Below are 115,343 nucleotides of genomic sequence, written 5' to 3' on the forward strand. Positions count from 1 at the left end.
GCAATTATTTACGCATTTGGTGAAAGATGGGGACCAGAAGAAAATACACCAGATTCCTATTTTCATTTCAAACCAGGAAACGGTATACATGATATTCATATGAATCAAGGGAATGTAGAAAAATGGCAAGGTGATGATGGCATATGGCAAGACGGAGGAATACTCATTCACTTTGAAAAGGAAGAAGAATGGATTGGTATCTTTCTGGCATTCCAATCACAGTCATGGTGTACCGATGAAGAAGGGCATGCTCGTGTGCCTGTTGAGCATTGTGATTATAAGGGGAATATAAAATAAGAAGAGGGAGTTCAAAAAGAACGCCCTCTTCTTATTTTATAAAACGAAAAACTAACAAGTGTAGAAATACAAGAGAAAAGCAGTGCTACACTAGAAAACGCAATGAGATACATATTATATTTCATAACCTGTCCAATTAGCTGGTTACTGTCGTATTGGAACAGTCCCGCTATGATGTTGAATAAAAATAAAACGATAAACATGACGATAACTCCGTCTATTGATCCTTTAATGTCTGGTTTACTTAAAGCGATATGTGCGGAAATGCAAATGGCGATAAATAAAAATAACCAAAAGGAAGGATTCAATAAATTACCGATTGTAAATAAGCTTTTCAATAATACAAACGTCGACAAGAGCATGTTTTGGATCATTTCTATATTAATAGAAGTAGAAGCAATCGTTTTTTCGAGAGTTGTATTAAATAAAAAATATGATTCTGGTACGAAATAGCGCATTAAAAGGATTAGTGCAGTAATACCAGAAATAATAGGCCCAATGCCGATGAAGAAATTCCCGATTCGTTGATACACACTTTTTTGATTGTATTGATGTTGTACGTAACCTAAAGCCCCTTGACTTGTATCTGTTGGGAAGAACTGAGTCGCCACAATTTTATGACGGAACAGTACGCACATAATGGCATGTCCAAGTTCATGAATCGGAACACCGATCCAAGCCGTTAATAGGAATCCTTTTCTTCCAAAAGCTCTCGACCAATACATGCGTGTGAGAGATTCTAAATAGCCTAATAGAAATCCAATTACAATGATAACGCCAATTAAAGATAATAATTGGATTACGCTTGTAAGGAGTATTTGAAAAATTGAGTTTACCAATTCCATTGCCAGTCATCCAATCTGTTAAAAATATTATTTATTCTGTTTCATAATAGCATTTTTTTTCAAGATTACTAGCACATATATTTTCTTTCGGAAGAAGGATTTCAGAATCTTTTTCTTGTAGTCATGTTTTATGTCCAAAGTCATATATTGAACTTGTAACACCCTATATGGTATATGCTTAAGGAGGGATAAGAGAATGAAATGTCCGTCATGTCATACAGAAAATGCAGCGGAGGCAAAGTTTTGCGGGAATTGTGGACATTCGTTAACGGAAGAAGTAGTGGCAAGTAGTGGTCAAGAAGAAGGGCCGGAACAAGCACGTGCGGCACAAGCAAAGGAAGCTCGGCCAAATGAAACGGTAGAGCAAGCGAAGCGGTTCGCGAGCGGCTATTTTCAATTTTTTAAACATGCATTACAAGCACCGACAGCGATTATGAAAAGCGGCGCTATTGAAGTGCGAAATGGAATTGTAAGCCTTGTTCTTATTTGTTTTTTAGGAGCATGTATTTTTTATAGAATGATGAGTGCAGCATCAGCAGTTACGAGAACATTTGCACCAGATATATCTACTCCCACGTTTTTTGGAGAATCTATAACGGTCTTTTTCTTTTTATTAATTTTAACTTTATTTGTCGGATTTATTATTTTTGTAAGTGGTAAGATGATGAAATCGTCTTTTTCGTTTCTTGAAGTATTTGGTATATGGGGAACGATAGCGACGCCGACTATTGTCATATTAGTCCTTTCTTTTCTTTTTAGTTTCTTATTAATCTTTTTCTTACCTATATTATTATCCGTAGCTGCAACTTATATAGGGATTAGTATAACTGTAGCCGTATTAAAGCTAGACAATGGCGGATTAGATCTTGTTTACACACTTATTATTGCAAATGTTTTAATTGGAATTGCAACGTTCATTGTACTTTGGTCTTACATTAGTACGATAATTCAAGCCTTAACAAAGGGAATAACTGGCTTCTAATGAAAAGGTGGTTGACTGAATGAATGTATGTACAAAGTGCGGAGCTCAGTTTGAAGATGGTGTGCAATTTTGTCAAAACTGCGGGTCGAAGAGGGGACGTCCTGTAGTAAAGAAGAACATGAGCGGTGGTACAAAAGTTGGCATTACACTGTTAGCACTATTTGTTATAGTGATTATTGGATTGTATTTGTACGGAGCATCGTATTATACGCAGGTGGCACAAGTAGACCGGATGATTACGATTTTACAAGAGAGGGACGGAGAGAAATTAGCTGAGATCGTTACGGCAGATGATCCATCGGTTATGATAACGAGAGAGAGTTTAACGCCTCTATTTTCATATATAAAAGAAAATCCATCTTACGTAAATGAATTACAAGGATATTTGAGACAAGGTGAAAAACAACGGGACGGAATAGAAAGAGCTGATTTTTCATTAACGAAAGACGGAAAGTATTTCTTTATATTTGATCGATATAAATTGAAAGCGAAGACGTACTATACAACTTTGCTTACAAATGAAAAAGGCGTATCGTTAAAAATGAACGGAAAAGAAATTGATAAGACAGATGACAAAAAGTTTGAGAAGCAATATGGGCCATTTCTTCCGGGAAATCAAGTGTTTCAATCAGATTATAAAAATGACTATGTAAAATTATCTCGTGAGGAAAAGGTTGTACTTATGAAACAAAGCCAAAATAACGTAACGATAGATTTAACGTTGCAAGGTCAATATATTACAGTTCAAACGAACGCGCCTGGTGCAACATTGTACGTAAATCAAAAACCGGTTACAGCGCTGGCAGGAGAAGAAATTACATGGGGGCCTGTAGCGACTGATGGAAGTGCGACGATTTATTTAGAACGAAATGGAGAAAGTGGACGGGAAACGACACAAGTAGAGACGGTAACGGCACTTTTGTCTTATAATCTTCCATTCCAAAAGAAAAATACAGAAAAAACAGTTGTTTATAATGTTACTCCAACGCCCGCGACTGGGTATGTATATAATGGTTTCATCTTTCCTGATAGTGATATTCGAAAATTAACGAGCGCAGATTTAACATATTTATCGAAAGAGCAGTTGAAAATTGCTAGAAATGAAATATATGCAAGGCATGGACATATTTTTCAAACGAAAGATATGCAAGCGTATTTTGCAAAACAGTCTTGGTATAGAGAAAATCCTTATTTTAAAGGAAAGTTAACAGATATCGAAACTTATAATATTGAACTAATCAAATCAAGAGAATAGAACACATGAAAAAAGGTACAGTGCATAACTGTACCTTTTTTATGGTTTTTTATCTGAACCAGGATCCCTTGAGAAAAAGATATGAAAGAGAAATGTGACTTTACTTGCTCCTCCTGATGTACTTGCTTGCACATCAGATAAACCATTAGATGTTAAAACACCTTCAGAATGAGGGGGTACGACTATTTTGAGATTATCATCTGATTCTGATGATGCAGTAACTGTTATTGTATCATCAGATAAGTTCAAAATTTTTACAGTGCCGATTGGTAAGATGGACTTGCCAGCGTGTGATGCTGAAGCGAAGCGAGAGCCTTTCCAAATCGTTTGTGGGAAAGTCTCATCATTAGATAACCAAGCACGAGCACTATAGATGGTTGCGTTAATAGAGAATTCTTGATCAAGCGACAAGGCGGGTTTTGGTTCTTTCGGTTCCTCTGGAGTTTGAGCGAGAAGGCCGGCGCACATGTATGTTTCACCTACTTTCAATTGTGACTGTTATAGCATATTAAACATATTGTTTATAAGACACGACAGTTACCTATTCAAGCATAGGTTTGTGCACAAAATTTGAAGATGAAATTCTCTTTCTTTACAATAGAAGTAGGTGTTATTTCTATAAAATATGGAAAACGTAAAGAGTATGTAAAAAAGAAGGAGTGGTAAAGTGAACTATGTCATTATTGGCGGAGATGCAGCTGGTATGAGTGCAGCTATGCAAATTGTTAGAAACGATGAAAATGCAAATGTTGTAACTTTAGAAAAAGGTGAAATTTATTCATACGCTCAGTGTGGATTACCGTATGTCATTAGTGGTGCTATCGCTTCAACTGAAAAGTTAATCGCGCGTAACGTAAAGACGTTTCGTGAGAAATATGGAATTGATGCAAAAGTGCGTCATGAAGTAACGAAAGTAGATACGGAAAAGAAAATGGTGTACGCAGAGCATACGAAGACGAAAGATGTCTTTGAATTTCCGTACGATCGATTATTAATTGCGACTGGAGTGCGTCCTGTTATGCCAGAATGGGAAGGACGGGAATTACAAGGCGTTCATCTTTTAAAAACAATTCCTGATGCTGAGCGCATATTAAAAACGCTAGAAACGAATAAAGTTGAAGATGTAACGATTATTGGCGGTGGCGCAATCGGACTGGAGATGGCAGAAACATTCGTCGAACTTGGTAAGAAAGTAAGAATGATTGAGCGAAATGATCATATCGGTACGATTTATGATGCAGATATGGCAGAGTACATACATAAAGAAGCAGATAAGCATCATATTGAAATTTTAACGAATGAAAATGTAAAAGCGTTTAAAGGGAATGAACGAGTAGAAGCAGTTGAAACGGATAAAGGTACGTATAAAGCGGATCTTGTTTTAGTATCTGTCGGAGTGAAGCCAAATACTGATTTTCTTGAAGGAACAAATATACGTACAAATCATAAAGGGGCAATTGAAGTAAATGCATATATGCAAACGAATGTGCAAGACGTATATGCAGCTGGTGATTGCGCAACACATTACCACGTTATAAAGGAAATTCATGATCATATCCCGCTCGGAACGACAGCCAATAAACAAGGGCGACTTGCTGGACTGAATATGCTTGATAAACGAAGAGCCTTTAAAGGTACGTTAGGTACAGGTATTATTAAATTTATGGATTTGACGCTTGCAAGAACAGGATTAAATGAAAAAGAAGCGAAAGGGCTACACATCCCGTATAAAACAGTCAAAGTAGATTCGACTAATATGGCGGGCTATTATCCAAATGCGAAACCACTTTACTTGAAATTACTATACCGTTCCGACACGAAACAATTATTAGGCGGACAAGTAATTGGAGAAGAAGGTGTAGATAAACGGATTGATGTAATCGCAATGGCACTCTTCAATAAAATGAGCATTCACGATTTAGAAGACGTTGACTTAAGTTACGTACCACCATATAACAGCGTTTGGGATCCAATTCAGCAAGCGGCAAGGAGAGCAGAATAGCACTTTTTAAAGTGCTATTTTTTTGTTAAAGGGGAATTATCATTTTTGTCGAATGAAGAGGATCGGGAAATAGTTACATATGTGGAAGGGGAGTTTTTTTATGATTGTAGCACTTCAAAAAGTTCAAGAATCAGAAAAAGAAATATTACGTAATTTGTACGCTTTATATCTTCATGACCTTTCTAAGTTCACTATGAATATAACTATCGGAGCGAACGGATTTTTGAATACGAAGATTTGCATATGTTTTGGAAAAATGACGGAATCACGCCGTATTTTATAAAAGTTGATCAGAGTATTGTAGGATTCTTATTACTACTGGAACGTCCGTTTTTGAAGAAGGAAAATGATTTTGGTATTAATGATATTTTCATATTGAATCAACATAAAGGAAAAGGAATCGGTAAACAAGCTGTTGAGAATTTACTAGAAGAGAAAAGAGGACAATATTTCGTTATCGAACTTGTAAAAAATGTACCAGCATTGTCGTTTTGGAAGAAAGTATATAAAGAACTAAACATTGAATTTGATGAGAGAGCGCAGCTAATTGATGATGAAGAACGTCTCGTTCAAACGTTTAAAATTTAATGAAATTGGTGTTCCTTTTATATTAATTTGAAATTTAACTTTATCCCGCTATTTGCGGGCAGTAAGCTCCCACTGATTAAAGTTTCACTTTATTTTGAATATACCGTTTCCCCTTGAAAACATATTACGTATCGCTTATATTTTCATATAGTATTTATTTTTTAAACGAAGCAATGAACGAACCAGGGGGCGCAGTATGGCAATTAACATGAAAACAATCGAAGAATGGATTGCTGAATCAAATGCAAGACATGAAGAAGACTTTGGACACGTTGTGGAAGAAATGAAAGAAGTATGTGTCGGACTTGATAACGCGACATTAATTTATACGAAAAATGTATTTTGTTTCGGTAAAAAAGTAGAAGTATTTTTCTTCTTCCAAGACCATGTCGTGATTGGACAAGAAAAAGACGAATATGTTGAGATTGAAAAATTAAAGTATGATGCCATTACAAATAGTAACTTAAAAACAAATGACAAAAATACTACGTTAGAATTAAAGTTTGCTAACGGACAATCTATCAATTTAGATAGTTTAAATGATAACTACGGTACGAAAAATTGGTTATTTGCTAGACAAATTAAGAGTATTTTTAAGTTAATCTAGTAAAAAAGCACGCCGATAGACGGCGTGCTTCTAACAATGCAAATCCCCTTTTAACCAATTCCGCGCCCGATATGCCCCAACTGGAACTTGAATAAGAGATGTTTCATTCCCAGCATCTATTCCGTACAATTGATCACATGAATTTGTATCAAAACTAAGTAAAGGATGCCCGCCCATCCCCATCGCGGTCGCTGCAAAAACGAGTTTATGAACGAGTATACCTGCTTCCATTTGATGAATACGGTACCCTCTATAGCCTAATGCATTTGTATAGTAATCTTTCTTTCCGACTACATGTAAGCAAAGTGGTACTTGAAAAAGGTTCACGTTATCCATCGTCATACTAGACTGAAGTGAGTAGCGAAGGTCTCCATATCGAATTGGTTGTATGGAATGTGTTTTACTGTTATAAGCGTAAGCCCCGTTTTTAATATTTTTCACGTTATAAAAACATCCATATAAGGAGACGCTTGTATTTTCATTTGTATACTTACCGTCAAGATCGTTGTAATAGGGGAAGGAGAGACTCGCTTCTTGTAGTAAAGTAGCGAGCTCGGCTGCATCCCATTTCGTTAAAGTAAAGTCAGCATCAGGGGAATACCGTTTTCTGCAAAGTTGCAAGAAATCATAAGATAAACGCTCTACTTTCGGCAGTTGTACAGCATGCTCATGATATTGATAGTGCTCTTCATGAGCTAGTGTTTGGAAGTGTGCTGTCGATTCGATCATAGAAGCTTCATTTATTTTTGTTATCATCGGATATTCATCTACATGTTTTGAGCGAACGAAATGTTCATGTGCGAGCGGCGGAATTTGTTGCAACAACTCACGAGAAGTAAATGTTTTATTTTCATGGTAATCATTGTGAAACCAATTAGTTTCTGGCTCTGTACTTAAAGGAATAACGGCATACACACTTTCTTCACCTTCTGACAATCCGAGTAAATGGTTCAGTGCACGGTCTAGAAATTGAAAGTATACGCCGTTCGTATAACCGAACTGTTTTGCACATTCTAGTAATTGTCCAATGAGAACCCCGCTATCTAATCCTTGAAGGCGATATGAAAAGTTATTGTATTTAAAGAAGTTTTTCCAAAACATAGTGGATACGAATGCGGCACCGAAACAATCATGTATATTACAGCGGTTACCGAGTGCGTCTGCTAAATAAGAATCGAAATTTCCTTCGCGAAGTAAAATAAGCCGGTGATGCGCGGCGTCATAATGGTAAATGCCGTCTGGATAATCGTCAATCTTTAAATAGATATACAATTCATTAGGGTATAAGGCACCGCCTGAAGGAATGGATCTACGTAATACATTTCTCCCGCTATTTAGCTGACATAATTGTGTTACACCAAATGAATACCAAAGGTAGTGACCAATCTCATTTAGAGTAGGTGTAGTAGAAGAGTTCGATAAAGATAACGGGATTTCTAAGGAGAGCGGGATGGTAGGTACATTTCGATATAATTTATAAGGAAGCGGTGCGTCTTTCCAGTCCACCTCATGATTTGGCATAATTTCATCGATAGAGAAATGGAGATGATGTAAAAAAGTATTTAGCTGCATGAAATCCCTCCTTTACTATGGAAACGGATGTGGATGTGGATTTAATCTTTCATTTGTTAAAGGTTCGTCTGTATATCCAAGTGTCATCGGTACGGTATATATCCGGTCCAGTCCTGTAACCCGAGTAAGATGGTGTCCGAACGTCATCGGTAACATACCTGGAATAATAACTTTTACACAGTGTAGTCCGTTCTTTTCTATAAGGGGAACGGTTTGATCTACAACGATTACTTCAAGGTCAGATTGATGCAAACGATTTAAAAGTTGGTGGAGATCGGATGTTAAATCCATATCAAATGATTGTGATACATTTATTTCTTGGAACGTTTGCACCGGTGCATCTTCTCGTAAAAGGAAGTGAAGACGTTCTTCCGTTTCTTTCAATCCGTACAGCATACTATGGTCTTCCATTTTATTAACGAAATAAGGATCTTGTAAGCATTTTTCGTAGTATTCTCTTTTGTGCTCGAGCTCATCGTCTGTTATAAGTAACATGCCTGCTATTTCTTGAATGGCACTTTTTAAAGCTCGAATAGGATCTAAATGAGCGCCTCCCGCACAAACAACGTTCATTCCATTTTCACGCGTATTTTTTGCAATTACCCATAAGCTCGGGATGCCGTGTTCCATCGTCGCGTTAAAAGCGTGTAATTCATATCCGGTAATCGTACGTAACCGCTGGATCATTAATTGTAATTCTGTATCATTTGCTGAATTAAGATCAAGGCGGGGAAGAGGTAATTCGGCATACCAAGTGAGTAAGAAGGCATCACGCTCTACAATTTCTAAAATGCCGTGAAAAATCGCTTCTTCTAAACTACCGCCAATTGCACATCCATTTGATGTTTCATACACGAAAGCGTCTCGATGACCGAGGCTATAATAAGCAATTGATTCAGGAACTAAAAGCGGTCTGTTTTGTGATAAAGAATATCCCCATACCCAGTTTTGCTCATAATCAGGATCAAACGGTTTAAATGGAAAATTATCACGATTGTAATGTTCATTTGTATGTACACCGAGCGAGAGGGGATTTAGTGCGTGTTCTTCTAAATCATGAAAACTACCATGCACATTTGTCTTTTTCCCGCGAGGCGACATCCCGCAATATCGTTCTAAACCTTCTAAAATAGCAGTTGCTTCACTCACTGCAAATGAATGAGTTCGGCCTGCAACACCTTCATTTCCGAACATTAATGGCATGTTTATAATGACGTCAGCGAATGGTAATAATGAATGCTGCATTTTGCCGTTCAACATACCGACCCGATAATCTAAATAGTCTCTCGTTAAAAATGTGTTTAATTCATGAATGGAACGGCAGCGATACGTTTCGGTGCTTACTTTTAAACTCGGTTGTAAAGAAATTTCCGCCGCATCCGCAGTATCATTAGGTAAATTACTACATACAGGACAGAGAGGATCTGGAAGAAAAGAATGCCGCGTACATTGTAATGTTTGTAAGTTTAGTAAAATAAGTTCATTTTCTAAAGAAGAATGGTTATGAGTTAATATTTTTTCTGTTTCTGCGCAAATAAGATGGCACATTTGTAACATTCCATTTTGGGTGGCACGTACATCACGCCTCGTTACATCATCTGCTTTAAAGGCATATTTCCGCTGTAGTTCCCACATTTCTTTTTGGTCAAAGCCAGCGATAAAACGGCGTCCATCAGAACAATGGGAACATCCGGGCGTAAGAGGATGAATGTAAGGACCGATAATACCTTCGCCAAATGAAGTAAAACCACGTAGCCATGGAATATGATTTGACCGAAAAATTAGCTCAGCGTCATGATGAATAGTAGAAGGAGATCCGTCATGTAATACGAGAGCGAGATGAATATTTTCAGGAAGTACTTCTGGAAGGGTATGCTGACGAATGATGGAATATTGTTTGCATAATTGATCATGTACATAGTCTGCAAGAAGGCCATCTCCTATAAGCAATATATTTTGAGTCATAGACCGTCCTCCTTTGCAATTAATACCCCATACACACCGTCTAAGTTTTCTTTCAAAAATGGTTCGATTGCTAAATCAAACACGAAGGGATAAAAATTATGTTCTTCTAAATGCTGTAAGGCAAGCTGTAAAGATTGCACACTTGGAATTTCTTCTTCCGCTTGTATTTCCACTCTAAAAGAATCCGTGTCATATAAAATAATAGATGATTCAGGCAAGATATTAGCTCTGTAAGGAGTCTCTTCACTTTGAATGTGGAGCAGTGATAGTTGTAGTGCGTTCCGTAAGGCTAACGTCATATTAATATTAGATGCACCGTACCATCTATCATTTATACCAACCCAAATGACTGGAAAACTGAGAATCTCTTCACTCATTGCAATTTTAGGTGTTTCATGAATTGTAGCAAGAGCATCGTAATAAAATCTACAATGTTTATCGTGAATATCAGTTAAATCAATCGTTGTAAGTTCTTCTAGCATATGTGACTGCCGCTCATACAGTTTATTGTTTAAATGTTGTTGTAGTGCCCGGTAAAATCCTTCTGTCATCGTTTCTCCAGCACCGATACCGATATCGTTATGTTCAGGAATAAGGCGGTGAATGATTTCTGCTACATATGTTTCAATTCCTGTTAAACCGGCTTCTCGGCGTGCTTCATTATGAGTCAATCCACTGCAAGTCATAAGAGGCAGAAGGGGAGCTGGGCCATCTGATAGTGGAGTGGCTACTTGAATATAGCACTGTGATAACGGTAATTGATATGAATCTTGTTCATCCCATACATGGAATATACCGGCTTCTTTAGAAGTTAATGAGTCGAAAAAGCGGAATATATCAGTTGAAGTATGTTGGCCATACCGATGCTCAAGTTTTTCAGAAAGATTTTCTATCGTATCAATTGTAAAACTTTCATCAGTTGCAAGAGGGTGTTTTATAAAAGGATGCCACGTTCCTTCAAGTGTTTCATAGTTTAATAAAAAGAATTGTGATTCTTTTTCACGATAAGAATCATCCGCGACATGTTTAAACAATTCAAAAACGATTACATTTGCTAACATGGCAGATGTAATTTGTGAGAAGGAATCCGATGAATTTTCATTTTGCAAAGTCGTTTCATGTAGCCGATGCCATGCGGATTCCCAGCATTCATCACGGTTTTCCATTACGACAGGTCCAGCTATACCGAGTGTTGATAAACAAATAGCTGGTATAAAATTCTTTTTCGTTTCTCTACAAATAGTGTGAACTGTTTTTAAACCGTCAATGTCTCCATTTTGAGAAACATATAAAATCCAATCAAAAGGTTCGAATACTTCATGTAAGGGACGGTCAATTGTAGTATCGATTTCTTGAAGGAGTACACTGTTATCAACTTCATATGCACGTTCTATTAGCTCATGTATTCTGTCATAGTTTGTTTTATCTCGATCTGTAACGAGGTAATGAAATGTAGGTAAACCAGATTCTAATAAAGAAGAAACTAAGGAAGTGAGCATATCCCCAGAACCAAGTACAAGGACATTTGCTCCGCGGTACGTTTCAAATTTTAAAGCACCTGAATGAGAATCGGCTTCTAAAAATTCAATTTGCGAAGCATATCTGTCGAGTAATGTACTGTTTAATTCATGAGGTGCATCTTGATTTGCATCGCGAACGAAACCATTTTCATATAAAATCTCTCCAATTTCAAATACCCGATTTTGATAGGGGAGAGGGAGGCCATCGGTTATTTCTGCTAAAGAATAATTTCCGTTAAACATTGGCATTAATTTTTCAATCCAGTCATAAATTCCATCACCGTCCATGCGAAATGAACTGGCGTTATTTCGAAAATAGACACCCCCGTTTGAATCGGGGAGGAAGAAAGTATCCTTATTTACTTTAAGTTTTGCATGAATTGGAAGGTTATTCATTTTAATCCTCCTTACGTTTAGGCATACATTATTACTTTATGTCATGAAATTTGTCCCGTATGAACACAATAAAAAAAGGCTGTAGAATGATTCATTCTACAGCCTTTAATAGATTTTTAATCTATCAACCTTCTAATAATAATGACTTTGGATCTTCAAGCATATCTTTAACAGCAACAAGGAAGCTAACTGCTTCTTTACCATCAACAATACGGTGATCGTAAGATAAAGCAATGTACATCATTGGGCGGTTTTCCATACGCTCGTTATCAATTGCAACTGGGCGTACTTGGATTTTATGCATTCCTAAAATACCAACTTGAGGGCTATTTAGGATCGGTGTTGACATTAGAGAACCGAATACACCACCGTTTGTAATTGTAAATGTACCACCTTGTAGTTCTTTTAATGAAAGTTTGTTATCGCGTGCTTTTTTACCTAATTCACGAATTTCGCTTTCGATTTCAGCGAAGTTTAATTGGTTAGCATCGCGTACAACTGGAACAACTAATCCATCTGGAGCTGCTACTGCAATACCGATATCATAGAATTTTTTAATGATAAGCTCGTCACCTTGAATTTCAGCATTTAATAATGGGAATTGTTTTAATGCTGCAACAACTGCTTTTGTGAAGAATGACATGAAGCCAAGACGTACATCATGTTTTTTCTCGAAAGCATCTTTGCGTTCTTTACGTAATTCCATGATCGCACTCATATCAACTTCGTTAAATGTTGTTAACATTGCAGATGTTTGTTGAACTTCTACAAGACGTTTTGCAATTGTTTGACGGCGGCGGGACATTTTCACGCGCTCAACTGGTTTTTCGAATTCCGTTTTTGCAACTGGAGCAGGAGCTGGACTCTTTGGAGCAGCTGGTGCTTCTTTTGGTGCTGCAGCATGAGCTTGTACATCATGTGGTCTCACGCGTCCAAGTGGATCTGTACTACGTACGTCGTTTAAGTCGATTCCTAATTCACGAGCCATCTTTCTAGCAGCTGGTGATGCGATAGGACGGTTTGTATTTGGTAACCCTTGTAGTGTTGCAGTTTGCTCAGCGCTTGGTGCCGCAGCTTTCGGTGCTTCAGCTGTTTCTTGTTTTGGTTGCTCAGCAGCCGGTGCAGGTGTACTTACTGCAACTGGTGCTCCATTAGCATCTAAAATTGCGATAGTTGCGCCAACTTCAACTGTATCCCCAGGTTCGCCTAGTAACTTCGATACAATACCTGAATCTTCTGCAATGATTTCTACATTGACTTTATCAGTTTCAAGCTCAACAACGCTGCCACCTTTCTCAACTTTGTCGCCTACGTTGATAAGCCATTGTGAAATAGTTCCTTCAGTAATAGATTCTGCAAGCTCAGGTACTTTAATTTCGATCATTTTAAATGTCCTCCCCTTATTTGCCTAACGGTGTGTTTTTTCTTCTTTTGTCTTCGGTAATCTCCATTTGTTAGCCTGGCCTTGGGCAGATATTCTGCCCAAGGAACAAGCTAGAAACCTTCATTGTTACTTTTTAGTTGCTGTAAACTTCAATTTCTTGTTTATCTTGACGGAAGTTATACTTCACATCCAAAGCATGTGCAACAATTAGCTCTTGCTCAGCTTTGTGAGCGAATGGATCGCCGCCAGATGGACTAGAGCGATCAGGACGTCCAATGTAGCCTGTTTTCACTTTATCTCCAGCAAGTTCGAACAGAATTGGAGCCATGTAATGCCATGCGCCCATATTACGAGGTTCTTCTTGAACCCAAATGATTTCTTCTAAGTTTTTAAAGCGTTTAATAATAGATTGAACTTTCTCAGCAGGGAATGGGTACAATTGCTCAATACGAACGACATGAACTTCGTCTAAGTTGTACTCATGTTTACCCGACTCGATTTCTGCTGCTAAGTCAATCGCCATTTTACCTGTGCTTAAAACAAGACGTTTTACTTTATTTGGTTTCATGCCAAGGTTTTCTTGTTCTAAAGCAGGTTGGAAACGTCCTTCGCTTAACTGACTAGCAGTTGAAAGCGTAAGTGGGTGACGTAATAAACTCTTCGGCGTCATCAATACTAATGGTCGAACAGCTTCTGTTCCTAAGATAGATGCTTGACGACGCAGGATATGGAAGTATTGAGCCGCGCTCGTTAAGTTTGCAACTGTCCAGTTATTCTCAGCAGCTAACTGTAAGAAACGCTCTGGACGTGCACTAGAGTGCTCTGGTCCTTGACCTTCATAACCGTGTGGTAATAGAAGAACTAAGCCAGATTTTTGACCCCATTTTGCTCTTCCAGCTGAAACATATTGATCAAATAATGCTTGCGCAGTATTTGAGAAGTCACCATATTGCGCTTCCCACATAACAAGAGTTTCTGGAGCGAATACGTTATAACCATATTCGTAACCAACAACAGCAGCCTCTGATAACGGACTGTTATGAACAGAGAACGATGCATTAATGTTTGGTAAGCGATGTAACGGTGAATATGTTTCATTTGTATCAGTATCGTGTAATACGATATGACGGTGTGCGAATGTACCACGCTGTGAATCTTGACCAGTTAAACGAATTGGCGTACCTTCTTGTAAAATAGAAGCGAATGCTAACGATTCAGCAAGTGCCCATTCAATTTTACCGTTCTCTTCAAGAGCATCTTTACGGCGCTCAAGAATTTTCTTCACTTTCGGATATACGTTAAATCCTTCTGGCCAAGATAGTAGACCTTCATTAATTGCACGAAGTGAGTCAATCTCAACACCAGTATCAATTGGTTGAATACCTTTTGCAACAACATCTGGTACTTTAACGTGAATTGTTGCGTCGCTCGTATCAGCTGGTGGTACTTGTGCATAGTCGGATTTTAATTGCTCTTGTGTAAACTGTGTAATTGTTTCAACCTCATCTGCATTTAGAACACCAGCAGCTTGTAATTGATCTGCATAAATTGCCCTTACAGTTGGATGGTTTTTAATTTTTTTGTACACTTGTGGTTGCGTAACTGCTGGATCATCCATTTCGTTATGACCGTAGCGGCGGTAACCAATTAAATCGATTAAGAAATCTTTTTTGAACAACATGCGATATTGAATCGCAAGGTTAGCAGCTGCAAGACAAGCTTCCGGATCATCAGCGTTCACGTGAACAATCGGAATATCGAAACCTTTTGCAAGGTCACTAGAATATTTCGTAGAACGAGAATCATAGCTATCAGTCGTAAAACCAACTGCATTGTTTGCGATAACATGAATCGTTCCGCCTGTTTGATACGCGTTCAATCTGCTTAAGTTGAGTGTCTCAGATACAATACCTTGACCAGGGAATGCAGCATCACCATGAACTAAAATTACGAATGATTTTGAAGTATCTTGATCTGGAAGACCAGATTTTTTACGATTCTCTTGAGCAGCACGTGCGAAACCTTCTACTACAGGATTCACGAACTCAAGATGACTCGGGTTATTTGCTAATGTCACGCGAGTGCTAACTTCTTCGTTACTAACGACTTGTTCTCTACCTAGGTGGTATTTCACATCGCCAGTCCAGCCAGAATTAGCCACTGCGCCTTCTATTTTTGCATGTTTGAACTCAGCAAACATGTGGCTATATGGTTTTTCTAATACGTGAGCAAGTACGCTTAGGCGACCGCGGTGAGCCATACCAATCATGACATCCTCAACGCCGTTTTTAGCACCTTCTAGAACAATTTCATCTAAAACAGGTACAAGCATATCAACGCCCTCGATAGAGAAACGTTTTTGCCCAACGAATGTTTTATGCAAGAATTGCTCGAAACCTTCAACAGCTGTTAAACGTTTTAAAAGAGCAGTTCGTTTTTTATTTGATAGTGGTTGACGCAATGAATTTGATTCCACCATTTGATGCAACCACGCGCGTTCTTCACTATCTTGTATATGAGAAAATTCATAAGCTAAAGATTTTGTATAAACGTCTTTTAATCTATGAATTACATCAAGTGCAGTGTGAATACCTTCTGGTGCATCTGGCCATACTGTTTTCGCTGGAATCGCTTTCAAGTCAGCATCGCTCAGTTCGCTCATTGCTTTCTCAAGAAGAGATTGTCCATTTGCAGCATCTTCCATCGGGTTGATGTGAGCCAACGTGTGCCCGAAAGAACGAATCTGCTCAACTAGTTGAACGACTTTAAGAATTTTTTCAATGTTACCTGTGTTTTGAGGAGAAAAATGTGTTGCTGTGTTGTCCCCTGTTACGACATCATCTTGAAACGAAGGAGCTCCAAAAATTTCAAAAAGCTCTTGTAATTCCGGATCAACAGAACCTGCTCCAGTTACGTAAAGATCATACTGTTCAATAACATAACCAAGGTTCGGACCGTGGAACTTGGCCCAAGGGTTTGTCGTTGTATTCTTCCTCGTCATTTGTTTAAACCTCCCAATGCATATAATCCTTTTCCATACAAAGGTGCATTTTGCTCTTTTTCAATAAGTAATGAATCAATAATCAATGTAAATGTTTTCTTTACTCTTATGTTATTACAATAATTTACATAATACCAAACACTATTACTTATCTGTTTTGTAAAAAAACATTCACAATAACTTATCACCCAAGTTAATCTTTCATGTTATAAAGTAATTTTACAGAAAAATGGGGTGGATATATTTGGTATGCCTATACTAATAGCTATAATTGTTGCATTTAAATATAGGTATAATAGTTAGAATGTTTCGATAAAATCAGTTTGAATTATGTATATTGAAATAATAAGCGCTTTCATAGATATTATACAACAATATAACGGAATATAGTATAAAAAATAAAAAATTATGAATTTATCGTAAACTTTATTTAGATAGTGTTAAATATTGAAAGGAAAGTGAAGGATTTCTACAAAAAAAGTTGCTAAACATAAAAAATGCTCCATAAACAGTTAGTTTCTATAAATATGACGAAAAACACCGTAAAACAAATAACGTATTTCGTGAAATAAAGAAATAAATGAAATATTTTAAAAGGATAAAACAAATATGGAGATATTAAATTTTAAAAAAAGAAGTGAGGAGATATAGTAACAGTTATTTACAGTGTTCCGTGTTTCGCTTCAAAATAGACGTGCTGAAATTGAAAAAAGTTTCTTCTATATTATTGAATATACTTATGGCACTTACAATGAGTACCGTCTTTATCTCATTTGTTGTTTTGGCAAAAAGATATTAAGATGGAAGAGAGAAAGGAAGATTAACATATGCAAATGATGTATGCTTTTGGCATTGGGCTTGTATTATTTTTAGCAGTATTCTTATTTATTCGTAAAGACGTTCAAGGCGGGACGTTAACGAAACGAGGATTTTATAAAATGATCGGCTGTTTAGTTGTTATGTTTATAGCGATTATTGTAATGATCGTTTTAATAAGTCAGTCACTATAGAATGTAAAAACGGAACCTTACTTCGGTAAGGTTTTTCTTTATTGTTCAACCTAAAAATTACCACTAAATCCATTTACTACAAATGACTTATATTATATAATCCAATGAAATGATAGATAAGGAGTGTAGTATATGAATAAAAAAACTATCTTCTATTTATTAACTTGTCTACTACTTGTAGCTAGTACTACTTATATAATATGTAACAAAAGAGAACAAGTGCCACCTATATTAGTATGGGACAAACAAGAATACTATGTTACGAATGAACCAGCCAAAGTAAAAGAAGTTGGGCAAAAACTTGGCGAAGTAACAAAGAAAATTAAAACAAGTAGAAAACCTACTAAAAATAGAGAATCTAATACATTACAAGAGAAAACAGAAGTATTTACAATGATTGAGGAAGAAAAAAGTGATTACCCGCCTTTAATCATAAAGGAAGCTTATAGTGATGAATATAGGGTAGTGAGGCCGATGTTGAAGCAAGTATTGTGATGAAAAGGGGATTCATATGCAGACAGTAATTTCGTATCCGTGGGTGTTAAGAAAAATATTTGTCTTTTTCCTCCTATCGGTGCTGTTTACATTTTGATGAATAGAGGAGCGATACAAAAGAGAGATTTTATATTTATTATTTGCTGCTATGAATATATCACTTTGGTTATTGCTTATGATTTTTGATTGGAGTATGTGGATGGTAGTAGGGCATTATTTGTTTGGAGCAGTTGTTATTGTTTTTTCGAATATGAATAAGAGCTAAGCCAGCAACCTTAAAGTTGCTGGTTTTTATTTTGCTATTTATAATGAAGAAACAAATTTTTAATAGAGAGTAGTGGGCGTTATGAGATGGAAAGAGGGAACGTTTGAAAAAATAGACACGAATAACTCATCTGTTGAGCAACTTATAAACACGTTTAAGGAACAAAACTTAATTGGTGGAGCAATAATAAGCTGTTTTAAAGTGCATAACGAAAATTTTTTAAAGAAATACCACATTCGAAAGATGGACATGAGCACTTCTTTAGAAGAATCTTCAACTCTTTAGATATAATCAATAACTTAGAAGAGTTAAAAATACATACATCAGACAAATATAAGTTTCGTTTTAAAGAGCAGCTGGCAGTTATGCTTGATGGTAGCATTGCTGCGCAAATTTTGTGGGGCGGAGCATATGAAGGGTTTAAGGAACGACCAGTTATCGCAAAACAATTAGCAGTCAATGTATGTCAATATATGTTCCAAAATCGATACGAAGATATTAAAGTGTTCGAAAGCTATCGCCCTTGGACAGATTGGTTTTACGATGTTGCGTGGGATGTTACTTGGATGGTGTTAGATAGTAGGGAACAGAAAATGTGGTTCATTTGTGCTACGGATACAGATTGATAGAAGAGGGACCTTGTAGGAATGCTGCAAAGCCCTTTATCTTTTGGGAATTAATAGAAAACGAATCATATAAATGCTATACTAAAAAATGTTTGTAATGTCAGTTTCATAATATTGTATGATGCTGACTTACTAGAAAAGATAAGAGGAGAATGAGCGTGCAAAAGATAAAGAGATTATTGCTATTAATGATGGTAGTAGGATTAACAGCAGGTGTTTTAGCAGGGTGTGCAAATCCGAAAGATACTACAGAAGAATTTTTAACAGCGATACAAAAAGGTGATGTAGAAAAGGCTCGTACATTTGTTGAGAGTGACAAGGAATTTAATAAGCTAAATGAAAAAACAGATGATGCTGAGGCAAAAGCAATGCTAAGTGCAATTACAAAGAACTTTAAATTTGAAAAGCTAGAAGAAGTATCGAAAAAGGATGACAAAGCAGAAGTGAAAGTGAAAATTACATCTGCTGATCTATCCGTTGCTGTAACAAAAGCAGTGGGAGAAGTTATGCCAATGGCCTTCGCTAGCGCATTTAGTGAAGACAAAGAACAATCTGAAAAAGCAATCGAAAAAACAATGACCTCAACTATCATCAAAAACTTAACGGATAAAGATGCAGCAATGGCAACTCGCGAAGTTACATTGAACTTAAAGAAAGACAAAGATGGCGACTATAAAATCGTTGCTGACGATAACTTGAAAGAAGTATTGTTTGCAAATGCGAAATCTTTGGAGAAGATGTTTGGTGGGAAGTAATTGAATTAGATAAAAAAGAGACACTATATCACGTAGAAGGTTGATATGGTGTCTCTTTTTTATATGACCCCGGAGAGGCTCGAACTCACGACCTCCACCCTGTCAAGGTGGCGCTCTCCCTGCTGAGCTACGGGATCCCAACTATAAATGTTACCATCAGCAATGTGTTTTCATTTCATTCGTGTAATCGGAGGATTTGTATAATCTGTTGAATATTGTAACATTTGATGTATTCCTATAATAGCAACAAACTTTAGTAGTGTAAAGATGTAATTTTCTGAATATTATCATTCCAATTTTTATATAAAAAAATAAGCTCCGAAGAGCTTATTTTAATAATAATATTACCGCAATTATTAATGATATTATCAAAAATACAATCATAAATAATGGAGCTTGTTCATGAATTATCTTCCTGTAAGTGTCATTGAAGCTGTATAAATTGTATCTACAGAACCGTCAACATTTTTAATTTCAACTTTGTAACGATATTCCCCGTTTTCTGAAAGTTGTCCACCCCAACCAGTTGTATTGTAAAATTCTTCGTTTGTTCCAGCTGGTAATTCGGAGCCGAAATTGAAGTCAGTTTCATAGTAACCCCAGCCACTTGCCCATTTCTTTTCAATAGTTACACGATAGCGCACATCTTCAGCTCTATCATTTGTGATTTTTGCAATCATATTTTGGCCGTAGCTGTACTCTGTAGCGTGTACTTGAACTGTAACACCGTTCAACGTTTCGCTAGGACCACAAATATAACGACAGAACTCGCTTACTCCGTCAGCATGTGCTTTTGGTGTTTCAATGTTCATAACCGTTAAACCCCCTAAAGCTAAAGCTCCTGTTAATAATACTTTACTAAATGCCTTCACTTGAAATTCCCCCTAAGTATATTCTCAATTCGTTCGATAGGCGTCACATTAAATAGTTTTATAAGATTAATCTAATCGAACACTTTTTTCCTCGAGTGCATTCGCTATGAATCTTTCATCTTGTAGTAATCTAATCCCTACATAAAATTTCATAGTTTTGATTTCATATATGTATCATGATTTACATAGAACAAATCTGTTAATACGTTTTGGTTATTTGCTTATCCCACTACTCTTTATTACCTTTTATTGGTAAAACGTTGGTTTTATTATATACCATTATTATCTATTTACAAGAGAAAACAATACTGTATGCAAAAATGCATAATAAAAAACACTACTTGTATTCTGAATTACAGAATACAAGTAGTGTTGGGTTTCAATTAATATTTAATTGGAACCTAATGCTAATTTTTTATGTTTAACAGTATACATATATCACTGTTTTTTTAGTCATAATTGATAAAATTTGTTCAGGGGACGCTCTTCCTGTTGAGCTATGGGATCTTTAAAAGGGAAAGTATAAGCGATTATGAGAGTAATGTATGAAGGGATAATGATGAGAAGCGAATTTAGTAGAAAGTAGTCTTTGGATGTAGAGGTTATATTATTTCCGATACCAATCCAAAGGACCTTCATCACTCAAATCAACAAGAAAAGGGAACAAGAAGTGTAAATGTAAGCTTATAAGTTCTGGCATAGCGTTCACTGTTTTCTTTGATAGATATTGCCTCCCAAAACAATACGGACAATCTTTTTCAAATGTCACGAGTATTGACCATACATCTTTTACTTTCCACTTCGTTTTACAATACGTACAACGCGCCATTGAGTTCCTCCTCAGTTTAAGGTGTTTTCTAATATATTCTACTTTATTGTACGAAAGTCATTTGAATTTGATGTGGTAAAATGCAAAACAAGCCTAACCTCGTTCTACATTCAGGGAGGGGTTAAGCTTGTTTTAATTCCGTTCAAAGTCTCTTTGTATCAGGCTGTTTATACATTGCCTAGATAGCTTCGTGTTAAATTCGGGAGAATAATTTTTCCATCTTTACTGTATTTTTCGAATAGCTCTGATAGGAGAAAAATAAAATTTTTATACTGTTCGTCATTTTCTTTCGGAGCATAAGATGCTGATAAATTCCTTCCCAAAAACCCTTCATAATCAAAAAGTAAATCATTTTGATATTCTTTAAAATCATACTTTCCATCTTTAAAAAAGTTGTTAAATACTTCTGGAGTTTCATCTATTCCACCGCTAAAGCCTTTAAAGTTTGGACAGGTTTTCTGGCAAATTTCTGCATTCTCTTTAATAAGTGGACTAGTTAAATCTCTACTATTCCAAACAAGTGCAACATTTGCTTTTTGTTTTAAAATTCGTTGGCATTCGATTTTGAAAGCCTCTTTATCAAACCAATGAAATGCTTGGGCAACAGTTACTAAATCTACACTATTTTCTTTTAAAGTGGTATGTTCAGCAGTTGCTTTTATGGATTGAAAACGAGAATATAGTTTTAACGATTGCTCAGCGATCTTCCTCATATCATCATTTGGTTCAACTCCAATAACATGTAAACCACTTTCAAGCAGCTGGTGGCTAAATATCCCCGTACCTGAACCAATATCAGCCACAATCCGATTCCCTTTCAGTTGGTTAGCTGAAAGCAAGTAATCAATATATTCATTAGGATAACTAGGGCGATATTTTGCATATATATCGGCCCTGTCAGTAAAATTTTCTGTTGTTTTCACAGTACTACCTTCTTTCTTACGATATGATGTACAGAAATAGAAATTAAATATGAATTCAGGCATCAGTCTTTAAGTCTACAACTTAAGAATCCAGCTAAATAGAGGGCCTCAGTTTCTTTATTCAAATATCCTTTATCCGTTTAGTATACTATTTTAGATAATATCTTCCAAAAGACTAGAATGGCTTACTCAATTATGTTTTAAAGTGTATATTTTTAGGGATTTATTTAATAATTTATGAGCGATTGTATGTCGTATTACGTTTACGTAGGTAAGAGATTTTTATTTTTGCTATTTAAATTGGCCAATATATCCTTTTTACAATTTACTGAAAATCATGTATAACAGAGATACATGATTATTTTATCTCGCTATTTGCGGGCAGTAAGATCCCTTACCTCGAAATTCAGCAAAAGTAAAGAAGTTAGGTTCGGGTCGGAATGCCCGTAAAAGTCCGATTCGTGAGGGTTGATGAAAGTTTCACTTTATAAATATTCAGAAGTAGAGGGAGAAAAGTTGTAATGGTAAGAAAAACGTTCAAGATGCGCGTGTCTAAAAATAGAACGATTTCGATTAATGGATCGATTCTTGATGTGGATGTTACACATGATGAATTTTTACAAGAGTTTGTTGAGTGGGTTGATTCTAAAGGTTGGTCGTTTATGGGAATAACAGATGAGATTACGCCCGAGGAAGCTAGTCAAAAGTTAATAGATTCGTTGATTGATGAGAAGGATAAGAAAGAGTAATTCCTTCTTATTTTTATTGTATATTTATGTTCTTTATCGTAAAAGTATGATATAGTAAAAAATAGTGAAATTTCTTCCAATATAATACAAATTACATATGATTGGTAGATTTATTATTTTGTTAAGGAGTAAATGGAAAAGGGAGAGTCATATGGTAAATTTTAAGAAAATTTTGGTTTTTATTACAGTTATTTGTTCGTTTTTTTTGACGCCCATAACATTGCGTGCTGAGACGAATATTGGAGTAAATCCAGAACAAGTTGCACCACCACCTGCGGAAGGACCGAATGTTTTTAGTCAGTTTGCAACGACAATTGATGCGAAAACAGGAGATGTTTTGTATGATAAAAACGCATATCACCGAGCATATCCTGCTAGTACGACGAAGGTGTTAACAGCGATTTTACTCATGGAGCATACAAAGCCAGAGGATCAATTTACATTTTCACAATTAGCATTAGATCAAGAGAAGAGTAATTATCAAATTGAGTTTCAACCTGGAGAGACAATTAATAGAAATACTGCGCTTATGATTTTAATGGTGCTGAGTGCGAATGATGTGTCGTATGCGATTGCGGAGCGGATTGGCGGGAGTGTTGAGAATTTCGCTAATATGATGAATGAGAAAGCGAAGCAATTAGGGGCGAAAGATAGCCACTTTGTAACACCGAATGGATTACATGATCCGAACCATTATACGACGCCGTATGATATGGCTATGATTACGAAGGGTGTGCAAAAGTATCCTGAAATTTTACAAGCGATGAATACGAAAAGAACGACAGTTACGACGTCTATGCAGACGGTGTCTATTTTTAATAAATCTAATTTTTTTGAAAATCCATATAGCATTGGCGGTAAAACAGGGTTTACGAATGAAGCGCGTAATACACTTGTTTTATTAAATGAGAAAGATGGAAATCGTATTATAAGCGTAGTAATGGCTTCTCAAAGACCTGAAATTTATGAAGATTTGAAGCAGATGGCGGAATATTCTTTCGGTCAATTTACGAAGCAAATGGTGCTTGATAAACATAATTGGCATCAAAAAACAACATATTTAAATAAAGATGTTAATTCTGAGTTGGAACAAAGTGCAGAGCTTATGCTTAAGAAAGATGAAGGGAAAAATGTGAAAACTATTTTCCGGGCGGCTTCATTAGATAAAGAATCTTTATATCATAAAGGAATACATCGTGGTGAGGTAGTTGGTGCAGTTGATATTACGAAAAATAATCAAACAATTGCGACGGTAAATGTTCTTTCAACAGAAGATGTCACTTTTGCGATGCCTAAAAAAGATACAACTATGCCTGAAGTAAAAGACTCAAATATGAAAGTAATAAGTGTTGGGATAGGTGCGATTGTATTATTTGGAGCAATTTTATATGTAGTGTTGCGCCGAAATACAAAAGGAATGAAATCAGAAGGTAAATAAATTACTAATAAAAAGACTGTGTAAAATTTTGGCACAGTCTTTTTTATATATCTTAAATAACTAATAATTGTAAATTTTCTTATTGCAATAACTTAAAGTTCGTTATATCATTTACTTGTGTTCTTGTTAAAGAACACAATGGATATTGCATACTTCAAATAATATAAAACAACGGAGAGGGAGAGAGACGATGAAATTAATATGGAAGATAATTAGCAACGCGATCTCATTTGTTTTATTTGCATTGATGGTTTTTTTAGCTTTTGTAGTTATTTCTTCAAAAGCAAGCGGTGGTGATCCGACAGTGATGGGATATCAATTTAAGAGCGTTCTTTCAGGATCAATGGAGCCGACGTTTTTAACAGGATCAATCATTGCAATAGAACCAAACAAAGATGGTTCTAAATATCAAAAAGGTGATGTTATTACCTTTAAAGAGAAAGATCAAAAAATTATCACTCACCGTATTATCGGTGTGAAAGATACAAATGGAAAAGTAATGTATGAAACAAAAGGGGATAACAACAACGGACCAGATTTAGAGCCAGTACTTGCAGAAAATGTAGTTGGAAAGTATGCAGATATTACAGTTCCGTATGTTGGTTATTTACTGAATTATGCGAATTCAAAAGCGGGAGCAGCATTGCTTCTTATTATTCCAGGAGTCTTTTTGCTTGGTTATTCCGCTATTTCTATTTTTGGTGCTATTCGTAGCATTGACGGAGAAAAGAAAGATAAAAAAGTAGAACAATCCGTCTAGTTCGTTTGGTTATACTTTCCGTTTAGGAAGTTAACAAATATATATTAAGGGGATATGGACATGACTTTAAAGAAAAAATTAGGAATGGGTATTACATCAGCAGTATTAGGAGCAGCTTTAGTTGGTGGAGGAACATTTGCATTTTTCAGTGATAAAGAAGTGTCAAACAATACATTTGCGGCTGGAACACTGGATTTAGCATTAAATCCATCAACAGTTGTTAACGTATCGAATTTAAAACCTGGGGATACAATTGAAAAAGAATTTAAACTAGAAAATAAAGGTTCTTTAGATATTAAAAAGGTTCTACTGAAAACAGATTATAATGTAGAAGATGTAAAGAAAGATAATAAAGATGATTTTGGTAAACATATTAAAGTAACATTCTTAAAAAATGTAGATAAGCATGAGACAATTGTGAAACAAACTACTTTAGATAAATTAAAAGGTGACACACTTACAGCTGTAGATAATGATTTATCGGCTTGGTTCTGGGATGAAAAAGGTATTTCAGCAGGTAAATCTGATAAATTCAAAGTGAAATTTGAGTTTGTTGATAATGGAAAAGATCAAAATCAATTCCAAGGCGATAAGTTACAATTAAATTGGACGTTTGATGCACAACAAACAGCAGGTGAAGAAAGATAATAATAAAAAGGGCTATCACATGGATAGCCCTTTTTCTATTTTTCTAGTATTTGTCTATCAATTTTAATAGTTCTTTACTATAATATAGATAATGTTCTGTATAAAGAACGCAATGTTCGATGGGAGAGATTAAGATGCTGAAAAGACCGCGTAATTTTAAAAAGATGCTTATATTGCCGTGTATGTGTTCTATTACGTTTTATTTAGGATCTCAAATTATGACGCATACAGAAGCGGCGTTCATTCATGAAACGAAAGTAGAAGCGACGCTTTCTACAGCAATTATATTTCCGAAAACAGTTAATACGTTAAAAGAGCAATCTGAGAAACATAAACAGTTTATTGAGCGTGAGTATGGAACGATGAAGGGGAAATTGAAAGCAACTTCTATTGAAGAAATAAAACAGGCGATTTCTGTATGGCAACAAGGGCGTGAGAAAATTGTTGCTGAGAAGGAAGCTCTGCAAAATGTATATACTGAAATAGAAGCTCCTTACAATCAAATACAAGAAGAATTAAAGGTAAATAAAGATGAGTCGATGCAGCAAGTGTCCGTATATGTAAATGAAGGCTTTCGCAGTATCAAAGAGAAGCGTGACTATATTGAGAAAGAAATTAGCTTGAAAGCTATTGATGAGCAAATTCAGGCTCTTCAGCAACAATTAAACGTTGCAATTGAAGCGGAAGGACAAAAGAAAGTAGAAGAACAAAAGAAAGCAGAGGAACAGAAGAAAGTAGAAGAACAAAAGAAAGCAGAGGAACAGAAGAAAGTAGAAGAACAAAAGAAAGCAGAGGAACAAAAGAAAGCCGAAGAACAAAAGAAAGTAGAAGAACAGAAGAAAGCCGAAGAACAAAAGAAAGTAGAAGAACAGAAAAAAGTAGAAGAGCAAAAGAAAGTGGAAGAACAGAAAAAGCTAGAAGAGCAGAAGAAAGCGGAGTAACTGCTTTAGTGAAACAGCCAGAAAACAAGAATGTGGTGTAAGAGAGAGTGAACGAATAAGCAAGACTAGTAATATTTATACGAGTGTGAGGGAACGTTAGCCCTCACCTCTTTGTTTTTCTTTTTTCTTATAGTATTAAATGATTTGAGTGTGAAAAAAGTTATAAATTATCATTATTTTTCTGAAAAGTCTAAAAAATATTGAGAAATAAAAATAACTGAAAATATTAATAAATATGTGTTGTGTTTATATAGAGTTGTTCGTTATAATGAACATAAGGTTTTTAAAAAAGAACGCATATTAGCTAAGCTAATATAGTTTTCTTTACATCTCTTATTGAAAAATAAGTGATAAAAATATAAAAAAAAGCTAGGGGGAATTGATTGTGAGTCTGAAAAAGAAATTAGGTATGGGAGTTGCATCAGCAGCATTGGGGTTAGCTTTAATTGGTGGAGGAACATTTGCATTCTTTAGCGATAAAGAAGTATCAAACAATACATTTGCAGCTGGGACGTTAGACCTTACATTAAACCCTAAGACGCTTGTAGATATTAAAGATTTAAAACCAGGGGATTCTGTTAAGAAAGAGTTCTTATTACAAAACAGCGGTTCGTTAACTATTAAAGACGTTAAATTAGCAACAAAGTATACTGTTAAAGATGCAAAAGGTGATAATGCTGGTGAAGACTTTGGTAAGCACGTTAAAGTAAAATTCCTTTGGAACTGGGATAAACAAAGTGAGCCTGTATATGAAACAACTTTAGCAGACTTACAAAAAGTTGATCCAGATCTTTTAGCTAAAGATATCTTTGCTCCTGAGTGGGGAGAAAAGGGTGGATTAGCAGCTGGTACAGAGGATTATCTATGGGTACAATTTGAATTCGTAGATGATGGAAAAGACCAAAATATCTTCCAAGGTGATACATTGAATTTAGAATGGACATTCAATGCCAACCAAGAAGCTGGGGAAGAAAAATAATAAAAAAGCGGGTATTCCCGCTTTTTTTTATAAAGAAAAAGAAGTGCTGGTTGTAAGCACTTCTTTCTATTATTATTTTTGATTTTGCTTCCACTTTGTAAATTCAAGAAATTCACGAAATTGTTCTTTGGAGACACCAGAGTTCATTGCATCTTTAACGAGTTGTGTCCATTCGGAGTCTAGGTTAGTTTCCTTTGTTGTTTCATCATGAAGTAAAGTATCAACTGGAATTTGTAGAACTGCTGCGATCTTTTCAAGAAACTGAATGGAAGGGTTTTTTTGTAAATTTCGTTCTATAGAACTAATGTAAGATTTAGCAACGCCAGCTTTTTCGGCAAGTTCAGTTAATGAAATCCCTTTTTGTAAACGAAGGCGTTTTATACGTTCTCCAATCATATTTGCGCACCTTTCTATCAATATGTAGTTGTCTTATGATGTCATTATTATAACATAAACTTCGTTAAAAAGAACAAACCTATTGAGCCTGACTGGATGGCTTCATACGTTGGAAAAATTGCTCGATGTCTTGCATGGCGATACCAGCATCTAGAGCTTCAAGTATTAAATCAATCCATTCTTGATCCAGTGCGTCTGTCTTATCTTTGTACAAATGTAATTCCTCCCTAATTATCGGTCATAATTGCTGCTACAGAATACATGATAATGCAATCGGATTTTGTGTTTTATATAGTGAATTATCAAATATTGTGTAGATGAAACAAAGATAAAATCCCCATTAAACTCCCTCTATGGAAATTATAAATTGTTCGATAAAAACTTTCAATATTTTCAGAAAACATTGTTGAATTGTGATATATTCGTATACTAACTATGAAATTTTTACAAATATATTAAAAATATTACATAATATGACTAAATATTGAAAAAATATTGAATTTTTAATAAAATTCAATTTGTAATACATATTATTTATTAGGGGAGGAAATAAGGGATGAACAAGAAACCGTTCAAAGTTTTGTCATCAATCGCTTTAACAGCTGTATTAGGCCTTTCATTCGGAGCTGGTACTCAATCTGCATATGCTGAAACGCCTGCGAATAAAACAGCTACGAGCCCAGTTGATGATCACTTAATTCCGGAAGAACGTTTAGCAGATGCGCTAAAAAAACGTGGGGTAATTGATTCATCAGCTTCAGAGAAAGAAACAAAGAAAGCTGTCGAAAAGTATGTAGAGAACAAAAAGGGTGAAAATCCTGGGAAAGAAGTACCAAATGGGGATCAACTTACGAAAGAAGCATCTGATTTTTTAAAGAAAGTGAAAGATGCGAAAGCAGACACGAAAGAAAAATTAGATAACCCTGCAACAGGAACACCTGCAGCGACAGGCCCAGTTAAAGGCGGTCTAAATGGTAAAGTACCAACTTCTCCAGCGAAACAAAAAGACTATAACGGTGATGTACGTAAAGATAAAGTACTCGTTTTACTTGTAGAGTACGCTGACTTTAAACATAATAATATCGACAAAGAGCCTGGATATATGTATTCTAACGATTTTAATAAAGAACATTATGAAAAAATGTTATTCGGCAACGAGCCGTTTACATTAGATGATGGAAGTAAAATTGAAACGTTTAAACAATATTACGAAGAGCAATCTGGTGGTAGTTACACAGTGGACGGAACAGTTACAAAATGGTTAACAGTTCCTGGTAAAGCTGCTGATTACGGTGCAGATGCTGCTAGCGGCGGTCATGATAATAAAGGACCAAAAGGCCCACGTGATTTAGTAAAAGATGCATTAAAAGCAGCTGTAGATAGCGGTCTTGATCTATCAGAGTTTGATCAATTTGATCAATATGATGTAAATGGTGATGGAAATAAAAATCAACCGGATGGTTTAATTGATCACTTAATGATTATTCATGCAGGTGTTGGACAAGAAGCAGGTGGTGGTAAATTAGGTGATGATGCAATTTGGTCACATCGCTGGACAGTTGGACCAAAACCATTCGCAATTGAAGGTACACAAGCGAAAGTTCCATATTGGGGTGGAAAGATGGCAGCGTTCGACTACACAATTGAACCAGAAGATGGAGCAGTTGGTGTATTCGCGCATGAATATGGTCATGATTTAGGTTTACCAGATGAGTATGATACACAATATAGCGGTGCTGGTGAGCCAATTCAAGCTTGGTCTATCATGAGTGGCGGAAGCTGGGCTGGTAAAATTGCAGGTACAACACCAACGAGCTTATCACCACAAAATAAAGAGTTTTTCCAAAAAACAATCGGTGGTAACTGGGCAAATATCGTAGAAGTAGATTACGAGAAATTAAATAAAGGTATCGGCCTAGCAACATATTTAGACCAAAGTGTTACGAAATCTAACCGTCCAGGTATGATTCGTGTTAACTTACCAGACAAAGATATAAAAACAATTGAGCCGGCATTCGGAAAACAGTATTACTACAGCACAAAAGGTGATGATCTTCATACGAAGATGGAAACACCACTGTTCGATTTAACAAATGCAACGACTGCAAAATTTGACTTCAAATCATTATATGAAATTGAAGCAGAGTATGATTTCCTTGAAGTACACGCTGTAACGGAAGATGGTCAACAAACGTTAATTGAAAGACTTGGTGAGAAAGCAAATAGTGGAAATGCAGATTCGACAAATGGAAAATGGATTGACAAATCATATGATTTAAGCCAGTTCAAAGGTAAGAAAGTAAAATTAACATTTGATTACATTACTGATGGTGGTTTAGCATTAAATGGTTTCTTACTTGATAATGCTTCATTAACAGTAGATGATAAAGTAGTATTCTCTGATGACGCAGAAGGTACGCCACAATTCAAATTAGATGGTTTTGCTGTTTCTAACGGAACAGAGAAGAAAAGCCATAACTACTATGTTGAGTGGAGAAACTATGCTGGTTCAGATAACGCGTTAAAATTTGCACGTGGTCCAGTATATAACGCTGGTATGGTTGTATGGTATGCAGATTCAGCTTACACAGATAACTGGGTAGGTGTACATCCAGGACACGGTTTCCTAGGTGTAGTTGATTCTCATCCAGAAGCAATTGTAGGAACTTTAAATGGTAAACCGACAGTGGAAAGTAGTACGCGATTCCAAATCGCAGATGCGGCGTTCTCATTCGATAAAACGCCAGCTTGGAAAGTTGTATCTCCAACGCGTGGAACGTATACGTATGATGGTTTAGCAGGTGTACCGAAGTTTGATGATTCTAAAACGTATATTAATCAACAGATTCCAGATGCAGGACGTATTTTACCGAAGCTTGGTCTGAAGTTTGAAGTAGTAGGACAAGCTGATGATAATTCTGCAGGTGCTGTTCGTTTATATCGTTAATACTGTAAAACTACCGAGAGATTTTCTTTCGGTAGTTTTTTTGTGAGCAATGAATTTTATATAGCTGAAAAAGTCATATATAATGTAACCTTAAGAATAGAAATTTGTTATATATGAAGTCTATATAAATAATGAAAGAATTGGATAAAAATAGTGGGAGAAGGTGAGTGAATGAGTATTTCCTCTATTGTAAGTAGGCAAAAGGAATATTTTTTAAAAGGGCATACGAGAAGCATCGAAATGCGAAAGAATAATTTGAAGAAGCTTTATGAAGGCATTCAGCATTTTGAAGAAGAAATATTTCAGGCATTGAAATTAGATTTAAATAAGTCAGTTCACGAGTCGTTTACAACGGAAGTTGGATATGTATTAAAAGAAATTTCCTTTCAATTGAAACATATGTCATCGTGGAGTAAACCGAAACGAGTTCGAACAGCACTTACTCATTTTGGATCAAAAGGAAAAGTAGTGCCAGAACCGTATGGTGTGACACTTATTATTGCACCGTGGAACTATCCTTTTCAATTAGCAATTGCACCACTTGTAGGAGCACTGGCAGCTGGAAATACAATCGTTTTAAAGCCGTCAGAGTTAACACCAAGCGTTTCAAAAGTGCTTAAGAGAATGTTAGATGAATTATTCCCAGAAGAGCTTGTAGCGGTAGTAGAAGGTGGCGTTGAAGAGAGTACATCTTTGCTGAGGGAACCATTTGATTATATTTTCTTTACTGGTAGTGTTGGCGTTGGAAAAGTTGTAATGGAAGCAGCAGCGAAACAGTTGACGCCGCTCACTTTAGAACTTGGCGGGAAAAGTCCTTGTATTGTACATAAAGATGCAAAGATAGAGATGACAGCAAGAAGAATTGTTTGGGGTAAGTTTTTAAATGCAGGGCAGACGTGTGTAGCGCCTGATTATATGTATGTGCATTCTTCCGTGAAAGAAAAGCTAATTGAGGCACTGCGACATGAAATTATAGAGCAGTATAGTAAAGAACCTTTGCAAAATGAAAATTATGTGCGTATTGTAAGTGAGCGTCATTTCGAAAGATTATGTGGATTTTTACAAGATGGTCAAGTCGTAATTGGTGGAAACTATAAGAAAGATACATTACATATTGAACCGACAGTACTAGCGAATATTACATGGAAAGATACTGTTATGGAAGACGAAATTTTTGGTCCGATTTTACCAATCATAGAGTACGACAACATAGAAGATGTAATTGGCACAATCCAGCAACATCCGAAGCCGTTAGCGTTATATGTATTTTCTGAAGATAAAGAAGTACAAAAGAAAGTGACGAGTAATATTTCATATGGTGGAGGCTGTATTAATGATGTTGTCTATCATCTTGCCACGCCATATTTACCTTTTGGGGGTGTTGGAAGTAGTGGATTAGGGGGTTATCATGGGAAAGAAAGTTTTCGGACTTTTTCACATTATAAAAGCATTTTAGCCCAATCTACAGCATTCGACATGAAAATTCGTTACTCTTCTACAAAAAGTGCTTTAAAATTCATACGAAAGTTGTTAAAATGATGATGGTGTTTATCAGTAGGCGTAGCCGTATGATAATAGCCCCTTCGCAATGGAAGGGGTTTTTCTGTTCGACGTTATGTATCATGCGAAAATGAATCAAACATACTACATAAAGAATAGAAACGAACGCTTGTTAAATAACCATTTTTGTTTGGATCGAAACAAAAAATAGTCTATAGAACATAAATATTTATTCATGAATATAAAAATTTAAAATTTAAGGTAGATAGGACGGGAAAATGAAAAAGATTATTAAAGTTGAAGCAGTTGAAAAACATTTTGGAAATCAAGTGATTATCCCACCTCTTTCTTTAGATATTAAAGAGGGAGAGTTTTTAACAATTTTAGGGCCGAGTGGCTGCGGGAAAACGACTTTACTTCGTATGATCGCAGGATTTGAAACTCCAACTAAAGGGAATCTTTTATTAGATGATGAAAGAATTAACGATTTGCCGCCATATAAGCGTCATATGAACCTAGTGTTCCAACATTACGCACTATTCCCACATATGACAGTAGAGAAGAATATTTGTTTTGGTATGAAAATGCAGAAAGTATCAGCAGCAGAGCAGAAAGAGCGTGCTGAAGAGGCAATGCGTTTAACGCAGTTACTTGAGTTCCGTAATCGTAAACCTGCGAAGCTTTCTGGTGGACAACAGCAGCGTGTTGCAATTGCAAGAGCGATTGTAAATAATCCGCGTGTATTACTATTAGATGAGCCACTTGGAGCGCTTGACTTTAAGTTACGAAAAGACTTGCAACGTGAATTGAAAAACTTACAACGTAATTTAGGAATTACGTTCATATACGTAACGCACGATCAAGAAGAAGCAATGAGCATGAGCGATCGTATTGTCGTTATGAATAAAGGACATATCGAACAAATCGGAACGCCGAAAGAAATTTATAATAAGCCGAAAACATTGTTCGTTGCGACATTCATCGGTGAAAATAATATTGTGAAGAACGGGGAAGGCTATGTAGCAATTCGCCCTGAAAATGTAAAAGTACGTTCGGTTGAAGAACCAATTTTAAAAGAATACCATCTTGGACATATTGAAGATATTGAGTTTGTCGGAAATATGGAGAAGCTTTATGTACGTGATGAGAAAACATCAGAATTACTAATGGCATATCAAACTGCTGAAGAGGCAGCGCAGTGGAGCATTGGAGATAATGTATATGTAGGCTGGGAGCAAGAGGACGAGGTGACCTTAAATTGAAAAAAGGGAAATTACTCGCACTACCTACAGTCGCGTGGCTGCTAATTTTCTTCCTAATCCCGCTCGTATTCGTATTAGGATTCGCCTTCATGCAGCGCGGAGCTTACGGGACAGTAGAAATGCAATTTACGCTGGAGAATATATCCCGTGTATTTGATCCATTGTACTTAGGAACGTTATGGGAAACTGTTAAGATCGCAGTTATTACAACAGTAATATGTTTATTAATTGGTTATCCGTTTGCGTATACAATTACAATTGTTGACCGCAAATACCGCTCTATTCTTTTATTATTGGCAACGATCCCGTTTTGGATTAACTTTCTTGTTCGTTCATACGCATGGATTGTTATTTTACGTTCACAAGGTCTTGTGAATACGTTGTTATTAAAGCTTGGCATTATTAGTGAACCGTTAAATTTATTATATAATACTCCTTCTGTAATACTCGGAATGGTCTATTCTTTATTACCATTTATGATTTTACCAGTGTATGCAGCAATTGAGCAGCTGGATAAGCGTAAGCTAGAAGCGGCTTATGATTTAGGAGCAACACCAATAAAGGCATTTTGGAATATAACAGTGCCGATGACGATGTCAGGAATTGCGACTGGTTCTATTTTAGTATTCGTTTCTTCTATCGGAATGTTTGTTGTATCAGACGTGATGGGCGGATCGAAAGTAGCATTAATCGGAAACGTTATTCAAAATCAATTCTTAGGTGCACGTGACTGGCCGTTTGGATCTGCGTTATCGATTATCGTTGTTCTATTCTCTGTTCTGTTAATTTACTTATATTATCGTGCAACGAAAGTATATAAATATAATGAGAACGGAGGGGAATAGGCAAAGATGAAGAAGTTTTTAGTTTCTTATTCTTGGTTAATTTTGTTATTCTTGTATTTTCCAATGATGGTTTTAATGGTCTATTCTTTCAACGACTCTCGCATTAATGCGGAGTGGGAAGGTTTTACATTCCATTGGTATACAGATTTATTTCAAAAACAAGATGTTATTGATGCATTTGTAAATAGTATTACGATTGCAGTTATAACAACGATTGTGACAACGGTACTTGGTGTATTCTTTGCAATTGCTTTACATCGTTATAAATATCGTTTCGAAGGGGCTATTAATGGCCTTGTATATTTACCAATTTTAATTCCTGATATTTTAATGGGATTATCTTTACTAATTCTTTTCAGTCAGTTAGGAATGGAACTTGGACAAACAACGATTATTATTGCACATATTACATTTAGCATTTCGTTTGTTGTTGTTATTTTAGCTGCGCGTCTTTCAAGTATGGGACGTGACTTAGAAGAAGCTGCAAATGATCTAGGAGCAACGCCTTGGCAAACGTTTCGTTATGTAACGTTCCCAGCAATTGCACCGGGAGTTATTTCGGCAGCATTATTAACATTCACATTATCAATTGATGATTTTGTAATTAGTTTCTTCGTATCAGGACCAGGATCAACAACATTGCCACTATACATTTACAGTATGGTTAAGCGCGGAGTATCACCAGAAATTAATGCTCTTTCTACAATTTTAATTGTTGCTATCGTAGGATTAATGGTTCTATCTGAAATCTTCCGGAACAAAGGTGCAGATGGTGAAGAAAACTCTGGAGGACACCTTCCTTTATAATACGAACGATATAGAAAGTACAAGGGGGTAATAAACCGATGAAATTAATGAAAAGAATAGCTGGCGCAGCAATTAGCTTTAGCCTTGTTGCTGGTGTGCTTGCTGGTTGTGGTGAAAAGAAAGAAGAATTAAATATTTATAGTTGGGCTGACAATTTTGATGAGCAAGTGCTAAAAGATTTTGAAAAGAAGTATAATGTGAAAATTAACTATGACAAGTACGCAAGTAATGAAGAAATGCTTGCGAAATTACAAGCTGGTGGCGCAAAGTATGACTTAATTCAGCCGTCGGATTACATGGTTAAAACAATGGCGAAAATGGACTTATTAGCGCCGTTAGATAAAAAGAATATCCCGAATATCGAAAATATGGTTTCTAATTTTAAAACACCTGCGTTTGATCCAGAGAATAAATATTCTTTAGTGTACACTTGGGGTGTAACAGGGATTGCATACAATAAAAAGTATGTGAAAGAAGCACCTACAAGCTGGGCGGACTTATGGAATGAGAAATATAAAGGACATGTAACGTTACTGAACGATTCTCGTGAAGTATTAGGAGTGGGTCTTAAGAAGCACGGGTTCTCAAACAGTACGAAAGACGATGCACAATTAAAGACAGCAGCAGATGATTTAAAGAAGCTGCTTCCAAACTTATTAGCATTTGATACAGATAACATTAAACAAAAATTCATTACAGAAGATGCTTGGATCGGAACAGTTTGGTCTGGAGATGCAGCATTTATCGCAAAAGATAATAAAGATGTAGAATATGTTGTACCAAAAGAAGGCGGCACAATTTGGGCTGATACGTTAGCAATTCCAAAAGGTGCAAAACATAAAGAGCTTGCTGAGAAATTTATGAACTACTTACTAGATGAAAAAGTAAGTGTGAAAAACTACGAGTCAATTGGTTACAGTAATCCAAATGAAAAAGCTCATCCTCTTCATAGTAAAGAATACCGTGATAATCACATGATTTTCTTAACGAAAGAAGAGTTAGATCGTACAGAATGGCTTGTTGATGTAGACGATAAGTTAAAAGACTATGATCGTTACTGGACAGAGCTAAAAACAAAAGGTAAATAAGCAAGGAAATGCGGTTTCTAAAGTAGAAATCGCATTTTTTCATAGTAGGAGGAAATCGTTTGAAGAAGAAGTTACATCAGTATGAGGTAATGTGTATCGGTTTGTTATTTGCTGTATTTGGTATTGTTGCTTGGCGCGTACATGCAGGTGGCGTTACAGTGATGGATACATATGTCCGTGGATTAGTAAGAGGGCTACAAACGGAAAGTTCTCTTACATTTTTCTCGTACTTTACAAAATTGGGATCAGCAATTGGGATAGTCGCTACGCTCGTTATAAGTTTGCTTGTTTTTTGGAAGAAGCGTTATTATGCTGCGATGATTGTATATCCAATGGGAATTTTAGTAACACATCTTGTGAATAAAGGGATAAAAGAGATTGTAAAGAGAGAACGTCCGTCATTAAATGAAGCGCTAGATGCACTTGGATATAGTTTTCCTAGTGGACATGCAATGCTATCAATTATGACATTTGGATTTCTTACTTATATCATTGCTGCTAATTTGAAAAGCGTAGCTGGGAAATGTGTCACAACGATTTTGATGGGTATAGTAATTCTATCGATTGGATTAAGTAGAGTCATTTTAAATGTACATTACCCAACTGATATTTTAGCTGGTTACTGCGTAGGTGGTATTTTGTTAATTATCGCGATTTACTACCATCGTTTACTTACTGAGAGATTAGGGCTTAATAAAGAGAGATAGAAAAACGTCTGGAAAAACTATTATTATAGTTTTTCCAGACGTTTTTTGTTTATATCAAGATGTGATACAGTATAAGTGACAATTGAATTATGTAAAGTAGGTGAAAATGTGTGAAGACAAATGTACATAAAGTTGATAAGTGGGGGAAGTTAGGAGCCTTTTTGTATCAGTTTCGTTATACAGTAATTGTAGCGTTACTGTTGCTCGCAATCGCACTTGGGATTTTTGCTCCAAAGTTACCGGGAGTATTAGGTGGTGACGGTTTCCAAACCGAAGGCGACTATCAAAAAACGAAAGAAATTTTAGATAAAGATTTTAAGAAGTCTCAAGATACGCTGCTGCTCGTTTTTGAGAAAAATAAAGATGCTTCGCATGAGGAATTTAAAAAGCGAATAAATGAAATTGTAAAGAATGTTCAAGAGAAAGAGAACTATGAATCTTTCCATCACCCAATCCAAAATAAAGAAATGCTACAAGATGACATCGGCTATGCGACAATTTTATTTTCGGGGAAAACAAATAAGGAACGAATGAAAAAGACATTACAATTTGCTGATGAGATTGAGAAAGAAAGTAATATAGCATTAAAAGTAACACCTACAGGGTTTCCGAAAATTAATAAAGAGATTAATGAAAGAACGCAAAATGATTTAAAAGTAGCAGAGATGATTGGATTACCAATTGCGTTTCTTGTATTACTATTTTCGTTTGGTAGTCTTTTGGCATCAATTTTACCGATTTTGAATGGGGCGCTTAGTGTTATTAGTACGATGGGTATATTGTATTTCATCGGTGTTGATAAAGAACTATCTATTTTCGTGTTAAACGTTGCACCGATGATTGGACTTGCATTATCTATTGATTTTGCGCTATTATTTGTGAACCGTTTTCGAGAGGAAGTTGCTAAACGAACGGTAAAAGAAGCGATAGCAATTACATATCAAACGGCAGGACGTGCGATTGTATTTTCAGGATTATGCGTATTTGTTGGGTTATCCGGTTTGTTTTTCTTTAAGATAGATTATATTCAATCTGTCGCGATTAGCGGAATGATTGTTGTCATTATGAGTATTTTATTCTCACTCACACTTCTTCCAGCACTATTATCGTTAATCGGTAAAAGAATATTAAAAAAGAATCAAGTAGCACATACGCCGGCAAAAGCATGGCGTAAATTTGCAAAATTTGTGATGAAACATCCAATTGCAATGATTATTGTTGTTACAACATTTATTGTTATTTGCTTATTACCGTTACGTACAGCTAATTTGCAGTTCCCTGGTGTTGAAGCTTTACCTGAAAAGAGTGATACAAGGATTGCATATGAAAAGTATGAAGAAGCATTTAATGAAACTGTCAAAACACACGCTGATGTTACGTTAGTTGTAGAGACGGAAAAAGATATGAAAGAAAAAGAAAGTCTACAAAAGATAGAAGAAGTCGTTCAAAAGTTAAAAGGTGATAAGAAAGTACATGAAGTAAGAAGTTTATACGACGGGTTAACTGGAATGAAAGCAGATCAAGTTGTTGGAATGTTGCAGTCGCCAGAATCAGCGAAACTAACTCCTGTATTTGAAGCATACACGCAAGGGAATAAGACGACGATAGAAATATTTTTGAAAACAAAACCACGTACAGAGACTGCAAAACAGTGGGTACGTGACTTTAAAAAGAACTATAAAGAAACGGATGTTACGTATTATCTAGGCGGAATGACGACGTTTCAACAAGAATTAGAAGATGAAATTAAAGATAAAGTTGTAATTGGTATGTCTGTTATATTTGGATCGACCTTTGTTATATTATTATTTGCATTCCGATCTATACTCATTCCAATTAAGGCAATTGTTATGAATATACTTAGTTTAAGTGCAACCATTGGAATTGTTGTTTGGTTATTTGAAGGTGGTCATTTCGGTTTAGAAGCAAGTCCGGTTCTGTTTGTCTTACCAATCTTCATTTTTGGCCTCGTATTTGGGCTTAGTATGGATTATGAAGTATTTCTTATTTCACGTATTCATGAGCTCTATGAAGAAACAGGAGATAACGATCAAGCAACGTTAGAAGGGCTCGTTTCAACAAGTAGAATCATTACATCAGCTGCTTTAATAATGATTGTTGTAACTGGTGCATTCGCATTTACTGATATTTTACCAGTAAAGCAGATGGGTCTTGGCGTTGCATTAGCAATATTTCTTGATGCAACAATTATTCGTCTTATGCTCGTACCAAGCTTAATGAAGTTATTTGGAGACTGGAACTGGTGGTTACCATTTCGAAAAAAACGAGAAAAATCATCGTAAAAAATGCTCATCAATATGATGAGCATTTTTTATGAATAGCAAAGCCTACATTTTGCAAATAGTATGTGATAAGAACATTACATAATAAGTAGGTGAAGGCAATGTTTCGTTATTTTAAGTTTAAGTTAAATGATACAGTACAGTTTGCCGAGAACGATGGGCATATGTATCGCATTGTCGGTTATCGGTTAGAAAAAGGATTTTATCCAAAAGATGAATGGACTCATATCATTTATGAACTACTTAGAGAATTTGACGGGTATACGATGGATGCAGAAGAGGAAGAACTTGTAAAGGTCGTTCAAGTAGAGGATGAGTATTACAAAATACAAGAAGTATCAGGTTATCGCTATCCAGTAAAAATGAAACAAAAACAACAAGTGATGAAAATAGAAAAGATGGACGATTTATTAGATGCTTACAATGATTATAAAAGGTTGGCGGATTTCTTTAAGGATTTATCGTATGAACAAAAAGCTGAAGAAGTATTGTTAGAAATGAAAAGACTTAGAGCTTGAGGGGCAGTCTATTATAAGACTGTCCTCTATTTTTGACGGTGCATCAAAGTGTGTTTTCCGTTACAATGAGAGAATCAATAGAAATAAGGTGATAAACAGTATGGAAACAAACAAAAAGGGTAAATGGTGTGAAATTACCGTTCCAGCTAAATGGAATGGTATAAGTATTGAATCGGTATTAAAAGTAGAATGGGAAATACCGAAAAAGCTATTACATCAGCTTCGTATGGAAAAAGGTGTTACGGTTAACGGGGAACAAAGAAGATGGAATGAGCTTTTAAAAGAGAACGATAAGTTACAAGTCCATATGTTTGCGGAGGAAGAGTACGGTGTAGATCCAGAATATGGTGAATTACATGTAGTATACGAAGATGATCACGTACTTATCGTAAATAAACCAGAGCAAATGGACACACACCCTGCTGAAAAAGGTGGAACCGGGACGCTTGCAAATCTTGTTGCTTTTCATTTTCAAATGCAAGGTTTAGAGACGAAGGTGCGTCATATTCATCGTTTAGATAAAGATACGACAGGTGGTGTCGTGTTTGCTAAGCATAGAATTGCTGGTTCAATTATGGATCGCTTATTAATGGAAAGAAAAATTAAAAGAACGTACGCAGCGCTCGTTGAAGGGAAAGTAAAGAAGAAACAAGGAAAGATTGATGCTGCTATCGGAAGGGATCGCCATCATGCTACAAGGCGTCGTATTTCTCCAAAAGGTGACCAAGCTATCACATATTATAAAGTAGAAAAGTATTTTAAGAAGCAAAACACGACTCTCGTAACGTTACAATTAGAAACGGGTAGAACACATCAAATTCGTGTTCATATGAGTCATAATGGTAATCCATTAGTTGGGGATGTATTATATGGTGGACAAACAAAATATATGTCCAGTCAAGCATTGCATGCGATGAAGATACATTTCTTGCATCCAATTACGAAAGAAGCGATTGAAGTTGATGTGCCGTTTCCTACAAAGTTAAATAATAAAATAAAAGAATTTCAAAAAGAAAATGCGTAAAGTATAAGTTTTAACTTGAAAAAAGTAGATTTTTGCAGGGATTTCTCTAAAAGAAGCGAAGCCGTTAAGAGAAAAGAGAGGTGAGAATCACTTGATTAAATATAAGTATGTACTGGGAATATTTTTCGCTTGTCTTTTACTTACTCTATTTCTCTATCCCTATTTACCAAATCGTATGGCAGTACATTGGAATGTAAATGGTCAGCCAAACGAGTTTATGAGTAAACAAGTCGTTGTAGCATTTATTCCCTGTTTTATTATTTTTTCATATGGATTTTTGTATATTATTTCACATAATATATTTAAGTTTAATGAAAGAGAGCATGGTATTATAGGCGGATTTATAAAGAAAATTACGTTATTTATGTTGTTTATTCATACGCTTATCCTCTTTATTAATTTTGGGGATTTGATATCCTTTCAAACAGGATTAACGATTGGGATTAGTATGTTTCTTTTTATGCTGAGTAAAGAATTTAAGAAAATAAAAGGCAAAGAAAAAGAAAAAGATCCAATTAAATTACAAAAAATTTGTTTAGTGAGTAGACGGATTTTTCAAGTGATGGCATGTGGCATATTGTTTTCATTGTTTTTGAACTTAGAGTGGGGATTTTATGTATTGCTTAGTGTAATAAGCTGTGGATCTATGTTGTTTATGTTATATATTTTCTATTCATACATAATAGAAAGCTATGAAACTTAAAAAAGAGTCTTCTCATTATGAGAAGACTCTTTTAATCTATTTACTTCGTAATAAATTGTTGTGTCCAGTAGTTGCCGCTTTCTACATAACCAACACCGATGTGAGTGAAGCCGTTATTTAAGATGTTTGCACGGTGTCCAGCGCTGTTCATCCAAGCTTGTACTACTTCTTCAGGTGTACGTTGACCTTGAGCGATGTTTTCACCTGCAGATGTATAAGAAATACCAAATTTCTTCATCATGTCAAACGGAGACCCGTATGTAGGGCTGTTATGATCAAAGTAGTTGTTTTTTTGCATATCTTCAGACTTAATACGTGCTACTTTGCTTAATTCAGTATCGATTTTTAGTGCTGGTAAGCCTTGTTTTGCACGCTCAGCGTTTGTTAATTCAACAACACGTTGTTCAAACTCGCTTAAAGATTTTGCTTCTTCAGCAGGCTTTTGCTCAGCTGGTTTTTGTTCAGCAGGTTTTTGAGTATTGTTGTTTTCAGCAGGCTTTTGAGCTTCTGGTTTTTGAACTTCTTCAGCAGGCTTTTGCTCGGCAGGTTTTTGCTCAACTGGCTTTTGAGTTTCTGGCTTAGCTGTTGGTTGCTCAGTTACAACATTTTCAGTAGGTTGTTGACCAGGAATGAAGCAGTTTGGTTGGAAGTTTCCTTGTTGCCATTGTGCTAATGATTCAACTCCCATAGATTGTAAGAATGCTTGTAATTCTTGTTGGCTCATTTGTTTCATCATTACTTTTGAATGCTGAATATTTTGAACCTTTACGTTAGATGGTTGTACTGTTGCAGCTTGTGCATCTAGAGAAGATACTCCTAAAGTAAGAGCTGTTGCAGCAGCTACAGATAATAAAACACGCTTTTTCATGATGTGTGTCCCCCTATATAAAGTTTTAATTTGTTTTCACACGATTTGTTTTTGACAGCCTGTCTGACTGACAAATTCATCGTAGCATACAATTTGCGAGAAAAAAGATGGAAAAAAATTCATAGACTTTAAAATTACCTAATTTATCCTAAGAGAAGAAGGGAGCAAAAATAAGAGAAATATAGAGTATAAAAGGAATTTATAGTGTTTTTATACTTGGTTTTAAGAGGGGGTTTTTGGATAAAGTTACCTAAATAGAAAATGAAGAATCCTATTGTATCAATGGTTTGAACGTTTTTTTGAGGAATATAATGGATTGATTTTTACAAAACTGTAATGTTTCTGTTGTTCTTTTTTATAATAAAGTAACATATTTTTAATGTTGTAGCAGACAAAAAAGCGGCTATCTCTTTACATAGACGAAGGAAATAGCCGTTTTCCTATTATTACGTATGTTACGAGTTAGTTTCAATTGCTTCTAATAATAAATCCACAATGTGAATTCCTCTCATTTTATGAGAAAGCCCTTCTCGCTCAATACCCAATTTCATTTGTAATAAACAACCTGGATTTGCAGTAACAATGGTTGCTGCTTCTGTTTCATGCACACGGTCCATTTTGTAATCTAGAAATTCCATTGATAACTCTGAATGAACAATATTGTAAATACCAGCAGAGCCACAGCAGCGGTCGGCATCTTTCATTTCTCGATATGTTGCACCTTGGATAGCCTCTAGTAACATACGAGGTTCAGAAGATGTGCGCATAACATTGCGTAAATGACAAGAGTCTTGATACGTAATAACTTGCGGCGTGAGTCGTAAGTCAGTTCGCTTATGGAAGTCTAGTTCTACTAGTATAGCAGTAATATCTTTAATTTTAGAAACAAACTGCTTAGCACGTTCAGCCCAATCCGGATCATCTTTTAAAAGATAATCATAGTCTACGAGATAAGCCCCGCAACCACCTGCATTCGTAATAATATAGTCGATGTTTAAATCTTCGAATGCTTTTATATTTCGCTTTGCTAATTCTTTTGCTCCACTCTTTTCACCAGCATGTCCATGCAATGCACCGCAGCAACTTTGTGTTTTTGGAATAACGATATCACAACCAGCTAATTGAAGAAGTTTCATCGTTGCGTTATTTGTTTCTAAAAACATCGTATCCATTAAGCAGCCTGTGAAGAATGCAACTTGTTTTTTCTTTGTGCTTTCTGCAGGTAAAAATGAAGGACGATCTTTCATGGCTTTCATTTTAGGGACTTTTGGTAAAACGAGATCCATCGTTGCAAGTGTTTCAGGGAATAACTTCATAATCCCTGTTTTATGTGTTAGCGTTTGTAAACCAGAACGTTGATAAAATCCGATTAGTCCAGTTAATGTTCTCATTCGATTTTGATGGGGGAATAGTCCTTCAAAAACGGCTTTTCGAACAGCTTTCACTGGCACTGAGAATTTTTTATTTTGATTAATAATATCACGAGCTTCTTCTAATAAATGTCCATAATTTACACCAGATGGACAAACAGGTTCACAAGCACGGCAACCAAGACAAACGTTTAATGTATGTTCAACATCTTCATCTGGTTCGATTAAACCATCAACGACTGCTTTCATTAATGCAATACGTCCGCGTGGTGAATGTGACTCTTTATATCCGGATTGAATGTAGGTAGGACAAGTAGGTAAACAAAAACCGCATCGCATACAGTTTAGTAATTCATCTTCACTTAATCGTTCTTTAAATTCTTTTTGAATATTTTCTTTATTTAATGTGGTCATTGCTCAACCACCACTCTTTTTCGAGTGTCTTTCGCGAACATTTTTCCAGGATTCATAATGTTATTTGGATCGAAAGCTTGCTTTATTCCTTGCATAGCTGCAATACCTTCTTTACCTAATTTCATTTCTAAATATGGAGCTTTCATTGCACCAACACCATGTTCACCAGTAATTGTGCCACCAAGTTCAATTGCTTTCGCAAATATTTCAGCAAAAGCTTGTTCAGCTCGGTGCATTTCTTCTGCATTACGAGCGTCTGTCATACAAGTTGGATGTAAATTACCATCACCAGCGTGTCCAAACGTACAAATAGGAATATTATATTTTTTTGCAATGGCATTAATAGCTTCAACCATCGGAGCGATTTGTGAACGTGGTACAGTCGCATCTTCTAATATTGTAGTAGGTTTTAATCGTGCGAGCGCTGATAGAGCACTACGGCGAGCGGTACGAAGCGCATCTGCTTCTGTTTCGTCTTTTGCAATACGAACATCAACTGCATTCATAGAGCGGCAAACATTAGCCATGTTTTCAATATCTCGATTGACTACTTCGGGAGGGCCGTCTTGTTCAATTAATAAAATTGCTTTTACATCTGTAGGTAAACCGATTTGCGCAAACTCTTCTACTACTTCAATTGTCGGTTGGTCTAAGAACTCCAGTGTTGCTGGAATGATTTTATTTGCAATAATAGAAGAAACAGCACGTGCAGCTTCATTAATATCTTCATATAGTGCAAGCATTGTTTTCTTTGTTTCAGGCATAGGAACAAGTTTTAATATAGCTTCTGTTACCACGCCAAGTGTTCCTTCAGAACCGATAAATAAACGAGTTAAATCGTAACCAGCTACATCTTTTGCTAATTTACCACCAGTGCGAATAATATCGCCATTTGGTAAGACAAGTTCAAGCCCCATTACATAATCACGTGTTACACCGTATTTCAAACCGCGTAATCCACCTGAGTTTTCATTAATATTACCGCCGATTGTAGAAATTTTCATCGAGCTTGGATCTGGTGGATAAAATAAACCTTTTTCTTCTACCGCTTTAATAATATCAAGTGTAATGACACCAGCTTGTACAGTAATTGTTAAGTTTTCTTCATCAATTTCTAAAATATTGTTCATATGGCGGAAAATAAGGACGATACCGCCTTCAAGTGGACATGTTCCTGCGCAAAGATTTGTTCCAGACCCGCGCACATACACAGGAATTTTGTGAGTGTTACATACTTTTAATACTTCAGCTACTTCATTTGTATTACGAGGAGCAATGACTGCATCAGGCATTGCTTGGAAGTTTGGAGTGGCATCATAACTATAAGTTAAACGCCCCATATTGGATGTATCTACATTATCTTCGCCAACAATAGATACGAATGAATGAATAATTTGTTTTTCTAACATTGGAAATCCCCCTCAAACTGTTAACGTGTTTAGTTATAATAAACAACGTGGTAACAGTGCTTTCATTATAATGATAAAAAAGTCGAGGGATTCTTTCTATGTATAATCATCTAAAGATTAATCTGTTTTATCGTTCTTTTTTGTATGATCATCTAATAGGAGGAGTGCGAAGTATAAAACGTTTAAGTCTTTGAATTGTTTTGGATCAAGTCCTGTATGTTCTTCAATCTTTTTTAGCCTGTAATGTAATGTGTTAATGTGTATATGTAATTGTTTAGCCGTCTGTTTATAAGATTGGTTATAATCGATAAATAAGCGCAAAGTATGTATAAGCTCAGGAAATGATAATAAGTTTTCGATGGTACGCTCTAGAAATTGTTCACGCGTTTCGGCAGAAATATCTTGTAAACACATTTCTAAACGTAAATCTTCATTAAATACAATTTTTTTCGTTTCCAATGATACAGAAAGAGCGCGTAATGCTTGTTCGTAACATATGTTCATATTGTTTGAGGTAACTGTTTGTCCAATCCCGATATATAAAGAAATAGAAAATAAAGTTTCGCAGTCTTGTTTTAACCGTTTTAAAAATTGATAAGTTTGCTCTTTTGAGCTCGTTGCTGTAAATAAAATAAAACGATCATTTCCCCAACGAACAAATAGATGCTCTTTTGTTAAAATATTACGTATGTGTTGCCATATTTTACGCTGGAGCATCGTGTCATTTTTGCCAATAGAAAACAAAATAAGTTGTTTTTTCTTATATAAATCAATGCCAAGTGTTTTGGCGCGATCAAGAAAACTCGGGGACCACTCTGTATTTTGAAGCCAATCAAAGACAAAAGCTTCATAAGAACGGTGCTCAAGTTCTAGTTGCTCTAAAAAGTAGTTTTCATGAATTAATAATTCGGTCATCTTACGCAATATTTCTCCGTAGCGTGAAATATTTTCAGGTTCTCCTGTAATCCCAATGACACCAATTACTTCATCATGAAATAATAAAGGAAGATTCATCCCAGCCTTTACACCTTGCAATCGCCTTTCATCTTCTTTTGTAATGATGACGGTTTTCTTTTGTTTGGCGCAGCGGAGTGCACCTTCATGAAATTGACCAATTCTTTCTGTATCTGTACTTGCGATAATAACGCCTTCTATATTAATGATAATAATATTTTCTGTAATTAGTCTGCGTACTTCTCGTACAATTTTATTCGCTAAATCAGGAAATAGCATAATTGACACACCTCAAATTCTATTTGTTGTACATTATATATGTAAATTGAGTAAGAAAGGGAAATTTCACACTTTCCACACATTTATTTGTTATTTTACAATTATAACGAAATCATCCGAAGATGGAGGGAATCTTTTGAGAAAGTATGTTTTTCTTCTCTGTTTTTTATTTCTACTAGTAGGGTGTCAAGGAAGTTCATATACACCAATTGCTAAAGATAAAAATGTTATTATAACTACGAATATAAAAGAAGGCAGCATTAGTTTTATTGATAAAAAAGATAAAAAGTTAATTACGACATGGGAACTAAATGAGCCAATGGCCGGAATCACACTGCTTCCAAATGGCGATGAAATACTTGTATACGGTAAGCAATTAGAATATATGTATGTATATTCACTAGCGGAAGGAAGGCAAGTGGGAAAATATAAAACTGGAAAGGGCATTGTAAATGTGGTGGTATCAGCAGATAAAAAACAATTATTTGCTGCTGATCAAAATGTTCAAAAGGTAAGGTTCTTTACGATAAATGGGAAAGAGACAGGAAGTGTTTCAACAGGAAAAGGGCCTATAACGATGGTAGAGTATCAGAATCGGTTATCTGTACTAAACTTTTATGATACGAAACTAACGACAATTGATACGAAGAAAAAAGAAGTTATTCAATCCTTTATGATTCCGCCAGCATCAACAGGAGCGACGATTAGTCCTGATGGGAAAGAAATATGGATTGGCGGACATGGTGATGGAAATCAAGTAAATGAGAAAGTGTTAGTGTATTCTTTACAGAGTGGAGAAATGGTGCGTTCTTTACACGCTCCATTTATGCCTGTGAATATAACGAAGGATAGTAAGTACGTATATGCACTCAGTCATGGATCGAATACACTTAGAAAGTTTGATATTAGCACATATAAAGAAATAGCTTCTGTAGAAGTAGGGTCGAATCCATTTGCATTTTTTGAGAGCGGAGCAGAAGGGTATGTAGCCAGTTATGATAGTGATGAAGTGTGCGTTATAGATATGAAGAATTTGAAAATAAAACAAACAATTAAAGTCGGAAAAGGACCGTTTCAACTCATAGAGAGGGAAGGGAAGGACAATGAATAAATATAGAGTGCTAGTTGTAGATGATGAAAGTGATATGAGACAGCTTGTTGGAATGTATTTGGATAACTTTGGATATGAGTGGGGAGAAGCTGAGAATGGAAAAGAGGCTCTTAAAAAACTAGAAACGGATCATTATGATTTCGTTGTATTAGATATAATGATGCCAGAAATGGATGGACTTTCAGTTTGTAAAGAAATTAGAAAAACGTCAGATGTGCCGATTATATTTTTAACGGCAAAAGGTGAAGAGTGGAATAGGGTGAACGGCTTACGTATGGGAGCAGATGACTATATTGTAAAACCGTTTAGTCCTGGTGAATTGGTTGCCCGTATGGAAGCTGTGCTAAGAAGATATACAAAGCAAGAACAGCAAGAAGAGATTCAATTTGGACCAATTCTTATCAATGAAAAAAGTAGACGAATAGAGGCGGGTGGTGAGCCGATTTCTCTTACTGTAAAAGAGTTTGATTTATTATATTTTCTTTGCCAACATACAGGACAAGTATTTAGCCGGGAGCAATTACTTGAAAAGGTATGGGGATATGATTATGCCGGAAGTACAAGAACGGTAGATACGCATGTGAAAACGATGCGCTTGAAGCTTGGAGAAAGTGGAAACTACATTCAAACTGTTTGGGGTGTAGGCTATAAATTTGAGGTGTAACGTATGTTTACGATGGTACAAAAACTTTGGCTTACAGTAGTATGTGCAGTATGTGTAACAGTGTCCTTTCTTTATTTCGTATCTTTATACTCGTATGAAAAATTATACGTTGATAATTTAAAAGCTTCGTTAGTAATGGAAGGAAAAAGTCTTGCTGCTCAATATGATAAGCGTGAAGGAATATCAACTTTTGAAGAGAAAGTAAGATCGTTTGATCAAATATCTAGTTCAGACGTTATTTTCGTGTCTAATCCGCGTGATTTAAGCGCATGTTTGCCTTTTGATGTGCATCATCATTCTCTTATAAGTGAAGGAGATAGGCAAACGCTATTAGACGGGAAAACTGTGACAAAAATAGGATATGAAGAACATTTTGACCGTAATATTATGGGGGTTGTCATCCCTGTATTGGAAAATAAAAAATTAGTCGGAATTGTCTATTCGTATATTCCTTTAAAAAGTATAAAAGATTTAATCTATGATATGGGTCTTATTTTAGCACCGTTAGCAATTGCTATGATTTTAATTACGATATGGGTTGGAAGGAAAATTATAATTGCAATTACGAAGCCACTTTCGCAAATGGAGCGGGTTGCAAATCATTTGGCTACGGGAGATTTTTCGGAGCGGATTACAGTTTCTTCAGAGGATGAAATTGGACGATTAGGAAAAGCATTTAATAAAATGGCAAATTCATTAGAAACAGAAGATGTAAAGCGTAAGGAATTTTTAGCAAATGTTTCGCATGAACTTAGAACACCACTTAGTTATATAAAAGGGTATAGCGAGGCTATTTTAGATGGTGTTGCAAAGGGACCGCAGCAGGAAAAAGTAACGCAGCTAATTCATAAAGAAGCAGGTCGTATGCAGCGTCTCGTTCATGACTTGTTAGACTTAGCACAATTAGAAGGTGAGCACTTTCCGTTAAAGAAGCAACCTATCGTTTTTTCACAGCTGATTGAAGACGTATTAGATACGTATGAGATTAAGTTTATAGAAAAGGAAATTCATATTTCAACCAATTTAAATCCAGAGGTCATTGTCATGATTGATGAGGATCGTATGCAACAAGTGCTTCATAATGTGTTAGATAATGCGATACGGTATACAAATCAAAAAGGAAATATCGTTATAACTTTAGAGCAAATCGATGATTACTGTGAATTAAAAATAAAAGATACAGGAATTGGTATTGATATAGAACATTTGGAGAATCTTGGAGAACGCTTTTACCGAGTTGATAAAGCGAGAAGTCGTCAACACGGTGGAACAGGTTTAGGCCTTGCTATTGTGAAACAAATTGTTCATATACATGGTGGACAGTGGAAAATTGAAAGTGAAAAAGATAAGGGAACAACGGTTATTATTAAACTGAATGTACAGGATGAGGGGAGCATGTTCTAATTTTTAGGACATGTTCTTTATATTGAAGAAAATATTTATCCCGCTATTCGCCGGGCAGTAAGACACTCACCTGTTATGAAGTGACCTTTGTCAATAGTTTTTCACCCATAATATTTTTCTTGATGGCATACAAAAGCTTCAGAAATAAGATCTATCGACAGTTAACCACTCTGTTATTCGTGGATTGGTTACCTCAGGTTAATGGTTCGTCGTTAGGCTCTTATAATCTCACTGCGTGGATCACACCTTTTCAAATTCTAATAAATAGCTTGTTTATCAGAATTTCAGCCATGCCAGAAGAGGTGAGTCATAGATAGCCAGACCTGTAATTCACTATCTCTGAAGCTCATCTATGCCATCAATTGATACCTTTGGTTTCTAACTATGAATGAATCAATCAACTTCATATCCTTCCCTCTTTATTTTCGGTGAATTTTACCTGTTTCTAATCCCCATATAAAACACCCCAGTTCTCTTGCGATAGCTGTAACGGCAACATTTCTAGGTTTCCCTTGATATATCATGCGATAATATTTTCTTTGTAACCTTTCTACAGCCTGATCCGCATAAGCAATCACTTCGCTTCGTTGCCCTTTTTGTCTTGCTTTCACTCGCTTCGATTTTAATCCGATTGTTCCTTTTACCAACGCATTTGCACATTCTACAAGAGTAGACCTAACGGTCGAATTTCCTTGTTTTGTAATCGAACGTCGACTGATTTTTTCTCCACTTGAGCTTTCGCTTGGTGTCAATCCTACATAAGCCATAAATGCTTTAGCCGTGGGAAAACGAGTGAAGTCTGCAATTTCCACATGAACAGTCATTGCCGATGTTGTATCTATACCTTTTAAGCATCTTAAATTTGCGATTGGTTCTTCGTACCTTTCACGATGAGATAATTCTTCTAATCTCAGACTGAACCGCTCAATTTTATCGACTAGAACATCATACTGTAATAGGTATTCGCCTAACGTTTCTTTGAATAATCCTTGTAGATCAAGATTCTTTAACCATTTCATATAAGCGATTGTCCAGCTTGATTTCCCTTCATACACATAGCCATGCCTTAAAAGGAATGCTTTTATCTGTTGTTTTATTTTTTTCAAAGATGTTTTAAAATCACCTAACATGCGGATATACTCTTTCACGGCAACATCCTCTTCTTCTGGAACATATACTTCTTTATAGGTGCCATTTGCTAAATTAAGAGCAATCATTTTGGCATCGAATTTATCATTTTTAACCATTTTATTTTTTGATGAACTGTACATTGTTGTGGGAGCTAAAATATCACAATCAATTCCATTTTGTTCAAGAAGATTATGAAGTGAATACCCTAAACAACCAGCCTCATATCCAGCTTTAATTTTTATATCTTCACCATATTTTGTTTTCAGTTTCTCAACGAATTTTTTTACGAGAGATACATTTGAAGCACATCGTGCTTCTCTTACAATTTCCCCAGTTGTTCCGTGTAGTGCACATAAGCTAAAACTTTCCTTGTGGACATCCATCCCAATATAGATTATATTTTCCATAGTGGCCTCCTATTATCATAGGGTATAACCCCATTCATAATGTTTTCATTCATTATTATGGGTTAAAATCCCTGACTTGATAATCTAGGAGGTCGCTTCATATTATCTCAAAATTCAACGGAAGCAAAGAAGTTAGGTGGAGGCCCTGCTGCCCGTAAAAGCCCGATTGGTGAGAGCTAATAATCAGTGGGCGATGAACAAAACCTCCACTGATTAAAGTTTCACTTTATACGTAAAAATATAAATTAATATGTAATAAATATCGAAAATTTGACTATTTTATGAACAAAACATTTGTACTTCTTATCAATTCGGTCTAAAATAGTTATGATGCAAAGTTCTTATAAATCGTTTCAATTGTTGTTTGGAAGATACTGAGGTGATTTAACTGGAGTACAAATCTATTAAACCGAAAAAAATTTACGAAGAAGTATCTGAAGCTATTTTAACAATGATTAAAAATGGTACGTTAAAACCTGGTGACAAACTACTCCCTGTGCATCAATTAGCTGAGCAGTTTCAAGTTGGCAGATCTGCTGTTCGTGAAGCGCTAAGTGCGCTAAGAGCGATGGGCTTAATTGAGATGAAACAAGGAGAAGGTACATATGTGAAGAACTTCGATTCTTCTTCATTAACGAAATCATTAAACAATAGATTATTAATGAAGAAAGAAGATATTTTGAATTTATTAGAAGTACGAAAGGTGCTTGAAGTGGGGGCAGTTCGAGTAGCGGCGGCAAAACGTACGGAAGATAACTTACAAAATATGAAACATTGGTTAGATGAAATGGCAAAGAGCATTGGAGATGAAAAGGCTGGCGAAAAAGCCGATTTTCAATTTCATATGGGAATTGCAGAGTCTTCGCATAATAACATTTTGCTTGAACTCATGAATCATGTTTCAGAGATGATTGCTGAAACAATTGGTGAATCAAGACGCATTATTTTATATGGTGAACAAACGACATCAGAACGACTTATAGAAGAGCATCAAGTTATATATGATGCGGTGTTAAAACAAGATGTAGAATTAGCGCAGCAAGCAATGCTAGATCATTTAACAAATGTAGAACATATTGTCACAGGTAAAAACGATATAAATTCGTAATTTAATCTTTTAAAAATTTAATTTTCTGATAAAATAGAGAAAGATTAAGTAAGCGTTTTCTTTAGAAGAGGGAGAGGATAGGCCATGGTTGAGCCTATTTCTTCTCTACTAAGTCATCTGATGACCATATGTTTGTTGGTGAAGTTGTAAAAAGGGGGAGTAATAGTTATGAAAGTTACTTTATTTGTTACTTGTTTAGTCGATATGTTTGAAACAAATGTCGGCAAAGCAACAGTTGAAGTGTTGGAGCGTTTAGGTTGTGAAATTGAATTTCCAGAAGCACAAGTTTGTTGTGGGCAGCCTGCTTATAATAGCGGCCATGTAGAAGCAGCAAAAGAAGCGATGAAACATATGATTGAAACTTTTGAAGATGCAGAATATATTGTTACGCCATCTGGTTCTTGTGCGACAATGTTTCATGAGTATCCGCATGTTTTCAAAGATGATCCAAAGTGGGCTAAACGTGCACAAAAAGTTGCTGATAAAACTTATGAATTTACACAGTTTATTGTAGATGTTTTAAAAGTTACAGATGTTGGTGCAAGTTTACCAGGGATAGCTACTATTCATAAATCATGTCATATGACGCGTATGCTTGGAGTAAAAGAAGCACCAGGAATTTTATTATCAAATGTAAAAGGATTAACTGTGAGAGATTTGCCAAACGTGCAAAATTGTTGCGGGTTTGGGGGAACGTTTTCAGTTAAGATGACTCCAATTTCTGAGCAAATGGTAGACGAAAAAGTAGATAGTGTCATGGAAACAGGTGCAGATTATTTAATCGGTGCAGATTGTGGGTGTTTGTTAAACATTGGCGGACGTATTGAGCGTTTAGGAAAAGAAGTAAAAGTAATGCATATTGCTGAGGTACTGAATAGTCGCTCATGAAGGGGGAACATAAGCTATGTCTATGAAAATCAGTGAGAAAAAATTTAATGATCGCGTTGGTGATGGAATTCAAGATTCGTTTATGCGCGGAGCAGTATCTTCTGCACAAACGCGTTTATATACGAATCGCTTAAAAGCTGCAGATGAATTAGGAAACTGGGAAGAGTGGCGTGAACTAGGTGAACAAATTCGTCAACATACGTTAGAAAATCTGGATTATTACTTAATGCAGTTAAGTGAAAATGTATCAAAAAGAGGCGGACACGTGTACTTTGCGAAGACGAAAGAGGAAGCTGCAAAGTATATTCAAGACGTTGCCAAAAAGAAACAAGCGAAAAAAGTAGTAAAATCAAAGTCGATGGTAACAGAAGAAATTAGTATGAATCATGCGCTTGAAGAGATTGGCTGTGAAGTATTAGAGAGTGACTTAGGAGAGTATATCTTGCAAGTAGATAATGATCCACCTTCACATATTATTGCACCTGCACTTCATAAAAATAGAACGCAAATTCGCGATGTATTTAAAGAAAAGCTAGGCTATGAAAATTCTGATGACCCATATGAAATGACAAAGTTTGTTCGTAAACAACTTCGTGAGAAATTTATGGATGCAGAAATTGGTGTAACTGGTTGTAACTTTGCTGTTGCCAATACTGGATCTCTTTGTTTAGTAACGAATGAAGGTAATGCAGATCTTGTTATGTCAATTCCTAAAACACAAATTGCGGTAATGGGTATGGAACGTATGGTTCCGACAATGGAAGAATTAGATGTTTTAGTTGGTTTACTATGTCGTAGTGCAGTAGGTCAAAAATTAACAAGTTATGTAACAGTAGCAGGACCAATTCAAGAAGAGGAAGTTGATGGACCTGAAGAATTCCATTTAGTGGTTGTTGATAATGGTCGCTCTCAAATTCTTGGATCTGAATTCCGTTCCGTATTACAATGTATTCGTTGCGCTGCTTGTGTTAACGTATGTCCTGTATATCGTCACGTTGGTGGACATTCATATGGATCGATTTACTCAGGACCAATCGGTGCGGTATTAACACCGCTTCTAGGTGGATATGATGATTACAAAGAGCTTCCTTATGCATCTAGTTTATGCGGAGCATGTACAGAAGCTTGTCCAGTAAAAATTCCATTGCATGATTTATTATTAAAACATCGTCAAGTCATCGTTGAGCAAGAAGGTCGTGCACCACTTGCAGAAAAACTAGCGATGAAAATGTTTAGTATGGGTGCTTCTTCAGCTGCTTTATATAAAATGGGTTCAAAAATGGCACCAGCGGCAATGAGTCCATTTACATCTGGTAATCGTGTATCAAAAGGTGTTGGACCACTTAAAAACTGGACGGATATTCGTGAATTCCCAGCTCCAAGTAAAGAACGATTCCGTGATTGGTATAAAGATCATAAGAAAGGCGGGGATAAATAATGACAGGATTAATTCAAAACCGTGATGCCTTTCTAGATAACATTGCAAAAGAACTTGGGCGCGCACGTAAAACAGAAGGTGTAGAGCGTCCAGTATGGAAAAGTAATGTGAATATAGAAACGTTAAAAGATTATTCACAAGAAGAATTACTAGAAGTGTTTAAAAAGCAATGTACAAACATTCATACAACTGTAGTAGAAACGACAAATGACCGTTTAGGTGAAGAACTTCAAAAAGTAATCATGGAAAACGGCGGGGGACCTATTTTATTATCAGCAGATGATCGTTTTGATGCATATGGTTTAACATCTTTATTTAAAGAAGAACTTCCAAAGCGAGACGTTGAAGTAAACGTATGGGATCCAGAGAGAAAAGACGAAAATATGCGTTTAGCTGAAAAAGCGAATATTGGTATTGCATTTAGTGATTATACATTAGCCGAATCTGGTACAATTGTTGTACAAAGTCATAAAGGGCAGGGACGTTCTTTACACTTTTTACCGACTGTATATTTTGCTATTATTCCACGTGAAACACTTGTGCCTCGTATTACACAAGCAGTTCAGGATATGAACTCACGCGTAGAAAATGGGGAGACAGCGGCATCTTGTATTAACTTTATTACAGGGCCAAGTAACTCGGCTGACATTGAGATGAATCTTGTTGTCGGAGTACATGGACCATTAAAAGCAGTATATTTCATCGTATAAAAGAGGGGAAAGCAGGCCGGAAAATGGCCTGCTTTTTTAGTAGAATAAAGGATAATATGAAGTAGAAGTTCTCTCCTTTTTTTGCTATGTTTTTTGGGAAAGGAGAGGAAGGGATGTTCACTTATTTATATGCACTGTTAGCAGGGATGGTGTTTGGTTCTTTTTTTATGTTAGTTGCGGTGAGGGTTCCATTAGGTGCGTCTATTATTACCCCGCGTTCACATTGTTATTATTGCAAATATGTGCTAAGGCCAAAAGAACTAATCCCCATCATTTCATTTTATATACAAAGAGGCTGTTGTACGAATTGTAAGAGGAAAATTCCAATTATATATGTAGCATTTGAATGTATAACAGGAAGTATATTTCTTCTTACCGTGTATATGATTGGAATAGAACGAGAACTTATTATCATTTTATCCCTTTTTTCGCTACTTCTTATTATTTCAGTTACAGATTACTTATATATGTTAATTCCTGATTGTATTTTAATTTCGTTTGCGGTTTTACTCATTCTCGAAAGTGTTTTTGTACAATTAGTTACTTGGACAGATAGTATAGTTGGTAGTGGTGTTATATTCCTTTTGTTATATTGCATGCAAAAGATATATCCAGAAGGGCTTGGCGGAGGAGATATAAAACTACTTTCGTTACTTGGTTTTATAGTAGGAGTGAAGGGAGTTTTTATCGTTTTATTTTTAGCATCTTGTTTTAGTCTTTGTTTTTTCGGGATTGGTATCGGATTAAAACGTATAGAAGTACGAAAGCCAATTCCATTTGGTCCTTTTATTAGTCTTGGGGCAATGTGCTATGTATTAGCTGTTTATTCAAATTAGAGAGGGAATCGAAAATGAACGTATATATGGATGATCAAAGAAGTTGCCCGTTCGGGTATGTGTCCGCAACTACAGTAGAATGTGCCTTGCAAATGGTTCGGGATTATGATGTGAATATTCTTTCCCTTGATTATAATATGGGCTGGGGAGCAAAAAATGGACTAGATTTTGTAGAAGCTTTTTGTACAGAGGGATTATATGTAAATGAAATTCACCTTCATACGAATGATGTCATCGGTATGCACAAGATGAAACAGAGAATGGATAAGGGAAAGGAAGAAGGAGAAATTAATCCTCACCTTGTTGTTAAATACGTGGGAAGCTAAAAACTCCAAAGTAAAACTTTGGAGTTTTTAGTGTTTCATATGTGCTTGTAAAGGAATAATCTCTTCTTGTTGAGCTACTGCGATTTCAGTTTCTTCCTGTTGAACTTCAGGTGTTTTCTTTGTTAAGTAGTGGTATACCATACCGACAAATACTGATCCGCCAATAATGTTACCGATTGTAACAGGAATTAAGTTATGAATAGCACCTGAAAAAGAAATTGTCTCAGGATGCGGTGAAATTAAAGATAAAGCAAAGAGTGATAAGTTTGCAATACTATGTTCGTAACCAGATAAGAAGAATGTGAAAACAAGTAGCATCATGACTATTATTTTTGCTGTGTCACCTTTAACCTGAGAAGGTAAGAAACAAGCAAGACATACGAGCCAGTTACATAAAATGGCTTTAAAGAATAACTGCATTGTAGGTGTGTTCATCTTTCCTTCAACGACTTTATTCATTAAGTGACCGTGATCAATTGCTTCAAAAATTCCAGTTGCGTAAAATAGTAAGGCAAAGAATAACGCGCCGGCTAAGTTACCTGCATAACAAGCAACCCAGTTACGTAGTGTATCAGAAATCGTTGTTTCTTTTCTTAAAGTTGCTACAGTAAAGTACATTGTGTTCCCAGTAAACAATTCAGCACCGCCATATATAATAAGTACGAGAGCAATCCCGAAAAACATAGAAGCAGCTAAATAAGTTGCTGGTGAATCTGCAATGTGAAAAAAGTTACCTAATTTAAAACATAGTACAATAATAAAACCGATATAAATACCCGCAAGTGCAGCACGAATGAAATATTGCATTGGGTTTGTATCTAGTATTTTCTTTTTGCTTTTAGCCAGTTTGACAACATAATCTAGTCCTTGTTCTAGCATGAGTAATACGCTCCTTTAGTAAATCTTCTATAAATACTCCTTATATGAATAAAGTACATGGAATTGTTCTCACTTTCAATAAGTTTGTGCAATGTTTCACAAAAAGGACATACATACATTAAGAAAACGTTTACAAAAGGTAGTATAATGTAATTTTTTCTGGACATTGAGAGGAAGAAAGAAAAAAGAAAAAGCGCTGTAATTACAGCGCTTTTTCGTCTAAATTCTTTTCTACTTTTACTTCTACTTCTTTTGAGAAGAACCAACCACCAACTGCGATTCCGACTAATACGATCCAGAATGTAAGCTTCCACGGAGTGGATTCTGGGAATGAATGTGGAATTACATTTAATGCAGGGTGTGCTAATGTATAAACTGCTAGCTTCACACCAACCCAACCTACAATTAAGAATGCTGCGGTTTCAAGTCCTGGTTTACGTTTTAAGATTTGTACGAAAGCAGTTGCTGCAAATCGCATAATGATTAATCCGATAAGTCCACCTACAAAGATAACAGCGAATTGCCCAGTATCAAGACTACCAATTGTACCTAATCCTGTTTTTGGTAAAGTCATTGCTAGTGCAACAGCAGCTAAAATTGAATCAACTGCGAAGGCGATATCAGCAACCTCAACTTTAAATACAGTCCACCAAAAGTTCTCTTGTTTTTTCTTTGCTTCTTTTTCTTCTGTTTCTTCATCTGTATTCTTTTTAACATATGTTTTAAATAAGTGATTACCAGCGATAAACATAAGGTAGATGGCACCGATTGCTTGCACTTGCCATACATCGACTAAGAACGAAATCATAAATAACGATCCAAATCGGAAAACAAATGCCCCCGCTAATCCATAAAATAGTGCTTTCTTTCGTTTTTCTTCTGGTAAATGTTTTACCATAATTGCAAGAACAAGAGCGTTATCAGCCGCTAAAATCCCTTCAAGTGCAATTAGGATGAGTAATACCCAACCATACTCCAATAATAATGATACATCCATGTACATTCTCCTCTCATTTCTATAAGTTCTAAATAAGTGAAGAATTTCCCCACTATTTAGTTTCCCCATACTCCTGCCTATTAACTTTGGAAAAATCTGGAAGTGAATGCAAAAAAGACCTCTGCCGTTAATAGGCAAAGGTCTTGCTAGACATATGTAATAAAAAATGCCAACAAAGCCGGAAGAACTAAGTTCTACGTAATGACGACTTTGTTTCCAAGAAATATTCTTGGACGCTACTCCCCTTTGGAGATATGTTATTGTATTCTCATTATATGGATAATTTATACGGTTGTCAACCTGTTAAAATATCTTCATTCGGATATTTTATTTTCAGGCTCTTTTTACGAGCAAATGAAAAAGCCAATGTTAAAGGACCCATTTTCCCGAAAAACATCATAAAGATAATAATAGCTTTTCCGATTATAGTTAAGTGGGGTGTTAAATTCATACTGAGGCCAACAGTCCCAAATGCTGAAAATACTTCGAAAGCACTCATCAATAGAGGAACTCGCTCAGTAATACTCAAAATTAAAATAGCAAAAAAGATAAATGAAATGGAAATAATAGTAATGGTTAATGATTTGACAATGAGAGTATCTTTAATGGATTTTTTAAATACAACAATATCCTCTTGTTCTTGTAAAAATTTAAATACGCCAAAAAATATGATTAAAAATGTTGTTAACTTAATCCCACCACCAGTTGAAGCGCTACCAGCACCAATAAACATAAGGAGCATCATTAATAGGAGAGAAGGTTTTGACAATGTAGAAATATCAACAGTATTAAACCCGGCAGTTCGCGTTGAAATTGCTTGAAAATAAGAGGCCAATCCTTCTTCAAATGGGGTAAAACCTCTCATAGAAAGGGAGTTATGGAACTCGAATATAAAAATAAAAAGGGTAGCAATAATGTTGACGATTAGAGTAGAAGAGAGCATAAGTTTTGAATGTAGTGTAAGGTTTTTAAAGTTTTTCTTTCTTTTTATGTCTACGATTACTGTAAAACCAATTCCACCTAAGATGATGAGAGAGGAAATGACGAGATTGACAAGAATGCTATGAGAATGGGACATTAAATTATCGCTCCACACAGAAAAGCCAGCATTGTTAAAGGCTGAGATTGAATGGAAAAAACTATAATAGATCCCTTTCATAACCCCATATTTTGGTACCCATTCAAAAGAAAGAATTATAGTAGCGATACATTCGACTGTAAAAGAGAATAAAAATAATGCTTTGGCAAGACGGATGATGCCGCCGATATTCGTTTGATTTAATGCTTGTTGCAGTAAAATTCGATTTTGAAGACCGATTTTTCTTCCGAGCATAATCGCAATTAAGACAGCAAAGCTCATAATGCCAAGCCCGCCAACTTGTATAAGCGTTAAAATGACACATTGTCCAAACAAAGTAAATACTTTTCCAGTATCTACAACACCAAGCCCAGTAACAGTACAAGCGGAAACGGTTGTAAATAAGGCATCGAGCCATGAAATGGACGTTGTCGTAGCAATGGGTAGTTTTAATAAACATGTGCCGACAACTGATAATACAAGAAAAGACAAAGTAAGAACGCGGGGAGGGCTCATGCTAATATTAATCCGTTTCATTTTACAGATCGCTCCTTTCGTTTTGATTAGTATGTGAAAAAGCACCATTATGTATGTTGAAAATAGAAAGAGGCAGAGAATATCTGCCTCTAAGCCATATGTTATATTATTATCCACGTAATTGTTGTTGAGCTAAAGCAACAAGACGTTTTGTTACTTCACCGCCAACTGAACCGTTAGAACGAGATGCTGTATTAGATCCTAAGCTTACACCAAATTCTTGTGCAATTTCATATTTAAATTGTTCAAGTGCTTGTTCTGCACCTGGAACTAATAATTTGTTTGTTTTTACCATGTTGATACACATCCTTATGAGTAGTCCAGTTCAGCTAAGTTCTTATCTAAACTGGTAACGTTATTTTATGTGGAAACGACGTACTCATACGCGGAAGTAATCGGTGCGATTAGAAGTTCTTGGATAGAAAAAAGAGTAGCAAATTTGCTACTCTTTTTTTAGTATTGTCGCTGTTCCTTCCACGACAATATCATCTGATTGATTATATATGTTTGTTTGCAGCGTAATGATTTTTTTATCATCACGCTTTTTAATAACCTCTGCCACAACGCGAAGTGTATCACCGATTTTGACAGGGGCACGGAATGAAACATTTTGGGATAAATAAATCGTATTTTTGCCTGGGAGTTTCGTTCCAAGGATGGTAGAAATAAAACTCGAAACGAGCATACCGTGAGCAATACGTTCTTTAAACATTGTCGTTTTTGCAAAAGAATCTAAAATGTGAATAGGATTCACATCCCCAGTCAATTTTGCAAAATTGATAACATCTTCATCTGTAATTGTTTTTGTAAGGGATGCTTGATCACCGACTTGAATCTCATCATAGCGAAGCTCCGGAACAGTTTGTGCTTCTTGAAATGGATTCATTTTGTCCTCCTTCTTTTCCATATCGAAAAATGTTAGCCATCTTGATGTAGTAGGAGGAAGAAAGAGTTTTGTTTGTGCTGCGGTTAGCTCCCACATTTTTCTTACTTGATGGAAGTAAATAGATTTTTTGAGTTTTCCTCGAACTTTTTTGCGAGTTCCAACTGTTTTGACTTGAACTCTTCCAAAAAACCCTCTAACTGTTTTTGAGCCTCTTCACGTTGTAATTGTTGTTGCTCAATAAATTGTTTTGTTGTTTCTTCAAATTGGCCGCTTGTTTGGGTAAGAATTGACAATGATGTTTTTGTAGGAGAAACAGTAAGCTGATGCATATGAGCAGAAAGTTCCTTCCATTTGTCCTGCCACTCGTTAATTTGATCATTTAAGGAGTTTCCAGTTAATTGTTTCACGTAATCTGTATATTGGTTATTGAACTGAACAGTGAGTTGTTGTAGTTCTTTTTCTAGTTCATCTACTCCTGATGTTAATTTATGCAAAGCGTCTTGTTGTTGTTTTAATGTTTCTAAAGTAAGTTGCTCTAATTGCTTCCCAGCTGAAGAGAAAAGGGAAAGTGATTGAGACCAGTTTTTCCAAAATGCATCGACTAATTCGTATGGTTTAGTTTCCATTGTTTGACCCCCAAATGTTTTTTTGCATATTGTGAACGCAGATTACTCTGCTGTACCACCAGGTGAAGATGAAGAATCCTTTTCATCCTTTTCTGGAGAAGTAGAAAATGGAAAGAATGCATTGGTGTATAACGTGAAAAACGTTCGCAACATATTTTGATAATGTTCAAAAGAAGTCGCACATGTTGTTAAATATTGCTCTCCATATTCAGTTAAAGAATAAATTCTTTTTGCCGGCCCTCCATCGCTTGTATCCCAAGTAGAAGAAATAAGGTTTTCTTTTTCTAATTTGCGTAGTGTTCTATAAACATTACCTTGGTCAACAGAAGAAAAGCCGATATCCATTAGCATTTGAATAAGTTTGTAACCATGAAGACTCCAGTCTTTTAGACAGAGAAGTAAGAAGGGAACTAAGAAGTTTTTTGGCATGGAGTTTGGTTGTTTCGCTTGGTTGCTCTCCAAACTTTCGCGTTGTTCTGGTTCATTTTGTAGCATGATTGTGCATCACCTCATGAATCAGTTAGATGGAATTTTTTGCTTATAAGTGCAATTTACACCTATCTGTTTTTAAAGTCAACACATTTGTTAGAAAATAGAAAAAAATAAAATATAGACTTGAAGTTTTATTCAGAATATTAGAAAATAGTGAATAGGTTGAATTGTTTCAAAAACGAAAAAGGGAGTGTAGGTAAAGTGATTGATCAAAAATTCGATCCACTACAAGCATGGAAAAATGCTTATGAACAAACCGAAACATTTTGGGGAAAAGCGCTCAATGAAACAATTAAAACAGAAGAATATTCTGCTTGGATGGGCAGCGTTCTAGATTTGAATTTGTTTTATCAAAAAGCATTAAATGATACGACAAAAAACTATTTAGAACAAGTAAATGTGCCGACGAAAGAGGATATCGCAAGAGTGGCTACGCTTGTTATTAACTTAGAAAATAAAGTAGATAACATTGAGGAGTTTCTAGAGGAGAAAGTAGATTCTTTAGGGCAAGCTCCTACATTAAAGCGTGATGTAACGAAAGTAAAACAAGATATTCGTACGCTTGAAACAAAAGTAGATCAAATTTTAGAATTGCTAGAAAAGCAAAATGCAGTACTAGCTAAACTACAAGTACCTGTAAAAGAAGAGGTAAAGCCTGCGAATAAACCAGAAAATAAAAAATGATAAAAGCGCTTGTTTATAACAGATAAAAGAGAGAGGGAGAATCTCTTTTCACGTATAAACAGCGAAACATAATTATATATGGACTCTATAGTATGAGTACCAAAATGATTCATAACAATCGTTCACAAATTCATTTAAGGGGGAAAAGAAATGGTTCAATTAAATGGAAAAGTAGCAATCGTAACAGGTGGAGCAAAAGGAATTGGAAAAGCAATTACAGTAGCATTAGCACAAGAGGGAGCGAAAGTAGTTATTAACTATAATAGCAGTAAAGAAGCAGCTGAAAATTTAGTAAATGAATTAGGAAAAGAAGGACATGACGTTTATGCAGTGCAAGCGGATGTTTCTAAAGTAGAAGATGCAAACCGACTTGTAGAAGAAACTGTGAATCATTTTGGTAAAGTTGATATTCTTGTTAATAATGCTGGTATTACAAGAGACCGTACATTCAAAAAGTTAAATCGTGAAGATTGGGAGCGCGTAATTGACGTGAATTTAAGCAGCGTATTTAATACGACAAGTGCGGTTCTTCCATACATAACGGAAGCAGAAGAAGGAAGAATTATTAGCATTTCTTCTATTATTGGTCAAGCAGGTGGATTTGGCCAAACAAACTACTCAGCAGCAAAAGCGGGTATGTTAGGATTTACAAAATCATTAGCGTTAGAACTTGCAAAAACAAATGTCACTGTAAATGCTATTTGCCCAGGATTTATTGATACTGAAATGGTAGCAGAAGTACCAGAAGAAGTACGTCAAAAAATCGTTGCAAAAATCCCGAAAAAACGTTTTGGTCAAGCTGATGAAATTGCAAAAGGTGTAGTATACCTATGCCGTGACGGTGCGTATATCACAGGTCAACAATTAAACATTAACGGCGGATTATATATGTAATGAAGTAAGAAAAAAGTGCATATCCATAGCAGGAATGCACTTCTTTTTTTTTAAGAAGGAAATCGACCAAAAAGGAGATAGAAAAATGACTACATTCGCAACAGAATGGGAAAAGCAATTAGAGCTATACCCAGAAGAGTACCGAAAAGCATACCGCCGAGTGAAAAGGGCGAGTGAAATTTTATTACGTGAACCAGAGCCGCAAGTCGGATTAACGCCGAAAGAGGTTATTTGGACGAAGAATAAGACGAAGCTTTATCGCTACATTCCAAAACAAGAAAAAACACAAAGAGTTCCAATTCTGTTAATATATGCTCTTATTAATAAACCATATATTATGGATTTAACTCCTGGAAATAGTTTAGTGGAATATCTAGTGGATCGTGGTTTTGATGTATATATGCTTGATTGGGGCACATTTGGTTTAGAAGATAGTCATTTGAAATTTGATGATTTCGTGTTTGATTATATTGCAAAAGCAGTAAAAAAAGTAATGCGAACTGCAAAATCGGACGAGATTTCTTTACTTGGTTATTGCATGGGTGGAACGCTAACTTCTATTTATGCAGCGCTTCATCCGCACATGCCAATTCGTAATTTAATTTTCATGACAAGTCCTTTTGATTTCTCTGAAACAGGATTGTATGGTCCTTTATTAGATGAGAAATACTTCAATTTAGATAAAGCGGTTGATACATTTGGAAATATTCCGCCAGAAATGATTGATTTCGGAAACAAAATGTTAAAGCCAATTACGAACTTTGTTGGTCCATATGTTGCTCTAGTAGATCGTTCAGAGAATGAACGCTTCGTCGAAAGCTGGAGATTGGTTCAAAAGTGGGTTGGTGATGGTATTCCGTTCCCAGGTGAATCATACAGACAGTGGATTCGTGATTTTTATCAAAATAATAAATTGGTTAAGGGTGAACTCGTTATTCGCGGACAAAAGGTAGATCTTGCAAATATTAAGGCGAATGTCTTAAATATTTCCGGGAAACGTGATCATATCGCTTTGCCATGTCAAGTAGAAGCATTACTAGACCATATTTCTAGCACAGATAAACAATATGTATGTTTACCAACAGGGCATATGTCTATCGTTTACGGTGGAACAGCTGTAAAACAAACATATCCGACGATTGGAAATTGGCTTGAAGAGCGTTCTAATTAAAAATAAAAAATCCAACTAGCCTATGTTAGTTGGATTTTTTTATGAAAAATAACAAAACATAGAAAGGAGAAATTTATATTTTAGGAGTATAATTATGAAACTTATGACAGGTAAGTTGTTTTGGAATACAGGAGTTTCAGTACCTTGTTATCCACCGTTAGGAAATGATATGATATGTGATGTGCTTGTAGTCGGAAGTGGCGAAGCAGGTGCCCATATAGCGTATTCTTTAGCGAAAATAGGTATGAGTGTAATGCTTATTGAAAAAAGAGAAATTGCATGTGGTAGTACATTTGCAAATGTAGGTGTATTACAGTTTCTTCATGATAAATCGTTAACCTCACTTATCCATACATTTGGTGAAGAAAAAGGGGTACGAGCATATAAACTGTGTTACGAAGCGTTACGGACAATGGAGAAAGTGGTACCTACTCTCGATATTGATCCCTATTTTATTCTGAGAAGTAGTTTATATTATGCAAGTAAAAGTGAGGATGTCTCATTTTTACAAGAGGAGTACAATACGTTACAGAATTATGGATTTCCTGTTGAGTATTTTACAGAATCTGATATTAAGAAACGTTATCCTTTCATAAAACAAGCGGCATTATATACACACGGTGATGCCGAGGTGAATCCGTATTTATTAGCGCACAGTCTTTTGCATAAAGCAAATCAAATGGGAGCTAATATATATGAACATACAGAGGCAATACATATAAAAAAACGTAAAAATGATTTAATTTGTTACACGAAAATAGGAAATCAAATTGTAGCAAAGAATATTATTATGGCGACAGGTTATGAAGCGCTTTTTGGAAAGAAAGAAAGAAAAAATACAACAGTAGACACCTCTTATGCAATTGTAACAAATGAAATAGATCAGTTTGAAGGCTGGCATGAGCGATCGTTAATTTGGGAAACGGCACGGCCCTACTTATATTTTCGAACGTATCGAAGCCGCATTATAGTAGGCGGATTAGATGAAGCGCTGCAAATTCAAACAATTGGTGATACGAAATTATTGCATAAGCGTGATATCCTTATTAATATTGTAAAAGAGATGTTCCCGCAGTATAAAAATATACAGGCAGACTACTATTGGGCAGCCGCATTTGGTGGTACTCATGATGGTCTCCCCATTTTAAAAGAAGACGAAAAGATACATAATTTGTTTTACGCATTGCCGTATGGAGGTAATGGAACTGTATATGGAATGGTCTTTGCCAAATTATTTGAGCAGTTATTTACAAATAAAGAAAGTAAAGATTTTTCTTTATTTAATCGATAGAAAAAAGGTAGCGAAGTGATGGAATGAGAGATATAAAAAAGTTTTTACAAAAATTACGTCCTGTACAACTCATCGTTTTGTTTTATTTGTTAGCAGTAGTTGTATCGGTGATATTGCTTAGTTTACCGTTTGTTACGAAGCCTGGTGTGAAATGGACATTTATAGATGCGCTTTTTACATCGGTTAGTGCGGTAAGCGTTACGGGACTGTCTGTTATTACGATTTCAGATACGTTTACTACAGCAGGAATTATTGTTTTAGCCCTTATTCTACAATTAGGCGGCTTAGGAATTATGGCGCTTGGTACATTTGTTTGGATCATTACGGGGAAAAAGATTGGTTTGCAAAGAAGAAGATTAATTATGGCAGACCATAATCAAGGGAATTTATCGGGTCTTGTAGAATTGATGCGTTCTATTTTGATTGTAATTATTTCAATAGAACTTATTGGAGCAATCCTATTAGGTACAAGATTTTTACTTTACTTTCCGACTTGGAAAGAAGCTTATTTTCACGGTTTCTTTGCAGCTGTTAGTGCGACTACGAACGGCGGATTTGATTTAACAGGACAATCATTAATTCCTTATAAAAAAGATTATATTGTTCAAATGATTCATATGTTACTAATTATTTTAGGAGCGATTGGTTTCCCTGTGCTAATGGAAGTGAAACAATTCCTTAGTAAAAGGAGACAACAATTATTCCGTTTTTCATTATTTACAAAACTGACGACAACAACATTTTTTGCACTCGTTGTTGTTGGTACAATTATGATTTTTTTACTGGAGAGAAATCATTTTTTAGTAGGAAAGTCATGGCATGAAACTGTATTTTATACATTATTCCAATCTGTGACGACGAGAAGTGGTGGACTTGCTACGATGGATATACGTAAATTGTCACAACCGACGCTTTTATTTATGAGTATATTAATGTTTATAGGGGCATCTCCAAGTTCGGTTGGGGGCGGAATACGTACAACAACATTTGCTGTTAGTATATTGTCACTATATACCTTTGCAAGGGGTGGTAGAACAGTTAGAGTCTTCAAACGTCAGCTACATGAAGAGGATGTACTGAAAGCATCTGTCGTTATGACGATGGGGATTTTGTTATGTGCTACTGCGCTATTCATTTTATCTATTACGGAAAATGTACCGCTTATGAGCTTAATTGTTGAAGTTTGTTCTGCTTTCGGAACGACGGGACTATCAACAGGTGTTACGCCTGATTTAACAACTGTTGGGAAACTTGTACTTATTGTGCTTATGTTTATCGGACGCGTTGGTATTTTAACATTTATTTTAGCTAGTGGTGGAAGGGAACAACCACCTCGCTATAAATACCCGAAAGAGCGGATTATTATTGGATAGTATGAAACCATTCTACCTACGTTAGGTAGAATGGTTTTTTAGTCGTTAATTCCAAATTGTGGATGCATAAAAGCTTCATTTTTATTATCCGCTTCGTTTTTTAGCAACTCTTGATTTTCTTCTGAAATCCACCCAATATCATTTGTAGGATGGATCCACTCATCGCCAGCCATAATGGCAGGATCTATTTTATCACTCCAATTGTTAAGTGGACTGTTCTCGGAATTATATTTACTGTCTCCAATTACAACATCATATTGATTCACAAAAGGTTGTTGCATCGTTTTTCCTGTTCCTTTAAAAGATGGAAAATTCATTTGATGCGGGAGCGTTTCGTCTAAAATTGGTGATTGAATCTTTTCTTTTTTCTTCAAAAATATCGCTCCTTTTTATAATGATTTCTTCATACGTAGTATTTCCATCTAACGCCTCTTATGTACTTGTTAACACTTGCCAGTAATAATTATTTTAAGTTGTTTCAAACTAGAGTAGAAAGTGATTTCTTGAGAGCAGGTGAATGTATTGGTAAAAAGAAAAGTGAAACAAAATGCGGCAATCAATAATAATAAAACTCCGAAAGAAAGCTTACCAGATGCAGAATTTGCATTAGAGTATGAAGGAGAAAATAGCGCAAAGTATGCTAATCGTAATTCAAAAAAAGGGAAACAAAAATGAGGCGTTTTTTACAAACGCCTCATTTTTTTGTGGGATTATAAAGGTTTTTTTAATTATTTGTAAATTTAGTGTTTTCTATTAGCAGAAAAATGCGAAAAAACATAGAAGTAGCAACGTATTACACAAAAACAAACAACAAACAAAAGATTAATGTTGGTTTAATACTGCTTTTACACTAGTTGTTTATATTTGAGTTGTACATAAGATTTGTAAAAGGAGAGAGAAACAGTGAAAAAAACAATCTTTAAAGCTGTAGCGACTGGAATGGTATTTTCGTTATTAATGGGGTGTGGTGCAAAGAAGGAAGAAAGTGCTGGAGCGAAAGTGAAAGATGACAAATTATCTGGATCATTAACTGTTTACACAGCAATTGAAGAAGAGCTTGTACCAATTTATCTTGATTCCTTTAAAAAGAAATATCCTGATGTGAAATTGAACATTGTACGTGATTCAACAGGAGTTATTACTGCGAAATTGCTAGCTGAAGGGAAAAATACACAAGCAGATGTTGTATGGGGAACTGCGGCATCAAGTCTATTAGCTTTAGATAAAAAAGATATGTTAAAAGGATACTCTCCAAAAGGAGCAGATCGTGTTCTTCCACAATTTAAAGATGATAAGCAACCTGAAAAATGGGTAGGAAATACTGCATTTATGACGGGGATTGCTGTAAATAAAGAAGAGTTAAAGAAGAAAAATTTACCGATGCCAGAATCATATGAAGATTTAACGAAACCAGAGTATAAAGGAACACTTGTTATGCCACATCCAGCATCATCTGGAACAGGATTTTTAACAGTTTCTGCATGGCTACAAATCATGGGTGAAGATAAAGGCTGGGATTACATGAAGAAACTTCATGATAATATGGCAAGTTATACGCATTCAGGATCAAAACCAGCGAAATTAGCAGGAGCAGGTGAATATCCAGTCGGTGTATCAATGGTTTATAGTGCTTTAAAAGAGAAACAAAAAGGTGCACCAGTTGAAGTTGTACTGCCGAAAGAAGGATTAGGGTGGGAAGTAGAAGCGAACGCACTTATTAAGAAAGATAATGCGAAAAATGATAAATTAGCACAAGCATTTTTAGATTGGGCAATTACTGATGATGTAATGAAGTTATACTTTGAGAAAAATGGATTTGCGACAATTAAAAATGATTATAAACTTCCAGAGGGATTCCCGAAAGATGTTACTGAAAAATTATATAAAAAGAATGACTTTAAATGGGCAGCAGAAAATCGTGACAAAATTTTAGAAAAATGGGAAAAAGAGTTTGGCCAAAAAGCAGAACCGAAAAAGTAAGTGAGTGGGAGAGAGAAAAATGAGCGAATATTTATCAATTCAACACATTCAAAAACAGTTTGATGCATTTACAGCATTAAAAGATATTTCTTTTACTGTGAACAAAAATGAGTTTGTTTGTTTATTAGGCCCGAGTGGCTGTGGGAAAACGACGTTGCTTCGCATTTTAGCGGGACTAGAGGAACCAACGACTGGCAGTATAGCTGTGAATGGAAAAGATATTACAGCATTGCCTCCTGGAAAGAGAAACTTCGGAATGGTTTTCCAATCGTATGCTTTATTTCCGAATTTAACAGCACTTGAAAATATTGAATACGGCTTAAAGACAAAAAAATATGGGAAAGCAGAAGTGAAAGAGAAAGCGCTAGATGCGTTAAAACTTGTAGATTTGCTGAATGTAAAAGATAAATATCCTGCTCAAATGTCTGGTGGACAACAGCAGCGAGTAGCACTTGCACGTGCGCTCGCTCTGTCTCCAGATATTTTGTTACTCGATGAGCCGTTATCAGCTTTAGATGCAAAAGTGCGTGAAAAATTACGTAGGGAAATGCGTGATTTGCAAGAGAAAATAGGAGTAACGACGATTATGGTAACGCATGATCAAGAAGAGGCATTAACGATGGCTGATAAAATTGTTGTAATGAATCATGCGGAAATTATGCAGATTGGAACACCAGAGGAGATTTATCAAAGACCAGCCAATCCGTTTGTGGCAGATTTTATTGGTGCTATTAATTTCTTTTCGAAAAATAACGAAGAACATGCAATTCGTCCTGAACATGTAACAATTGTACAAAAGGACGGTATTAAAACAGTTGTGGAAAGTATGGAATTTCGCGGATCTGTATATCGGACGGAAGTGCGAGTCTTAGAAGAAAACACACACCTTTATAATGAGAAAATTGTAGTGGATATATTAGCATCAGAAGTAGAAGCAACGGCTATTAGAAAAGGAAAGCCGATTCAAATCTCTTTCTCAGAAAATCATATGTTGTCATATGGAAAGAAGGTCATTGTATAGATGGAGATGTTAGAAAACTATAAGGTAGAAAGTACGAAAAAAAAGATTAAGAGAAGTATAGGGAAAGAGGAATGGATCCAAAGGCTCGTAATTATCGTTATGATTTTTTCTTTCCTTATCATACTTGTATTACCGCTATTACAACTATTTACACAAGCTTTTTATAATAAAGATGGAGTTTTCGTTGGTTTAGCGAATTTCAGTAAATATTTCACAACACCAACTTTAGTTCAGTCTTTACAAAATACAGTATGGATTTCTGGCGCAACAACAATTATTTCAGTTGCAATCGCATTCGTTTACGCATATGCAATTGCCCGTACGAATGTTTTTGGAAAGCGTGTATTTCAGTATGTAGCGTTATTACCATTGTTCGCACCAACGATGATGCACGGTATAGCACTTACATATTTATTTGGTAATCAAGGGCTAGTAACGAAAGGAATGTTTGGTTTATTTGAAGGTATACAAATCCCTTTATATGGACCAGTAGGAATTGTAATAGCTGAAGTTATGTATACATTTCCACAAGCCTTTCTTATATTGCTAATTGCCTTCCAAGGATCTGATTATCGTTTATATGAAGCTTCTAATATGTTAGGGGCGAGTAAAACAAAGCAATTTTTCACGGTTACTTTACCTAGTGTAAAGTACGGATTAATTAGTGCAATGTTTGTTGTGTTTACACTTAGTTTTACTGATTTTGGGGCACCAAAAATTGTTGGTGGTCAATATAATGTGCTTGCTACTGACGTATACAAACAAGTAATTGGACAGCAAAATATGCCGATGGGTGCAACTGTCGGAATGATTTTATTAATCCCAGCTATATTCGCATTTGTAGTTGATCGTATTACGCAAAGAAAGCAGGCGAATTTCTTATCTTCAAAAGCAGTACCATACAGAATAATAGCTAATAAGAAAAGAGATGTAATCTCATTCATATATTGTAGTGTGATTACACTTATGATCATTCTATTATTTGTTGCAGTTGGTATTGCTGCAAGTGTGAAAGTATGGCCATATAATATGAGTTTTACATTTGAGCATTTTAATTTTTCAAGTTTAACAGGAGATGGACTTGAAGCATTTAAAAATAGCGTAATTGTTTCAGCAGTTACAGCAGTTATTGGGGCGATTTTAACATTTGTATTCGCATATGCAATTGAGAAAATAGACCAGCTACAATTTTTCAGAAAAACAGGTTACTTTTTCTCTATAGTGCCGTTAGCGATACCAGGTTTAGTACTCGGATTAGGATATGTCTTTTTCTTTAGTCAACCAACGATTCAAATTCTTGGACTATCAGTAACGAATCCGTTTCATTCTTTATACGGAACAATTGCTGTATTAGTACTAGTAAATATCATTCATTTTTATTCTGTAACATTTGTCACGGCAACGACTGCCTTAAAGAAATTAGACCGAGAGTTTGAGCTTGTTTCGCAGTCGATGGGTATTCCGTTTTATAAAACATTCTTCCGAGTAACAGTACCAATGTGTTTACCAGCAATTTTAGAAATGGTAATGTACTACTTCGTAAATTCAATGGTAACTGTATCGGCAGTTGTATTCCTATATGCAGCTGATTTTAAACTAGCTGCCGTATCAATCGTAAATATGGATGATGCAGGAAATGTAGCACCAGCAGCTGCAATGAGTGTACTTATTGTTGTTACAAATATTGTAGTGAGAGTTGTATATGAATGGGGAACGAAAGCACTTCGTAACCGAACTTCACAATGGCAAAAAAGATAAGTAAGAAGGGTGATGGACAGAATGAAAATTGAAGCAGTTATTTTTGATTGGGCAGGTACGACGGTTGATTACGGATGTTTTGCACCGCTAGAAGTATTCATGAAGATTTTTCAAAAACGTGGCGTTGAAATTACAGCAGCAGAAGCACGTAAGCCAATGGGATTATTAAAAATAGATCATGTAAGGGCACTAACAGAAATGCCTCGTATTGCGGATGAGTGGAAGGGTGTCTTCGGTCAATTACCAACAGAAGCAGACATTCATGAGATGTATGAAGAGTTTGAAGAAATTCTCTTTTCTATTTTACCAAGTTATGCTACGCCGATTGATGAGGTAAAAGAAGTAATCGCTTCTTTACGTGAGAGAGGCATTAAAATCGGTTCAACAACGGGCTATACGAGAGAAATGATGGAAATTGTAGCAAAGGAAGCAGCGTTACAAGGATATAAACCTGATTTTCTTGTTACGCCAGATGATGTTCCAGCAGGCCGCCCATACCCATGGATGTGCTATAAAAATGCAATGGAACTTGGTGTGTATCCGATGAACCATATGATAAAAGTAGGGGACACAGTATCAGATATGAAAGAAGGTAGAAATGCTGGAATGTGGACAGTTGGTGTAATTCTTGGAAGTAGTGAGCTCGGTTTAACGGAAGAGGAAGTGGAGAGTATGGATTCGGTAGAGCTTCGTGAAAAAATAGAAATAGTTCGTAATCGGTTTGTTGAAAATGGGGCTCATTTTACGATTGAAACGATGCAGGAGCTCGAAAACGTAATGGAACATATCGAGAAACAAGAACTTATTATTTCATAAAAGGGGTACGGGATCATGAATGAAAATCACTACTTATTATTAACACCAGGACCATTAACGACAACAAAATCAGTAAAAGAAGTTATGCTATACGATTGGTGTACGTGGGATGTTGAATATAATACGATGGTGCAAGAAGTAAGAGCTAAACTTGTATCGTTAGCGACGAAGGAAGAAGAGAAATATACAACAGTGTTAATGCAAGGAAGCGGTACGTTTTCAGTTGAAGCAGTAATTGGCTCTGTTATTCCGGGAAATGGGAAGCTTCTCGTTTGTACAAATGGTGCGTACGGTAAGCGCATTGTACAAATGGCAGAGATGTTACAGATTGATGTAGTGGTCAGCCAAACAGAAGAGTGGGAACCTACTAATATTGTAGAAGTAGAAAAGTTATTGGAAGAAGATAAAGAGATTACGCATATTGCAGTTGTTCATTGTGAAACAACGACAGGCATTATAAATCCAATTGTAGATGTATGTAAATTAGGAAAGCAGTATGGAAAGGTTACAATTGTTGATGCGATGAGTAGTTTCGGCGGGATTGAAATAGACATTGCTGATTTACAAATTGATTTTTTAATTAGTAGTGCGAATAAGTGTATTCAAGGGGTTCCTGGATTCGGATTTGTAATCGCAAAACGTGATGAATTATTGAAGTGTAAAGGGCAAGGACGCTCTTTATCTCTTGATTTATATGATCAATGGGAAACGATGGAAAAACAAAATGGGAAATGGCGTTTTACTTCACCTACACATGTTGTACATGCTTTTTATCAAGCACTACTTGAACTAGAAAAAGAGGGTGGAGTAAGAGCGCGTTACAATCGATATTACAACAATCAAAAACTACTAGTGAATAGAATGGGAGAAATCGGATTTAAGCCACTAGTAGATGAGAAATATCAATCTCCTATTATTACATCTTTCATTTATCCAAAAGGGGAGTTCGAGTTTCAACAGTTATATAACGAATTAAAATGCTATGGATTTGTTATTTACCCTGGGAAAATTTCGAAAGTAGATACGTTCCGCATTGGAAATATAGGTGATGTACATGAAGAAGATATTAATCGCTTAGTTGATAGTATTGCTAAAGGAGCTGTTATTGGGTGAAAGTATTTTGTTTAGGTGGAGCAGGTAAAATTTGTCGTGAAGCTATTTTGGATTTAATTCAATTTTCATCTTTTGAGACGATTACTGTAGCCGATTTTAACGAGGAAGAGGGCCGTAAAGTAGTAGAATGGCTCAACGATCCTCGTGTTGATTTTGTAAAAGTAGATGTAACAAATCACGAGGATACGGTTGCAAAAATGAAAGGTTATGACATTGTAATGGACGGTACGACGATAAAGCTAAATGGATTGTCGACTCGCTGTATTGCAGAAGCAGGCTGTCACGGTGTGAACTTAAATGGATTTGGTGAAGAAAATGAATCGCATGCTATATTTGTTCAAAATGAAAAAACATGTTTGCCTGGGTTTGGCATGACGCCAGATGTAACGCAAATGATGGCAATGCATGCAGCAAATCAACTGGATACTGTAGAGTCTGTCCGCGTAAGTCACGGTTCGTATCGTCCGATTGCTTTTTCTGCTTCAATTACAGAGACAACGACATATGAATATGATCCACATTTACCATCGCGTACAGTGTATGAAGATGGTGAATTTAAACAAGTACTTCCGTTTGCGCGTCCGAGAGAAATAGAATTGCCAGCGCCTTATGGTAAGGAAACGCAGTATATCATTCCGCATTCTGAAACGATTACGTTAGCAAAGGCACTAGAAAATAAAGGTGTCAAACTGATAGAGACGAGAGGAACTTGGCCGAAGCAAAATATGCAACTTGTACGTGCTTTATATGATTACGGCATATTGCGTAATGATCAGATTGAAATAAACGGGAAAGAAATAGGCATTATGGATTGTATTTCGCAGTATTTATTGCAATCGAAAGAAGGACAAGAAACAGAGCTTTATGGTTATGCACTTCATGTAGAAGTAATAGGTATGAAAAATAATGAGAAGCAAAGACATGTGTTATATCATACACATCCGTTATCTGATGGTTCTGTTGTAGGATGGGAAAAATTAAGGGCGTATACGAGAAACGTCGGTATTCCATTTGGGATTGCTGCAGAGTTAATTGCAACTGGAAATGTAAGTAGGGTGGGTGTTGTTACGCCTGAAGAAGCTTTTGAAAATCCACAATTAATTTTTGATGAACTAGCAAAGCGCGGTATTCATATTCATGAAGAAGTTTCTACTTATAAAGAAAATTATAACTTTGTATAAGCAAGGAAGCTTATGAGGGAGATATAAATGAGGTGAATCTATGTCTGTAGTAGGAGAAGAAAGAAAGCGAACCATTCTTGAAAAGGTAGAATTTAAAGGAAAAGTAAAGGTTTCAGAATTAGCGAGAGAATTTGCTGTATCAACAGAAACGATTCGTCGATATTTAGAAGAATTAGATCGTGAAAAGAAGCTGAAAAAAGTGTATGGTGGAGCTGTTCAACTTCCAGGCGCTGGGGTAGAGGCGCCAATGTTAGAAAGAGAAATGCTACATATAGAAGAGAAGAAAAGAATTGGTTATAAAGCAGCGACATTTGTAGAAGATGGTGATGTCATTGCAATTGATGATGGAAGTACACCGCTTCAAATGGTTCCATACCTTGTTCATCGTAAAAACTTAACGATTGTAACAAGTTCATTTCCAGTCGCAACACAATTAATTTCTTCTATTAATAAAAAGATGTTTCACGGTGAAGTTTTATTTATAGGTGGAAAAGTATCTCCAAAGCATTCGCGTGTATCAGGGTCTATTTCTCAGCAAGTAATACAGCAATTCCATTTTCATAAAGCGTTCGTTTCGATTGATGGGTTATTACCTAGTTTTGGAGTTTCCAGCTTTGAATTAGAGAAAGCGAAATTGTCAGAAGCGATGATGAAATTAGCTGAGAAAACATATATTTTATGTGATCATACGAAGATAGGCGTGAAAGGGAATTATCGTATAGCAGCATTTTCACGTATTCAACATGTAATTTGTGATAAAAAAATGCCATATAGTTTTGAAGAAGAACTTATGAAGCATAATATTCAGTGGACAGTTTGTTAAATAAAGTGAAAGTACCTAAACTCCCGCCTAATTTTTAGGAGGGAGTTTTATTGTCTGCAAATCGTAAAATAAAAGATTTGCATTTATGCAAAAAGTGGACACATTTTCTCATCTCTTTCATATAATTTACCAATACAAAAAAAGTTGGTCGAAGGAAAGAAGGGAGAACATGTCAGAACGAATATATAATAAACTTGTATTGTACGCGAATATTTTGCAAAAAATTGGTGTCATCAATGAGAAGGAAAAAAGTGAAATTCTTCATACGATAGGTAAAAAAGCCCTTTGAATAAAGGGCTTTTTATTTTTTATCTTTAAAAATATAAATTTAATGTAATATTCTCATTGACAATGAGAATGATATTCATTATCATTTATTTGTGGGTAATTGATAAGGGTTATCAATTATAAAAATTGTATATGATAGGGGATATTATTTTGAAAAAAAATTATATGAAGGCGCTAGTAGTAGCGACAACATTAGCAATTCCATTTGCTACGTATTCTACTCCAGCATTAGCGGCATTAAAAGTTGAAGCAAATCAATCGGTAGCAGCAGCGAGTGATCGCACGTATGATACTGAAATTAAAATATATAAGGACCAAAAAGACGAGCCATCTATGGTTTCTCAATATATAAAAGATCCTAAAGTAACGATTGCAGCTGGCAAAAAAATTGTCACTGTAACAATGCAAGATAGCGATTATTTTCAATATCTTAGAATAGAAGATAAAAACCAGCCTGGTGTATTTCATGATGTGAAGGTTTTGTCAGAAGATAAGAGGAAGAATGGAACGAAAGTAGTTCAATTTGAAATTGGCGAGTTTGAGAAGAAGCACAATATGCAAATGCATATACTTATTCCAGCTATTGGATATGATCACAAATATCAAGTTCAATTTGAAATTAAAGATCCAACTGTAGGTAACAAAGAAACAGAGAAACCAGATGATAACTCTAATTCAGGAAATACGGAAACGGATAATCCAGTTGATAATCAAAATATGATAACAGATAACAAATTAAGACAGCTTGTTAATAAAAAAGTATTTAATAGAAAAGATTTAAATACACCAATTACGAAAGAAGATTTATTACAAGTAAAGGATTTGTTTTTAAATACAAATGAGATACTTGATTATAGTGCATTAAAATATATGCCAAATTTAAAATCTTTAACAGTTGCGAATGCGAAGATAAAAGACCCGTCGTTCTTTGCGAACTTAAAGCAATTAAATCATTTAGCTTTGCGTGGTAATGAATTTGCAGATGTAACGCCACTTGTTAAGATGGATAATTTAGAATCTCTTGATTTAAGTAATAATAAAATTACAAACGTTGCACCACTAACTGAAATGAAAAATGTAAAAAGTTTATATCTATCAGGCAACCAAATAGAAGATGTAACAGCATTAGCGAAAATGGAACAACTAGATTACTTGAATTTAGCAAATAATAAAATTACGAACGTTGCTCCATTAAGCGCTTTGAAAAATGTAACATACTTAACTTTAGCAGGTAATCAAATTGAAGATATTAAAGCGTTATATTCATTACCTTTAACAGACTTAGTATTAACACGTAATAAAGTTAAAGATTTATCCGGCATTGAGCAAATGAAGCAATTAGAAGAATTGTGGATCGGGAAAAATGAAATAAAAGATGTTACTCCTCTAAGTAAGATGACACAGTTAAAACAATTACACTTACCTAACAATGAGTTAAAGGATATTACTCCATTATCAAGTTTAGTAAACTTACAAAAGCTTGATTTAGAAGCGAATTATATTTCAGACTTATCACCAGTTAGTAATTTAAAAAAATTAGTATTTCTAAGTTTTGTTGCAAATGAAATCCGTGATGTCCGACCAGTTATAGAACTAAGTAAGACGGCTTATATTAATGTCCAAAATCAAAAAGTATTTTTAGAGGAAACAGAAGTAAATAAAGAAGTAAAAGTACCTATATATGAAAAAGATGGTGAGATTTCTACGAAAATCCGTCTGAAGAGCGATAATGGTACGTATAGTAATGGTGTAGTGAAATGGAGTACACCAGGTGAGAAAGTATATGAATTTGGTGTGAAAGATCCATTCGCGGATACAGGAATCTTCTTTACAGGATCTGTTATTCAAAATGTAGTAGAAAGTAAAGACGGTAATACATCTAAAGAAGATGAGAAAACAGAAGTGGTAGAATTTAAAGATGTACCAAAGGGACATTGGTCAGAAGAAGCAATTAATTACTTAGCGAAAGAAAAATTATTTATAGGCTATGGAAATGGTGAATTTGGATTTGGTGATAACATTACTCGTGGACAAGTAGCACTTCTAATACAAAGGTATTTAAAATTAGAAAATAATCTAGAACAAAAAACGGCATTTATAGATACGAAAGGAAATATGTATGAAACGGCTATTGATGCAGTGGTTCAAGCTGGAATTATGACAGGCTATGGAAATGGTATGTTCCGTCCGGATGGAGTATTAACTCGATATGAAATGTCAGTAGTACTACAAAGAGTATTTCAGTTAAAAGAAAATGAAAATAGTGCAGAGAATTTTAAAGATGTACCAAATGGCCATTGGGCGAAAGGATATGTGAAAGCTTTAGTGGATAATAAAATATCAAAAGGCGACGGGGAAGGGAATTTTTTAGGAGATAATTTCGTAACACGTGAACAATACGCGCAGTTTTTGTATAATGCAATAAAGAAATAAAGTGAAACTTTATTCAGTGGGGGTTTTGTTCATTCCCCACTGATTAGTAGCCCTCACCAATCGGGCTGCCCGTTAATGCGGAATAAAAAATGAGGAAAATACGCTATTCTTTAATTAAAGAATAGCGTATTTTTTATGTGCAAAATGAAATAGATAGGAGTATAGACATATGAATAGCCTATTTTAAAGAAGAACCACGAAACTATATTGACAAAAAAGCGTTCTCATGTGATAATTCAATTAAATTTTTAGAATAATCAAAAAATATTCCTTTTACATAGAAAGGATTCGAACCTTATATGAATATTATGCCGGGGGTGACGAAATGTTATTTTTTCTGAAGAAATGGAATGAATTAAAAGATGTGAAATCTGAATTGGCACTTCGTGATTGGTTTTATGGTACCAAAATTAGCTTATCGCTATGTACGTCAAAAGAGCCGTTAACATTTTTAGTAAATGTTGAGGGAAGAGATAAAGGGCTATTTTCGGAAGAAGATTTTATTGTCGTAAATTGCATGTGCGAGTCAGTATTTGAAAATGAAGAAAAACCAGCTGCAGAGTCATTTATGCATGCGGATATTTATAAAAAAAGTAGTGCAGGATGTATTTTACAAGTGCAGACTGTAGATAGTCATTTAATATCAGAGTTATATGGGGAAGAAGGAGAAGTAACGTTCGATAAACGCAGTGTGGAGCGTGTTTTCGGAAAAGAAGGTATAACAGAAATGACAATTCCAATTGTAGAAGATGAAAAAAAATTCGCTGATTTATTAGAAAGCAATGTTCCGAATTTCATTGAAGGTGGAGGAGTAGTTCTTGTTCATAATTACGGCATGATTGTGTGGGGAAAAACGCCAGAAGAAGCGAAAAAATGGCTAGAGGGTATAGAATATTTAATGAACTATCATGTAAAGTTATTAATGATTAAGGGTGCAAGGAGCTCTGTTATATAAAAATGGATGTGATATGGATACAAGTTAATAAACAAATGAAAGCGTTTTAAAAATAATTTCACTCATAAAATATAGGTCTCCTTATTATATATAGATTACATGTTGACATGTAAGGAGGAACATATTTTGCGAGTTAAATATCATTTTCTGCCAAAGCAGCAAGTAACATTTTGCAAGATAAATGATTCTGGTGAAGAGGCACTGCAAATGATGAACGAAACGGGATTTCGAGCCATCCCGGTATTAGCAGAAGATGAGAAGAAATTCACGGGGATTATTTATAAAGTAGATTTATTGGAAAAAAATGCAATAGCGGATTAGAGCATGTAAGTGCAGGGGATATGCTTGATGATTCCAATGCATTTATTTTTGAAAAGGATTCATTCTTCAGAGCTTTTTATGTAATTCGTCGGCTTCCGTTTTTAGCCGTGCTAAATGATTATAATGAATTTGTCGGTATGTTAACGCATTCGAATATATTTGATGTTATTGAAGATTCATTTGGTATGCGAACAGGTGGTTATATATTAACAATTGCAACACAAGATTGTAAGGGAACGATTAAAGAGCTTGGGACATTGTTAAAAGCATATAATATCGGTGGCCTATTTACGTTAGATAACGGTGATCAATATATCCGCCGCGTTATTGTAAATATATCAGATGAGTTAGATGAAACAAGATTAAAGCAATTAATCGGAAGAATAGAGAAAAAAGGATTCAGAGTGAGTCATGTAGATTATATTTAAGTTAAAAAAAGTACCTATCTGTTATATATAGATAGGTACTTTTTTGTCCCGCCATTTGTGGGCAGTAAAATCCGCGCTTCAAAATTCAGCGCAAGTAAAGAAGTTAAGTGGGGGGACGGATTGCCCATAAAAGCCCAATTGGTGAGGGCTGATTAAAGTTTTACTTTATGTGAGTAATGAACTTTATTTTGAAACAGGAGGCGGGGATAATGCTAGATCAGATAAGAAAATAAAGTCTGCATGCTCACGAATTTTAGGGATAGAAGTTTCAATAACGCGTGATGTAATTTCACCTGGAGGGCCCACATGCCCGATAGCTACCATAATAGGTTTTTCTTGAATTTTTTTGATGAGTAATTGGGCTTGTTTTGAAATATGTCCTGCTGTATACACATCATCAAAAAATAGTTGGTTTTCAATAATAGGAACTCCTAATTCTTTTCCGATTTTTGGGACGACACTATTAGGATTCGTTTTACTATCTAAGTAAAATAAACCGTGTTTTTTACAAGCAGCAAGTATAAGGCGAACAATTCTTTCATCCGCTGTTACTTTTGACCCCATATGATTGTTCATTCCAATTGCATGCGGTACTTCTCGAATCGCTTGTTCAAGTCGGTTGTTTATTTCTTCATCGCTTAAATCAGTTGTAATTGCTTTCGGCCCAAGCCATTCTTTTTTACCTTTTATAGGTTCCATTGGCATATGTATAATAACTTCATGGCCTTTCTTATGGGCAGCTATTGCATCTTCTTTTGTGGAAGGAAGAAAAGGCATAACAGCAACAGTGAGTGGAATGGGAAGTGATAACATTTGATTAGTCCCCTTCATATTATTTCCGAAATCATCAATGACAATAGCAACTTTATTCGTATGAGCATTTGCTTGAATAGGAAATAAGAAGGACGGTAAAAACAAAACAATGATGAATAATGCAATCGTATATTTTCGCATATAAATATTTCCTTTCTATTGTTATCCCGCTATTTGTGGGGAGTAAGACTCCTACCTCAACATTGGGCTGGATAGGTGGGAGATTCACTGCCTACCCGATTGGTGAATGCTAATAATCAGTGGGGGCTGAACAAAAAACACTGATTAAAGTTTCACTTTATCAATCATCATTATGTTTTGCTTTTTTATATAAATTAAACAAAAAATGTCGAAGAAAAGTAGGTGGAAAATTAAGAATCCACGGTTTACGTAGCATTTATAAAAAAACAAGATGAAAAAAATGTCTATTATTGCGAATGTATTTACAAAGATAGAATAATTTGTAATAATTCTCAAAGTGAGGGTAAAGATTTGTAAATTACAGGGAGAAAATGTTAAAATTTCTGATTCTTCAAATTTGCATATGATTAAGTAGTTAAAAAAGTCAATGGAGAAGTGAAGTTAAGAGCATGGAAGTATAATAAGGGGGATATGAATGTTTACTGTAAAAAGGAAGTACACATTAGAAAAGCTTTCACGTGATATTCATATGAAACGTGAAGAAATGATTCAACTAGGATTAACAAGTGGGCTAAATAGTAGGGAGACAATTCAAGTTAGTCAAGAATTGGACAAGCTTATTTTACAATATCAATGTTATAAAGAAAAACAAACACCGAAATGGTTTTCAATTATAAAAATACCTATTTTCCAAATCGGGTATGAAGGAAAATCAAATAATTTTTGGCGAATGCTTGTGGCTGGTTTTATGAAATAAGTATAATTACCCTTATAGGATAAGGATAATTATACTATGTGTAACGGAATTTCGATATGAACTGTTGTTCCTTCGTTTTCTGTACTGTCAATAAAAATATGCCCATTATACATCTCTACAATTCGTTTACATATGACAAGTCCAAGACCTGTTCCAGTATCTTTATTAGTAAAGAACGGATGAAAGAGGTGTTTTTGAATATGTTGCGGAATCCCTTTTCCAGTATCTATAATCTGCAATTGTGCGTGTGTTTCATTGTTTTTTACTACAATGGTTAGTGTATCACTAGAAGTCATGGCCTCAATTGCATTTTTTGTAATGTTTAAAACCACTTGTTTCATATGGTCTTTCGAACAACGGATATGAACAGGATGGTCTGGCAAATGTAAATGGAATACAATGTTATGTAAATTCGCCTCAGATTGAATAATTAATGCTACCTCATTTAGAATTTTTCTTACATCATACGTTTGTTCGATGATGGCGGTTGGCTTTCCGAGAATAAGAAATTCACTTACAATTTCATTGATTCGCTCTATTTCTTGTTCAATTACGGAAAAGTAGAACTGATCTTGCTCATCTTTATATTTCTCTTTTAATAGAGCGACGAGTCCTTTAATTCCAGTAAGAGGATTACGGATTTCGTGTGCTGTACTCGCTGCAAAAGTTCCAACTAATTCAATTTTTTGTAGTTCATTTTGTTGCCTTTCAATTTTTGTTTGACGTTTTAACAACATATATTGAGCAAGTAAAAATAAAATAGACATTAAAAATAAAGTAGCTATACACTCTATTGCAACCCACTGGTATAAGGTTTTTTGATGAATAGGTAATGGAGAAACAGAGACCTTCCAATTTAATCTTTGGAGTGGGGTAGTAAGCATATTAGAATGCGTATCACTTGTGTCGTTATTATCATCGGTTAGAAAAACTACATCATGTTTATCAGTTACCTCAAAATGGTATTGTGGTTTAATGGCATTTAAAGAAGATGAAATGTAATCAAAGCGTAAACTAGCTAATAATAATCCTGAGAGCTCCTTCTGTTTATTAAATATGGGGGCAGCAATCATAATAGCTTTATGTCCAAGAACGCGATCAGTAATGACTGATGATACAGTGGTTTTTTTAGTTTGGAGCGCGTCTTGAATATATTTACGGTCTGAAACATCTATAGGCTTTGATTCATCTTCAGATGCGATTGTAATGACTCCTTCTGGTGTAGCGTAATATAGACCAGAAAAGCGTGCATCGTTTCCATCTGTATCATGTACAATTTGTTTAATACCATTTATATTACCAGTCTCGGTGCCTACAACTTTTGCAAGCATGTCTAAAGCAGAAATTGCTTCACCAAGATGATGATCCAAATAATCTCTATATAAAAAGAGAACTGTATGAGCAGATAATTTGTTTTCCTGTTTCATTTTATATGTATGATACGAATAAAATGTAGCACCAATCCCTATTGTCGGTAGGATAACAAGCAATATATATACAATTATGCTTTGGAATTTGACTTTCAAATGTGGTACTCCTTCTTTTTTTATTATCATTATATATAAACTATGTTAAAATTGTCATGTTTTTATTCAAGAATGATCCTTAATATATTAGGGGAGAGGAAATGGATGAGTGAATGCTCATTCGGAATTCACAGGAAGTATGAACTGGCATTTTCTTTTTATTGCTGAGAATTTAAGTGAAGGGTTGAAAGTTGTATGACATCAAATAATGAACGAGAAGATATTTCTCAATCTTTAAAAGTATTTATTGCATTATCTCGTGTACATCGTTCTGTTATGGATACTACAAATAAATCTATACAAAGTAACGGGTTAAATCCAACTGAATTTGCTGTATTAGAACTGCTATATCATAAAGGCGGTCAACCACTTCAGCAAATTGGTGAGCGTATTTTAATAGCTAGTGGCAGCATTACATATGTTGTAGATAAGCTGGAGAAAAAGGGATTAGTAAAGAGAATTCCATGTCCGAATGACAGACGTGTTATTTACGCGCAATTAACTGAGTCTGGCGAGAACTTTATTGCTTCTATTTTTCCGGGGCATGAGAAAGTTATACATCAGTCTTTTGAAATGTTAACGAAAGATGAAAAAGATGAATTACTTGATTTATTAAAAAAAATTGGGAAGTATGAAAAATAATATGTTCCAAAGGAGCTTTGGATAAATAAATCCAAGGCTTTTTTATTTGTAATGAGCTCAGGGCAATCACTGCCGAAATTTGTTGAAAATTAAGAGGGAATTCAAGAATACGTATTGAATTATAATAAAGGTATGTAATGGAGAGGAGGCTCGTTCATGTCATTTAAAGACTATGAATATAAACGCCCAAATATTGAAGAGTTAAAAGAGAAATTTACTGTTGCTTTAGAGAAGTTTGATAACGCAAAAACTGTAGAAGAACAAAAACAAGTCATTCATTCAATTAATGAGATTCGCAACGATTTTGGTACAATGGGAAACCTTTGTTACATTCGCCATTCTGTTGATACGACGGATACTTTTTATAAGGAGGAGCAGGATTTCTTTGATGAATTCTCTCCAGTTGTACAAGGATATGGTACAAAATATTATAAGGCACTCATTAATTCTCCATTTCGTGAAGAATTAGAGGCGTATTATGGAAAACAATTATTTGCTCTAGCAGAATGTGATTTAAAAACATATTCAGATGAAGTCGTGAAAGATTTACAATTAGAAAATAAATTATCATCGCAATATACACAGTTATTAGCATCTGCAAAAATTGACTTTGCTGGAGAAGAAAGAACGTTATCGCAACTGATTCCGTTTATGCAAGGAAAAGAAAGAAGCGAACGTAAAGCAGCAAGTGAAGCATACTACGGATTTTTAGCTGGAAATGAGGAAGAACTAGATCGTATTTATGATGAGCTTGTTAAAGTGAGAACGAAAATCGCAAAATCTTTAGGTTTCAAAAACTTTGTTGAACTTGGATATGCAAGAATGTACCGTACAGATTATAATGCGGAGATGGTGGCTAATTACCGTCAGCAAGTGCTAGATTATATCGTTCCCGTTACAACGGAATTAAGAAAGCGACAACAAGCACGTATCGGTGTAGAGAAGTTAGCTTATTACGACGAAAACTTTGAGTTTGCTACAGGTAACCCAACTCCAAAAGGAGATGCGGATTGGATTGTTGATCATGGAAAGACAATGTATAAAGAGTTATCGGCTGAAACAGATGAATTTTTCAATTTCATGCTAGATAATGATTTATTAGATTTAGTTGCGAAAAAAGGAAAAGCTGGTGGCGGATATTGTACATATATTGAGAATTATAAAGCGCCATTTATTTTCTCAAACTTCAATGGAACATCTGGTGACATTGATGTATTAACACATGAAGCAGGTCATGCTTTCCAAGTATATGAAAGTCGTAAATTTGAAATTCCAGAATATAATTGGCCAACATATGAGGCGTGTGAAATCCACTCTATGAGTATGGAATTCTTTACATGGCCATGGATGAAGCTATTCTTTGAAGAAGATGCAGATAAATATTACTTCTCTCACTTAAGTTCAGCACTTCTGTTTTTACCTTATGGTGTATCTGTTGATGAATATCAACATTATGTATATGAAAATCCTGAAGCATCACCTGAAGAGCGTAAGACAGCATGGCGTAACATAGAGAAGAAATATTTACCACATCGTGATTATGAGGAGAATGATTATTTAGAGCGCGGTGGTTTTTGGCAACGTCAAGGGCATATTTATAGCTCACCGTTCTATTATATTGATTACACGCTTGCTCAAATTTGTGCGCTACAATTTTGGAAACGTGCAAGAGATAATAGACAAGAGGCGTGGGAAGATTATGTGAATCTGTGCCAACAAGGTGGAAGTAAATCGTTCTTAGAATTAGTAGAGGTTGCAAATTTAACATCACCATTTGCTGAAGGCTGTGTGAAAAGTGTTATTACAGAAATTGAAGCATGGTTACATGCGATTGACGACACAAAATTGTAAAAAACATGCGCTTTTTTTCACATGTTTAACATCGACATAATGGGAAAATGATGAGATAATAAAAGAAAATTCAGAATACTAAAGGGGTGTTTCTAATAAGGAGCACCTCTTTTCACCAACAAAAGGGGGGAACAAGTATGCTTCAATCTAATATGGATGTAAGTTTAGAAAGTTTAGTAAACTCATTACAGGCTACTCGAAGCACGCTATTATCAGAAATTGAAATGTTAAATGACACAGAAGTGAATGTAAAGCCACGCCGTGATAAATGGAGTATTATTCAAATTTTACACCACTTGCATTTAGTTGAACAATCTGTCACGTCTGCCCTTGTATATGCTTTACAAAAAAATGAAAGAAACATGACTCCATTTAAAGACCTCCAACTTACGCTTGATCGCACACATAAACGAGAAGCTCCTCAGCAAATGCAACCAACAGAAACTTTAATGAAAAAACAGCAAGGAATTCAATTGCTAGAACATTCACGCCAAGAACTATTACACGCGCTTCATAGTGTTATAGATGAAAAAGATCTATTTGAAAATGGATTAAAGCATCCTGTTTTTAATGATCTGAATTTGTATCAATGGGTTCAATTTCTTGATTTGCATGAACAAAGACATCTTACGCAGTTAAAAGAGGCGAAACATGCAATTTTGCAACGCTAAAGTGGAAGAAGTGGGAAACCACTTCTTTTTTGATACGTGCATAGTTTTCTTTCTTATTTTGGAATACTACATGGAGAAATAAGAAAGAAAAGAAGGAGTTGAAAAAAACATGTCTAAGAAGAAGCGAGAAGAAGAGCGCGCCTGGAAAGCACGTAAAGAAAATCAACAACCGCACGGAAAAGTGAAAGCTTTTGCTGAATTAGTTGAAGGAACAGAAAAAACGTGATGAGTATTTCATCACGTTTTTTGTATGAGTGGAAAAGTTAATAAAAAGGTTGTACCGATTCCTTTTTCACTTATAATATCAATTTTTCCATTCATAGCTTGAACAACACTGAATACGACCATCATTCCAAGTCCAGTACCTTTTTCTTTCGTTGAATAAAAGGGCGAACCAAGACGTTTTACTTGTTCTGAATCCATACCGACTCCTGTATCTTTTATATATAACTGAATATGCTTATGATCAGGAACTAATGTGAAATAAAGATCACCGCCTTTTGGCATAGCCTCAATGCAATTTTTTAAAATATTTAATAAACATTGATTTAGTTTTTGCTTTTCTCCAGCGATAAAAAAAGAAGTGCTTTGCTTTATATAATGAGTACGTACATTTGTTAAATTAGCAAGTGGTGTAATTAGCGACAATGCATGTAGTAATTCTTCTTCTAACTGTAATATTTGTTCTTTTTCAATGCTTGGTTTAGCAAAGGTTAAATAATCTGTAAGAACATGATTTGCTTGTTCGATGCCATTAATGGCAATGTCGATATATAATTTTCGTTCCTGCTCAGTGCATGTATCTGATTGTAACAGTTGTAAAAAACCTTTCGTTGAAGTTAATGGATTGCGAATTTCATGAGAGATAGACGCTGCCATTTCACCAATTAAATGAAACTTTTCAGCATTTATAAGTTCATTTTGGAGACGAACTTGAGTTTGTAATATGTGTAGTAAATATAAAATTAGAATCGTACCAAGCATTGAACATAATTCATACACAATAATATGCGGTATATAATCAGTCTTATTTGTAACCTTTGAAAGGAAGAAGGGTATCCAACTAAATCCGTATGTGAGACTGTAGATAATAGCAAGTGTTATTTTTATACGATTAGAAGTTCGATTGAAAAATTTATATGTTAATAATAGAACAATAAATAGAAGAACAGAACCGATAAGAGATGGGAAAACACCTACCCCACCTAATAATAAGCGATATATGTTTAATACAACTAAGATAGAACCACCAGCAATAGGCCCTCCCGTTAATGTACCGACAATTAATACAATATGGCGCATATCAAATTGAAAACCATTATTTGTTTTTGCTGCAAATGTAATACAGAGTACGGTAGCGAGGCAACAGAGTACAATGAATATAGCTGAATTTAATTTAGGAGAGCGTTTCCCTTTTTGATTCCAAAATAAATGATATACGAGCATTGTAATCAGGATGAATAATATATTTAAAAAGAGATAAATAATAAAGGATTTCAGTGGGATGCCTCCTCTCTTCTTATATTAAATTAATCATACTATAAAATGAAAGAAATGAAATAATAAATAGCGGAAAAATCAGAAATTTTTACGCTAGTATACAATATGTTACAATAAGCTATGTCAATGAAAGAAGAAATTCCGTGCACCGCGCGGGAGAGGTTCGCGAACTCCCTCTATAAAAAACTATGGAAACAACAATATCCTTAGGTATTGTTTTGTTTTTTTATTGTGACAGTTCAAGAACGTTCTTTCTTCTTATTTATAGTAGAGAAGGAGAATGAGTGAAATGAAAAAAGAAAAAGCAGTTGTTGTTTTTAGTGGAGGACAAGATAGTACGACATGTTTATTTTGGGCAATAGAGCAGTTTGCAGAGGTAGAAGCTGTAACGTTTAATTACAATCAACGTCATAAGCTAGAAATTGATTGTGCAGCGGAAATTGCAAAAGAACTAGGAATAAAGCATACGGTACTAGATATGAGTTTATTAAATCAACTTGCTCCAAATGCGTTAACGAGAACGGATATGGAGATTACACATGAAGAAGGTGAATTGCCATCGACATTTGTAGATGGACGAAATTTACTCTTCTTATCATTTGCTGCTGTATTAGCAAAACAAGTTGGAGCACGTCATATTGTAACGGGTGTATGTGAAACTGATTTCAGTGGTTATCCAGACTGCCGTGACGTGTTTGTGAAATCGTTAAATGTTACTTTAAATTTATCTATGGATTACCCGTTTGTCATTCACACGCCACTTATGTGGATTGATAAGGCTGAAACATGGAAATTATCAGATGAACTTGGAGCATTTGAGTTTGTTCGAGAAAAAACATTAACATGTTATAACGGAATCATTGGTGATGGTTGCGGTGAATGTCCAGCATGTCAACTTCGTAAAGCAGGATTAGATACGTACCTACAAGAACGCGAAGGAGCGAACAACTAATGGATAACTTTTTTGGATTTCGCATCGTAGAGAATTTGCAAAAAATGGACAAGGATATTCAGCGTAAACAACTCAAATACCATAATAAAAGAGTAATGGTCAGCAAGGAATTTACATTTGATGCAGCACACCATTTACACTGTTATGAAGGGAAATGTAAAAACTTACATGGTCACACATATAAAGTTGTATTTGGAATTAGTGGATATGTAAATGAAATAGGTCTTGCAATTGACTTTGGAGATATAAAAGAAATTTGGAAGAATGAAATAGAAATTTATCTAGATCATCGTTATTTAAACGAAACGTTACCTGCAATGAATACGACTGCTGAAAATATGGTCGTTTGGATTTATGAAAAGATGGCAGAAGCACTAACAAAAGAGAATCGAGTGAACGAATATAAAGGAGCTCGCGTTGAATTTGTTCGTTTATTTGAGACGCCGACTAGTTATGCGGAAGTAAGACGGGAGTGGATGCTTGATGAGTAAAATCCCTGTCTTAGAAATATTCGGTCCGACTATTCAAGGTGAAGGAATGGTTGTAGGGCAAAAGACAATGTTTATCCGTACAGCTGGTTGTGATTATAGCTGTGCTTGGTGTGATTCTGCTTTTACGTGGGATGGATCAGCTAAAGATCAAATTAGACAGATGACACCAGAAGATATTTGGGATGAGCTTGTTGCAATTGGAGGAGAAAATTTTTCTCATGTTACGATTTCAGGTGGAAATCCGGCATTATTGAAAAATATTGAGTTTCTTCTTTCTATATTAAAGGAAAATGGAATGCGAACGGCAATTGAAACGCAAGGGAGTAAATGGCAAGATTGGTTACTTCAAATTGATGAGATAACAATTTCTCCAAAACCACCAAGTTCAACGATGAAAACAGATTTTCAGAGGTTAGATGCTATTATTCAGAAACTAGCAGGAAAAGATATTAGTTTAAAAGTAGTAGTATTCGATGATCATGATTTTGAATATGCAGTTAAGATGCACGAACGTTATCCAAAGGTACCATTTTTCTTACAAGTAGGAAACGATGATACAAAAACAGTGGATGATGCGATGCTTATAAAAAAATTATTAGATAAGTATGAATGGCTGATTGATAAAGCTGTAAATTGTAAAGAGATGAATGATGCAAAAGTATTGCCTCAGCTTCATGCGTTAGTATGGGGAAATAAGCGCGGCGTATAACGAGAAGGGATGTTTAAAATGACAGGAAGATTAGATGAAGATTTAAAAGATGTAACATTACTAGGGAATCAAAATACAAAATATTTATTTGAATATAGCCCAGAAATATTAGAGGTATTTGATAATAATCATCCAAACCGTGATTATTTTGTAAAATTCAATTGTCCTGAATTTACAAGTTTATGCCCGAAAACAGGACAACCAGATTTTGCAACAATTTATATTAGCTATATTCCAGAGCAAAAAATGGTAGAGAGTAAATCTTTAAAGTTGTATTTATTTAGTTTCCGCAATCATGGTGATTTCCATGAAGATTGCATGAACGTTATTATGAACGATTTAATTAAATTAATGGATCCACGTTATATTGAGGTATGGGGGAAATTCACACCACGTGGTGGCATTTCAATTGATCCATACTGCAACTACGGGCGCCCAGGGACGAAGTATGAACAAATGGCTGATTACCGCATGATGAACCACGATCTATATCCGGAAACAATTGATAATCGTTAATAGAAAGAAAGGGCCTGTATACTATACAGGCCCTTTCTTTCTATTATATTATGCATTTTGATTAATGACAGTATAGTTTTTATGACTTACAACTGTAAGAGGTTCCATATCTAGTTCTCTAAAATTCTTCATAATTGTTATATCAACAATAACAGAGTTTTGATTTACTTTTTGAACACGGCCTTGCATTCCACCTTTAAATTCGATGATATCTCCAGTTTCTGCGATCTGCATAAGCAACTCTCCTTGTTACAGTTTTCCCAAAAAAAGAATAAATTTGGGTTTTTTTATTTCCTCCTATTTTGAACCATATTTCCTCCTTTGTAAATGTTTCCAAAGTAAAAATTCGAAAAATATTCACTTTTTGTAAGAAAATATGTAGAAAATCCATGTTTTTTGAAAAAAATAGCAAAAATGCGAGAATCTTTATATCGAGGTATAATGAAAAAGTAGAATAACCTGCTGAAGTGGGAGAAATTAGAGGCGGTAAAATGATGTTTGAATTTGTGGGGAGTGTTATAGCTTTAATTTTATTTTTATTTTCTTATATGCATTTAAAAAAGATTCGTCAATATGATACGAGTACATATTTTGATGGGATGGATGGTATCCATGCTTCGATAACACATGATAGTGGTGGGGAGATGTAAAGGTATATAACTTTATTTTCTTGCGTGGTATGATGTTTAGAACTAGTGCATAATAGAGTTCATAAGTGATGAATGGAGAGTGAAAAGAATGAAGATTTCTTTTATTCGTCATGGTCGCTTAGATTGTACTATAGAACCAATGACGGTTACATCCTTTCATGAATGGATAAAAGGATATGACTTACATACTATAACAGAAAAACAACCTATACCATTGGAAACAAGAGAAGCGGTTGAAGTAGCGAAATTGATTGTAACGAGTGATCAAAAGTGTGCTGTACAGTCAGCAGCTGAATTAATGGATTCTTTATGTTTTATACAAAATTCTCTTTTTAGGGAAGCGGCAGTTCCGGCGAGCTTTTATGCGCCAAAATGGTTGAAGTGTAAACTTAACGTATGGATGTGTATTGGACGAGCATTATGGATACTTGGTTACCATAAAAATGTTGAATCTTATAAGGAAGTAAGAGAGAGGGCAAGGCAAGCAGCTTACGTATTACATCGTTATGCTCTCGTACATGGAAGTATTGCTCTTGTAGGTCATAATTATTTTAATTCGATGATTGGAACGGAGCTGAGGGCAATGGGATGGTTTGGTTCGCCTATTTTGCATAGAAAGCCATGGGGATGTACAACATATACGTTTCACGAGGCGATGGATGGAAATATATTAAATACGAATTTAACATAAAAGCACACGATTTATATAAATCGTGTGCTTTCTTTTTAAGATACAGAAATTTTGACGTTTAATGGTTTTACGAGATGGGCATAAGGTTCGCCTACTAGCATAACAATTTCATCTTTTTTATAACCTAACTTTTCGTATAGTGAATAGGCGCGTGTGTTTTCTAAATTAACAAGTAAAGCGATTTTTTCATGCCCTTTTTCAGTTGCATAGATTTCGGCAGCTTCAATTAATTTAGAACCGATACCTTTTCCGCCGTGTGCACTTGAAACTGATAGTGTATCAATGTAATACTCATCAAGCTCAGCTTCTTTTTCTAACGTAATTGATTCATCTTTATGTAATTCTCTTAAGTGATGTACAATTGGTGCGTCAAGCTGTGTTGCTTCACTACCGTGATAAGCGACAATAACTCCAACTGCACTCTCGTCTTGTTCATAGACAAAACAGTTTTCGTAGCTCAGACGGTTATTTTCTTTTGAGAACCATGTCTCAAGTCCTAGTAATACTTCTACTTCATCTGTGCTACCTGTGATTTTTTCAGCAATTTCATGCAGAGCATTATACAATAAAGGAGCTATTGCCATTGCATCTGTCTTTTTTGCTTTCCGAATCATAGTATCCCTCCTAGTTCTATTTGTATATTGTAGCATAGTGGTATGGAACTTTGCATAATTGAATGCCGAAATGTTTGATATAGAGAAGTAGCTATGTTAGTATATGATATTTAGTGGACATATAGTAAAACGATATTGTTTGCGAAATAACGAAAATAAAATCATGACATAACAACGAGATAAAGTGAAACGTTAATCAGTAAGATTTTTTGTTCATTCCACGACTGATTAGTAGTCAACACCAATCGCACTACCTGCAAATAGCGGGATAAATTTACAGTTGTTGACCTATAGAATATACGATAAAATAAAATATTGCAGAGAGGTGAAATACATGGATAAAGAATTAGCAAATACAATTTTAGATCAGCTAAAAAATGGTGAAATAAAGGAGTATGTTGTTACGAAAGATGTATTTTATACGTTCAGAGAAGTTGTTGTAAATAGAGAAGACTTTAAGCATTTCATTGGTAACGCACAGCGAGGCGGGCAAGTGATTTATACATATTCAGAAACGCCACGTTCATAAAGAGGAATTTTGATCAGCAGGGCATCTCTCACTGATTAGTAGACTTTCACCAATCGGACGTTTAATGCGGGATAAATAAAAGATAAAGGAGAGGGGAATTATGGGCGATTTTAAACAAGGCATTTTACCACATTGGGATTATATGTGGAAAGATAGAGCCGGCAATCGATTTATGGGAATGGTTATGTATCCAGAGAAACGAAAATGTTCAGCAAAAATGCTTCAGAAAATAAAAAGAGCATATGAAGAAGCAGTAGAAATTAAAGTAACTGTACAAGTTCGACATACATATCAGTACGTAGAAGGAATGATTGTATACTTTGATGAAGAGGCTCCGGTATGTACAATGATTGATAAAGATGAAAATCCGCATCATATATTTGTAAAAGATATTTTGCGCATTGAGCACTCTGAATAAACTTTTCATAAATAAATTGAAGTTCCATAATAATAATCTTTTTCTATAATAGTTATCTTTTAGTATGTAACGAGAAACGAAAGTATATGTATAATATATTTAATAAGGTAAATTTGATAAATGTAATCGTTTTTTAGAGCAGATTATAGTTTCATATCTGTTCTTTTTTGCGTGATGCTGGAGAAATATATTTCTTCAGCATCTACCGTTTTATGACAAAATATATTGTTAACTTTTTTAAAAATAAGGTTAAATTCGTTGACAACTTTTTTGAAAAGCACTTTATTGACATGAGTTTTAGAATGTTGTTTCATAGTCATTGTATTGAAAAAAAACGGCTATCATGTCGAAAAGTAAAAGTTAAAAAAAGAAAGAATTTATACATATATCTTGTGTCTTATTTTGAAACGTAATACAATATATAGAGGAATCAAGAACAACATATAGAGAATATAGATTTGAGAGGGAGGGTCGGAAATGTTAGTTGCATATGATTCTATGACAGGAAACGTGAAGCGTTTCATTCACAAATTAAATATGCCGGCCGTTCAAATTGATGAAGATCTAGTAATAGATGAAGACTTTATTCTTATTACGTATACAACAGGTTTTGGCAATGTACCAGAACGTGTTTTAGACTTTTTAGAGCGCAATAATGAAAAATTAAAAGGCGTATCTGCAAGCGGCAATCGTAACTGGGGAGACATGTTCGGTGCAAGTGCTGACAAGATTTCTACTAAATATGAAGTGCCTATTGTATCAAAATTTGAGTTATCTGGAACAAATAACGATGTAGAATATTTTAAGGAAAGGGTGCGGGAGATTGCGACACATTGAACTGAATAATGAAATCACGCAAATGCAGGACGGTTTTTATCAGCTTCATAAAGATAAAGAGGCATTAGAAGTCTTTATGGAAGAAGCTAGAGAGAATACCGTTCCTTTTAATAGCGTGGCAGAGCGAATGGAGTATATGAAAGAACATGATTACTATTACAACGTTCTGGACGAGTATAGCTTGGAGGAAGTAGAGGAAGTATATAACATCGCTTATGGTGAAAACTTCGAGTTCCAATCTTATATGGCAGCATCTAAGTTCTACAAAGATTATGCGTTAAAAACGAATGATCAAAAACAATACTTAGAAAGCTATGAAGATCGTGTAGCAATTGTTTCATTATACTTAGGACGCGGTGATGTTTCGAAGGCAAGACAATTCGCAAGCATGATTGTAAAACAAAACTACCAACCAGCGACACCAACCTTTTTAAATGCGGGAAGAAGCAGAAGAGGAGAAATGGTGTCTTGTTTCTTGTTAGAGATGGACGATAGCTTAAATTCGATCGGCTTTAACATTAATACTGCGATGCAATTATCGAAAATCGGCGGGGGAGTAGCTTTAAACTTATCTAAGCTACGCGCACGCGGTGAGCAAATTAAAGGTATCGACAACGCTGCAAGTGGCGTAGTACCTGTTATGAAATTGCTTGAAGATTCGTTTTCATATGCGAATCAGCTTGGCCAACGAAAAGGTGCCGGTGCAGTATATTTAAACATTTTCCATTGGGATATTATTGAATTCCTGGATTAATTGGTAGTCCCTCTACACAGTAATGTGTATGAGAAAACCTTGTGAACCTAACCAATAGGGTGTCGCATTAGCGGCTAACGGTATCAGTTGAATAAGGGGTAAAAGAAAAAGAACCCGCGAAGAAGCTGACTAAGAGAGCCTACGGTCCATGCAAGTGGATAGCAGGTAATACCGTGCCAAGCTTGAAAGAAATATTACTTGGGTGAAGTGGAATCTTATATTCACCGGAGGCGAGATTCCATGAACTGTGGAATTTATTTGATAATTAATAAGGAAAACAGGAAGTTTTATATTGGTAGTTCTAATAATTTTAAAGTACGATTTAAAACTCATAGAAATCAATTGAATGCTAATCGGCATCATAGTAAACATTTACAAGCAGCCTGGAATTTATATGGTGAGAATAAATTTGAGTTTAAAGGGATAATTGAATTACCAGATGATAAGGACATTCTTCATAAGATAGAGCAAAGTTTATTAAGTCAATATTATGGGAAACAGTATTGCTACAACGGACATCCTATCGCTAGAGGTGGGGCGTTGAGTGGGGAAAAGAACCATATGTATGGGAAAACCCACTCAAAGGAAGTAAAAAAGTTTCTTTCTGAAATTAATACTGGGCCTAATAATTATTGGTATGATAAACCTCAACATATGGAGAATATGAGATCTAAGATTACTAAACGATTTCATGGTAGAAAACATACTGATGAAACAAAAGAAAAAATGTCTAGATCTCGTAAAGGTAAAAAGCATACAAAAGAAACATGTATGAAGATAAGTAAAGCTCAAAAAAATCAATATAATTCAGGTAGAGAAAAACAAAAAAAGCCAATTGTTATAAATGACATTTACTATGAGTCTTTAGCAGAAGCCGGACGAGTGTTTAATGTACCTGCTAATACGATAAAATATAGAGTACTATCCAATAACTTTCCTAATTATCAATACTTTCAAGAAGGTGTAGAGACTATCGAACGCGCGTCATTAGACGAAAGCTAGTAGAGTAGGCTGGAAATAGGTACCAGTCGAAGTGCAAGGCAACCAGTTACAGGTTGATGATATAGTCCAACCTTCATAGAAATATGAAGACGAGTTGACCAAAAAAATAAATGCCGATGAGAAGAGCCGTATTCAGTCTCTATCAATCGGAATTATCGTTCCAAGTAAGTTCTTTGAGCTTGCTGAGAAAAACGAACCTTTCCATGTTTTCGCGCCTTACACGGTGTATAAAGAATACGGAAAGCATTTAGATGACATTGATATCGATGAAATGTACGATGAATTAATGAGCAATCCGAAAGTGAAGAAGAAGCCACTAGATATTAGTGCACGTGATATGCTTATTAAAATCGCTATGATTCAGCTTGAGTCTGGTTACCCATACTTAATGTTTAAATCAAATGCAAATAATCAACATCCATTGAAGGATATTGGAACTGTGAAGATGTCGAACTTATGTACAGAAATCTTCCAGCTTCAAGAAACTTCAGAAATAAATGATTACGGTACAGATGACATTATCCGTCGTGATATTAACTGTAACTTAGGATCGTTAAATATCGTAAACGTAATGGAAAATAAAGAAATTCGTGAAGCAGTTCATGCGGGAATGGAAGCTTTAACAGCTGTTTCTGATATGACGATTATTCCGAATGCACCAACTGTGAAAAAAGCAAATGACGAGCTTCATTCAGTTGGACTTGGAGCAATGAACTTACACGGATATTTAGCAAAAAATAAAATCGCTTATGAAAGTGCAGAAGCGAAAGAATTCGCTCGTACATTCTTTATGATATTAAATTACTACTCTATTGAGAAAAGTATGGAAATCGCTACAGAAAAAGGCGAGACATTTAAGGACTTCGATAAATCTGATTATGCGAATGGCACATACTTCGAAAAGTATGAAACGACAGATTACAGCCCAGTAACTGAAAAAGTTCAGCAACTATTTGAAGGAATTCATATTCCAACAAAAGAAGATTGGACAAGTTTAAAAGAGCAAGTGCAGAAGAATGGTTTATACAACTCATATCGTCTTGCCATTGCTCCAACACAATCAATCAGTTACGTTCAAAATGCAACTTCAAGCGTAATGCCGATCGTAAGTCAAATCGAATCAAGAACATATGCGAATGCGACAACATATTATCCAATGCCGTATTTATCAAAAGATACGTTCTGGTACTATAAATCTTCTTACGATATGAATCAGTTTAAATTAATTGATTTAATCGCAGAAATTCAAGAACATATTGACCAAGGAATTAGTACAATTCTTTACGTTAATAGTGATATTTCAACACGTGAATTAGCACGTTACTACATCTATGCACATAAAAAAGGCTTAAAGAGTCTGTATTATACGAGAACACGTAAATTAAGCGTGGAAGAGTGTGTGGCTTGTACCGTTTAATATAAAAAGTGAGACATGATGAGCAGGGTTTTCTGAACCCTGCTCATGCTTAGTTATCATATTTAGAGAAGGGGCGATTTAATGCGTGCGGTAAACTGGAACAAAAAAGAAGATGATTTTAGTTTAATGTTTTGGAAGCAAAACATCGCTCAGTTTTGGACAGAAGAAGAAATTGCGGTTTCGTCTGACAAAAATACTTGGGTGCAATTATCGAAAGAAGAGCAAATTGCTTATAAGCGTGTATTAGGTGGTTTAACACTTTTAGATACGAAACAAGGTGGCGAAGGAATGCCACTTGTACTGGTTCATCTTGAAAATTTACAAGCGAAAAGTGTATTAGCTTTCATGGGAGCTATGGAAGAAGTACATGCGAAAAGTTATAGTCACATTTTCACAACATTAGCTACAGAAGAAGAGATTGATGATATTTTTGACTGGGTAGACAATCATCCGTTACTTGAGAAAAAAGCTGGTATTATTACTAGTTACTATCGTCGTTTATTAAAGCCTGAAGTAACAAAAAAAGAGTTATACATGGCAATGGTAGCAAGTGTGTTCTTAGAAAGTTACTTATTCTATAGCGGATTCTTCTATCCACTTTACTTAGCTGGTCAAGGAAAACTAACAGCAAGTGGTGAGATTATCAACTTGATAATTCGTGATGAGTCAATTCACGGCGTATTCGTCGGTATTTTAGCACAACAAATCTTCGCAGAACTTTCTGTAGAAGAGCAACAAGAAGTGCAAAAAGAAACACAAGAGTTATTAATGGAACTATATGAAATTGAAATGGCCTATACAGAAGAAATTTACACTTCTATCGGTCTTGTAGAAGATGTAAATCGTTTCGTTCGTTACAATGCGAATAAAGGGCTTATGAACTTAGGACTTGAGCCGAAGTTTGAAGAAGAAGAAATTAACCCAATCGTTTTAAATGGTTTACGTACAGATACGAAAAACCATGATTTCTTCTCTGTAAAAGGAAATGGTTACGTAAAAGCAACGAACGTTGAAAAGTTAGCTGACGATGACTTCGTGTTTAACTTTTAATATAGGATTATAAAGAAAAACTGTCTTATTCATTGATAAGACAGTTTTTCTTTATAATTTTGTTTACATAACACTATTATTTTTGTATAGCGATTTATATTTGGGAAGTTCTATTCGTTTAACGGATAGAACTTTTTTGTAATTAAATGGGTATTTACAAACTTTTTGTATCGGTGTATTATTTAACTAGTACACTGATACAAAAGGAGGGAAGAAATGAAAATAGAGTTTTCTCCAAATACACCAATTTACATTCAGGTAATGGAATACATAAAAAAAGAGATCGTAACAGGACATTTATTACCTGGTGATAAAATTCCCTCTGTCCGTGAATTAGCGAGTGAATTACAAGTGAATCCAAATACGATTCAGCGTACATTTCAAGAGCTAGAACGGGATGGAGTTGTTGTCACACGTAGAGGAATGGGACGGTATGTAACGAATGAAGGGGAGAAAATTATGGAGCTGCGAAAAGAGATGGCGAAAGAATTACTTCATTCTTTTATAGATGGAATGGACAATTTAGGTTTTTCAGAAGAAGAAATTCTTACAATTCTTCGTTCTTCATTACATGATAAGAGGGAGGAGAGCCAATGACAGAGCTATTGAAAATAGAAAACTTATGGAAGAGATACGGATTAAAAGCAGTGATCCGTGAATTAAACATAGAGATTACGGAAGGGAAAATCGTTGGGCTTGTTGGAGATAACGGGAGCGGGAAAACGACGTTATTGAAAATGATTGCAGGCTTGCAACACCCTTCTGAAGGTAGTATTACAATAGACGGTAAAAAGGTAGGGTTACAGACGAAAGAAATTGTTTCATTTATGTCCGATAAGCCAATCTTTGATGATTGGATGACTGTAAAAGACGCTTTATTTTTCTACCGAGATTTTTATAAAGACTTCGATATTCAAAAAGCGGTAGATACGATTGCAGAATTTAAAATACCGTTAGAAGAAAAAATTACAGCATTGTCAAAAGGTATGGTTGAGAAGCTGCAGATTATTTTAACGTTTTCTCGAAAAGCGAAGCTATATGTACTGGATGAGCCATTGGGCGGGATTGATCTTGTTTCTAGAGAACATGTACTTGAGTTAATACTTAAATTTTATCGTGAAGATTGTACGCTACTTATATCGACTCATTTAATAAGAGAAATCGAAAATATATTCGATGAAGTAATCTTTTTGAAAGATGGAGAAATAATATTGCATGAAAATGTGGAAGAACTACGATTTCAAAAGGGTAAAGCAGTACATGAGCTGTTTAAGGAGGCCTATGAGAAATGAGTCAGCTTTTTCTTTATCTATATAATTGTAATAAGAGAAAGATAGCCATTATTTACTTTGGTTTTATTACAGTTTCATTAATTCTTTTATTTAATATGAAAGGAGTTTCAGGTAGGCAAGATATAATTATTATTATATTCTTTATCGTACTAGGTATAAATGGATTTGCAATTCTTTTAACAGGTATATCGTCTTTTCGGAAAATGTTAAAAAACTCTATGCTACGTTATACTTCTATTTCAGCAAAAAAGTATATATGTGCAAATAGTTTATTCTGTGTACTACTCTTTATGATTTTGCTAGGAATAGGAATCATTTTTCTATACTATTTTTCTTTAAATATTTACAATGGAAAAACTAATTTAGGTATTCAGCAAGCAATACACAGTTTATATAATTATGGAATATTACATCATATGTTATCTATTTTCTTATGGGGACTAGATTTTCTTAATATGCTAGTTTCTATTTATTTCATTATAGTAATTGTAAAACTATTAAATGTGAAATCATCTATGAATAAAGTTGCTTGTTTAGTTTTATTCGTCATTTTTACCGCATTTAATGGAGGAATAACGTATATTTTTCAGCAAATAGAAAAGTATGTGTTTGCTATAAATAATATTGGATTTATAGATCAAAATGGTTTTTTAAATACATCATTTTATTCTGGTACAGAGGTTACAATTTTAAATCTATTTTTTAATTGTTTATTAACAATTATATTACTAGTAGTTACAGGTCACATAGTCGATAAAAAACTAGAAGTCTAAAGGAGGAATCACCATTGGGAAACGTAGTAGTAAAGTTAGAGAATGTTCGAAAAAAGATTGGTGGAACGGAAATTATTCGTGGTTTATCATTTGAGGTTCGTGAAGGAGAAGTATACGGATTCCTTGGACCGAACGGTAGCGGTAAGACGACGACAATCCGTATGATGACAGGTCTTATTTCAATGACAGAGGGCGATATTACAATTTGTGGACATAGTATTCGCTCGGAGCGTGAAAAGGCACTAGAGCAAATTGGAGCGATTGTAGAAAATCCTGAACTATATGATTATATGACAGGAATGCAAAACTTAAAGCATTTTGCGAACATGGCCATTACACCAATTAGTAAAGAGCGCATTGCTGAGATTGTAAAGCTTGTTGAGTTAGAGCATGCGATTCATAAAAAGGTGAAAACATATTCACTTGGTATGAAACAACGTTTAGGAATTGCACAGGCATTACTGCATCAGCCGAAAATCTTAATTTTAGATGAACCGACAAATGGATTAGATCCAGCTGGTATTCGCCAAATTCGTGATTATTTACAACGTTTAGCGAAAGAAGAGAATATTGCTGTAATCGTATCAAGTCACTTATTGAGTGAAATTGAATTAATGTGTGATCGCGTCGTTATTATTAAACAAGGTGAGTTTGTACAAGAGTACAACTTACATGAAAAAGTGAAACATGATGAGGCAGTCGTTGTAGCGTTTGAAGTAGATGAAGTTCAGAAAGCAAATGAAATCATTAAAGGTAAAGCAAAAGGGAATGTAATTGTAGCATCTGTAACAAAAGACAACATTCCGCAACTTGTAAAAAAACTTGTTCATGCTGATGTGCTTGTATACGGAGTTACTGTTCAAAATAAAACGTTAGAGGATGAGTTCTTAGCGATTACTGGGGGAGTGAAAGCGTAATGTTTAAATTAATTCAAAATGAATTTTTAAAGTTGCATGCGAAAAAAGGTATGTATATTTTAATGGGTGTCATTGCGGCACTCGAAATTTTAGGTACTTTAGCAATGTTGAAGTGGGGAAAAGGTGATGAGTTTAAGGGATCATATTTAGATTATGCAAACTCAGAGATTGGCTTAATTGTTTTATTTACAACGATTTTTGGGATTACACTTGCTGCCCGTACTCTTACTGATGAGTTCCAAAAAGGTACAATTAAACAATTGTTAATCCGTCCAAGAAAAAGACTTGCAGTTTTATTTTCTAAATATATTACAGTGTTATTAGCAATGTTATTTATTGTATTAGCTGGTATGCTAATTGCAATGATTATTGGCGGTATTGTAATGGATGGTAGTAAAACAGAATTAACATTAGGAATCGTTATGAAGTCCACTTTATATCAACTACTTTCACCGTTCTTTTTTGCAACACTTGCATTTTTCCTAGCAAATGTCTTTAGAAAATCTGTATTACCATTAATTATTACGATGTTCCTATTCTTCTTACAAGGTGCAATTAATATGGTATTAATAATGTTTGCAAAAGGTGTAGCGAAGTTTGTAGTATTCAACCATTTGGATTTAAGAGCTTACGATAGTAATAAATTAATCAATGGTGGAATGGAACCAACATTTACAGAATTTACGTTTACAACTTCATTATTACTTGTAGCTGCATACTTTGTTGTGTTACTTGTAGCATCAAGTGCATTATTCCAAAAACGTGACGTATTATAATAAAAGAAATCCCCGCTTGTAAAAACGGGGATTTTTATTACATAAATTTCACTTGGATTGCAACTTGAAGAACAGCGATATGGTATTTTAAGAGCTATGTTGTTTGAAAGTAATTGAGAAAAATAGGAAGAGTTTCAACTATATTCATATTATAATGTAGTTATCCGACCATTTACTTTTACTATCTTTGGAGGTGTTCTATATGCACTATGCATTTTCACGTATAAGGCTACGTAGCTTTTTTGGATGGATGATTATAGGGGTGTTCCTTATAATGATACCATTAGGTCTAGCAAATGTTTCTGAGAATACGATGGAGGTTATTTCACAAATAACTGTATTTTTTGTATTTCCGTTACTTTGGCTATACGTAAAAACAAATAAAAATAATATTGTATTTAACAGTTTTTTTGATAAGCCAGGACGTTTATCTTGGGGATTAATTGTATTAGCAACGATAATGGGGATGATTTTTTCAGTTGGCATATCTCAGATTCAATTTTACATATTAGCACATACGTTACCGAATTTCTTAGTTACTATGCTAGAAGACGGAAATGTTATTAATACGAGTAACGTATATATGACGATATTTACTTTCATTTCAGCATGTGTGTTAGCACCTATTATGGAAGAGGTTATTTTTAGGGGATTTTTCTTACAGCGAATGGCTCATAAATGGGGAATTAAAAAAGCTGTAATTATATCTTCAATTATTTTTGGCCTAGGACATTTTGATGTTATTGGTGCGTTCATGTTTGGTGTCGTTATGTGTCTTTTATACATAAAGACAAAAAATATATGGACGAATATAGCTGTGCACGCTCTAAATAATTTGATTGCAACAAGTATGCAATTTTTCGGTGGAGAAGAAAGTGGTACAATCTCAATTACTGAATTACAAGCGCAAAGTAATTTATGGATTGGTATCGGTCTTACAGTTGTTGGATTACTATGGTTAATTCCGTATGTTTGGAAACAATGGCGTACAGTAAAAGAAGTTGGCGTGCCACCAGTACGTTTTATAAATGAGCAAAAAGTAGTGAATTCATCACAAGAAAATGAAGTGTATAGTCAAGTGATCGTAACCGATAGATTGATGGCCATAGAGTTACCAGATGAGGCTGTAAATAAGCTTCGGTTAGAAGAAAATGATTATGTAACAGTAGCTGTAGAAGAAGATAAAATCGTTATAAAGAAAGCACATAATAGATAATTAAAAAGTAGCTCTTAGGAGCTACTTTTTAATTTGTAATAATTTCTACACGAAAATTATTACCGTTCTTGACATATTTAATATCTGTAACAGTGCGGACTGTCTTTAAAATCTCCACTTTTTCACCAATTCGCGGGATGGTCGGAACATTGTCCCAAATACCAAGCAAGTCATCTAATTGTGCCGTTTTTTCATAAAACCAGATTTTCAATGTAAAGCCCCTTTCTCGAATTTTATGTATTTTAATACATAATATATTATTTTTATTCTTATTGTAAGGGGTTTTTTTATAATTTATGAATAAAAATAAATTAATCTTCTGGGAAGATATGTTCAATATCAGGAGTAAGAGATACTTCTGATAATACGATATGAGAAACTGTCGTTGCATATGAAGAAACATCATTGATAAATTCTTCAAGTTCAACGAGTGAAGGAACAGAAATTTTTACAATGTAGCATAAGCTTCCTGTTACTCGGTAACAAAAACTTGCAGATGGATAAGACTGAATAAACTGTTGCATACGTGTTGTATCACCATTTTTTAAAGTGATTTCTAAAATACAATCTAAAACTAGTCCTGCTTTTTTATAGTCGATATCGATTGTATATTTTTGAATAACCCCTTCACTTTCAAGTTTACGAACACGTTCTGCAGTAGACGGAGCAGATAAGTTTACTCGTTTCGCCAATTCACGCATAGAAAGGCGACTATCATTATATAATTCATTTAAAATTTTTCGATCAACACGGTCTAGTTGCATTTGTAAATATACCTCCAGTAAAATAATGATTTTTGTAAAGGAAAAATATAAATTAAGATTCATATGAAATGTAAAGTGAACGTTATTTATTTTACAATAAAACAGAAGGAAATAGGAGGGGAAATGATGGAGAGAATTTCATTATCAAATGTAGGAGATACAAAGTTTCAAAAGTTATTAGGGCATAATTCGGATATATTACACTCGTGGAGTACGTTAGAAGATACACTGTACAATAAAGGGACTCTTTCAGCAGAGTTGAAGGAGCAAGTGAGAAGAACATTAGCGTATGGGAATGAATGTCCGTACTGTATGGCAAAGGGAAGACCTGATGATGTGCAAAAGGCAGAGGAGATTGGTGTAGCCGTTACTTTTGCGCATACATTTGTTCATGACCGAAAAGCAATAGATGATACTATGTTTCACGCTTTAAAACAATATTGGACAGAAAAAGAAATTGTAGAGCTTTGCGCCTATGTTTGCTTTATTACTGCGTCACAACAACTTGGTTTTCTATTTCAATTACAGCCAAATTAAGGGGGAAATGATGACAAATCAAATAGCACTTATCATAATCGATGTACAAAAGGCATTTCAATTACCAGATTGGGGCGAGAGAAATAATATTTTTGCTGAAGAAAACATGAGAATTTTGTTAGAAGAATGGAGAAAAAGGAAACGACCAGTTTTTCATATTCAACATGTAAATAAAGAAAATGCTCAGTCAATGTTTTATGAGAGAGCGGAAACGGTAAACTTTAAAGAAGAAGTGCAACCACTACTTGGTGAAGTGGTTATTCAGAAATTCGTTAACAGCGCGTTCATTGGGACAAATTTAGAAGAGCAATTAAGAAAGAACAAATGTAATGCAGTAGTGGTTGTAGGATTAACGACAAATCATTGCGTGGAAACTACGACACGAATGGCAGGGAATTTAGGATTTACAACATATTTAGTGAGTGATGCAACGGCTACTTTTAACCGTATAGGTTTAGATGGTAAAGAGTATAGTGCAGAAGATATTCACAATATGACACTTGTAAATTTACATGAAGAGTTTGCTACGATTGTGACGACAAAAGAAGTGTTAAAATTATTTTAAGAAAATAATTGCGAATTATGTAGAAAAAAATAAGAATATTTCGTATAATCTAAGTACAATCATTTTGAAAATAGGGGTGGCATCATATGGAGCAAATTTCAGTAAAGAAATTAGAAGAGGTACTTGTTGTAGCAGGGGATGATAAACAGAAGCAAAAGGAATTTTATGAATTGCTCTTATCTACTGAGTTTTATGTTGCTGGTTCACTAGAAGCAGAGGACGGGGCAACAGAAGGAATACTTCGTTTGCGTCATTTCCAAGGAGAAGGTAGATGGATCGTTCCGTTCTTTACACAAATGGAATTTGTAAAAGATGTGTTGCCAGAAGGAACGCCCCTTATTACGATACGTGGGAAAGAGTTATTTGGTAGCATTGAGAAAGATGCTACAGCTGTATTAAATGTTGGCACTGATATAAGTAAAACATTTATTCCAGAAGAAATTGCAGATATCGCATCTGGACGAATTTTTAATTATTATAAGTAAAAGGAAAAGCGTAATCGCTTTTCCTTTTACTTTTTAATTTGAATATGAAGTGGCTATACCAGAAGAAATAGAGACTGTTTTATTATTCGTGTTTATTGTCGCTGTAGCTCCAAGTGGAATACCGATGTTTGGACTTATATGTCCAATTGGTAAATCGAATAGGACAGGTATATGATATGGCGCGAAATATTCATATAATATTGTTTGCAATGATTGAGAGGGCTTTGAAGGAGTGCAGTCGTGACAACTTGTGAAAATAACGCCCCTGCATTCATTAAACTTTCCAGATAAAAGTAGCTGATTTAACATACGGTCAATGCGGTACGGTTCTTCACCAATGTCTTCAAGTAATAAAAGTGTATTGTTCGTAATTATCTCGTAGGGCGAGCCAATTATACTTGTTAAAACAGCTAAATTTCCTCCAACTAACGTACCTGTAACTGTACTGTGAGAGCTAGGTACGATACATTCTGATGCAGATAAAATGGTTGAATACGGATGGAATAGCTGATTAAAAGAGGATAAAGATAGGGAATCAATGCCTTTTCCTAGTTCTTCAATCATCGGACCATGAAATGTTATAAGCTTTGCATAACGTGAAACAGCAGTATGTAAAGCTGTAATATCGCTATATCCCCAAAAGATTTTTGGATTCTGCCTAATAACTTCATATTGAATGTGAGGAAGAAGACGAGCACTTCCATAACCACCTCGTGCACAAAAAATTGCCTTCACTTCATTATTTATAAATGCTTCATGTATATCGTCAAGCCGAACTTGATCACTTCCGGCTAAAAATCCATATTTCTCGTAAACACTCTTCCCGATTATTACGGATAACCCCATCTCTTGTAATACATTCACACCTTTTAATACATTTTCGATTGTAGGTGGACCAGATGGTGCAATAATCATTACTGTATCACCTTGTTTTAATGCATTTGGATAAATCATTAAGCTCAGCCTCCTTCTCTTTCAATATATTCGCTTCATATGAAGTGCAACCCTTGCAAAAGCAGGGGAAAGCTTATCAAATAAAGAAGATATAAAGGAAATAGGAGGGAAAATGATGTTTACAAGTCGAGTAACAGACATATTAAAAATTGAGTACCCCGTTGTTCAAGCCGGTATGGCAGGCGCGATTACGACGCCAGAACTTGTTGCAGCAGTAAGTAATAGTGGAGGATTAGGGACGCTTGGAGCCGGCTATATGAGCTCAGAACAAATTCGTGAAGCGATTTATAGAATAAGAGAACTAACAGATAAGCCTTTCGGTGTTAATTTACTTGTAACGAAAGAGATAGAAATAGAAGAAGAGAAGGTAAATGAGGCGAAAGTATTACTAAGCGGAGTGAATAGAGAATTAGGTATAGAAGTAGAAGGAACGTTAAAGCTTCCAAAAAGCTATAAGGAACAATTACAAGTGCTATTAGATGAAAAAGTACCGGTCGTTAGCTTTGCATTTCAAACGTTAGAAAAAGAAGAAATAAATGATTTAAAAAGAAGTGGAATAAAAGTTATCGGAACAGCTACCCATGTGAAGGAAGCGAAAGTACTTGCTGAGCTAGGAGTAGATATTATTATTGGGCAAGGTAGCGAAGCAGGAGGGCATAGAGGAACGTTTATTGGGAAAGAACGAGATGCTATGATTGGTACGTTTGCGTTAATACCTCAGTTAGTAGGGGTTATTCCGCATATCCCAATTGTCGCAGCAGGTGGTGTAATGAACGGACAAGGGCTTGTTGCGGCATTGGCACTAGGAGCAGAAGGTGTTCAAATGGGATCAGCCTTTTTAACAAGTGAAGAGAGTATTACGCACGATGTGTATAAAGAAGCGGTTTTACATAGTACAGATACGAGCACAACTGTAACTCGTGCGTTTTCCGGGAAATATGCACGCGGTATTCGGAATGAATTTATAGAGAGACATGAAGGAAAAGAAGAAGGGCTTCCGGTATATCCAGTGCAAAACGTATTAACTTCTAAAATACGCCAAGAGGCAGCGAAGCAAAATAAGGAAGAATATATGTCACTTTGGGCAGGACAGGCAGCATCATTGGCACGAATCGAATCAGCTCAGCATGTAGTGGAGCGAGTTATGAAAGAAGCGGCGAATGCAATCGAGCAATTACAAAATATATACAAAAAGACCACTTGAGTAATTCAAGCGGTCTTTTCGTTAGTTTGCTTTATAAAATTGTTGGATGGCTTCGTCGATGTAAACCCAGCCTTTCCAACCTAAGTGCATATGATCTTTTAAGAAGTATTTATCGTATTCATGATTTGAGAAGTCGGCAATTGGATAACCAGCTTTTTCAATTTGCTCATGAACTTTCTTATAGTATGCTTCGCGGCGTTCTTTCGGGAAGCCAGCGTAGTCGTACCAAGGACCTTTGACAGGAACAGAAATGAAGAGTGGTTTTGCACCAGATTGTTTTAATAAATCAAGTACAATTTGTAAATCTTCATATTCTGGCGATTGGTCATAAGCATCATTTTTTAAGTAACCTTCACGTTGCTTTAATTTTTTCTTAATTTTGCTATTGAAGTAACCATCTTCGATACCATATTCATTAGATCCAGATTCTGCTGCACCTGTTTGATCCGCATGTTTACGAGCATCTTCCCAGTTCATTTGTTTTAATGAAGGATCGAGCTTCTCTTTGTGCGGTTTAATATTAAACATAGCTGTAAATAAATCTTTACGATCTAAAATGTTACGGTAAATATAAGCGAAAGGTTTAGCAGCAAGTGCTTTTACTTTATACTTCGTATCATCATAAGCGATACCTTCAAGCGAAATTTTTAATAAAGTTTCTTTTTTTACAATCTCAAAGTTTAATAAACGCTTTGCAATTTGTTTTTTCATTTCAGGTTTTAAATCATTGTTGAAAATGAAGTGGTAACCTTGTTGTTTTGAAAAGTTAGGTGCAAAGTGCGTTTCGTCAATACCTTGTGGTACAAACCATTGCGGAGAAAGAACGAATACCATTTTCTTATCTTTCAATTGATCCATTGTAGATGCGAAGTTTAATACATGTACAAGGTCTTGTGTTCCGCCGCGTCCAAGAAGGAATGGCGTAAATCCTTCAGGCTTTACTTTAAAATAATTAGATGGATGGAAAGCATCCATACGTGCGAATTCCGATGAACCGTACATCGGAAGATATTTTGGATCTGCTAACATCTTTTGCTGTAAAATCATACTTTGAATTTTTTCTTCTTTTAAAGAAGTAGCAGCTTGTTCTACTTTTTCATCACTTAAAAGTGGAAGTAGGAAGCGCGTTGGAATAAGTAAGAATACAGCAAAAAGGGCCAATGCTAAAAGCATCGGACCAAATTTTGCTTTGTTCATCGGATTTCTTCCAACTTTTTAATAACCATGTTTGGTGTAGCCCACTCGTCACGGTCAAAATCAGAAATAGAAACTTCAATATCTAAACGCTCTTGGAATTCAACTAATAAAGATACTACAGCGAAAGAATCAAGGATACCTTCTTCAAATAATTGAACATCTAAGTTTTCTTTCACAATATCGTTTTCACATACTTCTTCTAAAATATCTAATACTTGCTCTTTGAATTCTGCCATTTTTAAAATCTCCTTTATATCCGAAATTATTATATGTGCAACTTCTTAATGGAATAAGAAGGGTGCATTAAAAGTATCTGTTAAGGTGTCCAGAGAAGATTAGGAAACCGAAACATACAACGTGGAACGTAATTACAATCGCAAGGATGTGTGTAAATTTATTGTTTGGCCAAAACTTATGCTTCTTGTTTTTTCGTTCAAAAATATCGAATAAAATAAACAGTGCGGCATGGTATAGACCATAAATAACATACTGCGCAACAGCGCTTCCTTGGATGTGCCAAATTCCCATAATGAAGAAGTTTAAAAATGCCCCGATATACGAAATAGTGTAACGGTTCTTAATTAACTTTTTCTTCGTTGCAAAAAAGACGAAACGCATGTAAATAAAATCACGGAACCAGAATGATAAACTCATGTGCCAGCGGTTCCAGAAGTCTTTAATATTACGACTAAGGAATGGCTTATTGAAGTTTTCTGGCGTTTTAATTCCCATCATATAACTTACACCAATTACAAAAGAGCTATAACCAGCAAAATCAAAGAATAGATATAAGCTATAGCTATACATGTAAATCATATTTGAAAATATTGTATCGTGTTGAGCGAATGCTGGATCCATACAATATTGCTTTATTAAGTAAGCAATAATAAATTTATACAAGAAACCTTGGAAAATACGATTTAGTCCTGTATATAGTAAATTTTGATATTCTTCAGCGCTAGGTGGCTTTTGAATATCTTTTTGGAATCTTCGGTAACGATCGATAGGTCCTGTTGAAATCGCAGGGAAGAATAAAACGAATTCCCAGAAGTTAAAGAAAGAAAGCTCTTTAATTAAACCATCACGAACTTCAAATACCATTTGAACTGCTCTGAATGTTACGTAAGATATACCTAGGAAAACAACAAGTTTTAACTCAGGTAAAAACGATGCAAACGGCGCGATTTTTGCCAAAATAAGAGGCAAAATCGATAAAATAACAGCTATGCAAAATGTGAATGTACTATTATTTTGTTTTCTTAAAATTAAATAGCCTTTAATAAGGACATATTGCCAAATAATAAATGCAGCTAGCATCATTGCTTGCTTTGGTTTATCTGAGAAGATAATAGCAATCATGACTAATGTTAAAACGGCATTATATTTGCGCAACATTTTACCTTTTAATCCAGCTATGATAGTAGGTATTAATAAAATGCCCACTATAGCGAAAAAATAAAATGATCCATATGCGGTCATGCTGTAACCTCACTCAATAATTTTTTGCGATCTACCTTTCCATTTGGTGTCATTGGAATAGAAGATTGATACATGAATTTACGTGGAATCATGTAGTTTGGTAATCGCTCATTGAGTTCTTTTTTGATTGCAGATGTTAATTTGAATTCTTTTTCAAATGAATGTTCTCCAGGAACAACAACCGCTAATAAATAATCGTATTTCTCACCTTTTTTAATTGGAACGATAACTGCTCCTTCTACGTAAGAACACGCACGAAGGTGATGCTCAATTTCTTCTAATTCCATTCGATAACCATGCAGCTTAATTTGGAAATCAAGACGACCATTATAGAATAGAAGACCATTTTCAACATAGCCAGCATCGCCTGTTTTATAGGCGCGCTCACCGTCAATCATAGTAAATGCTTTTTCTGTTAATTCAGGGCTTCCTAAATATCCAACGCTTACGCTTGGACCGACAATTACGATTTCACCTTTTTCACCATCAGGTGCGATCGTGCCATCTTCTTTCATAATAAGAAGGCGACAGTCTGATTTACAATAGCCAACTGGAAGTGATTTGTATTGATCAAGCACTTCTTCTGTAACGTGAATACCTGTTACAGCGACAGTAGCTTCTGTTGGACCATACGTATTCATAATTGTTGCTTTAGGGAAACGCTCAATTAATTTTCTAGCCACTTCATTTGGTAACACTTCGCCGCAGAATAAGAATGTTTTCATGTTCGGTAGCATACTCTCAGAGAAAGATGCTTCCATTAAACACATTTCAGCGAAAGAAGGTGTGGAAGTCCATACTTGAATATCCGATTGCTCTAAAGAAGCAAACAAGTCTTTTGGACGCGCAATCATATCTTTATCGATTGCCCAAAGTGTACCACCTGTTACTAATGATGGGTAAATATCCATTACAGATAAATCGAATGAGAAAGGTGCTTGGTTTAAGAATACTTGCCCTGTTTGTAAGTTGAAATCTTCTACAGCCCATTTTGTAAAGCTAACAAGGCAGTTATAAGTAATCTGAACCCCTTTCGGATTACCTGTGCTTCCTGATGTGTAAATAATGTAGAAATTCTCATCACCTTTTACCGCATGTTCAGGATTTGGAGTGTTCCCTTTATGAGTAAAGAAAATATCTTTTAAGTTGTCTTCACTTACGATGCGAACTGGTAAATCAGTTACAGTTACTGCTGTTGCCGATAAAAGTAATTTCGCACCAGAATTTTCAGCAATACGTTGTACACGATCAGCTGGGATAGATAAATCTACAGGAATGTAAGCATGTCCAGCTTTTACACATCCTAAAAAGTTAATAATCATTTCAGGTTGCATATGGCCATACACCATAATTGGTGAACGATCGTCTGGATACTCAGAAGAAATCCAATGTGCTAACGCATCAGAATCTTCCTTTAATTGTTTGTACGTAATTTTCGCATCTCGCCAAACAAAAGCGGTTTGATCAGGCGTTTCTGCAGCCCACTTTTCAATTTGTTCTAATAACTTCATAACGTTCCCACCCTAGAATTCATTGTAAATAAATGTACTTGTGTTTGTATCATGGAATCCATACAACCAAAGTAATGCAAATAAAATTGCAAGATAATAAACCGTCTTTGCAACCCATTGTGTGAGTGGTCGAGACCATATCTCTTTTAATCTTTCCATGTCTTTCCCTCTCTTAATGAAATAATAGCTCTTTGTAGGTATCATGTCCTACATTATTGTGAAAAAAACAAAATCCCACATTTTAGGTAAAAATAAGTCAAAAGGCTCTTTTCTGATATTAGCACTAAATACTAAAAAAGAAAATCCCTAACTTAGCAATTATATTACATTCAGCATGAATTTGTAATGGGTTTGACATGTAAATAGAAAGTGGATTGTGTGAATACATAAAAGTGGACTATAAGAATACGTAAAAATACAGTGTTTGTTTTTATTAATCATTTAAGACGGAGTAAACTTTTAAATTTCTAGTTCTTTTGAAAAGGAGGAAATTATCATGAATAGAGTGTGGAAGAATCTAATTTCGGAAGAAAATATCGTGAAATGGAGAAGGCATTTCCATAAGTATCCGGAATTATCATTTCATGAAAAAGAAACTTCGCAATTTATATATGATACATTATGCTCATTTTCTTCTTTTGAAGTAACGAGACCGACGAAATATAGTGTACTAGCAATTAAAAGAGGTGTGAAGCAAGGGAAAGTAATTGCGATTCGAGCTGATATAGACGCTTTGCCAATTCAAGAGGAGACAAGTAAATCTTATACATCTGTGAATAAAGGAATGATGCATGCATGTGGGCACGATGCTCACGCAGCTATTTTATTAAGCACAGCAGAGGTGTTATCAAATATAAAGGAAGATTTTGCAGGTGAGATTCGTCTATTCTTTCAGCACGCAGAAGAGGTGTATCCAGGCGGGGGACAAGAAATGGTTGAGGCAGGTGTAATGGACGGTGTTGATTATGTAATAGGTTTACATGTTATGTCAGGACTTGAGAGTGGAAAGATAGGAATTGCATATGGACCGATGATGGCAGCTCCAGACGTATTTACAGTTGAGATTCAAGGCAAAGGAGGACATGCGGCGCGACCAGAAGAAACGATAGATCCTATTGCTATCGGAGCACAGATTATTACAAATCTACAACATATCGTATCAAGAAATACAAGTGCTTTTATGCAAAGGGTTGTTTCAGTTACACAATTTCATGGGGGAACGGCTGACAATATTATTCCTAGTACAGCAACTTTAATGGGAACTGTTCGTTCATTTAATCAAGCATTGAGGGTGGAAGCAGAAGGGAAAATCGAGAAAATTGTGAAAGGAATTACAGAAGCACATGGAGGATCGTATACATATACGTATCGATATGGATATGATCCGGTTATTAATGATGAATATATTACGAAAATAGTAGAAGAAAGTGCACTACATTTGTTTGGGAATGAGCGTGTTGTGAAGCTTGAACCTTCTATGGGTGGAGAAGATTTTTCAGCATATTTAAGAAAAGCACCTGGTTGTTTCATTAAATTAGGAACAGGTAATGAAAATATATATACTTGTTATCCACATCATCATCCGAAATTTGACTTGGATGAATCAGCATTAATTTGTGGAGTGGAGCTATTTTTAGAGACGACTATAAGATTACTAAAATCATAGAAAAACAAAAAAAGGCAACTGCACTCTATTGCAGTTGCTTTTATTTCTTTCCGTCAGAGAGGGCTGAGAAAGAACTATGCTCATTCATAGTATATGAATAGCTAACGGACAAGCTTGTACATTTTAATCATTTTTTTAAAAATAGTTGAAATTGATAATTATTATCAATAGGATGGATGCGACATGTTAATGAGAAAGAATTTTCACCTTCTGCGGAGGGGATTAAAAGATAAAAATAAAGATGTTGATCAGCATATGGAATGGCAAAGAAATGTAATTCGGTCTGAATATGTAGATGAGAAGAAGAGCATTCAAACAGAAAAAGAGATA

Annotated in this window: 115 protein-coding genes, 1 tRNA gene, 7 pseudogenes and 1 riboswitch (2 of these 124 cut by a window edge); of the genes and pseudogenes, 84 read left to right on the forward strand and 39 right to left on the reverse strand. The window is 35.2% G+C overall.

What is annotated here, in order from left to right; translation table 11 throughout:
- Positions 1-297, forward strand: partial view of a DUF2278 family protein gene (locus MHH55_RS00295; RefSeq protein WP_074554787.1) — the end only. The gene continues 390 nt to the left of window position 1, outside the view; only the last 297 of its 687 coding nucleotides appear in the window; the start codon falls outside the window, past its left edge; it ends in the stop codon at positions 295-297.
- A gap of 11 nt (positions 298-308) precedes the next feature.
- On the opposite strand, the gene MHH55_RS00300 is transcribed toward MHH55_RS00295, so the two are convergent.
- A complete protein-coding gene (locus MHH55_RS00300) occupies positions 309-1,142 on the reverse strand; it encodes a hypothetical protein (RefSeq protein ID WP_033695718.1) in 834 nt (277 codons plus the stop codon).
- A gap of 196 nt (positions 1,143-1,338) precedes the next feature.
- Here MHH55_RS00300 and MHH55_RS00305 point away from each other — a divergent pair, with 196 nt between their 5' ends.
- Positions 1,339-2,124 (forward strand): zinc ribbon domain-containing protein, encoded by a 786-nt coding sequence (locus tag MHH55_RS00305; RefSeq protein WP_071741043.1) that lies wholly within the window; start codon positions 1,339-1,341, stop codon positions 2,122-2,124.
- 19 nt (positions 2,125-2,143) lie between these two features.
- On the forward strand, positions 2,144-3,379 hold the full coding sequence (locus tag MHH55_RS00310; protein WP_074554784.1) for a TcaA 3rd/4th domain-containing protein: 1,236 nt from the start codon (positions 2,144-2,146) through the stop codon (positions 3,377-3,379).
- A 39-nt stretch (positions 3,380-3,418) separates the two neighbouring features.
- On the opposite strand, the gene MHH55_RS00315 is transcribed toward MHH55_RS00310, so the two are convergent.
- Positions 3,419-3,847 carry a hypothetical protein gene (locus MHH55_RS00315; RefSeq protein ID WP_000332414.1) on the reverse strand — a complete coding sequence of 143 codons (429 nt, stop codon included), beginning with the start codon at positions 3,845-3,847 and terminating at the stop codon, positions 3,419-3,421.
- Positions 3,848-4,046: 199 nt separating this feature from the next.
- On the opposite strand from MHH55_RS00315, the gene MHH55_RS00320 reads away from it, so the two are divergent.
- The 3 genes and pseudogenes from MHH55_RS00320 (at position 4,047) to MHH55_RS00330 (ending at position 6,576) form a co-directional block, all read left to right on the forward strand.
- Complete coding sequence (locus MHH55_RS00320) at positions 4,047-5,381, forward strand: FAD-dependent oxidoreductase (RefSeq protein ID WP_078186216.1); 1,335 nt, start codon at positions 4,047-4,049, stop codon at positions 5,379-5,381.
- Between the two features lie 100 nt (positions 5,382-5,481).
- Positions 5,482-5,969: pseudogene (locus MHH55_RS00325) on the forward strand (GNAT family N-acetyltransferase).
- Between the two features lie 196 nt (positions 5,970-6,165).
- The gene (locus MHH55_RS00330; RefSeq protein WP_000996782.1) at positions 6,166-6,576 is read left to right on the forward strand and encodes a DUF3908 family protein; all 411 of its coding nucleotides are present in this window, start codon (positions 6,166-6,168) and stop codon (positions 6,574-6,576) included.
- A gap of 30 nt (positions 6,577-6,606) precedes the next feature.
- Here the strand turns inward: MHH55_RS00330 and MHH55_RS00335 are convergent, their stop codons facing one another.
- The 5 genes from MHH55_RS00335 to odhA all read right to left on the reverse strand — a co-directional run bounded on the left by MHH55_RS00335 (position 6,607) and on the right by odhA (position 16,414).
- The gene (locus tag MHH55_RS00335) at positions 6,607-8,148 is read right to left on the reverse strand and encodes a SagB family peptide dehydrogenase (RefSeq protein WP_071741048.1); all 1,542 of its coding nucleotides are present in this window, start codon (positions 8,146-8,148) and stop codon (positions 6,607-6,609) included.
- A gap of 15 nt (positions 8,149-8,163) precedes the next feature.
- Complete coding sequence (locus MHH55_RS00340; RefSeq protein ID WP_075677560.1) at positions 8,164-10,113, reverse strand: TOMM precursor leader peptide-binding protein; 1,950 nt, start codon at positions 10,111-10,113, stop codon at positions 8,164-8,166.
- A complete protein-coding gene (locus MHH55_RS00345; protein ID WP_078186215.1) occupies positions 10,110-12,029 on the reverse strand; it encodes a putative thiazole-containing bacteriocin maturation protein in 1,920 nt (639 codons plus the stop codon). The genes MHH55_RS00340 and MHH55_RS00345 overlap by 4 nt, the downstream gene beginning before the upstream one ends.
- A 124-nt stretch (positions 12,030-12,153) precedes the next feature.
- Positions 12,154-13,413, reverse strand: a complete 1,260-nt coding sequence (gene odhB / locus MHH55_RS00350; protein ID WP_000569896.1) for a 2-oxoglutarate dehydrogenase complex dihydrolipoyllysine-residue succinyltransferase — start codon at positions 13,411-13,413, stop codon at positions 12,154-12,156.
- Positions 13,414-13,546: 133 nt separating this feature from the next.
- Positions 13,547-16,414, reverse strand: coding sequence for a 2-oxoglutarate dehydrogenase E1 component (gene odhA, locus MHH55_RS00355; protein ID WP_000197157.1), 2,868 nt, complete (start codon positions 16,412-16,414; stop codon positions 13,547-13,549).
- 721 nt (positions 16,415-17,135) lie between these two features.
- Here odhA and MHH55_RS36355 point away from each other — a divergent pair.
- The 6 genes and pseudogenes from MHH55_RS36355 to MHH55_RS00380 form a co-directional block, all read left to right on the forward strand.
- A pseudogene (locus MHH55_RS36355) lies at positions 17,136-17,213 on the forward strand (permease); the annotation flags it as partial.
- Positions 17,214-17,241: 28 nt separating this feature from the next.
- Positions 17,242-17,424, forward strand: a complete 183-nt coding sequence (locus MHH55_RS00360; protein ID WP_001178302.1) for a DUF3976 domain-containing protein — start codon at positions 17,242-17,244, stop codon at positions 17,422-17,424.
- 132 nt (positions 17,425-17,556) lie between these two features.
- Positions 17,557-17,919: a hypothetical protein gene (locus MHH55_RS00365; RefSeq protein WP_001036584.1), complete on the forward strand. Its 363-nt coding sequence runs from the start codon at positions 17,557-17,559 to the stop codon at positions 17,917-17,919.
- A 16-nt stretch (positions 17,920-17,935) separates the two neighbouring features.
- Positions 17,936-18,184: pseudogene (locus MHH55_RS00370) on the forward strand (hypothetical protein).
- An 81-nt stretch (positions 18,185-18,265) separates the two neighbouring features.
- Positions 18,266-18,810, forward strand: a pseudogene (locus MHH55_RS00375) (hypothetical protein).
- A gap of 158 nt (positions 18,811-18,968) precedes the next feature.
- Positions 18,969-19,565, forward strand: a complete 597-nt coding sequence (locus MHH55_RS00380) for a DUF4878 domain-containing protein (protein WP_001169495.1) — start codon at positions 18,969-18,971, stop codon at positions 19,563-19,565.
- 64 nt (positions 19,566-19,629) lie between these two features.
- On the opposite strand, the gene MHH55_RS00385 is transcribed toward MHH55_RS00380, so the two are convergent.
- From MHH55_RS00385 to MHH55_RS00400, 4 genes are all read right to left on the reverse strand, one after another.
- Positions 19,630-19,702 (reverse strand) — tRNA-Val (locus MHH55_RS00385).
- 270 nt (positions 19,703-19,972) lie between these two features.
- Positions 19,973-20,437, reverse strand: coding sequence for a hypothetical protein (locus MHH55_RS00390; protein WP_017657920.1), 465 nt, complete (start codon positions 20,435-20,437; stop codon positions 19,973-19,975).
- Between the two features lie 607 nt (positions 20,438-21,044).
- Complete coding sequence (locus tag MHH55_RS00395) at positions 21,045-21,266, reverse strand: hypothetical protein (protein WP_000090220.1); 222 nt, start codon at positions 21,264-21,266, stop codon at positions 21,045-21,047.
- Positions 21,267-21,433: 167 nt separating this feature from the next.
- Positions 21,434-22,189 (reverse strand): class I SAM-dependent methyltransferase, encoded by a 756-nt coding sequence (locus MHH55_RS00400; RefSeq protein WP_017657919.1) that lies wholly within the window; start codon positions 22,187-22,189, stop codon positions 21,434-21,436.
- A 521-nt stretch (positions 22,190-22,710) separates the two neighbouring features.
- Here MHH55_RS00400 and MHH55_RS00405 point away from each other — a divergent pair.
- The 6 genes from MHH55_RS00405 to calY all read left to right on the forward strand — a co-directional run bounded on the left by MHH55_RS00405 (position 22,711) and on the right by calY (position 27,704).
- Positions 22,711-22,938 (forward strand): hypothetical protein, encoded by a 228-nt coding sequence (locus tag MHH55_RS00405; protein ID WP_000251856.1) that lies wholly within the window; start codon positions 22,711-22,713, stop codon positions 22,936-22,938.
- A gap of 151 nt (positions 22,939-23,089) precedes the next feature.
- Positions 23,090-24,376 (forward strand): D-alanyl-D-alanine carboxypeptidase family protein, encoded by a 1,287-nt coding sequence (locus MHH55_RS00410; RefSeq protein ID WP_048538165.1) that lies wholly within the window; start codon positions 23,090-23,092, stop codon positions 24,374-24,376.
- A 190-nt stretch (positions 24,377-24,566) separates the two neighbouring features.
- On the forward strand, positions 24,567-25,136 hold the full coding sequence (sipW, locus tag MHH55_RS00415; protein ID WP_000767792.1) for a signal peptidase I SipW: 570 nt from the start codon (positions 24,567-24,569) through the stop codon (positions 25,134-25,136).
- 60 nt (positions 25,137-25,196) lie between these two features.
- Positions 25,197-25,784 (forward strand): CalY family protein, encoded by a 588-nt coding sequence (locus MHH55_RS00420; RefSeq protein WP_000172852.1) that lies wholly within the window; start codon positions 25,197-25,199, stop codon positions 25,782-25,784.
- 134 nt (positions 25,785-25,918) lie between these two features.
- Positions 25,919-26,725, forward strand: coding sequence for a DUF4047 domain-containing protein (locus MHH55_RS00425; protein WP_139362402.1), 807 nt, complete (start codon positions 25,919-25,921; stop codon positions 26,723-26,725).
- A 385-nt stretch (positions 26,726-27,110) separates the two neighbouring features.
- Entirely contained in the window at positions 27,111-27,704 is a 594-nt protein-coding gene (gene calY, locus MHH55_RS00430) for a biofilm matrix protein CalY (protein WP_000053713.1), read from the forward strand.
- Between the two features lie 72 nt (positions 27,705-27,776).
- Here the strand turns inward: calY and MHH55_RS00435 are convergent, their stop codons facing one another.
- Both MHH55_RS00435 and MHH55_RS00440 read right to left on the reverse strand, forming a co-directional pair.
- Positions 27,777-28,100, reverse strand: coding sequence for a helix-turn-helix domain-containing protein (locus MHH55_RS00435; RefSeq protein ID WP_000578885.1), 324 nt, complete (start codon positions 28,098-28,100; stop codon positions 27,777-27,779).
- A gap of 79 nt (positions 28,101-28,179) precedes the next feature.
- Positions 28,180-28,314: an anti-repressor SinI family protein gene (locus MHH55_RS00440; protein WP_000276219.1), complete on the reverse strand. Its 135-nt coding sequence runs from the start codon at positions 28,312-28,314 to the stop codon at positions 28,180-28,182.
- Between the two features lie 342 nt (positions 28,315-28,656).
- On the opposite strand from MHH55_RS00440, the gene inhA1 reads away from it, so the two are divergent.
- The 11 genes from inhA1 to MHH55_RS00495 all read left to right on the forward strand — a co-directional run bounded on the left by inhA1 (position 28,657) and on the right by MHH55_RS00495 (position 41,804).
- A complete protein-coding gene (gene inhA1, locus MHH55_RS00445) occupies positions 28,657-31,047 on the forward strand; it encodes a M6 family metalloprotease immune inhibitor InhA1 (protein WP_001035936.1) in 2,391 nt (796 codons plus the stop codon).
- 171 nt (positions 31,048-31,218) lie between these two features.
- Complete coding sequence (locus MHH55_RS00450; protein ID WP_017657917.1) at positions 31,219-32,586, forward strand: aldehyde dehydrogenase; 1,368 nt, start codon at positions 31,219-31,221, stop codon at positions 32,584-32,586.
- 239 nt (positions 32,587-32,825) lie between these two features.
- Positions 32,826-33,809, forward strand: a complete 984-nt coding sequence (gene potA, locus MHH55_RS00455) for a spermidine/putrescine ABC transporter ATP-binding protein PotA (RefSeq protein WP_000720333.1) — start codon at positions 32,826-32,828, stop codon at positions 33,807-33,809.
- Entirely contained in the window at positions 33,806-34,654 is an 849-nt protein-coding gene (gene potB / locus MHH55_RS00460) for a spermidine/putrescine ABC transporter permease PotB (protein WP_000715500.1), read from the forward strand. Before potA ends, potB begins: the two co-directional genes overlap by 4 nt.
- Before the next feature lie 6 nt (positions 34,655-34,660).
- Positions 34,661-35,461, forward strand: a complete 801-nt coding sequence (gene potC, locus MHH55_RS00465; RefSeq protein ID WP_000714192.1) for a spermidine/putrescine ABC transporter permease PotC — start codon at positions 34,661-34,663, stop codon at positions 35,459-35,461.
- A 38-nt stretch (positions 35,462-35,499) separates the two neighbouring features.
- Positions 35,500-36,549, forward strand: coding sequence for a spermidine/putrescine ABC transporter substrate-binding protein PotD (gene potD, locus MHH55_RS00470; RefSeq protein ID WP_000772485.1), 1,050 nt, complete (start codon positions 35,500-35,502; stop codon positions 36,547-36,549).
- 59 nt (positions 36,550-36,608) lie between these two features.
- On the forward strand, positions 36,609-37,256 hold the full coding sequence (locus MHH55_RS00475) for a phosphatase PAP2 family protein (RefSeq protein ID WP_000727797.1): 648 nt from the start codon (positions 36,609-36,611) through the stop codon (positions 37,254-37,256).
- A gap of 110 nt (positions 37,257-37,366) precedes the next feature.
- On the forward strand, positions 37,367-39,559 hold the full coding sequence (locus MHH55_RS00480; RefSeq protein WP_000856412.1) for an MMPL family transporter: 2,193 nt from the start codon (positions 37,367-37,369) through the stop codon (positions 39,557-39,559).
- A 101-nt stretch (positions 39,560-39,660) separates the two neighbouring features.
- Positions 39,661-40,077 (forward strand): hypothetical protein, encoded by a 417-nt coding sequence (locus MHH55_RS00485; RefSeq protein ID WP_000490301.1) that lies wholly within the window; start codon positions 39,661-39,663, stop codon positions 40,075-40,077.
- 100 nt (positions 40,078-40,177) lie between these two features.
- A complete protein-coding gene (locus tag MHH55_RS00490) occupies positions 40,178-41,101 on the forward strand; it encodes an RluA family pseudouridine synthase (RefSeq protein WP_000449648.1) in 924 nt (307 codons plus the stop codon).
- A 91-nt stretch (positions 41,102-41,192) separates the two neighbouring features.
- Positions 41,193-41,804 carry a DUF1648 domain-containing protein gene (locus MHH55_RS00495; RefSeq protein ID WP_006917704.1) on the forward strand — a complete coding sequence of 204 codons (612 nt, stop codon included), beginning with the start codon at positions 41,193-41,195 and terminating at the stop codon, positions 41,802-41,804.
- Between the two features lie 40 nt (positions 41,805-41,844).
- On the opposite strand, the gene MHH55_RS00500 is transcribed toward MHH55_RS00495, so the two are convergent.
- The 4 genes from MHH55_RS00500 to MHH55_RS00515 form a co-directional block, all read right to left on the reverse strand.
- Entirely contained in the window at positions 41,845-42,672 is an 828-nt protein-coding gene (locus MHH55_RS00500; protein WP_000747596.1) for a CAP domain-containing protein, read from the reverse strand.
- Positions 42,673-43,127: 455 nt separating this feature from the next.
- On the reverse strand, positions 43,128-44,456 hold the full coding sequence (locus MHH55_RS00505) for a (Fe-S)-binding protein (protein ID WP_000209619.1): 1,329 nt from the start codon (positions 44,454-44,456) through the stop codon (positions 43,128-43,130).
- A complete protein-coding gene (gene glcD / locus MHH55_RS00510) occupies positions 44,453-45,865 on the reverse strand; it encodes a glycolate oxidase subunit GlcD (RefSeq protein ID WP_000890755.1) in 1,413 nt (470 codons plus the stop codon). The genes MHH55_RS00505 and glcD overlap by 4 nt, the downstream gene beginning before the upstream one ends.
- A 117-nt stretch (positions 45,866-45,982) precedes the next feature.
- Entirely contained in the window at positions 45,983-47,098 is a 1,116-nt protein-coding gene (locus tag MHH55_RS00515; protein ID WP_000898641.1) for a CdaR family transcriptional regulator, read from the reverse strand.
- Between the two features lie 136 nt (positions 47,099-47,234).
- Between MHH55_RS00515 and MHH55_RS00520 the strand changes: the two genes are divergently transcribed.
- The 3 genes from MHH55_RS00520 to MHH55_RS00530 are packed head-to-tail and all read left to right on the forward strand — an operon-like array spanning position 47,235 to position 50,277.
- Positions 47,235-48,209, forward strand: coding sequence for a YncE family protein (locus MHH55_RS00520; RefSeq protein WP_001234154.1), 975 nt, complete (start codon positions 47,235-47,237; stop codon positions 48,207-48,209).
- Positions 48,202-48,873 (forward strand): response regulator transcription factor, encoded by a 672-nt coding sequence (locus MHH55_RS00525; RefSeq protein WP_001046398.1) that lies wholly within the window; start codon positions 48,202-48,204, stop codon positions 48,871-48,873. Before MHH55_RS00520 ends, MHH55_RS00525 begins: the two co-directional genes overlap by 8 nt.
- A 3-nt stretch (positions 48,874-48,876) precedes the next feature.
- A complete protein-coding gene (locus MHH55_RS00530; RefSeq protein ID WP_000494796.1) occupies positions 48,877-50,277 on the forward strand; it encodes a sensor histidine kinase in 1,401 nt (466 codons plus the stop codon).
- A 419-nt stretch (positions 50,278-50,696) separates the two neighbouring features.
- On the opposite strand, the gene MHH55_RS00535 is transcribed toward MHH55_RS00530, so the two are convergent.
- On the reverse strand, positions 50,697-51,815 hold the full coding sequence (locus tag MHH55_RS00535; RefSeq protein ID WP_340880263.1) for an IS110 family transposase: 1,119 nt from the start codon (positions 51,813-51,815) through the stop codon (positions 50,697-50,699).
- A gap of 418 nt (positions 51,816-52,233) precedes the next feature.
- Here MHH55_RS00535 and MHH55_RS00540 point away from each other — a divergent pair, with 418 nt between their 5' ends.
- From MHH55_RS00540 to MHH55_RS00565, 6 genes are all read left to right on the forward strand, one after another.
- A complete protein-coding gene (locus tag MHH55_RS00540; protein WP_254904515.1) occupies positions 52,234-52,923 on the forward strand; it encodes a FadR/GntR family transcriptional regulator in 690 nt (229 codons plus the stop codon).
- A gap of 168 nt (positions 52,924-53,091) precedes the next feature.
- Positions 53,092-53,811 carry a (Fe-S)-binding protein gene (locus MHH55_RS00545; protein ID WP_000869148.1) on the forward strand — a complete coding sequence of 240 codons (720 nt, stop codon included), beginning with the start codon at positions 53,092-53,094 and terminating at the stop codon, positions 53,809-53,811.
- A gap of 16 nt (positions 53,812-53,827) precedes the next feature.
- The gene (locus MHH55_RS00550; RefSeq protein ID WP_000061930.1) at positions 53,828-55,249 is read left to right on the forward strand and encodes a LutB/LldF family L-lactate oxidation iron-sulfur protein; all 1,422 of its coding nucleotides are present in this window, start codon (positions 53,828-53,830) and stop codon (positions 55,247-55,249) included.
- A complete protein-coding gene (locus MHH55_RS00555) occupies positions 55,249-55,959 on the forward strand; it encodes a LutC/YkgG family protein (protein WP_000147189.1) in 711 nt (236 codons plus the stop codon). The genes MHH55_RS00550 and MHH55_RS00555 overlap by 1 nt, the downstream gene beginning before the upstream one ends.
- Before the next feature lie 113 nt (positions 55,960-56,072).
- Positions 56,073-56,795 carry a prepilin peptidase gene (locus tag MHH55_RS00560; RefSeq protein ID WP_000495726.1) on the forward strand — a complete coding sequence of 241 codons (723 nt, stop codon included), beginning with the start codon at positions 56,073-56,075 and terminating at the stop codon, positions 56,793-56,795.
- A gap of 14 nt (positions 56,796-56,809) precedes the next feature.
- Positions 56,810-57,121, forward strand: a complete 312-nt coding sequence (locus tag MHH55_RS00565) for a cyclic-phosphate processing receiver domain-containing protein (protein ID WP_001103770.1) — start codon at positions 56,810-56,812, stop codon at positions 57,119-57,121.
- Positions 57,122-57,148: 27 nt separating this feature from the next.
- On the opposite strand, the gene MHH55_RS00570 is transcribed toward MHH55_RS00565, so the two are convergent.
- The 7 genes from MHH55_RS00570 to phaQ form a co-directional block, all read right to left on the reverse strand.
- The gene (locus tag MHH55_RS00570; RefSeq protein WP_078186375.1) at positions 57,149-58,000 is read right to left on the reverse strand and encodes a formate/nitrite transporter family protein; all 852 of its coding nucleotides are present in this window, start codon (positions 57,998-58,000) and stop codon (positions 57,149-57,151) included.
- A 202-nt stretch (positions 58,001-58,202) separates the two neighbouring features.
- A complete protein-coding gene (locus MHH55_RS00575; protein WP_000383314.1) occupies positions 58,203-58,997 on the reverse strand; it encodes a TerC family protein in 795 nt (264 codons plus the stop codon).
- Positions 58,998-59,292: 295 nt separating this feature from the next.
- Positions 59,293-60,612 carry a TrkH family potassium uptake protein gene (locus MHH55_RS00580; RefSeq protein ID WP_078186376.1) on the reverse strand — a complete coding sequence of 440 codons (1,320 nt, stop codon included), beginning with the start codon at positions 60,610-60,612 and terminating at the stop codon, positions 59,293-59,295.
- A 109-nt stretch (positions 60,613-60,721) separates the two neighbouring features.
- A complete protein-coding gene (locus tag MHH55_RS00585) occupies positions 60,722-60,907 on the reverse strand; it encodes an alpha/beta-type small acid-soluble spore protein (protein WP_000241212.1) in 186 nt (61 codons plus the stop codon).
- A 147-nt stretch (positions 60,908-61,054) separates the two neighbouring features.
- Positions 61,055-61,498: a MaoC family dehydratase gene (locus MHH55_RS00590; RefSeq protein ID WP_001067916.1), complete on the reverse strand. Its 444-nt coding sequence runs from the start codon at positions 61,496-61,498 to the stop codon at positions 61,055-61,057.
- 101 nt (positions 61,499-61,599) lie between these two features.
- Complete coding sequence (gene phaP, locus MHH55_RS00595; protein ID WP_078186377.1) at positions 61,600-62,124, reverse strand: polyhydroxyalkanoic acid inclusion protein PhaP; 525 nt, start codon at positions 62,122-62,124, stop codon at positions 61,600-61,602.
- 42 nt (positions 62,125-62,166) lie between these two features.
- On the reverse strand, positions 62,167-62,619 hold the full coding sequence (phaQ, locus tag MHH55_RS00600) for a poly-beta-hydroxybutyrate-responsive repressor (protein WP_000939955.1): 453 nt from the start codon (positions 62,617-62,619) through the stop codon (positions 62,167-62,169).
- A gap of 198 nt (positions 62,620-62,817) precedes the next feature.
- Here phaQ and phaR point away from each other — a divergent pair, with 198 nt between their 5' ends.
- The 5 genes from phaR to MHH55_RS00625 all read left to right on the forward strand — a co-directional run bounded on the left by phaR (position 62,818) and on the right by MHH55_RS00625 (position 68,029).
- Entirely contained in the window at positions 62,818-63,300 is a 483-nt protein-coding gene (gene phaR / locus MHH55_RS00605) for a polyhydroxyalkanoic acid synthase subunit PhaR (RefSeq protein ID WP_000566942.1), read from the forward strand.
- A 150-nt stretch (positions 63,301-63,450) separates the two neighbouring features.
- A complete protein-coding gene (locus MHH55_RS00610; RefSeq protein ID WP_000250414.1) occupies positions 63,451-64,194 on the forward strand; it encodes an acetoacetyl-CoA reductase in 744 nt (247 codons plus the stop codon).
- Positions 64,195-64,279: 85 nt separating this feature from the next.
- The gene (gene phaC, locus MHH55_RS00615) at positions 64,280-65,365 is read left to right on the forward strand and encodes a class III poly(R)-hydroxyalkanoic acid synthase subunit PhaC (protein ID WP_000206336.1); all 1,086 of its coding nucleotides are present in this window, start codon (positions 64,280-64,282) and stop codon (positions 65,363-65,365) included.
- 94 nt (positions 65,366-65,459) lie between these two features.
- Positions 65,460-66,656 carry an NAD(P)/FAD-dependent oxidoreductase gene (locus MHH55_RS00620; protein ID WP_000772573.1) on the forward strand — a complete coding sequence of 399 codons (1,197 nt, stop codon included), beginning with the start codon at positions 65,460-65,462 and terminating at the stop codon, positions 66,654-66,656.
- 23 nt (positions 66,657-66,679) lie between these two features.
- Positions 66,680-68,029, forward strand: a complete 1,350-nt coding sequence (locus tag MHH55_RS00625) for a TrkH family potassium uptake protein (protein ID WP_078186378.1) — start codon at positions 66,680-66,682, stop codon at positions 68,027-68,029.
- Positions 68,030-68,067: 38 nt separating this feature from the next.
- On the opposite strand, the gene MHH55_RS00630 is transcribed toward MHH55_RS00625, so the two are convergent.
- Entirely contained in the window at positions 68,068-68,403 is a 336-nt protein-coding gene (locus tag MHH55_RS00630) for a DUF3905 domain-containing protein (RefSeq protein WP_000726025.1), read from the reverse strand.
- Positions 68,404-68,551: 148 nt separating this feature from the next.
- Here MHH55_RS00630 and MHH55_RS00635 point away from each other — a divergent pair, with 148 nt between their 5' ends.
- From MHH55_RS00635 to cbpA, 11 genes and pseudogenes are all read left to right on the forward strand, one after another.
- Positions 68,552-68,704, forward strand: coding sequence for a hypothetical protein (locus MHH55_RS00635; RefSeq protein WP_000240799.1), 153 nt, complete (start codon positions 68,552-68,554; stop codon positions 68,702-68,704).
- Positions 68,705-68,932: 228 nt separating this feature from the next.
- Positions 68,933-70,009 (forward strand): putative 2-aminoethylphosphonate ABC transporter substrate-binding protein, encoded by a 1,077-nt coding sequence (locus tag MHH55_RS00640; RefSeq protein ID WP_000750893.1) that lies wholly within the window; start codon positions 68,933-68,935, stop codon positions 70,007-70,009.
- A gap of 19 nt (positions 70,010-70,028) precedes the next feature.
- Positions 70,029-71,030, forward strand: a complete 1,002-nt coding sequence (locus tag MHH55_RS00645; RefSeq protein ID WP_078186380.1) for a putative 2-aminoethylphosphonate ABC transporter ATP-binding protein — start codon at positions 70,029-70,031, stop codon at positions 71,028-71,030.
- Positions 71,031-72,788 (forward strand): putative 2-aminoethylphosphonate ABC transporter permease subunit, encoded by a 1,758-nt coding sequence (locus tag MHH55_RS00650; protein ID WP_000425532.1) that lies wholly within the window; start codon positions 71,031-71,033, stop codon positions 72,786-72,788.
- Between the two features lie 21 nt (positions 72,789-72,809).
- Positions 72,810-73,604: a phosphonoacetaldehyde hydrolase gene (gene phnX, locus MHH55_RS00655; RefSeq protein WP_000687393.1), complete on the forward strand. Its 795-nt coding sequence runs from the start codon at positions 72,810-72,812 to the stop codon at positions 73,602-73,604.
- Positions 73,605-73,619: 15 nt separating this feature from the next.
- Positions 73,620-74,717, forward strand: coding sequence for a 2-aminoethylphosphonate--pyruvate transaminase (gene phnW, locus MHH55_RS00660; protein ID WP_001004784.1), 1,098 nt, complete (start codon positions 73,620-73,622; stop codon positions 74,715-74,717).
- The gene (locus MHH55_RS00665; protein ID WP_078186381.1) at positions 74,714-75,898 is read left to right on the forward strand and encodes a saccharopine dehydrogenase family protein; all 1,185 of its coding nucleotides are present in this window, start codon (positions 74,714-74,716) and stop codon (positions 75,896-75,898) included. The genes phnW and MHH55_RS00665 overlap by 4 nt, the downstream gene beginning before the upstream one ends.
- A gap of 40 nt (positions 75,899-75,938) precedes the next feature.
- Positions 75,939-76,721 (forward strand): DeoR/GlpR family DNA-binding transcription regulator, encoded by a 783-nt coding sequence (locus MHH55_RS00670; protein WP_000117665.1) that lies wholly within the window; start codon positions 75,939-75,941, stop codon positions 76,719-76,721.
- Between the two features lie 420 nt (positions 76,722-77,141).
- Positions 77,142-79,442 carry an NEAT domain-containing leucine-rich repeat protein gene (locus MHH55_RS00675; protein ID WP_074554761.1) on the forward strand — a complete coding sequence of 767 codons (2,301 nt, stop codon included), beginning with the start codon at positions 77,142-77,144 and terminating at the stop codon, positions 79,440-79,442.
- A gap of 325 nt (positions 79,443-79,767) precedes the next feature.
- Positions 79,768-80,397: a class II aldolase/adducin family protein gene (locus MHH55_RS00680; RefSeq protein ID WP_000896006.1), complete on the forward strand. Its 630-nt coding sequence runs from the start codon at positions 79,768-79,770 to the stop codon at positions 80,395-80,397.
- Between the two features lie 126 nt (positions 80,398-80,523).
- Positions 80,524-81,146 (forward strand): annotated as a pseudogene (gene cbpA / locus MHH55_RS00685) (cyclic di-AMP binding protein CbpA).
- Positions 81,147-81,329: 183 nt separating this feature from the next.
- On the opposite strand, the gene MHH55_RS00690 reads toward cbpA, so the two are convergent.
- Positions 81,330-82,100, reverse strand: coding sequence for a divergent polysaccharide deacetylase family protein (locus tag MHH55_RS00690; protein ID WP_001234110.1), 771 nt, complete (start codon positions 82,098-82,100; stop codon positions 81,330-81,332).
- 475 nt (positions 82,101-82,575) lie between these two features.
- Here MHH55_RS00690 and MHH55_RS00695 point away from each other — a divergent pair, with 475 nt between their 5' ends.
- Positions 82,576-82,857, forward strand: coding sequence for an aspartyl-phosphate phosphatase Spo0E family protein (locus MHH55_RS00695; protein ID WP_000495536.1), 282 nt, complete (start codon positions 82,576-82,578; stop codon positions 82,855-82,857).
- A gap of 29 nt (positions 82,858-82,886) precedes the next feature.
- On the opposite strand, the gene MHH55_RS00700 is transcribed toward MHH55_RS00695, so the two are convergent.
- Complete coding sequence (locus MHH55_RS00700; RefSeq protein WP_000865068.1) at positions 82,887-84,383, reverse strand: DUF3149 domain-containing protein; 1,497 nt, start codon at positions 84,381-84,383, stop codon at positions 82,887-82,889.
- Between the two features lie 195 nt (positions 84,384-84,578).
- On the opposite strand from MHH55_RS00700, the gene MHH55_RS00705 reads away from it, so the two are divergent.
- The 4 genes from MHH55_RS00705 to MHH55_RS00720 all read left to right on the forward strand — a co-directional run bounded on the left by MHH55_RS00705 (position 84,579) and on the right by MHH55_RS00720 (position 87,773).
- A complete protein-coding gene (locus tag MHH55_RS00705) occupies positions 84,579-85,025 on the forward strand; it encodes a MarR family winged helix-turn-helix transcriptional regulator (RefSeq protein WP_000203336.1) in 447 nt (148 codons plus the stop codon).
- Positions 85,026-85,181: 156 nt separating this feature from the next.
- Positions 85,182-86,876, forward strand: coding sequence for a M3 family oligoendopeptidase (locus tag MHH55_RS00710; RefSeq protein ID WP_000008577.1), 1,695 nt, complete (start codon positions 85,182-85,184; stop codon positions 86,874-86,876).
- A 137-nt stretch (positions 86,877-87,013) separates the two neighbouring features.
- Positions 87,014-87,547 (forward strand): DinB family protein, encoded by a 534-nt coding sequence (locus MHH55_RS00715; RefSeq protein ID WP_000941961.1) that lies wholly within the window; start codon positions 87,014-87,016, stop codon positions 87,545-87,547.
- Between the two features lie 109 nt (positions 87,548-87,656).
- The gene (locus MHH55_RS00720) at positions 87,657-87,773 is read left to right on the forward strand and encodes a DUF6254 family protein (protein WP_000038355.1); all 117 of its coding nucleotides are present in this window, start codon (positions 87,657-87,659) and stop codon (positions 87,771-87,773) included.
- Between the two features lie 11 nt (positions 87,774-87,784).
- Here the strand turns inward: MHH55_RS00720 and kinB are convergent, their stop codons facing one another.
- Positions 87,785-88,993, reverse strand: coding sequence for a sporulation sensor histidine kinase KinB (kinB, locus tag MHH55_RS00725; protein WP_000964154.1), 1,209 nt, complete (start codon positions 88,991-88,993; stop codon positions 87,785-87,787).
- 206 nt (positions 88,994-89,199) lie between these two features.
- A riboswitch (PreQ1 riboswitch) is annotated at positions 89,200-89,243 on the forward strand.
- 93 nt (positions 89,244-89,336) lie between these two features.
- Between kinB and queC the strand changes: the two genes are divergently transcribed.
- From queC to queF, 4 genes are read left to right on the forward strand one after another with little or no spacing between them, the layout of a single operon-like run.
- Entirely contained in the window at positions 89,337-89,999 is a 663-nt protein-coding gene (gene queC / locus MHH55_RS00730) for a 7-cyano-7-deazaguanine synthase QueC (RefSeq protein ID WP_000711595.1), read from the forward strand.
- A complete protein-coding gene (gene queD / locus MHH55_RS00735; protein WP_000368414.1) occupies positions 89,999-90,490 on the forward strand; it encodes a 6-carboxytetrahydropterin synthase QueD in 492 nt (163 codons plus the stop codon). Before queC ends, queD begins: the two co-directional genes overlap by 1 nt.
- Positions 90,483-91,199, forward strand: coding sequence for a 7-carboxy-7-deazaguanine synthase QueE (gene queE / locus MHH55_RS00740; protein ID WP_000036294.1), 717 nt, complete (start codon positions 90,483-90,485; stop codon positions 91,197-91,199). The genes queD and queE overlap by 8 nt, the downstream gene beginning before the upstream one ends.
- Positions 91,200-91,217: 18 nt before the next feature.
- Positions 91,218-91,715 (forward strand): preQ(1) synthase, encoded by a 498-nt coding sequence (gene queF, locus MHH55_RS00745; RefSeq protein WP_001986050.1) that lies wholly within the window; start codon positions 91,218-91,220, stop codon positions 91,713-91,715.
- A gap of 48 nt (positions 91,716-91,763) precedes the next feature.
- Here the strand turns inward: queF and MHH55_RS00750 are convergent, their stop codons facing one another.
- A complete protein-coding gene (locus MHH55_RS00750) occupies positions 91,764-91,949 on the reverse strand; it encodes a YkvS family protein (protein ID WP_001165082.1) in 186 nt (61 codons plus the stop codon).
- Between the two features lie 260 nt (positions 91,950-92,209).
- On the opposite strand from MHH55_RS00750, the gene MHH55_RS00755 reads away from it, so the two are divergent.
- Positions 92,210-92,365 (forward strand): hypothetical protein, encoded by a 156-nt coding sequence (locus MHH55_RS00755; protein ID WP_000461432.1) that lies wholly within the window; start codon positions 92,210-92,212, stop codon positions 92,363-92,365.
- Positions 92,366-92,453: 88 nt separating this feature from the next.
- Positions 92,454-93,056 carry a hypothetical protein gene (locus MHH55_RS00760; protein WP_000703100.1) on the forward strand — a complete coding sequence of 201 codons (603 nt, stop codon included), beginning with the start codon at positions 92,454-92,456 and terminating at the stop codon, positions 93,054-93,056.
- Between the two features lie 35 nt (positions 93,057-93,091).
- Here the strand turns inward: MHH55_RS00760 and MHH55_RS00765 are convergent, their stop codons facing one another.
- The gene (locus MHH55_RS00765) at positions 93,092-93,670 is read right to left on the reverse strand and encodes a GNAT family N-acetyltransferase (RefSeq protein WP_000619545.1); all 579 of its coding nucleotides are present in this window, start codon (positions 93,668-93,670) and stop codon (positions 93,092-93,094) included.
- 334 nt (positions 93,671-94,004) lie between these two features.
- Here MHH55_RS00765 and MHH55_RS00770 point away from each other — a divergent pair, with 334 nt between their 5' ends.
- The 13 genes and pseudogenes from MHH55_RS00770 to MHH55_RS00830 all read left to right on the forward strand — a co-directional run bounded on the left by MHH55_RS00770 (position 94,005) and on the right by MHH55_RS00830 (position 104,651).
- Entirely contained in the window at positions 94,005-94,199 is a 195-nt protein-coding gene (locus MHH55_RS00770) for a hypothetical protein (protein WP_000356684.1), read from the forward strand.
- Between the two features lie 100 nt (positions 94,200-94,299).
- Positions 94,300-94,617 carry a hypothetical protein gene (locus tag MHH55_RS00775; protein WP_000502205.1) on the forward strand — a complete coding sequence of 106 codons (318 nt, stop codon included), beginning with the start codon at positions 94,300-94,302 and terminating at the stop codon, positions 94,615-94,617.
- Between the two features lie 477 nt (positions 94,618-95,094).
- Complete coding sequence (nrdI, locus tag MHH55_RS00780) at positions 95,095-95,454, forward strand: class Ib ribonucleoside-diphosphate reductase assembly flavoprotein NrdI (RefSeq protein WP_000959447.1); 360 nt, start codon at positions 95,095-95,097, stop codon at positions 95,452-95,454.
- Positions 95,441-96,205 (forward strand): annotated as a pseudogene (locus MHH55_RS00785) (ribonucleotide reductase N-terminal alpha domain-containing protein); the annotation flags it as partial. The gene nrdI and the pseudogene MHH55_RS00785, both read left to right, overlap by 14 nt.
- A 243-nt stretch (positions 96,206-96,448) precedes the next feature.
- A complete protein-coding gene (locus tag MHH55_RS00790; protein WP_000995587.1) occupies positions 96,449-97,210 on the forward strand; it encodes a group I intron GIY-YIG endonuclease in 762 nt (253 codons plus the stop codon).
- Between the two features lie 97 nt (positions 97,211-97,307).
- Positions 97,308-98,627 (forward strand): annotated as a pseudogene (locus MHH55_RS00795) (ribonucleoside-diphosphate reductase subunit alpha); the annotation flags it as partial.
- Between the two features lie 81 nt (positions 98,628-98,708).
- The gene (gene nrdF, locus MHH55_RS00800) at positions 98,709-99,677 is read left to right on the forward strand and encodes a class 1b ribonucleoside-diphosphate reductase subunit beta (protein ID WP_001203031.1); all 969 of its coding nucleotides are present in this window, start codon (positions 98,709-98,711) and stop codon (positions 99,675-99,677) included.
- A 216-nt stretch (positions 99,678-99,893) separates the two neighbouring features.
- On the forward strand, positions 99,894-100,274 hold the full coding sequence (locus MHH55_RS00805) for a GntR family transcriptional regulator (RefSeq protein ID WP_000687512.1): 381 nt from the start codon (positions 99,894-99,896) through the stop codon (positions 100,272-100,274).
- Positions 100,271-100,969 carry an ABC transporter ATP-binding protein gene (locus MHH55_RS00810; protein WP_000137738.1) on the forward strand — a complete coding sequence of 233 codons (699 nt, stop codon included), beginning with the start codon at positions 100,271-100,273 and terminating at the stop codon, positions 100,967-100,969. The genes MHH55_RS00805 and MHH55_RS00810 overlap by 4 nt, the downstream gene beginning before the upstream one ends.
- Positions 100,966-101,742 carry an ABC transporter permease gene (locus MHH55_RS00815; RefSeq protein WP_078186383.1) on the forward strand — a complete coding sequence of 259 codons (777 nt, stop codon included), beginning with the start codon at positions 100,966-100,968 and terminating at the stop codon, positions 101,740-101,742. The genes MHH55_RS00810 and MHH55_RS00815 overlap by 4 nt, the downstream gene beginning before the upstream one ends.
- Before the next feature lie 14 nt (positions 101,743-101,756).
- Complete coding sequence (locus MHH55_RS00820; protein WP_000528788.1) at positions 101,757-102,659, forward strand: ABC transporter ATP-binding protein; 903 nt, start codon at positions 101,757-101,759, stop codon at positions 102,657-102,659.
- Positions 102,659-103,435: an ABC transporter permease gene (locus MHH55_RS00825; RefSeq protein WP_000475456.1), complete on the forward strand. Its 777-nt coding sequence runs from the start codon at positions 102,659-102,661 to the stop codon at positions 103,433-103,435. Before MHH55_RS00820 ends, MHH55_RS00825 begins: the two co-directional genes overlap by 1 nt.
- A gap of 202 nt (positions 103,436-103,637) precedes the next feature.
- A complete protein-coding gene (locus MHH55_RS00830; protein ID WP_000558808.1) occupies positions 103,638-104,651 on the forward strand; it encodes a CPBP family intramembrane glutamic endopeptidase in 1,014 nt (337 codons plus the stop codon).
- Positions 104,652-104,679: 28 nt separating this feature from the next.
- On the opposite strand, the gene MHH55_RS00835 is transcribed toward MHH55_RS00830, so the two are convergent.
- Positions 104,680-104,862: a DUF3913 family protein gene (locus tag MHH55_RS00835; protein ID WP_000707107.1), complete on the reverse strand. Its 183-nt coding sequence runs from the start codon at positions 104,860-104,862 to the stop codon at positions 104,680-104,682.
- 100 nt (positions 104,863-104,962) lie between these two features.
- A complete protein-coding gene (locus MHH55_RS00840; protein WP_001175498.1) occupies positions 104,963-105,415 on the reverse strand; it encodes an Lrp/AsnC family transcriptional regulator in 453 nt (150 codons plus the stop codon).
- Between the two features lie 126 nt (positions 105,416-105,541).
- On the opposite strand from MHH55_RS00840, the gene MHH55_RS00845 reads away from it, so the two are divergent.
- The 3 genes from MHH55_RS00845 (at position 105,542) to MHH55_RS00855 (ending at position 107,002) form a co-directional block, all read left to right on the forward strand.
- Positions 105,542-105,952: a carboxymuconolactone decarboxylase family protein gene (locus MHH55_RS00845; protein ID WP_000439756.1), complete on the forward strand. Its 411-nt coding sequence runs from the start codon at positions 105,542-105,544 to the stop codon at positions 105,950-105,952.
- A gap of 10 nt (positions 105,953-105,962) precedes the next feature.
- A complete protein-coding gene (locus tag MHH55_RS00850; RefSeq protein WP_000184436.1) occupies positions 105,963-106,517 on the forward strand; it encodes a cysteine hydrolase family protein in 555 nt (184 codons plus the stop codon).
- Between the two features lie 86 nt (positions 106,518-106,603).
- Complete coding sequence (locus MHH55_RS00855) at positions 106,604-107,002, forward strand: SseB family protein (RefSeq protein WP_000435265.1); 399 nt, start codon at positions 106,604-106,606, stop codon at positions 107,000-107,002.
- 33 nt (positions 107,003-107,035) lie between these two features.
- Here MHH55_RS00855 and MHH55_RS00860 read toward each other — a convergent pair whose 3' ends face one another.
- On the reverse strand, positions 107,036-107,956 hold the full coding sequence (locus MHH55_RS00860; protein ID WP_048655982.1) for a S66 peptidase family protein: 921 nt from the start codon (positions 107,954-107,956) through the stop codon (positions 107,036-107,038).
- A 115-nt stretch (positions 107,957-108,071) separates the two neighbouring features.
- Here MHH55_RS00860 and MHH55_RS00865 point away from each other — a divergent pair, with 115 nt between their 5' ends.
- Entirely contained in the window at positions 108,072-109,160 is a 1,089-nt protein-coding gene (locus MHH55_RS00865; protein ID WP_078186384.1) for an NAD(P)H-dependent flavin oxidoreductase, read from the forward strand.
- A gap of 21 nt (positions 109,161-109,181) precedes the next feature.
- On the opposite strand, the gene dltD is transcribed toward MHH55_RS00865, so the two are convergent.
- The 5 genes from dltD to MHH55_RS00890 all read right to left on the reverse strand — a co-directional run bounded on the left by dltD (position 109,182) and on the right by MHH55_RS00890 (position 113,506).
- Positions 109,182-110,357 (reverse strand): D-alanyl-lipoteichoic acid biosynthesis protein DltD, encoded by a 1,176-nt coding sequence (gene dltD, locus MHH55_RS00870; protein WP_078186385.1) that lies wholly within the window; start codon positions 110,355-110,357, stop codon positions 109,182-109,184.
- A complete protein-coding gene (gene dltC, locus MHH55_RS00875; RefSeq protein ID WP_000807310.1) occupies positions 110,354-110,593 on the reverse strand; it encodes a D-alanine--poly(phosphoribitol) ligase subunit DltC in 240 nt (79 codons plus the stop codon). The genes dltD and dltC overlap by 4 nt, the downstream gene beginning before the upstream one ends.
- 67 nt (positions 110,594-110,660) lie before the next feature.
- Positions 110,661-111,836, reverse strand: a complete 1,176-nt coding sequence (dltB, locus tag MHH55_RS00880; RefSeq protein ID WP_000127933.1) for a D-alanyl-lipoteichoic acid biosynthesis protein DltB — start codon at positions 111,834-111,836, stop codon at positions 110,661-110,663.
- Complete coding sequence (gene dltA, locus MHH55_RS00885) at positions 111,833-113,347, reverse strand: D-alanine--poly(phosphoribitol) ligase subunit DltA (protein WP_000770505.1); 1,515 nt, start codon at positions 113,345-113,347, stop codon at positions 111,833-111,835. The genes dltB and dltA overlap by 4 nt, the downstream gene beginning before the upstream one ends.
- Positions 113,348-113,359: 12 nt before the next feature.
- Positions 113,360-113,506 carry a teichoic acid D-Ala incorporation-associated protein DltX gene (locus MHH55_RS00890; protein WP_000440293.1) on the reverse strand — a complete coding sequence of 49 codons (147 nt, stop codon included), beginning with the start codon at positions 113,504-113,506 and terminating at the stop codon, positions 113,360-113,362.
- Between the two features lie 337 nt (positions 113,507-113,843).
- Between MHH55_RS00890 and amaA the strand changes: the two genes are divergently transcribed.
- Positions 113,844-115,013, forward strand: a complete 1,170-nt coding sequence (amaA, locus tag MHH55_RS00895; RefSeq protein ID WP_001082783.1) for an N-acyl-aliphatic-L-amino acid amidohydrolase — start codon at positions 113,844-113,846, stop codon at positions 115,011-115,013.
- A 183-nt stretch (positions 115,014-115,196) separates the two neighbouring features.
- Positions 115,197-115,343 carry the 5' portion of a hypothetical protein gene (locus tag MHH55_RS00900; protein ID WP_000929023.1) on the forward strand. The gene runs 30 nt beyond the window's last position, so 147 of the gene's 177 nt are visible here — the first part of the coding sequence; its start codon is at positions 115,197-115,199; its stop codon lies beyond the right edge, outside the window.

Source organism: Bacillus sp. FSL K6-2944 (assembly GCF_038005385.1).
GTDB classification, from domain to species: Bacteria; Bacillota; Bacilli; order Bacillales; family Bacillaceae_G; genus Bacillus_A; species Bacillus_A cereus.

Excerpts from the sequence above, each read along its gene's own strand:
- MHH55_RS00620 (WP_000772573.1), top strand. The coding sequence starts at position 65,460 with ATGAAACTTATGACAGGTAAGTTGTTTTGGAATACAGGAGTTTCAGTA.
- MHH55_RS00310 (WP_074554784.1), top strand. The coding sequence starts at position 2,144 with ATGAATGTATGTACAAAGTGCGGAGCTCAGTTTGAAGATGGTGTGCAA.
- MHH55_RS00490 (WP_000449648.1), top strand. The coding sequence starts at position 40,178 with ATGGAAACAAACAAAAAGGGTAAATGGTGTGAAATTACCGTTCCAGCT.
- dltB (WP_000127933.1), bottom strand. The coding sequence starts at position 111,836 with ATGACCGCATATGGATCATTTTATTTTTTCGCTATAGTGGGCATTTTA.
- MHH55_RS00360 (WP_001178302.1), top strand. The coding sequence starts at position 17,242 with ATGCAAATGATGTATGCTTTTGGCATTGGGCTTGTATTATTTTTAGCA.
- dltD (WP_078186385.1), bottom strand. The coding sequence starts at position 110,357 with ATGAACAAAGCAAAATTTGGTCCGATGCTTTTAGCATTGGCCCTTTTT.
- MHH55_RS00770 (WP_000356684.1), top strand. The coding sequence starts at position 94,005 with ATGGATAAAGAATTAGCAAATACAATTTTAGATCAGCTAAAAAATGGT.
- MHH55_RS00765 (WP_000619545.1), bottom strand. The coding sequence starts at position 93,670 with ATGATTCGGAAAGCAAAAAAGACAGATGCAATGGCAATAGCTCCTTTA.
- MHH55_RS00850 (WP_000184436.1), top strand. The coding sequence starts at position 105,963 with ATGACAAATCAAATAGCACTTATCATAATCGATGTACAAAAGGCATTT.
- MHH55_RS00315 (WP_000332414.1), bottom strand. The coding sequence starts at position 3,847 with ATGTGCGCCGGCCTTCTCGCTCAAACTCCAGAGGAACCGAAAGAACCA.
- MHH55_RS00715 (WP_000941961.1), top strand. The coding sequence starts at position 87,014 with ATGCTTCAATCTAATATGGATGTAAGTTTAGAAAGTTTAGTAAACTCA.
- phaP (WP_078186377.1), bottom strand. The coding sequence starts at position 62,124 with ATGGAAACTAAACCATACGAATTAGTCGATGCATTTTGGAAAAACTGG.
- MHH55_RS00590 (WP_001067916.1), bottom strand. The coding sequence starts at position 61,498 with ATGAATCCATTTCAAGAAGCACAAACTGTTCCGGAGCTTCGCTATGAT.
- MHH55_RS00705 (WP_000203336.1), top strand. The coding sequence starts at position 84,579 with ATGACATCAAATAATGAACGAGAAGATATTTCTCAATCTTTAAAAGTA.
- MHH55_RS00845 (WP_000439756.1), top strand. The coding sequence starts at position 105,542 with ATGGAGAGAATTTCATTATCAAATGTAGGAGATACAAAGTTTCAAAAG.
- MHH55_RS00565 (WP_001103770.1), top strand. The coding sequence starts at position 56,810 with ATGAACGTATATATGGATGATCAAAGAAGTTGCCCGTTCGGGTATGTG.
- MHH55_RS00500 (WP_000747596.1), bottom strand. The coding sequence starts at position 42,672 with ATGAAAAAGCGTGTTTTATTATCTGTAGCTGCTGCAACAGCTCTTACT.
- MHH55_RS00410 (WP_048538165.1), top strand. The coding sequence starts at position 23,090 with ATGGTAAATTTTAAGAAAATTTTGGTTTTTATTACAGTTATTTGTTCG.
- MHH55_RS00815 (WP_078186383.1), top strand. The coding sequence starts at position 100,966 with ATGAGTCAGCTTTTTCTTTATCTATATAATTGTAATAAGAGAAAGATA.
- dltA (WP_000770505.1), bottom strand. The coding sequence starts at position 113,347 with ATGAAGTTATTAGAACAAATTGAAAAGTGGGCTGCAGAAACGCCTGAT.
- kinB (WP_000964154.1), bottom strand. The coding sequence starts at position 88,993 with ATGCTCGTATATCATTTATTTTGGAATCAAAAAGGGAAACGCTCTCCT.
- phaC (WP_000206336.1), top strand. The coding sequence starts at position 64,280 with ATGACTACATTCGCAACAGAATGGGAAAAGCAATTAGAGCTATACCCA.
- queE (WP_000036294.1), top strand. The coding sequence starts at position 90,483 with ATGAGTAAAATCCCTGTCTTAGAAATATTCGGTCCGACTATTCAAGGT.
- MHH55_RS00720 (WP_000038355.1), top strand. The coding sequence starts at position 87,657 with ATGTCTAAGAAGAAGCGAGAAGAAGAGCGCGCCTGGAAAGCACGTAAA.
- MHH55_RS00790 (WP_000995587.1), top strand. The coding sequence starts at position 96,449 with ATGAACTGTGGAATTTATTTGATAATTAATAAGGAAAACAGGAAGTTT.
- MHH55_RS00675 (WP_074554761.1), top strand. The coding sequence starts at position 77,142 with ATGATAGGGGATATTATTTTGAAAAAAAATTATATGAAGGCGCTAGTA.
- MHH55_RS00840 (WP_001175498.1), bottom strand. The coding sequence starts at position 105,415 with ATGCAACTAGACCGTGTTGATCGAAAAATTTTAAATGAATTATATAAT.
- MHH55_RS00420 (WP_000172852.1), top strand. The coding sequence starts at position 25,197 with ATGACTTTAAAGAAAAAATTAGGAATGGGTATTACATCAGCAGTATTA.
- MHH55_RS00405 (WP_000251856.1), top strand. The coding sequence starts at position 22,711 with ATGGTAAGAAAAACGTTCAAGATGCGCGTGTCTAAAAATAGAACGATT.
- MHH55_RS00755 (WP_000461432.1), top strand. The coding sequence starts at position 92,210 with ATGTTTGAATTTGTGGGGAGTGTTATAGCTTTAATTTTATTTTTATTT.
- MHH55_RS00550 (WP_000061930.1), top strand. The coding sequence starts at position 53,828 with ATGTCTATGAAAATCAGTGAGAAAAAATTTAATGATCGCGTTGGTGAT.
- MHH55_RS00530 (WP_000494796.1), top strand. The coding sequence starts at position 48,877 with ATGTTTACGATGGTACAAAAACTTTGGCTTACAGTAGTATGTGCAGTA.
- MHH55_RS00680 (WP_000896006.1), top strand. The coding sequence starts at position 79,768 with ATGTTATTTTTTCTGAAGAAATGGAATGAATTAAAAGATGTGAAATCT.
- MHH55_RS00625 (WP_078186378.1), top strand. The coding sequence starts at position 66,680 with ATGAGAGATATAAAAAAGTTTTTACAAAAATTACGTCCTGTACAACTC.
- MHH55_RS00890 (WP_000440293.1), bottom strand. The coding sequence starts at position 113,506 with ATGGAAAGATTAAAAGAGATATGGTCTCGACCACTCACACAATGGGTT.
- queF (WP_001986050.1), top strand. The coding sequence starts at position 91,218 with ATGACAGGAAGATTAGATGAAGATTTAAAAGATGTAACATTACTAGGG.
- odhB (WP_000569896.1), bottom strand. The coding sequence starts at position 13,413 with ATGATCGAAATTAAAGTACCTGAGCTTGCAGAATCTATTACTGAAGGA.
- MHH55_RS00335 (WP_071741048.1), bottom strand. The coding sequence starts at position 8,148 with ATGCAGCTAAATACTTTTTTACATCATCTCCATTTCTCTATCGATGAA.
- MHH55_RS00645 (WP_078186380.1), top strand. The coding sequence starts at position 70,029 with ATGAGCGAATATTTATCAATTCAACACATTCAAAAACAGTTTGATGCA.
- MHH55_RS00525 (WP_001046398.1), top strand. The coding sequence starts at position 48,202 with ATGAATAAATATAGAGTGCTAGTTGTAGATGATGAAAGTGATATGAGA.
- potA (WP_000720333.1), top strand. The coding sequence starts at position 32,826 with ATGAAAAAGATTATTAAAGTTGAAGCAGTTGAAAAACATTTTGGAAAT.
- MHH55_RS00505 (WP_000209619.1), bottom strand. The coding sequence starts at position 44,456 with ATGACCACATTAAATAAAGAAAATATTCAAAAAGAATTTAAAGAACGA.
- MHH55_RS00485 (WP_000490301.1), top strand. The coding sequence starts at position 39,661 with ATGTTTCGTTATTTTAAGTTTAAGTTAAATGATACAGTACAGTTTGCC.
- inhA1 (WP_001035936.1), top strand. The coding sequence starts at position 28,657 with ATGAACAAGAAACCGTTCAAAGTTTTGTCATCAATCGCTTTAACAGCT.
- MHH55_RS00825 (WP_000475456.1), top strand. The coding sequence starts at position 102,659 with ATGTTTAAATTAATTCAAAATGAATTTTTAAAGTTGCATGCGAAAAAA.
- MHH55_RS00775 (WP_000502205.1), top strand. The coding sequence starts at position 94,300 with ATGGGCGATTTTAAACAAGGCATTTTACCACATTGGGATTATATGTGG.
- MHH55_RS00395 (WP_000090220.1), bottom strand. The coding sequence starts at position 21,266 with ATGGCGCGTTGTACGTATTGTAAAACGAAGTGGAAAGTAAAAGATGTA.
- phnX (WP_000687393.1), top strand. The coding sequence starts at position 72,810 with ATGAAAATTGAAGCAGTTATTTTTGATTGGGCAGGTACGACGGTTGAT.
- MHH55_RS00810 (WP_000137738.1), top strand. The coding sequence starts at position 100,271 with ATGACAGAGCTATTGAAAATAGAAAACTTATGGAAGAGATACGGATTA.
- MHH55_RS00555 (WP_000147189.1), top strand. The coding sequence starts at position 55,249 with ATGACAGGATTAATTCAAAACCGTGATGCCTTTCTAGATAACATTGCA.
- MHH55_RS00425 (WP_139362402.1), top strand. The coding sequence starts at position 25,919 with ATGCTGAAAAGACCGCGTAATTTTAAAAAGATGCTTATATTGCCGTGT.
- MHH55_RS00695 (WP_000495536.1), top strand. The coding sequence starts at position 82,576 with ATGTTTACTGTAAAAAGGAAGTACACATTAGAAAAGCTTTCACGTGAT.
- MHH55_RS00515 (WP_000898641.1), bottom strand. The coding sequence starts at position 47,098 with ATGCTATTTCCTGATTTAGCGAATAAAATTGTACGAGAAGTACGCAGA.
- MHH55_RS00580 (WP_078186376.1), bottom strand. The coding sequence starts at position 60,612 with ATGAAACGGATTAATATTAGCATGAGCCCTCCCCGCGTTCTTACTTTG.
- MHH55_RS00330 (WP_000996782.1), top strand. The coding sequence starts at position 6,166 with ATGGCAATTAACATGAAAACAATCGAAGAATGGATTGCTGAATCAAAT.
- nrdF (WP_001203031.1), top strand. The coding sequence starts at position 98,709 with ATGCGTGCGGTAAACTGGAACAAAAAAGAAGATGATTTTAGTTTAATG.
- MHH55_RS00345 (WP_078186215.1), bottom strand. The coding sequence starts at position 12,029 with ATGAATAACCTTCCAATTCATGCAAAACTTAAAGTAAATAAGGATACT.
- MHH55_RS00570 (WP_078186375.1), bottom strand. The coding sequence starts at position 58,000 with ATGCTAGAACAAGGACTAGATTATGTTGTCAAACTGGCTAAAAGCAAA.
- amaA (WP_001082783.1), top strand. The coding sequence starts at position 113,844 with ATGAATAGAGTGTGGAAGAATCTAATTTCGGAAGAAAATATCGTGAAA.
- MHH55_RS00610 (WP_000250414.1), top strand. The coding sequence starts at position 63,451 with ATGGTTCAATTAAATGGAAAAGTAGCAATCGTAACAGGTGGAGCAAAA.
- MHH55_RS00830 (WP_000558808.1), top strand. The coding sequence starts at position 103,638 with ATGCACTATGCATTTTCACGTATAAGGCTACGTAGCTTTTTTGGATGG.
- phnW (WP_001004784.1), top strand. The coding sequence starts at position 73,620 with ATGAATGAAAATCACTACTTATTATTAACACCAGGACCATTAACGACA.
- MHH55_RS00855 (WP_000435265.1), top strand. The coding sequence starts at position 106,604 with ATGGAGCAAATTTCAGTAAAGAAATTAGAAGAGGTACTTGTTGTAGCA.
- MHH55_RS00865 (WP_078186384.1), top strand. The coding sequence starts at position 108,072 with ATGTTTACAAGTCGAGTAACAGACATATTAAAAATTGAGTACCCCGTT.
- odhA (WP_000197157.1), bottom strand. The coding sequence starts at position 16,414 with ATGACGAGGAAGAATACAACGACAAACCCTTGGGCCAAGTTCCACGGT.
- MHH55_RS00575 (WP_000383314.1), bottom strand. The coding sequence starts at position 58,997 with ATGGATGTATCATTATTATTGGAGTATGGTTGGGTATTACTCATCCTA.
- MHH55_RS00670 (WP_000117665.1), top strand. The coding sequence starts at position 75,939 with ATGTCTGTAGTAGGAGAAGAAAGAAAGCGAACCATTCTTGAAAAGGTA.
- sipW (WP_000767792.1), top strand. The coding sequence starts at position 24,567 with ATGAAATTAATATGGAAGATAATTAGCAACGCGATCTCATTTGTTTTA.
- MHH55_RS00650 (WP_000425532.1), top strand. The coding sequence starts at position 71,031 with ATGGAGATGTTAGAAAACTATAAGGTAGAAAGTACGAAAAAAAAGATT.
- MHH55_RS00750 (WP_001165082.1), bottom strand. The coding sequence starts at position 91,949 with ATGCAGATCGCAGAAACTGGAGATATCATCGAATTTAAAGGTGGAATG.
- MHH55_RS00760 (WP_000703100.1), top strand. The coding sequence starts at position 92,454 with ATGAAGATTTCTTTTATTCGTCATGGTCGCTTAGATTGTACTATAGAA.
- MHH55_RS00585 (WP_000241212.1), bottom strand. The coding sequence starts at position 60,907 with ATGGTAAAAACAAACAAATTATTAGTTCCAGGTGCAGAACAAGCACTT.
- MHH55_RS00340 (WP_075677560.1), bottom strand. The coding sequence starts at position 10,113 with ATGACTCAAAATATATTGCTTATAGGAGATGGCCTTCTTGCAGACTAT.
- nrdI (WP_000959447.1), top strand. The coding sequence starts at position 95,095 with ATGTTAGTTGCATATGATTCTATGACAGGAAACGTGAAGCGTTTCATT.
- MHH55_RS00545 (WP_000869148.1), top strand. The coding sequence starts at position 53,092 with ATGAAAGTTACTTTATTTGTTACTTGTTTAGTCGATATGTTTGAAACA.
- phaQ (WP_000939955.1), bottom strand. The coding sequence starts at position 62,619 with ATGCTACAAAATGAACCAGAACAACGCGAAAGTTTGGAGAGCAACCAA.
- glcD (WP_000890755.1), bottom strand. The coding sequence starts at position 45,865 with ATGTTAGAAAAACAAATTATTCATTCATTCGTATCTATTGTTGGCGAA.
- MHH55_RS00860 (WP_048655982.1), bottom strand. The coding sequence starts at position 107,956 with ATGATTTATCCAAATGCATTAAAACAAGGTGATACAGTAATGATTATT.
- MHH55_RS00450 (WP_017657917.1), top strand. The coding sequence starts at position 31,219 with ATGAGTATTTCCTCTATTGTAAGTAGGCAAAAGGAATATTTTTTAAAA.
- potD (WP_000772485.1), top strand. The coding sequence starts at position 35,500 with ATGAAATTAATGAAAAGAATAGCTGGCGCAGCAATTAGCTTTAGCCTT.
- queC (WP_000711595.1), top strand. The coding sequence starts at position 89,337 with ATGAAAAAAGAAAAAGCAGTTGTTGTTTTTAGTGGAGGACAAGATAGT.
- MHH55_RS00805 (WP_000687512.1), top strand. The coding sequence starts at position 99,894 with ATGAAAATAGAGTTTTCTCCAAATACACCAATTTACATTCAGGTAATG.
- MHH55_RS00560 (WP_000495726.1), top strand. The coding sequence starts at position 56,073 with ATGTTCACTTATTTATATGCACTGTTAGCAGGGATGGTGTTTGGTTCT.
- dltC (WP_000807310.1), bottom strand. The coding sequence starts at position 110,593 with ATGGCAGAATTCAAAGAGCAAGTATTAGATATTTTAGAAGAAGTATGT.
- potC (WP_000714192.1), top strand. The coding sequence starts at position 34,661 with ATGAAGAAGTTTTTAGTTTCTTATTCTTGGTTAATTTTGTTATTCTTG.
- MHH55_RS00690 (WP_001234110.1), bottom strand. The coding sequence starts at position 82,100 with ATGCGAAAATATACGATTGCATTATTCATCATTGTTTTGTTTTTACCG.
- MHH55_RS00300 (WP_033695718.1), bottom strand. The coding sequence starts at position 1,142 with ATGGAATTGGTAAACTCAATTTTTCAAATACTCCTTACAAGCGTAATC.
- MHH55_RS00535 (WP_340880263.1), bottom strand. The coding sequence starts at position 51,815 with ATGGAAAATATAATCTATATTGGGATGGATGTCCACAAGGAAAGTTTT.
- MHH55_RS00305 (WP_071741043.1), top strand. The coding sequence starts at position 1,339 with ATGAAATGTCCGTCATGTCATACAGAAAATGCAGCGGAGGCAAAGTTT.
- queD (WP_000368414.1), top strand. The coding sequence starts at position 89,999 with ATGGATAACTTTTTTGGATTTCGCATCGTAGAGAATTTGCAAAAAATG.
- MHH55_RS00365 (WP_001036584.1), top strand. The coding sequence starts at position 17,557 with ATGAATAAAAAAACTATCTTCTATTTATTAACTTGTCTACTACTTGTA.
- MHH55_RS00710 (WP_000008577.1), top strand. The coding sequence starts at position 85,182 with ATGTCATTTAAAGACTATGAATATAAACGCCCAAATATTGAAGAGTTA.
- MHH55_RS00435 (WP_000578885.1), bottom strand. The coding sequence starts at position 28,100 with ATGATTGGAGAACGTATAAAACGCCTTCGTTTACAAAAAGGGATTTCA.